Origin of the sequence: Bailinhaonella thermotolerans, from assembly GCF_003594875.1 — a bacterium.
Taxonomy (GTDB): Bacteria; Actinomycetota; Actinomycetes; order Streptosporangiales; family Streptosporangiaceae; genus Bailinhaonella; species Bailinhaonella thermotolerans.
In genome coordinates this window covers 224,172-328,599 of the sequence record NZ_QZEY01000008.1, presented here as the reverse complement: position 1 = coordinate 328,599, position 104,428 = coordinate 224,172, and the positions used below count along the sequence as shown (strand labels likewise).

89 protein-coding genes, 2 tRNA genes and 1 riboswitch (1 of these 92 running past the window's edge) are annotated in these 104,428 nt (G+C 73.3%); of the genes, 45 read left to right on the top strand and 46 right to left on the bottom strand.

Annotated elements, in window-relative coordinates; all coding sequences use genetic code 11:
• Positions 1–236 precede the first annotated feature (236 nt).
• The gene (locus D5H75_RS41805) at positions 237–398 is read left to right on the top strand and encodes a hypothetical protein (protein ID WP_202638384.1); all 162 of its coding nucleotides are present in this window, start codon (positions 237–239) and stop codon (positions 396–398) included.
• Between the two features lie 231 nt (positions 399–629).
• Here the strand turns inward: D5H75_RS41805 and D5H75_RS41800 are convergent, their stop codons facing one another.
• From D5H75_RS41800 to D5H75_RS22285, 3 genes are all read right to left on the bottom strand, one after another.
• A complete protein-coding gene (locus D5H75_RS41800; protein ID WP_202638383.1) occupies positions 630–851 on the bottom strand; it encodes a hypothetical protein in 222 nt (73 codons plus the stop codon).
• 605 nt (positions 852–1,456) lie between these two features.
• Positions 1,457–2,611, bottom strand: a complete 1,155-nt coding sequence (locus tag D5H75_RS22290) for a protein kinase family protein (RefSeq protein ID WP_242454434.1) — start codon at positions 2,609–2,611, stop codon at positions 1,457–1,459.
• A gap of 518 nt (positions 2,612–3,129) precedes the next feature.
• A complete protein-coding gene (locus D5H75_RS22285; RefSeq protein ID WP_202638381.1) occupies positions 3,130–4,560 on the bottom strand; it encodes a DNA sulfur modification protein DndB in 1,431 nt (476 codons plus the stop codon).
• A 430-nt stretch (positions 4,561–4,990) separates the two neighbouring features.
• Here D5H75_RS22285 and D5H75_RS22280 point away from each other — a divergent pair.
• The 4 genes from D5H75_RS22280 (at position 4,991) to D5H75_RS22265 (ending at position 7,166) form a co-directional block, all read left to right on the top strand.
• Positions 4,991–5,061, top strand: a tRNA-Phe gene (locus tag D5H75_RS22280).
• A 196-nt stretch (positions 5,062–5,257) separates the two neighbouring features.
• The gene (locus tag D5H75_RS22275) at positions 5,258–6,070 is read left to right on the top strand and encodes a GntR family transcriptional regulator (RefSeq protein ID WP_119928426.1); all 813 of its coding nucleotides are present in this window, start codon (positions 5,258–5,260) and stop codon (positions 6,068–6,070) included.
• Positions 6,067–6,813: a glycosyltransferase family 2 protein gene (locus tag D5H75_RS22270; RefSeq protein WP_119928462.1), complete on the top strand. Its 747-nt coding sequence runs from the start codon at positions 6,067–6,069 to the stop codon at positions 6,811–6,813. Before D5H75_RS22275 ends, D5H75_RS22270 begins: the two co-directional genes overlap by 4 nt.
• 92 nt (positions 6,814–6,905) lie before the next feature.
• A complete protein-coding gene (locus D5H75_RS22265; protein WP_119928425.1) occupies positions 6,906–7,166 on the top strand; it encodes a hypothetical protein in 261 nt (86 codons plus the stop codon).
• Positions 7,167–7,307: 141 nt separating this feature from the next.
• On the opposite strand, the gene D5H75_RS22260 is transcribed toward D5H75_RS22265, so the two are convergent.
• Positions 7,308–8,210 (bottom strand): LLM class flavin-dependent oxidoreductase, encoded by a 903-nt coding sequence (locus tag D5H75_RS22260; protein WP_119928424.1) that lies wholly within the window; start codon positions 8,208–8,210, stop codon positions 7,308–7,310.
• An 85-nt stretch (positions 8,211–8,295) separates the two neighbouring features.
• On the opposite strand from D5H75_RS22260, the gene D5H75_RS22255 reads away from it, so the two are divergent.
• A complete protein-coding gene (locus D5H75_RS22255; protein WP_119928423.1) occupies positions 8,296–8,775 on the top strand; it encodes a MarR family winged helix-turn-helix transcriptional regulator in 480 nt (159 codons plus the stop codon).
• Positions 8,776–9,135: 360 nt separating this feature from the next.
• A complete protein-coding gene (locus tag D5H75_RS22250; protein WP_119928422.1) occupies positions 9,136–9,489 on the top strand; it encodes a hypothetical protein in 354 nt (117 codons plus the stop codon).
• Positions 9,490–9,725: 236 nt separating this feature from the next.
• Here D5H75_RS22250 and D5H75_RS22245 read toward each other — a convergent pair whose 3' ends face one another.
• The gene (locus D5H75_RS22245) at positions 9,726–12,116 is read right to left on the bottom strand and encodes a chitinase C-terminal domain-containing protein (protein WP_119928421.1); all 2,391 of its coding nucleotides are present in this window, start codon (positions 12,114–12,116) and stop codon (positions 9,726–9,728) included.
• Positions 12,117–12,346: 230 nt separating this feature from the next.
• Here D5H75_RS22245 and D5H75_RS22240 point away from each other — a divergent pair, with 230 nt between their 5' ends.
• Positions 12,347–12,796 (top strand): hypothetical protein, encoded by a 450-nt coding sequence (locus tag D5H75_RS22240; RefSeq protein WP_119928420.1) that lies wholly within the window; start codon positions 12,347–12,349, stop codon positions 12,794–12,796.
• A 235-nt stretch (positions 12,797–13,031) separates the two neighbouring features.
• On the opposite strand, the gene D5H75_RS22235 is transcribed toward D5H75_RS22240, so the two are convergent.
• Together D5H75_RS22235 and D5H75_RS22230 are read right to left on the bottom strand one after the other, a co-directional pair.
• Positions 13,032–13,106: transfer RNA gene (locus D5H75_RS22235), tRNA-Asp, on the bottom strand.
• Positions 13,107–13,216: 110 nt separating this feature from the next.
• A complete protein-coding gene (locus D5H75_RS22230; RefSeq protein WP_119928419.1) occupies positions 13,217–13,570 on the bottom strand; it encodes a MerR family transcriptional regulator in 354 nt (117 codons plus the stop codon).
• Between the two features lie 59 nt (positions 13,571–13,629).
• On the opposite strand from D5H75_RS22230, the gene D5H75_RS22225 reads away from it, so the two are divergent.
• The gene (locus D5H75_RS22225) at positions 13,630–14,055 is read left to right on the top strand and encodes a nitroreductase/quinone reductase family protein (RefSeq protein ID WP_119928418.1); all 426 of its coding nucleotides are present in this window, start codon (positions 13,630–13,632) and stop codon (positions 14,053–14,055) included.
• Between the two features lie 263 nt (positions 14,056–14,318).
• On the opposite strand, the gene D5H75_RS22220 is transcribed toward D5H75_RS22225, so the two are convergent.
• Positions 14,319–15,332: a carboxymuconolactone decarboxylase family protein gene (locus tag D5H75_RS22220; protein WP_119928417.1), complete on the bottom strand. Its 1,014-nt coding sequence runs from the start codon at positions 15,330–15,332 to the stop codon at positions 14,319–14,321.
• 26 nt (positions 15,333–15,358) lie between these two features.
• Positions 15,359–16,705, bottom strand: coding sequence for an FAD-binding oxidoreductase (locus D5H75_RS22215; RefSeq protein ID WP_119928416.1), 1,347 nt, complete (start codon positions 16,703–16,705; stop codon positions 15,359–15,361).
• 188 nt (positions 16,706–16,893) lie between these two features.
• Here D5H75_RS22215 and D5H75_RS22210 point away from each other — a divergent pair, with 188 nt between their 5' ends.
• From D5H75_RS22210 to D5H75_RS22170, 9 genes are all read left to right on the top strand, one after another.
• Positions 16,894–18,234, top strand: coding sequence for a sensor histidine kinase (locus D5H75_RS22210; protein WP_119928415.1), 1,341 nt, complete (start codon positions 16,894–16,896; stop codon positions 18,232–18,234).
• Positions 18,231–18,899 carry a response regulator gene (locus D5H75_RS22205; protein WP_119928414.1) on the top strand — a complete coding sequence of 223 codons (669 nt, stop codon included), beginning with the start codon at positions 18,231–18,233 and terminating at the stop codon, positions 18,897–18,899. The genes D5H75_RS22210 and D5H75_RS22205 overlap by 4 nt, the downstream gene beginning before the upstream one ends.
• A gap of 52 nt (positions 18,900–18,951) precedes the next feature.
• Entirely contained in the window at positions 18,952–19,578 is a 627-nt protein-coding gene (locus tag D5H75_RS22200) for a pyridoxamine 5'-phosphate oxidase family protein (RefSeq protein ID WP_119928413.1), read from the top strand.
• Positions 19,579–19,741: 163 nt separating this feature from the next.
• A complete protein-coding gene (locus D5H75_RS22195) occupies positions 19,742–20,314 on the top strand; it encodes an RNA polymerase sigma factor (RefSeq protein ID WP_119928412.1) in 573 nt (190 codons plus the stop codon).
• Positions 20,307–21,425 (top strand): CU044_5270 family protein, encoded by a 1,119-nt coding sequence (locus D5H75_RS22190; RefSeq protein WP_119928411.1) that lies wholly within the window; start codon positions 20,307–20,309, stop codon positions 21,423–21,425. Before D5H75_RS22195 ends, D5H75_RS22190 begins: the two co-directional genes overlap by 8 nt.
• 238 nt (positions 21,426–21,663) lie before the next feature.
• Positions 21,664–22,155, top strand: a complete 492-nt coding sequence (locus D5H75_RS22185) for a hypothetical protein (protein ID WP_119928410.1) — start codon at positions 21,664–21,666, stop codon at positions 22,153–22,155.
• A complete protein-coding gene (locus D5H75_RS22180; protein ID WP_119928409.1) occupies positions 22,152–23,201 on the top strand; it encodes a peptidoglycan-binding domain-containing protein in 1,050 nt (349 codons plus the stop codon). The genes D5H75_RS22185 and D5H75_RS22180 overlap by 4 nt, the downstream gene beginning before the upstream one ends.
• A complete protein-coding gene (locus D5H75_RS22175) occupies positions 23,198–23,968 on the top strand; it encodes an ABC transporter ATP-binding protein (protein ID WP_119928408.1) in 771 nt (256 codons plus the stop codon). Before D5H75_RS22180 ends, D5H75_RS22175 begins: the two co-directional genes overlap by 4 nt.
• Positions 23,965–25,176 (top strand): ABC transporter permease, encoded by a 1,212-nt coding sequence (locus D5H75_RS22170; RefSeq protein WP_119928407.1) that lies wholly within the window; start codon positions 23,965–23,967, stop codon positions 25,174–25,176. The genes D5H75_RS22175 and D5H75_RS22170 overlap by 4 nt, the downstream gene beginning before the upstream one ends.
• 56 nt (positions 25,177–25,232) lie before the next feature.
• On the opposite strand, the gene D5H75_RS22165 is transcribed toward D5H75_RS22170, so the two are convergent.
• Positions 25,233–25,904 carry an SRPBCC family protein gene (locus D5H75_RS22165; RefSeq protein ID WP_119928406.1) on the bottom strand — a complete coding sequence of 224 codons (672 nt, stop codon included), beginning with the start codon at positions 25,902–25,904 and terminating at the stop codon, positions 25,233–25,235.
• Between the two features lie 235 nt (positions 25,905–26,139).
• Here D5H75_RS22165 and D5H75_RS22160 point away from each other — a divergent pair, with 235 nt between their 5' ends.
• A complete protein-coding gene (locus tag D5H75_RS22160) occupies positions 26,140–27,561 on the top strand; it encodes a hypothetical protein (RefSeq protein ID WP_147425245.1) in 1,422 nt (473 codons plus the stop codon).
• Here D5H75_RS22160 and D5H75_RS22155 read toward each other — a convergent pair.
• The 4 genes from D5H75_RS22155 to D5H75_RS22140 form a co-directional block, all read right to left on the bottom strand.
• Complete coding sequence (locus tag D5H75_RS22155) at positions 27,506–29,116, bottom strand: beta-N-acetylhexosaminidase (RefSeq protein ID WP_119928404.1); 1,611 nt, start codon at positions 29,114–29,116, stop codon at positions 27,506–27,508. The genes D5H75_RS22160 and D5H75_RS22155 overlap by 56 nt on opposite strands.
• Positions 29,117–29,123: 7 nt before the next feature.
• Positions 29,124–29,972, bottom strand: a complete 849-nt coding sequence (locus tag D5H75_RS22150; RefSeq protein WP_242454427.1) for an N-acetylmuramoyl-L-alanine amidase — start codon at positions 29,970–29,972, stop codon at positions 29,124–29,126.
• 219 nt (positions 29,973–30,191) lie between these two features.
• Positions 30,192–30,884, bottom strand: coding sequence for a hypothetical protein (locus D5H75_RS43350; protein ID WP_242454426.1), 693 nt, complete (start codon positions 30,882–30,884; stop codon positions 30,192–30,194).
• 749 nt (positions 30,885–31,633) lie between these two features.
• On the bottom strand, positions 31,634–32,614 hold the full coding sequence (locus D5H75_RS22140; RefSeq protein ID WP_242454425.1) for a LacI family DNA-binding transcriptional regulator: 981 nt from the start codon (positions 32,612–32,614) through the stop codon (positions 31,634–31,636).
• Between the two features lie 271 nt (positions 32,615–32,885).
• On the opposite strand from D5H75_RS22140, the gene D5H75_RS22135 reads away from it, so the two are divergent.
• Positions 32,886–33,578, top strand: coding sequence for a TetR/AcrR family transcriptional regulator (locus D5H75_RS22135; protein WP_242454424.1), 693 nt, complete (start codon positions 32,886–32,888; stop codon positions 33,576–33,578).
• Positions 33,579–33,777: 199 nt separating this feature from the next.
• On the opposite strand, the gene bldC is transcribed toward D5H75_RS22135, so the two are convergent.
• Both bldC and D5H75_RS22125 read right to left on the bottom strand, forming a co-directional pair.
• Positions 33,778–33,981 carry a developmental transcriptional regulator BldC gene (gene bldC, locus D5H75_RS22130; protein WP_013133571.1) on the bottom strand — a complete coding sequence of 68 codons (204 nt, stop codon included), beginning with the start codon at positions 33,979–33,981 and terminating at the stop codon, positions 33,778–33,780.
• 308 nt (positions 33,982–34,289) lie between these two features.
• Entirely contained in the window at positions 34,290–35,189 is a 900-nt protein-coding gene (locus D5H75_RS22125) for a DUF8083 family protein (protein WP_119928401.1), read from the bottom strand.
• Between the two features lie 315 nt (positions 35,190–35,504).
• Between D5H75_RS22125 and D5H75_RS22120 the strand changes: the two genes are divergently transcribed.
• A complete protein-coding gene (locus tag D5H75_RS22120; protein ID WP_242454423.1) occupies positions 35,505–36,626 on the top strand; it encodes a Glu/Leu/Phe/Val family dehydrogenase in 1,122 nt (373 codons plus the stop codon).
• Between the two features lie 152 nt (positions 36,627–36,778).
• Positions 36,779–37,009: a DUF3073 domain-containing protein gene (locus tag D5H75_RS22115; RefSeq protein WP_119928399.1), complete on the top strand. Its 231-nt coding sequence runs from the start codon at positions 36,779–36,781 to the stop codon at positions 37,007–37,009.
• A gap of 224 nt (positions 37,010–37,233) precedes the next feature.
• On the opposite strand, the gene purM is transcribed toward D5H75_RS22115, so the two are convergent.
• The 5 genes from purM to D5H75_RS22090 all read right to left on the bottom strand — a co-directional run bounded on the left by purM (position 37,234) and on the right by D5H75_RS22090 (position 41,696).
• Complete coding sequence (gene purM / locus D5H75_RS22110; protein WP_119928398.1) at positions 37,234–38,277, bottom strand: phosphoribosylformylglycinamidine cyclo-ligase; 1,044 nt, start codon at positions 38,275–38,277, stop codon at positions 37,234–37,236.
• Between the two features lie 17 nt (positions 38,278–38,294).
• Positions 38,295–39,734 (bottom strand): amidophosphoribosyltransferase, encoded by a 1,440-nt coding sequence (gene purF, locus D5H75_RS22105; protein ID WP_119928397.1) that lies wholly within the window; start codon positions 39,732–39,734, stop codon positions 38,295–38,297.
• Between the two features lie 109 nt (positions 39,735–39,843).
• Positions 39,844–40,338: a LamG-like jellyroll fold domain-containing protein gene (locus D5H75_RS22100; protein WP_119928396.1), complete on the bottom strand. Its 495-nt coding sequence runs from the start codon at positions 40,336–40,338 to the stop codon at positions 39,844–39,846.
• Between the two features lie 52 nt (positions 40,339–40,390).
• Positions 40,391–41,173: an SDR family NAD(P)-dependent oxidoreductase gene (locus tag D5H75_RS22095; protein ID WP_119928395.1), complete on the bottom strand. Its 783-nt coding sequence runs from the start codon at positions 41,171–41,173 to the stop codon at positions 40,391–40,393.
• A gap of 76 nt (positions 41,174–41,249) precedes the next feature.
• A complete protein-coding gene (locus tag D5H75_RS22090; RefSeq protein WP_119928394.1) occupies positions 41,250–41,696 on the bottom strand; it encodes a MarR family winged helix-turn-helix transcriptional regulator in 447 nt (148 codons plus the stop codon).
• Positions 41,697–41,856: 160 nt separating this feature from the next.
• Between D5H75_RS22090 and D5H75_RS41795 the strand changes: the two genes are divergently transcribed.
• Positions 41,857–43,362 carry a DUF4190 domain-containing protein gene (locus tag D5H75_RS41795; protein ID WP_202638380.1) on the top strand — a complete coding sequence of 502 codons (1,506 nt, stop codon included), beginning with the start codon at positions 41,857–41,859 and terminating at the stop codon, positions 43,360–43,362.
• 232 nt (positions 43,363–43,594) lie between these two features.
• Here the strand turns inward: D5H75_RS41795 and D5H75_RS22075 are convergent, their stop codons facing one another.
• A complete protein-coding gene (locus D5H75_RS22075) occupies positions 43,595–44,050 on the bottom strand; it encodes a sterol carrier family protein (protein WP_119928392.1) in 456 nt (151 codons plus the stop codon).
• A gap of 113 nt (positions 44,051–44,163) precedes the next feature.
• Here D5H75_RS22075 and D5H75_RS22070 point away from each other — a divergent pair, with 113 nt between their 5' ends.
• Complete coding sequence (locus D5H75_RS22070; protein WP_119928391.1) at positions 44,164–46,230, top strand: PhoX family protein; 2,067 nt, start codon at positions 44,164–44,166, stop codon at positions 46,228–46,230.
• Positions 46,231–46,396: 166 nt separating this feature from the next.
• Here the strand turns inward: D5H75_RS22070 and D5H75_RS22065 are convergent, their stop codons facing one another.
• From D5H75_RS22065 to pdhA, 6 genes are all read right to left on the bottom strand, one after another.
• The gene (locus D5H75_RS22065) at positions 46,397–47,881 is read right to left on the bottom strand and encodes an MFS transporter (RefSeq protein WP_242454422.1); all 1,485 of its coding nucleotides are present in this window, start codon (positions 47,879–47,881) and stop codon (positions 46,397–46,399) included.
• A 59-nt stretch (positions 47,882–47,940) separates the two neighbouring features.
• Positions 47,941–48,645, bottom strand: a complete 705-nt coding sequence (locus D5H75_RS22060; RefSeq protein WP_119928390.1) for a Crp/Fnr family transcriptional regulator — start codon at positions 48,643–48,645, stop codon at positions 47,941–47,943.
• Positions 48,646–48,671: 26 nt separating this feature from the next.
• Positions 48,672–50,750 carry an adenylate/guanylate cyclase domain-containing protein gene (locus D5H75_RS22055; protein WP_242454421.1) on the bottom strand — a complete coding sequence of 693 codons (2,079 nt, stop codon included), beginning with the start codon at positions 50,748–50,750 and terminating at the stop codon, positions 48,672–48,674.
• Positions 50,751–50,928: 178 nt separating this feature from the next.
• The gene (locus D5H75_RS22050) at positions 50,929–52,416 is read right to left on the bottom strand and encodes a dihydrolipoamide acetyltransferase family protein (RefSeq protein WP_119928389.1); all 1,488 of its coding nucleotides are present in this window, start codon (positions 52,414–52,416) and stop codon (positions 50,929–50,931) included.
• A 12-nt stretch (positions 52,417–52,428) separates the two neighbouring features.
• The gene (locus tag D5H75_RS22045; protein WP_119928458.1) at positions 52,429–53,412 is read right to left on the bottom strand and encodes an alpha-ketoacid dehydrogenase subunit beta; all 984 of its coding nucleotides are present in this window, start codon (positions 53,410–53,412) and stop codon (positions 52,429–52,431) included.
• 2 nt (positions 53,413–53,414) lie between these two features.
• Positions 53,415–54,515 (bottom strand): pyruvate dehydrogenase (acetyl-transferring) E1 component subunit alpha, encoded by a 1,101-nt coding sequence (gene pdhA / locus D5H75_RS22040; RefSeq protein ID WP_119928388.1) that lies wholly within the window; start codon positions 54,513–54,515, stop codon positions 53,415–53,417.
• Between the two features lie 305 nt (positions 54,516–54,820).
• Between pdhA and purS the strand changes: the two genes are divergently transcribed.
• From purS to purL, 4 genes are all read left to right on the top strand, one after another.
• A complete protein-coding gene (purS, locus tag D5H75_RS22035) occupies positions 54,821–55,063 on the top strand; it encodes a phosphoribosylformylglycinamidine synthase subunit PurS (RefSeq protein ID WP_119928387.1) in 243 nt (80 codons plus the stop codon).
• Positions 55,064–55,142: 79 nt separating this feature from the next.
• The gene (locus tag D5H75_RS22030; protein ID WP_119928386.1) at positions 55,143–55,598 is read left to right on the top strand and encodes an ATP-binding protein; all 456 of its coding nucleotides are present in this window, start codon (positions 55,143–55,145) and stop codon (positions 55,596–55,598) included.
• 240 nt (positions 55,599–55,838) lie between these two features.
• Entirely contained in the window at positions 55,839–56,519 is a 681-nt protein-coding gene (gene purQ / locus D5H75_RS22025) for a phosphoribosylformylglycinamidine synthase subunit PurQ (RefSeq protein WP_119928385.1), read from the top strand.
• Positions 56,516–58,774 (top strand): phosphoribosylformylglycinamidine synthase subunit PurL, encoded by a 2,259-nt coding sequence (purL, locus tag D5H75_RS22020; protein ID WP_119928384.1) that lies wholly within the window; start codon positions 56,516–56,518, stop codon positions 58,772–58,774. Before purQ ends, purL begins: the two co-directional genes overlap by 4 nt.
• Before the next feature lie 215 nt (positions 58,775–58,989).
• Here the strand turns inward: purL and D5H75_RS22015 are convergent, their stop codons facing one another.
• The gene (locus tag D5H75_RS22015; RefSeq protein WP_242454420.1) at positions 58,990–59,739 is read right to left on the bottom strand and encodes a class I SAM-dependent methyltransferase; all 750 of its coding nucleotides are present in this window, start codon (positions 59,737–59,739) and stop codon (positions 58,990–58,992) included.
• A gap of 78 nt (positions 59,740–59,817) precedes the next feature.
• Between D5H75_RS22015 and D5H75_RS22005 the strand changes: the two genes are divergently transcribed.
• Positions 59,818–60,609, top strand: coding sequence for a Type 1 glutamine amidotransferase-like domain-containing protein (locus D5H75_RS22005; RefSeq protein WP_202638379.1), 792 nt, complete (start codon positions 59,818–59,820; stop codon positions 60,607–60,609).
• Between the two features lie 120 nt (positions 60,610–60,729).
• Positions 60,730–61,023, top strand: a complete 294-nt coding sequence (locus D5H75_RS22000) for a Dabb family protein (protein WP_119928382.1) — start codon at positions 60,730–60,732, stop codon at positions 61,021–61,023.
• Here the strand turns inward: D5H75_RS22000 and D5H75_RS21995 are convergent.
• Positions 61,020–61,235 (bottom strand): DUF6458 family protein, encoded by a 216-nt coding sequence (locus D5H75_RS21995; protein ID WP_119928455.1) that lies wholly within the window; start codon positions 61,233–61,235, stop codon positions 61,020–61,022. The two genes, D5H75_RS22000 and D5H75_RS21995, sit on opposite strands and share 4 nt — an antisense overlap.
• A gap of 150 nt (positions 61,236–61,385) precedes the next feature.
• Positions 61,386–63,209, bottom strand: a complete 1,824-nt coding sequence (locus tag D5H75_RS21990; RefSeq protein ID WP_119928381.1) for an acyl-CoA dehydrogenase — start codon at positions 63,207–63,209, stop codon at positions 61,386–61,388.
• A 168-nt stretch (positions 63,210–63,377) separates the two neighbouring features.
• On the opposite strand from D5H75_RS21990, the gene D5H75_RS21985 reads away from it, so the two are divergent.
• From D5H75_RS21985 to D5H75_RS21960, 6 genes are all read left to right on the top strand, one after another.
• Positions 63,378–64,802 (top strand): Nramp family divalent metal transporter, encoded by a 1,425-nt coding sequence (locus tag D5H75_RS21985; protein WP_119928380.1) that lies wholly within the window; start codon positions 63,378–63,380, stop codon positions 64,800–64,802.
• 64 nt (positions 64,803–64,866) lie between these two features.
• Positions 64,867–65,478: a superoxide dismutase family protein gene (locus D5H75_RS21980; RefSeq protein WP_119928379.1), complete on the top strand. Its 612-nt coding sequence runs from the start codon at positions 64,867–64,869 to the stop codon at positions 65,476–65,478.
• A gap of 266 nt (positions 65,479–65,744) precedes the next feature.
• The gene (locus D5H75_RS44530) at positions 65,745–66,599 is read left to right on the top strand and encodes a class I SAM-dependent methyltransferase (protein ID WP_119928378.1); all 855 of its coding nucleotides are present in this window, start codon (positions 65,745–65,747) and stop codon (positions 66,597–66,599) included.
• A riboswitch (guanidine-III (ykkC-III) riboswitch) is annotated at positions 66,561–66,630 on the top strand. (Overlaps the previous gene by 39 nt.)
• Positions 66,631–66,647: 17 nt before the next feature.
• Positions 66,648–67,007 (top strand): DMT family transporter, encoded by a 360-nt coding sequence (locus D5H75_RS21970; RefSeq protein WP_479688599.1) that lies wholly within the window; start codon positions 66,648–66,650, stop codon positions 67,005–67,007.
• Between the two features lie 76 nt (positions 67,008–67,083).
• Complete coding sequence (locus D5H75_RS21965) at positions 67,084–67,461, top strand: VOC family protein (protein ID WP_119928376.1); 378 nt, start codon at positions 67,084–67,086, stop codon at positions 67,459–67,461.
• A 154-nt stretch (positions 67,462–67,615) separates the two neighbouring features.
• Positions 67,616–68,566, top strand: coding sequence for an NADPH:quinone oxidoreductase family protein (locus tag D5H75_RS21960; RefSeq protein WP_119928375.1), 951 nt, complete (start codon positions 67,616–67,618; stop codon positions 68,564–68,566).
• Between the two features lie 32 nt (positions 68,567–68,598).
• Here the strand turns inward: D5H75_RS21960 and D5H75_RS21955 are convergent, their stop codons facing one another.
• Entirely contained in the window at positions 68,599–69,060 is a 462-nt protein-coding gene (locus D5H75_RS21955; RefSeq protein ID WP_147425243.1) for a hypothetical protein, read from the bottom strand.
• 73 nt (positions 69,061–69,133) lie between these two features.
• Between D5H75_RS21955 and D5H75_RS21950 the strand changes: the two genes are divergently transcribed.
• A complete protein-coding gene (locus D5H75_RS21950; protein ID WP_119928373.1) occupies positions 69,134–69,583 on the top strand; it encodes a GNAT family N-acetyltransferase in 450 nt (149 codons plus the stop codon).
• 105 nt (positions 69,584–69,688) lie between these two features.
• On the opposite strand, the gene D5H75_RS21945 is transcribed toward D5H75_RS21950, so the two are convergent.
• The 3 genes from D5H75_RS21945 to D5H75_RS21935 form a co-directional block, all read right to left on the bottom strand.
• Positions 69,689–71,737 carry a molybdopterin-containing oxidoreductase family protein gene (locus tag D5H75_RS21945; RefSeq protein ID WP_119928372.1) on the bottom strand — a complete coding sequence of 683 codons (2,049 nt, stop codon included), beginning with the start codon at positions 71,735–71,737 and terminating at the stop codon, positions 69,689–69,691.
• An 84-nt stretch (positions 71,738–71,821) separates the two neighbouring features.
• On the bottom strand, positions 71,822–72,718 hold the full coding sequence (locus tag D5H75_RS21940) for an acyl-CoA desaturase (protein WP_242454432.1): 897 nt from the start codon (positions 72,716–72,718) through the stop codon (positions 71,822–71,824).
• Between the two features lie 334 nt (positions 72,719–73,052).
• Positions 73,053–73,811: an isocitrate lyase/PEP mutase family protein gene (locus D5H75_RS21935; RefSeq protein ID WP_119928370.1), complete on the bottom strand. Its 759-nt coding sequence runs from the start codon at positions 73,809–73,811 to the stop codon at positions 73,053–73,055.
• 198 nt (positions 73,812–74,009) lie between these two features.
• Here D5H75_RS21935 and D5H75_RS21930 point away from each other — a divergent pair, with 198 nt between their 5' ends.
• On the top strand, positions 74,010–75,242 hold the full coding sequence (locus tag D5H75_RS21930; RefSeq protein WP_242454418.1) for a PucR family transcriptional regulator: 1,233 nt from the start codon (positions 74,010–74,012) through the stop codon (positions 75,240–75,242).
• Positions 75,243–75,640: 398 nt separating this feature from the next.
• Here the strand turns inward: D5H75_RS21930 and D5H75_RS21925 are convergent, their stop codons facing one another.
• On the bottom strand, positions 75,641–76,900 hold the full coding sequence (locus tag D5H75_RS21925; RefSeq protein WP_202638378.1) for an alpha/beta hydrolase: 1,260 nt from the start codon (positions 76,898–76,900) through the stop codon (positions 75,641–75,643).
• A gap of 413 nt (positions 76,901–77,313) precedes the next feature.
• Between D5H75_RS21925 and D5H75_RS21920 the strand changes: the two genes are divergently transcribed.
• Entirely contained in the window at positions 77,314–83,808 is a 6,495-nt protein-coding gene (locus tag D5H75_RS21920; protein ID WP_242454417.1) for a type I polyketide synthase, read from the top strand.
• Between the two features lie 57 nt (positions 83,809–83,865).
• A complete protein-coding gene (gene ccrA, locus D5H75_RS21915; protein WP_119928368.1) occupies positions 83,866–85,197 on the top strand; it encodes a crotonyl-CoA carboxylase/reductase in 1,332 nt (443 codons plus the stop codon).
• A 149-nt stretch (positions 85,198–85,346) separates the two neighbouring features.
• On the opposite strand, the gene D5H75_RS44215 is transcribed toward ccrA, so the two are convergent.
• The gene (locus D5H75_RS44215; protein ID WP_119928367.1) at positions 85,347–86,372 is read right to left on the bottom strand and encodes a questin oxidase family protein; all 1,026 of its coding nucleotides are present in this window, start codon (positions 86,370–86,372) and stop codon (positions 85,347–85,349) included.
• Positions 86,373–86,432: 60 nt separating this feature from the next.
• Between D5H75_RS44215 and D5H75_RS21905 the strand changes: the two genes are divergently transcribed.
• The gene (locus D5H75_RS21905) at positions 86,433–86,714 is read left to right on the top strand and encodes an ArsR/SmtB family transcription factor (protein WP_242454416.1); all 282 of its coding nucleotides are present in this window, start codon (positions 86,433–86,435) and stop codon (positions 86,712–86,714) included.
• Positions 86,715–86,836: 122 nt separating this feature from the next.
• On the opposite strand, the gene D5H75_RS21900 is transcribed toward D5H75_RS21905, so the two are convergent.
• From D5H75_RS21900 to D5H75_RS21875, 6 genes are all read right to left on the bottom strand, one after another.
• Complete coding sequence (locus D5H75_RS21900) at positions 86,837–88,075, bottom strand: glycosyltransferase (RefSeq protein WP_119928365.1); 1,239 nt, start codon at positions 88,073–88,075, stop codon at positions 86,837–86,839.
• The gene (locus tag D5H75_RS21895) at positions 88,075–89,505 is read right to left on the bottom strand and encodes a DHA2 family efflux MFS transporter permease subunit (RefSeq protein WP_119928364.1); all 1,431 of its coding nucleotides are present in this window, start codon (positions 89,503–89,505) and stop codon (positions 88,075–88,077) included. Before D5H75_RS21895 ends, D5H75_RS21900 begins: the two co-directional genes overlap by 1 nt.
• Before the next feature lies 1 nt (position 89,506).
• Positions 89,507–93,109: an MMPL family transporter gene (locus D5H75_RS43330; RefSeq protein ID WP_242454415.1), complete on the bottom strand. Its 3,603-nt coding sequence runs from the start codon at positions 93,107–93,109 to the stop codon at positions 89,507–89,509.
• 27 nt (positions 93,110–93,136) lie between these two features.
• Positions 93,137–94,879, bottom strand: a complete 1,743-nt coding sequence (locus tag D5H75_RS21885) for a fatty acyl-AMP ligase (protein WP_119928363.1) — start codon at positions 94,877–94,879, stop codon at positions 93,137–93,139.
• Between the two features lie 233 nt (positions 94,880–95,112).
• Positions 95,113–96,267, bottom strand: coding sequence for an AI-2E family transporter (locus D5H75_RS21880; RefSeq protein WP_119928362.1), 1,155 nt, complete (start codon positions 96,265–96,267; stop codon positions 95,113–95,115).
• Between the two features lie 102 nt (positions 96,268–96,369).
• A complete protein-coding gene (locus D5H75_RS21875) occupies positions 96,370–97,836 on the bottom strand; it encodes an MFS transporter (protein WP_119928361.1) in 1,467 nt (488 codons plus the stop codon).
• A gap of 210 nt (positions 97,837–98,046) precedes the next feature.
• On the opposite strand from D5H75_RS21875, the gene D5H75_RS21870 reads away from it, so the two are divergent.
• Entirely contained in the window at positions 98,047–98,766 is a 720-nt protein-coding gene (locus D5H75_RS21870) for a TetR/AcrR family transcriptional regulator (protein WP_119928360.1), read from the top strand.
• Positions 98,767–98,985: 219 nt separating this feature from the next.
• Here D5H75_RS21870 and fahA read toward each other — a convergent pair whose 3' ends face one another.
• The 3 genes from fahA to D5H75_RS21850 form a co-directional block, all read right to left on the bottom strand.
• Entirely contained in the window at positions 98,986–100,143 is a 1,158-nt protein-coding gene (gene fahA / locus D5H75_RS21860) for a fumarylacetoacetase (RefSeq protein WP_119928453.1), read from the bottom strand.
• On the bottom strand, positions 100,140–101,312 hold the full coding sequence (locus tag D5H75_RS21855) for a homogentisate 1,2-dioxygenase (RefSeq protein ID WP_119928359.1): 1,173 nt from the start codon (positions 101,310–101,312) through the stop codon (positions 100,140–100,142). Before D5H75_RS21855 ends, fahA begins: the two co-directional genes overlap by 4 nt.
• Before the next feature lie 199 nt (positions 101,313–101,511).
• Complete coding sequence (locus D5H75_RS21850) at positions 101,512–102,180, bottom strand: IclR family transcriptional regulator (RefSeq protein ID WP_119928358.1); 669 nt, start codon at positions 102,178–102,180, stop codon at positions 101,512–101,514.
• A gap of 151 nt (positions 102,181–102,331) precedes the next feature.
• Here D5H75_RS21850 and D5H75_RS21845 point away from each other — a divergent pair, with 151 nt between their 5' ends.
• From D5H75_RS21845 to D5H75_RS21835, 3 genes are all read left to right on the top strand, one after another.
• A complete protein-coding gene (locus tag D5H75_RS21845; protein WP_119928357.1) occupies positions 102,332–102,763 on the top strand; it encodes an avidin-fold protein in 432 nt (143 codons plus the stop codon).
• Positions 102,764–102,834: 71 nt separating this feature from the next.
• Positions 102,835–103,467: a PepSY domain-containing protein gene (locus D5H75_RS21840; RefSeq protein WP_119928356.1), complete on the top strand. Its 633-nt coding sequence runs from the start codon at positions 102,835–102,837 to the stop codon at positions 103,465–103,467.
• A gap of 170 nt (positions 103,468–103,637) precedes the next feature.
• On the top strand, positions 103,638–104,428 hold the 5' portion of the coding sequence (locus D5H75_RS21835; protein WP_119928355.1) for a sensor histidine kinase. It continues 568 nt past the right edge of the window; only the first 791 of its 1,359 coding nucleotides appear in the window; its start codon is at positions 103,638–103,640; its stop codon lies beyond the right edge, outside the window.

The following is a 104,428-nucleotide window of genomic DNA, read 5'->3' as shown; positions in this document are numbered from 1 at the left end:
AGCGAAAGCTGGGCCCGCCCCACTGACAAACGATCCGCCGAAGCCACTGACAATCTCTCCGCCAGCGACAGTTGACACTCGGCGGTGAGCCGCAGACATTGATCACTGAAGCCACTATGTGCGGGAGGTGACGGATGGCGGTGTCTTTGTACGGCGAGCCCGGTGGCGCGGGAGAGGCGTTAGCGATCTTGAGCGAGACCGGCGTACCGGCTGGCGCACCCTGCTGGACAGCGTCCATGGTCAACGACGACGACACCACGAGCGTGTTCCTCACGACCCAGATCGAAGGCCACGCAGTCTTCCGGGAGTACCACGGGGCGGGCACCTTCGACCTCCCGGCCTTGCAGCCCATCACCCTCGTCACCATCAAGGAACGGACGCTCTACGAGTCTTCCTGAGTGACAAACTGAGCGACAACCTCAGCGGTCTCCGGCGGATCTTCGCGGACGTTCGCGGAGCCTTTCGCCTGTTCACGAGACACGCCGCCACAGGCCGAACGCGCGTTCCACTTGCCTGAAAAGCGGAAGGTCGGCAGTTCGACCCTGCCCCTGACCACCACGCTTCAGCAGCAAGAACGCCTCGAACGGATTATCGTTCGGGGCTCTTGGTGTCCGCTGACAGCAACGTCATCAGGCGTATCGATATTCTTCGGCGAGTTCCTGGCGGAATCTGAAGTGCTCGGTGAGGCTCATGTCCTTACCAGTGAGGTAATCGGCTATGCCGCCCATCGCTTCCTGGATCGTGCGCATGTCGAGCCTGTCTACCTTGTCGAAGGCCGGCAAGCCCTTGGTTATGACCGGGTATCGAGCTTCTTGCGCCGGAGGGTCCAGTGCGTGCAGTTGGAGTCTCAACCCTCTGACATGTTAGGTTGACTTGTCATCTCGAAGGCGCCCATCTCATCAACCAGGCCACAGCTTTCTCCCACAACTTGGCCAGACTGTGAGTACTGGGACGTCGATCTCAACTCCGGTCCCGCGTTGCACCAGGTTGACCAGGGACTTGAGGCGGAGCTCAAGCTAGTGCCTCCAGCAGATGACGAAGAAGGACGAGAGAGTCATGATTCATGCCACAGGTTCTGGCCTCGTCAACGCTTGGATGAGGCTCATGACCGCTCACGATGTGGCCCGCCTGCTGCCAGACATCCCGAAGCTCCGCGATCTGTGCCGGTCCATGGCCATATTGAGGCCATTCTGAGCCCGGAATGGCCAACCGCTACTTCTCCGGTAACGCTGCCTGGGCGCTGGGGAGGAAATGGCTTCGATGCGCAGCAGGTCGGGGGCAATACTCCATCGTCTTCTCCGAGGCGGGCGCCTACATCCGCGGCTTCGATCGCGAGGCGATGAGGAGACCCGTACTGCGACGAGCACGGCATGTCGGTCGTGAGAGCGCACCGCCCGACTTGGTTGACAGCGTCGGGACTGGATTGAGATCGCGGTCATCCTGTCCTCGCTGGTGCTCACCCTCTCGCGGATGTGTCCACCGGCGGCGCGCTGAGTTGCTCGACGTCAGCGATCAGGTCACGGACCGTCTGGTACCGGCTTGCGATGTCATGCGCTGTGCACTTCTGCACGATGCGGCTCACCGCATCCCCGGTGGCCGACAGCGACTCGCGGCCAGTGAAGATGTACGACAGCACCCAACCGATGGCGTAGATCTCATTGAGGACTCCGTACTGCCGGAAGTCGTGGAGAAGCGGGTCGCGGATGGTGCCACGCATCTCCGTCTGGGTCCGGGTGAACGTGGACGACGGGTCCTTGACCAGGCCAAAGTCCGATAGCTTTACCAGGACCGCACCGCTTTTGTAAACCTTCAGTAGGACGTTTTGGAGGCTGATGTCACGGTGCAGCAGAGGCTGGCTGTGCAGATAGCTGATCGCGTACAGGAACTGCAGTGCGATCCGCCTACGTGATGCAAAGGACAAGCTGCTGTTGCGCCGTGCAATGAACGATCTCAGAGTGGCATCACAAAACTCCATTCGGTACTCATTGCGGGCATCGTCATACTGATACACGTCGAGAATATACGGGTAACTCAGCCGTTTCATTGTCTCGAACTCATTCTTAAAGCGTGCTAGATCGCGGCTGCTAATACTTTTCTTTGCACGTTTGACTGCAAACTTAATACCGTAGTCCGGGTCGATGTACGAGTAAACGATCGCGTACGATCCCTCCCCTTCCATCTTCAGGTTCACCCGTCTTCGGTCTTTCTTTAGAACGGTCGTCGTCGCCGCCCGGAGGAACACGGGCTCGTACCGCACTAGCACGACCGGCTCGAAGTTATCCGGGACGGTACTGCCGCCGCTCATCGACAGCCACGGCAGGCACCGGTCGACAGCCTGTTGGTACCGATCGTCGAACTGCACATCGACGCCAACGGCCTTCAATGCCAGGAGGGCCTGGTTTAGCTCGTCAGCCAGTGCGATCAGTTCCCGACTGTTATCTGCCCAGTAGTGTCGAGTGCTGCGGGCCCTGCCGTTAATGCTATCGAAGTGCTCGGTTAACTGTTCGTGGAAGTATGCGAACATGGATCCGAGTTCGGAGTCGTCGTATAGGCGGGCGAAGGCCTTCGACGGGCTCTTAGCGGCGTACTTCTCCTTGAAATCCGCCAGCATCAAATCCAAAGGGGTCATCGCCTGCCTATCGCTGGTTCACACCTTCGCTTTACGTGCCGCTATGTCAGAACGTCCTGCGGTATTGTACAACCCGTAGGCCTGCGAACGCTCCGGCTTAGCGGAGATCACGCTAGCAGTTCCTGGTAGTCTGAGGGTTGCCAACGCTGCCTTGGACACGTTCGATAGTCGGATAATGAATCTTTCCCGCCTGGATATCAGTGTTTAGCTGTGGTTGCCGCGGCCATTTTAACCGTGGAGTCGGTGCTCCTGCACTTCTGCACGTCTGGCTCCGCCTGGAATCGGCGGCGTCCTGGTCGGCGTTGCGCCTGACTGGCACTGCGGATCACGCTGGACGAGTCGAGGGAGGGCTAACACGATGCCGGAACTCGACATCCCTGCCGCCGATCGCACCGGCACCCCGGCATCGACCAACCTCAACAGCTCATCGCGTTCCCGAGCACTTTCCTCCAACCACGTGAACCCGCCAGGGGCACAGGGGATTCCGCTGTAGGTGAGCTTTACTGTGCGGCGGTCGCGATCTTCTTCGGACGGCCACGACCGCGTTTGCGCGCGATCAGGCCGAGCTTAGTGAACGTCTCGTCCGTTCCCAGGGCACTGAGCTCGGGGTGCTTCTGGGTGACATGCGTGAGCACGTTGCTGATGGCCGCCTCGTAGTTCGAGCGGGTAGCGCCGCTCGCGCCCGCCCGCCAGCGCAGACCACGCAGGTCCCACGTGGTCTTCGCGAGGGTGCCCTCGAAGAACTTGTGCGTCATCGCCTTGTCATCGTCGTCGCTCGTCTTAAAAGCGTCGCGCCGCCAAGGAAGCTCGGCGAGCGCGTCTATAGCCTTGTGCGGAGACACGCCGGCCATCCGGGCGGCGGCAATGGTATTGGCGATGACGTGTAGACCGGCCGCTGCCGAGTGCAGATAGTTCTCGCGGAACTCGGTGACGGTCAGGGTGCTGTCGTTGATCTCCCGCCAACCAGGGATGTTCCGGAGGGCATAGTCCAGAAGCTCGACGATCTCCGTGCCAATCTCGACGAGTGCCTCTTCGCCAGAAATGCCCTTCTCGGTCGTGCGCTGCTTGATGACTTCGTTTAGGTGCTCCTCGCGGGCGTCGGGGGTGCGGTCACGGACACCTACGCCAGCGATAGCGGCAGCGGCCGAGCGGACCGCGGACGCGGGATAGAGGCCTTCGAACTTGCTGCCGTTTCTGCCTGCGCGCTTCTTATGCGACGCGTTGGCCAGGTAGGTAATCCGGCCCTGGAACAGCGCCGCATTCTTGATGACGTACTGGCCGAGCCGGTTCTGCATGCTCCCCTTGTCCATGACGGCGATCAGCGAGGGCGAGATCGGCTTGGTGCTCGCCATCTTGATGAATAGCGTCGACAGGATGTCGGGGTCGCCTTCGAGTAGCAGGGTCATCTCCACAGACGATTGTTCGAGATACTCGCGGACCACCAGCTCGTCACCTTCAACGGCGTCTCGCACCAGTGCCCAGACCCGGCTCAGAGAGATCTCGCGGTGCTGTCCGTCGACGGACCACGCGACCGGCGCCCCCTCATACACGGTGATCTTGACCAGGGTCACACCGGTGGCGAGCTCCTGGATCTCCTCGATTTCCACGAACTCCCGGTTCCGGTCCATGCCGATCACCAGCGTTCCCAAGTACGGGCGGTCGGACGTACGAATACCCTCGGCGATCTTCTTGATGTGGGACTCGTAGACATCTCGCTGTCCCGGACGGCTGGTGTCGTCCAGGTCATAGTCGTTGCGCTGGAGCAGAGATTCGAAGTTCCACAGCTCAGCCAGCGCCGGCATGGGTTCGGACCAGGTGAGCTTGTCCAGCTTGCCGGCCCGGGACATGAAGGCGATCCGCTCGAAGCGGATGGGCCTCTTGCCCTTGAGCTTGGCGCGCAACTGCTCGACGTCCGTCGAGGTGGCGGTCACGATAACCTCGTTCCTACGGACCCGCGGGTCTGCCAAGTAGGGGATCGGCCCGGCGATACGGAGCTCTGGACAAGCAATGTCGCCGGGTCGAGCCATGTTCTGTGATCTCCGCGACATTATCAGTGTTTAAAGAAATCGGAAACTGCTTAATAGAAACTCCTTCCCAAAATGGCCTGGCCTATTTGCCGCCCTGGCGCGCCTTGCAAGCTGGTGCGGGCCATGCAGCGGAGGCTGCCCATGGCGGACGGCTGGAGGTGGAGGCAGCGGCGCCCCCAGTTCGGGTCCGGACCAACCTCGATGGCCCGACACCACGCCCCCTGGAGGGAGGCCGACAGAAGCTCCAGGCTTCGCAGCCAGCTGACACAAGTGAAGGTGTCCCCACACGCCGACGCATCCGTCCGACCGTACACACGCGCCTGGTCACGGTCTGAGATCAGTCGAGCAGGGTGGTTGCTCCGCCTGAAAAGCGGAAGGTCGGCAGTTCGACCCTGCCCCTGACCACCTATGAAAACGCCCCGTCCAGCAGATCGTGGACGGGGCGTTTCGTGTTTGTCCGGGTGATTCGCCTGCTTGGGGCTTCGGCGGCGGCAGCATCGGGTTCTCTTCCGGGTAGGGGCGTTCCCGCACCTCAGCCACTTGTGACCCGGGTCCGCCAGGTCTGGCGGGCAGGAGACAGCGAGGCGATACCGTGAGCCGTGTGACCGGTCGGCGCCACTACCGGCCCCGTTACCTACAGGTGGCGGAGGACCTGCGAGACGAGATCCTGCGCGGGGACCTGGCGGCGGGAGATCCCCTCCCGGGCGAGCCGGTTCTCGCGGAGCGCTACCACCTGTCGCGCACGAGCGTGCGCGACGCGATCAAGCTGCTCCGGGACTGGGGCCTGGTGCGTGCTGAGCCGGGGCGCGGGACCCGCGTACGCACTCAGCGGCAGCGCGTGCGGCGCACCCCCGAGCGTTACCAGTGGGAGAAGGACCGGGTGCGTCTTCCCGAGCATGAGCGCCGTACGGCGGGCGCCACCGAGAAGGACACCGGCCTCAAGGTCGACGACCTGGAGTTCCACGCCGAGTACTCCACGGTCGAGGCCGGCGCGGACCTGGCCGAACGCTTCCAGGTGCCCGTGGGGACCCGGCTTCTCCACCGGGTCTACTGGACCAGCTCCGTCAAGGAGGGGGCGGCGCTCACGCTCGCCCGTTCCTGGCTCGTGTACGACGTGGCCGCGGCGAATCCCGACCTGCTGGACGCCGCGAACGAGCCGTGGCCGGGAGGGACGCAGCACCAGCTCCACACGCTGGGGATCGAGGTCGACCACGTCATCGACGAGATCACGGCACGCCCGCCTCAGCCGGACGAGGCTCACATTCTCGACATCGGGCCCGGCGTCTCCGTCCTGGTTCTCCGCAAGACCTCGGTGGACACGGAAGGCCGGGTCGCCGAGGTCGCGGAAACCGTCCTGCCCGGCGACCGCACCGAACTCGTGTACACGACGCGGCTTGAGAGGTGGTCCGGATGAGCGGCCTGATCTCGATCGTCACCGCGGCCTACGAGCCCGTCCCCGGATTCCTCCGGGCCGCGTACGACTCGCTGGCCGCCCAGAAGCTCCCCGCCGGCTGGTCGTGGGAGTGGGTGGTGCAGGAGGACGGAGAGACGGGTGTCCTGTCCTCCCTCCTCCCCGCCGACCCTCGCGTCAGCCCCGGCCAGGGCCGCCGGGGCGGACCCGGCGTCGCCCGGACGCTCGCCCTGTCCCGCGCGAACGGGCGGCTCGTCAAGGTCCTGGACGCCGACGACCAGCTCACTCCGGGCGCCCTCGCCCGCGACATCGACGCCCTGGCCGACCCCCGCATCGGCTGGGCCACCTCTCGCGTCCTGGACCTCCTCCCGGACGGCTCCACCGTGGGCTTCGAGGGAGACCCGCCGGAAGGCCCCATCGCGCGCGGGGCCGTGCTGGAGCGCTGGCTGGCCCATGACCACCGCGCCCCGGTCCACCCGGCGTCCCTGTGCGTCCGGCGGGACCTGCTCCTGGCCCTCGGAGGCTGGATGGCCTTGCCGGCCTCCGAGGACACCGGACTCCTCATCGCGGCCAGCGCCGTCAGCACGGGCTACTTCTCCGCCGAGCCCGGTCTTCTCTACCGGAAGTGGCCGGGCCAGGTGACGAGCCAGGCGGCGCACATGGACGAGACGGAGCGAGCGGCGCGAATGCGGGTGATCGAGCAGCGGGCACGAGCGCTCGCGGAGCTCTTCCCCGACTCGATCTAGCCCGCGCACGGCTCAGCCGTCCCGTGGTTGACACCACCCGTGCGGCCGCGGACATTGATCGATGAGCGACGACACGTGCGGGAGGCTATCCGATGGCGGTGTCCTTGTACGGCGAGCCCGGCGGCACGGGCAAGGTGCTCGCGACCGTGACCGAGACGGGGGTGCCCGCGGGCGCCCCCTGCTGGACGGCGTCCGTGGTCAACGATGACGACTCCAAGAGCGTCTTCCTCACGACCCAGATCGAGGGCCACGCCGTCTTCCGCGAGTACCACGGCGCCGGCACCTTCGACCTCCCGGCCCCGCAGCCGATCACCCTGGTCACCATCAAGGACCGGACGCTCTACGAATCATGAGGGCGCCGCCCACGCGCCCGCCCGGCGGCCCCAGGGAACCGTCCCCGCTGTCCGGCGGCCCCAGGGAACCGTCCCCGCTGTACAGCCAGGCCCCCTGCGCGCCGGGTCGGCGTCGGGGGCCTGGGCCGGGCCGGACCGGCTTCACTTGCGGGCGGCCGTCGCTTCTCGCACCGCGGGGACCACTTCGTTCGCCCAGCGGGACAGGTGCTTGTCGGTGGGGATGTGGCCCGGGGCGAAGTAGGTGAAGCCGGAGGCGCCGTGGTCGAGGACGGCGCCGGTCAGCTCCTCCGTCCACTGCCTGACCGAACCGCCCCGCCAGCGGCCCTGGTCGTCGCGGGGGGAGGGGAGGTCGCGGTCGGTGATCACGCCGGGGAGGTTGTAGACGGTGATCACGTCGGCGGGGTCGCGGCCGGCCGCGGCGGCGGCCTCGTCGATCACCGGCCGGGACTCCCGGTAGCGGGGGCTGAGCCAGTCCGCGGCGTGGCCGGGGATCCAGCCGTCGGCCACGCGCCCGGTGGCGGCCAGGGACTTGGGGCCGACCGAGCCGGTCCAGACGGGCGGAGCCGGGACGGGGGCGGGCGGCAGGTCCTTCACGTGGTAGAACTCGCCGTCGAAGGTGAGCGGCTCGCCGCCGCCGGACAGGGCGCGGATGAGGATGATCGCCTCCTCCATCGCGCGTACGGCCGCCGCGGGCGGGAGCTTGGGCACGCCGAGGCGGGCGATGTCGTCCCAGGAGCCGCCGGCGCCCATGCCCAGGATCACCCGCCCGCCGGACATCGCCGACAGCGAGGTGATGGCCCGCGCGAGCATCGGGGCTGGGCGGCTCGGCAGGTTCGTCACGTTGACCAGGCCCGATATGCGCTCGGTACGGCCCAGGGCCACGCCGACCATGGAGTACGCGTCCAGCCGGTCGCCGAAATAGGGATGGTCGGAGACGGTGAACACGTCCAGTCCCGCGTCGTCCAGCAGGCTCACGTGCCGCAAGGTGTCGGCCGCGCCCGCCAGGGCGGTGCTGACCCCGGCGCCGAAGTACAGTTCTCGCATCGTGGATCCTTCCTTTCCGGGGCACGCCCCGGACACGCTCATTCGTATGGCGAACGAACAATCGTCAGAGTGCTAACCTTGATGAATGGGTAAAGCCGCGGAAGAGCTCGGGGTCGTGAGCGGCCTGGTGCGGGCCGCATTCCTGGTCAACAGCGTCTACGCCGAATCCGCCCGTGAATACGGCCTGACGCCGCAGCAGGGGCAGCTCCTCTGCGTGCTGATGGCGCAGCCGTACGGCATGAGCGAGCTGGGCGGCGTGCTGCGCCTGGCCAAGTCGAGCCTCACCGAGCTGGTGGACCGCACGGCCCAGCGCGGCCTGGTCAAGCGCGAGTCCGACCCGCGCGACCGCCGGGTCGTCCGCGTCGCGCTCACCGAGCGCGGCGCCGAACTCGCCGACGTCTTCTACGCCGAGACCTGCCGCCGGGTCGAGGAGCTGTCCGCGGGCCTGCCCGAGGGGGACCGGGAGACGCTGGGCGCGCTGCTCGGCCGCGTGGTCAGCGACAACCGCGTCCCGGCGGTGTTCCCCGAGCGCGACGAGGCCCCGGTGGCGGCCCGCGACAACTGAGCCGCGCCCGCCGGCCACGCCGCCGCCGTTTCCCATGATTTCCGCTCCTCGCATCGCACCACCGCTTGTTCGCTACCCGAACCATATTGGTTCGGTACACGAACTTCAAGCCCTGAATCGGCCGCCGAAGCCGGCGCGGACGCCGTACGGCCGGCGCGGCGCCGGAGTCCCTGATGCCCGCGCCGGTCCCTCCGGCCGGTCCGCCCGTGAATGGAGCGACCCGGCGCGCCCGGCTCCCCTTTGCCGCTCGCGCTGATGCCCGCCCTCCCGGGGAGCCCGCGACCGCCCGAGGGCCGGGGAAGTCCGGATGTTCCGGGAAGCGGGCGCTTACGCTGGGGGAGGCGACGTGAGGAGGGCCGGATGGATGCCACGGCGTTGGCGGCGATCATCTCCGCGCTGGCCGGAGGGGCGGCGGGCGAGGCCGGGAAGAGCGCCTGGAACTCGCTGACCGCGCTGGTCCGCAGGCGGTTCGGGGACGACTCGGCGGAACTGGAGCGGCGTCCCCCGGACGAGGCCGCGGCCGGGCTGGTGTGGCGGGCCGGGGCGGACCCGGAGTTCGGCGAGGCGCTCGCGGAGTGGATGCGCGACGCCTCCGCCCTCGTCCAGCAGCGCCGCGACGTCACCAACACGATCTCCGGCGACGCGCGCGTCACCGGCCCCGTCATCCAGGCCGGTGACATCCACGGCTCCATCAACCTCGGCGGCCCCCACTGACCCACCCCTGACCCGGAGCCCGGAGCGCGGCCCGCGACCGGGCCCGCGACCGGGGGCCCGGGGTCCGGAGGCCGGGGCGGGGCCCGGAGTTCGCCGCCTGGGGCCGTCCGGCGTGCTTCCGCCCGGAACGCGGTACGGCGGGCCCGGTGAGGGCCCGCCGTACCGGGGGCGCTTCACGGGGTGAGGGAGGCGGGAATCCCGTGCCGTGGGCGCCGGTCTGCGGCCGGATCAGGTGATCAGCAGGGGCCGAGGTCCTTCCAGACGCCCCACTGGCCGGTGGTGCCGGGCTCCTCGCCCTGGGTCCACCACTTGGCCTCCCACGTGCGGCCCTTGTGCGAGACGCGCTGCCCGCCGTTGTAGACCGTGGCCGCGCTCCACGGCGCGGCGGCGCAGGTCCCGCCGGTCGGGGTGGGAGTCGGGGTCGGAGTCGGCGTCGGGGTCGGAGTCGGCGTCGGGGTCGCGGTCCCCGTCGGCGTCACGGTCGGCGTGGGCGTCGGGGTCGGGCCGGCGCCTCCCCGCGCCAGGTCCTGCGGCAGGCCGTACGTCTTCCCGCCGAAGGTCAGCGTGTGGTTGGCCTGTCCCGGCGTCGGCAGGTAGTAGACGTAGTCCACGGTCACCGAGGCCCCCGGCGCGAGCGTCTGCCACGTCGGCAGCTTCATCGAGATCCGGTGGAAGTCGCCCTTGAGCCCGCCGACGTTCGGCCCGGTGTGCTCGCTGCTGATCACCCGGAGCCCGAACCCGGACTGGTCCCTGGCGTTGTTCGGCGCGGAGGTCGCGTAGTCCCACTGGAACTCCGCCCCGCCCGGGATCGTGACCTGCGACCGGTTGGTGATCACCAGCTTCGGGCTGATCGGGTAGTTGCTGTCGCCCACGGGGAAGCCGGTGGACTCGATCGTGACGTCGATCTTCTCGGCGGGCGCCGGCGTCTTCGCCCGCGTCGCGCCGTACGGCGAGGCGGTCCTGAACCGGTCGTGCATGAGCGAGGTCAGGGTGTCGCCCATGAAGTACTCGCCCTTGCCCGCGTCCCACCGGTAGTCCCCGGCGAGCTCCCAGATCATGATGCCGCCCAGGCCGCGCGCCTTCACGTAGTCGGCCTTGGCGGCGATGGACTGCTCGTCCTCGGTGGACAGGAAGACCTTCTTGCCGGCGTTCCAGAGCCAGGGGGCGGTGAGGGTGGTGTCGTAGTGGCGGGTGTACGTCCCGGTGAGCTTGTCCTCGGGGTCCTTGTCCGGGTCGAGCCCGTACGCGGGGCCGTACGACCCGGCGATGCCCTTCTCCAGGTTCTTGGCGTGCCACATCGGGTTGGAGCCCGCGCCGACCTCCTTGCCGTTCTCGGTGTCGTGCCACAGGTTGTCGATGCCGCGCGCCCCGTCGCCGCAGGCGGTCAGGCCCTGCGGGCAGCTTCCGGCGGGCCCGTGCGAGGTGCCCCACAGGCCGTTCGTCCCGCCGTTGACGTTCTTCCAGCCGCGCGTGTAGTACGGCACGCCGATGTTGATCCGGCCGGACTGCATGGCGCCGCGGAAGTAGTGGTAGGCCCAGTCGGTGTTCAGGTAGCCGATCCCGCCGTAGGACGCGTTGCCGTACACGCCCCACTTGGCCAGCTCGGCGTCCTTGCCGTCGTCGAACAGCGCGGCGTTGGGGCCGACGAACTCGTTCCAGGCGCCGTGCAGGTCGTACGACATGATGTTGACGTAGTCGAGGTACCGCGTGACCTGGAAGGCCTCCATCCCGCGCAGGAGGTACCCCGAGGCGGGGGCGGCGACGGTGAGCATGTAGTACCTGCCGTCGGCCGCGGCGGCCCGGTCGAGCTTCTCGCGCAGCGTCTTCATGAGCGCGACGTAGCCCTTCATCAGGTGCGGGCGGCGGGCGTTCGCGATGGTCCAGTCCAGCGGGTTCCCGGCGTCCTTCATCGAGGTCGGGTACTCGTAGTCGATGTCCACGCCGTTGAAGCCGTACGTCCGCAGGAAGGCGACGACCGAGTCGGCGAACGTGTCGATCCCGGCCTGGTTGACCGATCCGTTGGCGTTCGTGGTCATCGAGTAGAAGCCGCCGGAGTCAACCCGGTTGCCGCTGTCGTCGAAGTACCCGCCGGTCTCCGCCCATCCGCCGACCGAGATCAGCGTCTTGGTGTCGGGGAACCGCTTCTTGTACTTGGCGAGCAGGTTGAAGTGGCCCTTGTACGGCAGCGCGGGGTCGAGCTCGGCCCCGGGCACGCCCGGCCACTCCATGCCGATCGCGGGGTTGTCCGCGCGGTTCCCGCCGACGGAGATCTTGTTGGACCCGTCCACGTGCGCGAACGCGTAGTTGATGTGGGTGACCTTCCCCCACGGCACGTTGTTCGCGAGGTAGGCCGGTCGCCCGTCCTTCCCGTGCCGCCAGCCGGTGAAGTATCCGATGATCCGCCGGGGGTGGTCGGCGCCCATCCGCTCTCGCCCGTTCTCGTCATAGGCGAGGCAGTAGGGCACCTCCACCCCCGGGGTGCGGTAGAGCCCGTCGGGCCGGCAAGCCTCCGAATCGCCGGCCCGGGCGGACGCGCCCGCCGTACCGAGTAGCCCGCTGAGGACCCCGGCGACGAGCGCCAGCGAGGCCCCGCCGGCGGCTACCGCCGACCACAAGCGTGAAGACATGAAGGGCACCTCCGACAGTCGGAACCGACTCCGAAGCCCGCCCCCAGGGCCTTGCCGCGAAGCTACGTCGGCGTGAGCGGCCCAGTCAACGCTTTCTTACAAGAAACTTTCCTATTAGTTCGTTCTCGGTATCCCCGGCGGTCGCCGTTCCGCCGTACGGCCGAGCCGGGGCCCGGCGGATCGGCCGAAAGGACGGCGACACCCGCCGGGGGTGTCCGTACGGTGATCCCATGGATCCCACGAGCCGTGACCTTCACGAACTGCGCCTGGGGCTGTACGGCACGGCGGCGGACCGCGAACGCCTGCTGGGGGAGTTCCGCGCCCTCCTGGACGCGGAGGCGCCCGGCCGCTGGAAGCTGCTGACGGCCGAGGCGGACGATCCGGTGGACGACGAGCTGACCGTCGCCGACCTCTACGCCGAGCTTCCCGTCCAGTGGCGCGCCGAGCACCCCGCCGAGTCCCCGGGCGAGCGCGCCGTCTTCGAACTGCGCGCCGGGGTCCTCGCGACCTTCCCCGAGGCCCGCGTCCTCCTGGACGCCCTGACCAGGGCCGTCTGCCCGGACCCGGAACACCCCGGTCCCTGCCCCGTCCCCTGGTCCTCGTCGGGGGTCACACCCCCGCTCGACCCCGCCGACCGGGCCTACCTCGCCCACCACTACGCCTCCCTCCGCACCCCCTGACGGCGGGGTACGGCGAAGCCGGGCGCGACCCCGCGGGGTACGGCGAAGCCGGGCACGGTCCCTGGGCACGGCGAAGCCGGGCGCGGCGAGACCACGGCACGGCCGTACGGACCTGCGGCGCGGCCGTGCGAATCCGGCGCGCGCCGTGCGGATCCGGCGAGCCGGGGCGCGGCCGTACGGAAAGCGGAACGCCCCGGCCGCGAGGGGCGGCCGAGGCGTGATCGGGAAGGGATTGCGGTCCTGACGGGATTTGAACCCGCGGCCTCCACCTTGACAGGGTGGCGAGCACTCCAAACTGCTCCACAGGACCAGGCGTCCGGGAGGAGAACCTCCCGAATCCGTCGCCGAACTCTACCGCGTCCAGCCCCCGGAGCGTTAACGGAACCGGTGACGGCTTCGCGCGGGGGCCGGCGTCCGGGGTCAGGCGGCGGGGAGGTGGGCGGCGGTCATCAGGTTCGCCAGGGCGGAGCGGGTGCGCTGGAGGTCGGCGATCTGGGTGTCGAGGGTGCCCAGGAGGACGCGGAGGTGGTCGCTGACGCAGGCGTCGATGTCGGGGACCTCGCCGTGGACGCAGGGGAGGATGTCGCGGATCAGGCGGGTGGGAACGCCGGCGGCGAGGAGGGTGCGGATGTTCCGCACGGTGACGACGGCGTCGGGACCGTAGCGGCGGTGGCCGCTGGCGGTGCGCTCGGGGACGAGGAGTTCCTGCTCCTCGTAGTAGCGCAGCAGGCGCGGGTTCACGCCGGTCTCACGGGCGAGGTCCCCGATCTTCATGTGATCCACCTCACATCCCCTTGAATCTCACATCGATGGCAGATTCTAGCCTCGTTCACATGACAACGACTCAGACCCTCAATCCCAATCCCTTCAACCGCGCGGTGATCGAGGAGTTCCGGGCCAACGCCGGGCACGTGTCCCGCTTCCCCGGCTCCAAGCTGCTGCTCCTCACGACGACCGGCGCGCGCACCGGCCTGCCGCGCACGACCCCCCTGATGTACCTGCCCGACGGCGACCGCCTGGTGGTCTTCGCCTCGAACGGCGGTTCGCCCACCGCCCCCGCGTGGTTCCGCAACATCCTCGCGAACCCCGAGGTCACGGTCGAGGTGGGAGACGACCGGTACACCGCGCGGGCGACCGTGATCGACGAGCGGGAGTACGACGAGCTGTGGGCCCGCCAGATCGCCGTCGAGCCCGACTTCGCCCAGTTCCGTCCGCGCACCACCCGCGTGATCCCCCTCGTCGCCCTGGAACGCGCCTGAACCGCCCCGCCCCCCGCGCCGGGCTCTCGCCGTACGGCGGGCGACGCGCCACGCGGGCTCAAGGGCGGCAGGCCCGGACGGGAAGCGGCCCCGGCTCTCGCGCCGGTCACGCCGTCTCCGCTCATCGGGAAACGGGCGGAGACCGCGTGATCGGCGCGAGAGCCGGGGCCGGAACGATGACGACGGCGAGGACGACGACGAAGACGACGACGAAGACGCCGGGGATGGCGTCGGGGATGGCGTCGGGGATGGCCGGGCGGGGGTCAGGCGGCTGACGGGGCGCGGGTGAGGCCGGCCTCCACGTGTTCGACGGCCGTGAGCGCGCCGAAGGCCACCAGCCGCACGAGGTCCGCGTCGCGGCCCGGGGACGCCGCCCGCCAGGCGGCCACGTCGGAGTCGGTGAGGCGGTACGGGGCCAGGGCGGTCAGGAGGACGATCCGCGCCGCCGGGACGTCCTCCTCGGCGGCCGCCCACAGCGGGGCGTCGAGCCAGGACGAGCCGAACGACGGGTGGTCCCCGTCCCAGAACGCCACCGAGTCCCTGATGACCGCCCGCGTCCCGGCCGACAGGAGGTCCCCCACGTCGCCGGCCTCGGCGCGCAGCGCGGCGAACGCGATGCCGACCGGGGACCGCCCGGCCCACGCGGGGACCTGGGGCGACCCGGCGAGCAGGGGGAGGCTCGCGCCCGGCTCCACGCGGCGGCGGATCGCGCGGGAGAGCGCCCGGCCGGCGGCGGCGCGGACCACGGCCGAGCGCTGCGCGTTGCCGGGGAGGACGTCCGGCGTGAGCAGGGCCGACACGATCCGGTTGATGAAGTGGAAGGCCAGGGCCGTGCCGAGGTACTCCGGCGCGTGCGCGGCGGGGAACGGGGCTTGCGGGAGCGCGGACGGGGTGCGGGTCGCCTTGCCCCAGGCGACCAGGCGGGCGTGCCCGGGGTCGTCGGGGATCTCGTCGCGGGCGATCGCCTCGGCCAGGCGGCGGTCGCCCAGGCCGTGCACGAGCATGCTGTGCGCGTCCACGCAGAACGGGCAGCGGTTCGCCAGCGACACGCCCCCGGCCACGGCCTCCTTGCCGAGTCTCGGCGCGTCCCCGGCGAAGAGGGATTCGCGCAGCAGGGCCCAGGCCGCCGCGAGCACCCGCGGGGCGGGGGACAGGGTCAGCATCGTGGGCGGCCGGGACGTCGGGAAGTCCCGGTCGATCTGTGCGTACACCCGCGCGACCAGCCCCGTCGCGCGGGCCGGGTCCACCGGGGTCACGTAGCGGTACCGCGAGGCCATCTCGAACCTTTCAGCCGGGAGCGCGGTCAGGCGGGGACGATGTTGTGGTTGAGGCGGAACCGGTTCCCCGGGTCCCAGTCGCGCTTGATCCGCGCCAGCCGGGCGTGGTTCGCCTCCGTGAACGCGCTGCGCGTGCGCGAGGTGTCGGTGAGGAAGTTCAGGAACGACCCGCCCGTGGCGTACGGCGCGATCGCCCCGGCGACCCCGTCCACCGCGGCGAACTCCGGGCCGTCGGGCCCGCCCGAGACGGCACTGACGATCACCGAGTACGGCGTGTCGCGGTGCCCGGCCGGTCCCGCGTCCGGGCCCGGCTTGGCCATCGCGCCGCCCCAGTGGCGCACCTCGATCGCGGAGACGGAGGGGCCGCCGGAGCCGAGGGCGGCGCACAGGGCGTCGGTCAGGCCGCCGGGCAGGTCGTCGAACAGGTCGATGTGCTGGCGCACGGCCATCGGCGGGTGCGGCGGCCCACCCAGGGCCAGGCTCGCCTCGCCGAAGGTCATCTCCGCGAACCCGGGGGCCAGCGGCGGCCCGGCGACCTCCAGCAGCGGGGCCAGCCACCGCTGGGCGGCCTCCTCCGTGCCCACGTGGAAGACGCGGATCCCGAGCACCGGCCGGCCCCGCAGCGGCTCGGGCACCTGCGGCGAGTCCGGCATGCGCATCAGCAGCACCGCCGTGCTCAGCTCGTCGGGCTCGGCCGGGGCCCACTCGCGGTAGCGCGCGAGCACGTCGGCCGCCCGCTCCACCGGGTACATCGCCAGGCCGGCGTACACCCACCGCACCGGGTACAGCCGGAACGCCAGCGACGTCACGACGCCGAAGCTGCCGCTCCCGCCGCGCAGCGCCCAGAACAGGTCCGGGTTCTCGTCGGGGCTCGCCGTGAGCCGCCGCCCGTCCGCCGTCACCACCTCGGCGGAGACCACGCTGTCGGCCGCGTAGCCGTACAGCCGGGACAGCCAGCCCGCGCCGCCCCCGAGCGTGTACCCGGTCACGCCGACGGAGCCGGTGCCGGAGATCGGGGCCAGGCCGTACGGCTCGGCCGCCGCGAGCACGTCGGCCCAGGTCGCGCCGGGCCCGACGCGGGCGATGGCGCGGGCCGGGTCCACCTCGACGGAGGCCAGCCGGCCGGTCCGCAGCAGCAGGCCGCCGTCGCAGGGCACGAGCGTGCCGTGCCCGGTGGACTGGACGGCGAACGGCAGGTCGCGTTCGCGCGCCGCCAGCACGGCCCGCCGCACGTCCTCGGCGTCGGCGGCCTCGGCGACGAGCGCGGGGTGGGCGTCCAGGCGCAGGTTCCACGGTCGGCGCAGGGCCTCGTAGCCCGGCGTGAGCGGGCGGTGGATCTCGCCGGCGAAGTCGCGGATGCGGGTGTCGAGCATCGGATCCCCCTTGCTGTCGGTGTGCTCCGATGCTCGCCGCGCGGCCCCCTCCGGGTCGTCGTACGGCCGGAGGCACCCGCGGCTACTCCCGCCAGGGGCGGAGCGGGGCGCCTACTGCGGGGGGAGTAGCCGCGGGGCACTCCCCCGGCGGGAGGTGGCCGGGGGGTTTTGGGGCTAATGTGCGGAAGATGAACGGGCGACGAGCGTGGCGGGAGAACTGGCCCGACCTGGCCCTGGGCGGCGGGCTCGCCGTGACCCTGGCGGTGAACTCGCTGGTCCTGGCGGAGAAACCGGCGGACCTCCTGGACTACCTGCTCATGGCGGCCGGCGCGGGGGTGCTCGTCGTCGGGCGGCGCGTGCCCGCGGTGGCGCTGGTGGTCTCCACCGCCGCGATGGTGGCGTACTCGCTGCGGTCGGACCCCGGCGTCTCCGCGATGGTCCCCGTGCTGGTCGCGATCTTCCTGGCCGTGCGGGCGGGCACGTTCGTGCTCTCCTCCGTGGCCGGGCTGCTGTTCCTGTCGGCCTCGTTCGCGGTCGAGCTGCTCGGGGTGGCCGACGGCCGGCCCGCGCGGCAGATCACCGAGCGCCTGGGGCTCGCGATGGGCTGGTTCGTCGCGGCGATCGTCGCGGGCGTGGTGTCCCGTCACCGCCAGGCGTACCTGGAGCAGGTCGAGCAGCGCGCGGTCGAGGCCGAGCGCACGCGTGAGGAGGCGGCGCTGCGCCGCGCGGGCGAGGAGCGGCTGCGCATCGCGCGGGAGCTGCACGACTCGCTCACCCACAACATCTCGATTATCAAGCTCCAGGCGGGAGTGGCCGTTCACCTGCACCGCAAGCGCGGCGAGGAGGTGCCCGAGGCGCTGCTGGCGATCCAGGAGGCCAGCACCGAGGCGATGCGCGAGCTGCGCGCGACCCTCGACGTGCTGCGCCGGCCCGAGGACGAGGCCCCGCCGAACGGGCTGCACCGCCTCGGCGAGCTGGCCGAGCGGTTCCGCTCCGCCGGGCTCGCGACCACGCTCTCCGTGCGCGGCCCCCGCCGGCCCCTGCCCGAGCCGGTGGAGCAGGCGGCGTACCGGATCGTGCAGGAATCCCTCACGAACGTCACCCGCCACGCCGGCGGCGCCCCGGCGACCGTCCTGCTCACCTACGAGGCCGACCGCCTCGTCGTGCAGGTGGACGACGCGGGCACGGCCGAGCCCGACCCCTCGGCGGTCCCCGGCGTCGGCCTCATCGGCATGCGCGAGCGCGTCACCGCCCTCGGCGGGCGGCTCACCGCCGGTCCCCGTCCCGGCGGCGGCTTCCGCGTCCGCGCCGAGCTCCCCGCCCCCGCCGCGGACGCCCCCGCCGCGGACGCTCCGCCCGCAGAGGAGGCGCTGCCCGCGGTGGACGCCCCGCCCGCCGGGGATTCCGCCGTCGCCGTACGGCCCGGGGCCGCCGCGACCGGGGAGGAGCGCGCGGGAGCCGTACCCGTGCACGCGGCGCCGGAGGGGACGGCCGCGGGCGACCGGGAGCAGGGGGGCGCGGCGCGGTGATCCGGGTGCTGCTGGTGGACGACCAGGCACTGATGCGCGCCGGGTTCCGCGCGCTGCTGTCGGCCGAGGACGACATCGAGGTCGTGGGGGAGGCCGGGGACGGGGCGCGCGGCGTCGAGATGGCCCGCGCGCTGGTGCCGGACGTGGCGCTGGTGGACGTGCAGATGCCGGTGATGGACGGGATCGAGGCGACGCGCCGGATCGCGGCCGAGCCGGCGCTGGCCGGGGTGCGCGTGGTCATCGTGACCAACTACGGGCTGGACGAGTACGTCTTCAACGCGCTGCGGGCGGGCGCGACGGGGTTCGTGCTCAAGGACACCGAGCCGGAGGACCTGCTCCAGGCCGTACGGCTGGCCGCCCGAGGCGACGCGCTGCTGTCCCCGGCGATCACGCGCAAGCTGATCGGCGAGTTCGTCTCCCGCCCGCCGGGCACGGTGTCGGCGGACGCGCTGGAGGTGCTGACCAACCGCGAGCGCGAGGTGGTGGCCCTGGTGGCGCGGGGCCTGACCAACGAGGAGATCGCGGCGAAGATGGTGATCAGCCCGCTCACCGCCAAGACCCACGTCAGCCGGGCCATGACCAAGCTGAACGCCCGCGACCGGGCCCAGCTCGTCATCCACGCCTACGAGTCCGGCCTGATCGCCCCCCGGACCCCGGCCGGGTAGAGGCCGCTGATCTATCCTCGGACTCCGGGCATATGTGACAGAAGGGGCATACATGGACGGGGTTGTGAAGGTCGGGTCGGCGGCTGAGCTGCGCGAACTGCTCGGGGAGCCGATGCCGCGCGCCATCGCCAAGGAGCGCAAGCGGCTGCACGAGCTGGACCGGATGTGGCTGGCGGCCTCGCCGTTCTGCCTGATCGCCACGGCGGGCGCGGAGGGCGACTGCGACGTCTCGCCGAAGGGGGACCCCGCCGGGTTCGTCCACGTCCTGGACGACACCACGATCGCGATCCCGGACCGGCCGGGCAACCGCCGCGCGGACGGTTTCCGCAACATCCTTGAGAACCCGCACGTGGGGCTGCTCTTCGTGATCCCGGGCCGTCCCGACACCCTGCGGATCAACGGCCGCGCGACGCTCGTGCGCGAGGCCCCGTTCTTCGACGACATGATCGTCAAGGGCCACCGGCCGCGCCTCGCCCTGATCGTCGAGATCGACACGATCTTCCACCACTGCGCGAAGGCGTTCATGCGCTCCTCCCTGTGGAAGAGCGAGACCTGGAACCCCGCGGCCGTTCCCGGCATGCCGGAGATCGTCAAGGCGGTGCAGCACGCCGAGGAGTCCCTGGAGGAGCTGACCGCCTACTACGGGCCGAGCTACGCCGACCGTCTCTACGCCTCCTGACGCCTCCTCCTCCGGACGCCCCCGCGGCAGCTCACCGCGGGGGCGTCGTCGTTCCCGGGATCTTTTCGGGTGGTTCGTGAACCTTTTCCGGCCGCGGCGGTAATCACAGGTGTCCGGCGGAACGCGAGACCGCGCCCCGCTCACCCGAAGGAGCGATCACCGAATGACCGCTGTGTGCGTCCCCGCGCCGCCCGCGGCCGACGACGCCACGCTGATCCGGCGCTCCCTGACCGAGCCCGAGGTCTTCGCCGAGCTGTTCGACCGGTACGCGCCCGCGGTGCACCGCTACGCCGTACGGCGGCTCGGTCCCGACGCGGGCGAGGACGTGGTGTCCGAGACGTTCCTCGCCGCGTTCCAGCACCGGCACCGCTACGACCTGGAGCGGGCGGACGCGCGGCCCTGGCTGTACGGCATCGCCTCGAACGTGATCGGCAAGCGCCGGCGCGACGAGGTCTCGCTGTACCGGGCGTACGTCCGCAGCGGCGTGCACCCGGCGGAGGTGTCCGGCGGACTCGTCGAGCACCAGGCGGACACCCTGGCGGTCAACCGGCCGCTGGCCGCCGCGCTGCTGCGGCTCAGGGCGGGGGACCGGGACGTGCTGCTGCTGACGGCGTGGGCGGAGCTGTCGTACGAGGAGACCGCGGCCGCGCTCGGCATCCCCGTGGGGACCGTGCGCTCCCGGCTCAACCGCGCCCGCAAGAAGATCCGCGAGGAGCTGGAGGACCGTCATGGATGAGCTGGAGCGGGTGCGCCGCCTCTGGTCCGGCGTCCCCGAGCCCGGCGAGGACGCGCTGTCCCGCGCCCGCGCCGGCCTCCTCCGCGCCGCCGAGGCCGAGTCGCGCCCGCGCTCCCGCCTGTCCGCCCTGCTCACGCGGTACGGCCCGGGCCGCGCCCGACTCCTGCCCGGCCGCGCGCCGTACGGCGTGGCGCGGCGGCGCCGGATGGGGGCGCGGCTGGCGGTCGCGGGGGCGCTGGCGGCGGCCCTGACGGCCGGGCCCGTGGTGGTCGGCGGCGCCCCGGGGACGCGGCCGGGGGCCCGCGACCTGCTCGCGCGGGCCGCGGCGGCCGCCGCCGCCGAGCCGGAGCTGACGCCGAAGCCCGGGCAGTACGTCCACACCGTCAGCCTGGAGAAGTACACCGTCTACGCGCACACCGGGAAGAAGACCGTCGCCTGGATCGGCGGCGGCCGGATCCAGGAGTGGCTGCCCGCCGGCGGTTCCGGCGTCCTGCTGCGGCGTGAGGTGGAGAACGCCCCCGAACCCCTTCCCGGCCACCCCCTGCCCCCCGAGGCGTGGAGGACGAAGGACAGGACCTCGGACATCGTGTACGACGCCTGCACCACCGGCACCCCGCCCGAGCTGTGGCGCGAGCGCGCGGGTGAGTGGCCGGCCGATCCGGTACGGCTGCGCGAACGCCTGCTCGCGGTCAGCGCCAAGGGCGGGATGGCCGGGCGGCCCGACGCGGTGCGGCTGTGGAGACAGGTCACCGCCCTGGCCGGCGACAACCTGCGGCCCAGCCTGCGCAGCGCGCTGTTCACGGTCGCGGCGGGGATCGACGGCGTCACCGTCGTGCCCGACACCGCGGACGCGGCGGGCCGGCGCGGGATCGGCGTCGCGATGGAGGAGGAGGACGGCGTCCGCAGCGAAATGATCTTCGACCGGGAGACGTACCGGTACCTCGGCCAGCGCCTGACGAGCACGCGGGAGCACACGATCGAGATCGGCGGCCCCTCCTTCGTCCGGCCGGCGGGCCTGACGCTGGTCTCCGAGGCGCAACTGTCCATCGAGGTCGTCGATCGGGTGCCGAAACCCGCTCCCGGCGCCTCCCGCATGAAGATCCCCTGCTGACCCTGCCGACCCTGCCGACCTGGCCTGGTCCGGTCTGACCTGACCGGGTCCGCCCGCCGCCCCCTTTTCCGATCTCCGCCCCTTTCCGATCTCCGACCCGCTGAACCGCTGATCCGCCGCTCCGGTGGAGTCCCGCCGTGAGCTCTGTCCGGCGTGCCCGCGAACGGCGCGCCCGGCCCACCGGCCCGCCGCCCGGCGGAGCCGTACCGAAGTTCACATCCTGTGGAAGAAGGCCCGCATGAAACTGAGGATCGCCCTCGCCGCCCTGCTGCTCGTGTCCGCCTGCGGCGGCACCGCGCCCGCCTCCGAGGTCGCGAGCGCGGGCGGGACGAAGACGCCGGCGTCCCCGGCCGCGAAGGGCTCCGGGGACGACCCGATGCTCGCCCACGCCAAGTGCATGCGGCGGGAGGGCGTCGCCGACTACCCCGACCCCGGCTCGCCCGACCAGGGCAAGTACTCCACGCCGCCCCCGGACGAGGCCGTGCGCGTCCGGTACGAGAAGGCGATGAAGGCCTGCATGAAGGAGATGGAGGCCGGGCGGGAGGCCGCCCCGCCGCCGGACGCCGCCGAGCTCGACCGGCTCACGAAGTACGCCGAGTGCTACCGCAAGCGGGGCATCGAGGTGAAGGGTCCCGACCCCAGCAACGGCGAGATCCGGTTCGGCGCCGCCTCCGAGGCCGAGCACGACGCGGCCGAGAAGGCGTGCTCGCCCTTCAGGGCGGGGAAGTGAGGAGGATCCTCCTCGCCGTCGCCGCGCTCGTCGTGCTGGGCGCGGGGGTGACCGTGTGGCGGCTCTCGGCGACGACGCCGACCGCCGCGGCCCCCGCGTCCGCCCCGGCGGGGGCGACCGTCCCCATCACGCGCGGGGACCTGGTGGACACGGTCACGGCCGGCGGGACCCTCGGCTACGCCGACCGGCGCGACCTGGCCGCCGGCCGCGCCGGAGTGGTCACCTCCGTCCCCGCCGAGGGCACGCTGATCCGGCGCGGCAAGGCGCTGTACCGGGTGGACCGCGAGCCCGTCGTGCTGATGTACGGCACGCTCCCGCTCTACCGGGACCTGCGGCACGGGGTGAAGGACGGCCCGGACGTCCGCCAGCTCGAACGCAACCTCCGCGCCCTCGGCCACGGCGACGGCCTGACCGTGGACCGGCACTTCTCCCTCGGCACGGCGCGAGCCGTACGCCGCTGGCAGAAGGCGGCCGGCCTGCCCCGCACCGGCGAGGTGACGGCGGCCCAGGTCGTCTTCCTGCCCGGTCCGGTACGGCTGGCACGCGCCCGCCTCGCGGTGGGCGAGAAGGTCTCGGCGGGGGCGGCGGCGCTCACCGTCACCGGCACCCGGCGCACGGTGACCGTCGAGCTGGACGTGAGCCGCCGGGAGGTCGCGAGGAAGGGGGCGCGCGTGAACGTGGAGCTGCCCGGCGGGCGGAGCGTCGCCGGCGAGGTCGCCCGCGTGGGCCGCGTCGCCGTACGGTCCACCGCCAAGGAGAACGCCCTGGTCGTGCGGGTGGAGATCGACGTCCCGGCGCGCCTGGCCGGGGGCTTCGACCAGGCCCCGGTGGTCGTGGGGTTCAGCATCAGGCTGCGGCGCGGCGTGCTGTCCGTGCCGGTGGAGGCGCTGCTCGCGCTGCGCGAGGGCGGCTACGGCGTCGAGTTGCACGGTCCCGGCGGGCGCCGCGTCGTCCCCGTCACCCCCGGCGCGTACGGCGGGGGCCGGGTCGAGGTCAGCGGGCCCGGCGTGACCGAGGGAGCGCAGGCGGGGGTGCCGGCGCGATGAGCCCCGTCATCTCGTTGTCCCGGGTCACCAAGGTCTATCCGGGGAACGTCACGGCCCTGCGCGGCGTGGACCTGACCGTGGAGCGGGGCGAGTCGCTGGCCGTCGTCGGGCCGTCCGGGTCCGGCAAGTCCACGCTGCTCCAGATCGTCGGCACGCTGGACCGGCCCACCTCGGGCACGGTCACCATCGCCGGGCACGACGTCGGGACCCTGTCCGACCGGGGCATGTCGGCGCTGCGGGCGCGGAGCATCGGGTTCGTGTTCCAGCGGTTCCACCTGGCCCCGGGCCTGTCGGCGCTGGAGAACGTCGCCGAGGGGCTGCTGTACGGCGGCGCCCCGCGCGGGGAGCGCCGGAACCGCGCGGCCGAGGCGCTGGAGCGGGTGGGCCTCGCGCACCGCCTGGGGCACCGGCCCGACCAGCTCTCCGGTGGGGAGCGTCAGCGCGTCGCGATCGCCCGCGCGGTGGTCGGGAACCCGCCGATCCTGCTCGCGGACGAGCCCACGGGCAACCTCGACTCGGTCGCGGGGGAGGTGGTCGTGGAGATCCTCACCCGGCTGAACGAGCAGGGGACCACGCTCGTCGTCATCACCCACGACCCCGAGGTCGCCGCCCGCTTCGGCCGCCGCGCCGCCGTACGCGACGGGCGGCTCATCGGCGCGGACCCGGCCCCCGGCGAGCCGCCGCCCGCCGGGCCGCCGCCGGTGACCGCGCCCGTGACCCCGCCGGTTGCCCCGCCCGTGTCCGCGGAGGAGGGCGGAGCGCGATGACGCCCGGAGAGCCGGTGGGGGAACGGCTGACGCCCGCGCGGTTGCGGGCGTCGGACCTGGCCAGGCTGGGGATGACCGGGCTGCGGACGCGGCCGGGGCGGGCGGTGCTGTCGGCGCTGGGGATCGCGATCGGCATCGCCACGATGATCGCGGTCGTGGCGATCTCCGAGTCGTCCCGGGCCGACCTGCTGCGGCGGCTGGACACGCTCGGCACCAACCTGCTGCGGGTCCAGGCCGCCCGGTCGTTCACCGGCGAGGAGTCACGGTTGCCGGTCGGGGCCGAGCGCATGGTCGCCCGGATCGCCCCGGTGACCTCGGTCGCCGCCGTCGGCCGCACCGAGGCCGCGGTGCTGCGGAGCGACCGGATCCCGAAGGCGGAGACCGGCGGGATCGCGGTCCAGGCCGTCACCGGGGACCTGCTGGGCACCCTCGGCGGGAGCGTGCGGGCCGGGACGTGGCTGAACGCCGCGACCGAGCGGTACCCCGTCGTCGTGCTCGGCTCGGTCGCCGCCGAACGGCTGGGAATCTTGGAGCCGGGGCGCGTGGTGTGGCTCGGGGACCGCTGGTTCACGGTCGCGGGACTGCTGGACCCGATGCCGCTGGCCCCGGAGATCGAGCGGTCGGCGCTGGTCGGGGCCCCGGCGGCGAGGGCGTACCTCGGCTTCGACGGCCACCCGACGACGATCTACGAACGCTCCCCTGACGCGGCGGTGGAGGAGGTCCGGGCCGTGCTGCCCCGCACCGTGAACCCGGAGAACCCCGGCCAGGTCGAGGTCAGCCGCCCGTCCGACGCCCTCGCGGCCAAGGCGGCGGCCGGGGCGGCGTTCACCGACCTCCTCCTGGGGCTGGGCGCGGTGGCCCTGTTCGTCGGCGGGGTCGGCGTCGCCAACACCATGGTCGTCTCGGTGCTGGAACGGCGGGGCGAGATCGGGCTCCGGCGCGCCCTCGGCGCCACGCGGGGGCAGATCAGGATCCAGTTCCTCACGGAGGCCCTGCTGCTCACCCTGCTCGGCGGCGTCCTCGGCGTGCTCCTGGGCGCCCTGGTCGGGGCGGGGTACGCGATCGCCACCGGCCTGCCCGCCGTGCTGCCGCTCTGGGCGTTCGGCGCGGCCCTGGCCTCGGCGCTGGCGGCGGGCCTGGTCGCCGGCCTCTACCCGGCGGTCCGCGCCGCGCGTCTCCCCCCGACCACCGCCCTCGCGGGCGCCTAGCGCCCAGCCGTACGGCGGGCGCCCGGGCGTCCGGCGGGGGGACGCCGCCGCGGGGTCTAGCCCGGCGGGACGGTCCGGGGGTCGCTCACGAGCGAGGACCACCAGGACCGGAGGTCCTCGCGGGCCTCGGTGAGCTCGCGCTCGCCGGGGCCGTGAGCCGTCAGCGTGAGCGTCACCGGGGCCGGCGCGGAGGAGTCGAGCGGCGCGTGGGAGGTGAAGACCAGCAGGCCCCGGCCGGGGCGCGCGGTGGCGATGTCGTGCTGGAAGCGGCCGGAGTGCCGGGTCTCGCCCGGGAAGCGGTCGCGGACGGCCGCCAGGGTGGCGTCCGGGGCGGCCAGGCCCTCCAGGCGGAGCGTGGCGCGGTCCTCGCCGGGGTGGTGCTCCAGGTAGTGGCGGAGCTGCTGGAGGAAGCACACCCAGCCCTGCTCGATGTCGTCGTAGGCCCCGTCGTCGGGCAGGGAGCCGGGCCGGGCCACCCGGACCAGCGTGCCGGTCCCCTCGGCGAGGAGGGTGATCTTCTGTCCCTGGGCCCCGTCGTCGAGCAGGATCTCGCCGGGCGGGCTCGGCTTGGCGTGGTCCACGTAGATGAAGCGGATCTCCTCGTCCAGGCCGTCGTACTCCCACCCGTGCCAGCGCCGGATCTCGGCGGGCTCGGTCAGCGCCCGCCACACCGCCTCTCGCGGCGCGCCCACGCTCACCTCGACGCGGAAGGGTTTCTGCTCGGCCATGACGTGCCTCCCTCACGGCGGCGGATGTCCCGCCCCGAGACTAGAGCGGGCCGCCGGACCCGGCCAGGCCCGAAACCCGCGGGAGCGGCGGGGCCGCTGGGTACGTTGGGTACGTTGGGTAAACGTGCAGGCAGGAAAGGCCCAAGAGGCCAGAGGGGCCCGAGAGACCCGAGAGACCCGAGAGACCCGGGGGACCGCGGCGGCCCGTCTTCTCGGCGTGGCCGGGGGAGCCGGGGTGCGCGCGGCGGTAGGCGGGCATGGCGCGATGCTCGCCGCGCTCACGCTGGCGCTGGCGTTGCGGGCCCTGGCCGTGCTCGGATATCCGCCCGCGCTGTGGTTCTGGGCGGACTCGTTCACCTATGTCCGGGCCGCCCTCGATCCCGAGCCGGCCGCCTACCGCACCGTCGGCTACTCGTTCCTGCTCAAGCTGCTCGAACCGCTCCACGACGCGGGCGCGGTCGCCGTACTCCAGCACCTCATGGGCCTGGTCCTCGCGGTCGTCGTCTACGCGCTGCTGCGGCGCTCCCTGCCCGGGTGGGCGGCCACGCTGCTCGTGACGCCGCTGCTGCTGGACGAGTTCCAGATCCTGCTGGAACACATGATCATGGCGGAGACGCTGTTCACGGCCCTCGTGACCGGCGCGGTGGCCGTGCTGCTCCGCGCTCCCCGGCCGGGCGTCGCGGACGCCGTCGCCGCCGGGGCCATGCTGGGCGCGGCCGTGACCGTCCGCACCGTCGCCCTGCCCCTCGTGCTCCTGGCCCTGGCCTGGCTGCTGGTACGGCGGGCCGGGTGGCGGCCGGTGCTCGCCGGGGCGCTGGCGGCGGCGGTCCCGCTGGTGGCGTACCTCACGTGGTTCCGCGTGGAGCGGGGGGTGTTCGCGCTGTCCCAGGCCGAGGGGATCTTCCTGTACGCGCGGACGACCACCTTCGCCGACTGCGACCGGATGCGGCCCCCGCCCGCCGAGGCCCGGCTGTGCCCGGGCACCCCGCCCGGCTCCCGCCCCAAGCCCGCCCGCTGGATCTGGGACGCGTCCTCGCCGCTCAACCACCTGCCGAAGGGCTCCGACCGCAACGGCCTGGCCGGGGACTTCGCCCGCCGCGCCATCCTCGCCCAGCCCGGCGATTTCCTCCGCGCCGGACTGGCCGACCTCGCGCCGGTCTTCCGCTGGCCGCGCCGCGACCCCGTGCCCATCCCGGGCAACCCCTACGAGTTCCCGAGCGCGTCCCGTCCCCTGCGCGGCGCCTCCGCCGAGGCCGCCCGCGCCTACCACGACGGGCCGCCCGAGACCCGGGTGGCCGAGCCGTACGCCGGGTGGCTGCGGGCCTACCAGCGCTGGGGGTACCTGCCCGGGCCGGCGCTGGCGGCGCTGCTGCTCGCCGGCCTGGGCGGGATCGTGATCAGCCGCCGCCGGGCCGAGATCCTCCTGCCGTGGGCCACGGCGGTGGCGCTGCTGGCGCTGCCGCCGTTCATCGTCGGCTTCGACCTGCGCTACGCCATGCCCGCGGTGCCCGCGGCCTGCCTGGCCGCGGGTCTCGCGCTCGACCGGTCGGCGTGGACCCGCCGGACCCGACGGTCCGCCGGATCCGGGGGGTCCGGCGGGGTCAGCTCGGGCGGGTGGAGTCGGCGGCGAGGGTCAGCTCGTCCAGGTGCCGCATGACGTCCTCGGTGACGAAGTCGTTCGCGCGGTGGCGGCGCCGGCCCGTGCCGCCCTTCTGCCACGGGCGCGGCCCGTCGAGCGGGCGGTACTCCACCCCGAGCGCGTCCAGCCGCCGCAGGTGCCGCGGCAGCCGTTCCTCCACGTCCGCCGCCTGGCCCGACCAGGCCACCTGCGCCAGCGCGCAGCCGCGCGGCCAGGCGCGGTAGTCCAGCGTGCGGGCGTCGGGGATGCGCTCCGACCAGAGCTGGAACTGCGTGCCCAGCACCCGCTCCGCCGCCTCGGCGGACCACTCCGCCGGGACGGGCCGGAAGGACGCCACGGCCGACAGCGGCAGCGGACCGGCGATCGCCAGCGGCTCGTCCGGGCCCTCGACCTCCGAGTAGTCGAAGTACGTCGGCAGCACCGGCGTCATCACCACGTCGTACCCGGCCTCGGCGGCGCGCCGCGCGACGCCCTCGCCGCGCCAGGCCATCACGATCGAGTCGGGCCGCAGCGCCCCGCTCACGAACGCCTCGTCCCACACCACCGCCCGGCTCCCGTGCGCGCTGAGCACGTCGGCGAGCTGGAGCAGGAAGTGCGCGTGCAGGTCGCCCGGCCCGGCCAGCCCCAGCTCACGCTGGTAGGCCACGATCTCGGGGTTGGCCGCCCAGTCGTCGAGCACGCACTCGTCGCCGCCGAGGTGGAAGTACGGCGTGGGCCCGAGCGCGTCGATCCACTCCTCGATGACCCCGGCCAGGAAGGCCACGGTCGGCTGGAGCGGCGACAGGATGTCCGGCGAGATGCCCCAGCGGGTCCACACCGCGTGCTCGGCCCCCGGGCGCGCGCTCAGCTCGGGGTAGGCGGCCAACAGCGCGGCGGCGTGGCCGGGCACGTCCAGCTCCGGCACCACGGTCACGCAGCGGGCGCGGGCGTACGCGGCGATCTCCGACAGGTCGGCGAGGGTGTAGAAGCCGCCGTGCGGGGTGCCGTCGAACTCCTGCGGCTCGCCCTTGTGGCTGACCACGGTCTCAAGCCGGTGCGAGGCGATCTCGTGCAGGCGCGGGTGCCGGCGGCTCTCCACGCGCCAGCCCTGGTCGTCCACGAGGTGCAGGTGCAGCCGGTTGAGCTTGTGCACCGCCATCAGGTCGATCATGCGCAGCACCTCCCGCTTGGGGAAGAAATGCCGCGCAACGTCCAGGTGGGTGCCCCGCCACGGGTGGGCGGGGGAGTCCTCCACCCGCCCGCACGGCACCGCCCACCGCACCCCGGGCAGCGCCGCCGCCCGGAACGCGTCGTCGGGGAGCAACTGCCGCAGGGTCTGGGCGGCGTAGAACGCGCCCGCCCGGTCTCCGGCGAGGATCTCGATCCGCTCGGGGGTGATCGTCAGTTCGTACGCTTCGGGTCCGAGCTCGTCCTTCTCGGCGACGGTGATGCCTGGGCCGTCGCCGAGCGGGAGCACGGCGAGCGCCAGCCGTACGGCGTCGGCGAAGGGGCCGGAGACCCCGGCCGAGGAGGAGAAGACGAACTCACCGGGTTCAGGGCGCGCCACACGGGGCGGGGGGAGCAGGTCATGCATGTTCAGATCATGTCAGGTAGTCGCGCAGCCCATCCGCGATGGCCTCGGCGATGCGCTGGCGCCCCTGCGGGGTGCGCATCTTGGCGAGGTCTCCCTGGTTCCGCATGTTCCCGCACTCCAGGAACACCTTGGGGACGGTCGACAGGTTGAGTCCGCCCAGGTCGTCCCGGAAGATCAGGCCCTTCTTGCCGATGTAGGTGGAGTAGGCGTAGCCGGCCTCGTGGAAGGCGTCGCGGATGTCGTAGGCGAGCCGCTGCGACTGCTTGACGACCTTGTCCACCGGGCCGTTCACCGGCTTGGGCCCGATCACGTGGAACCCGTGCTGGCCCGCGCCCGCGCCGTCGGCGTGCACGGAGATCGCGACGTCCGCCTTGGCCTTGTTGCCGATGGCCGCCCGCTCGGTGATGCACGGCCCGACGCCGGAGTTGTTCTTGCGGGTCATGACGACCTTCGCGCCCTCGGCCTTGAGGATCTTCGCCAGGCGCTGCGACACGTCCCAGGTGAAGGACGCCTCGCTCAGGCTGCCCCCGGCCGTGCCGGTCGTGTCACACGGCTTGCGCTGCGTGATCACGTCCACCTGCTTGTTGATGATCTCCGGGTGGGCGGCGTTGCCCCCGTTGTGCCCCGGGTCGATCACCACCGACTTCCCGCGCAGCGAGCCCTCCTCGGCCATCGTCCGCGGGGCCGTGGGCGCGGACGGCGACGGCACGACGGGCAGCCGCCCCGCCGGAGACACCTCCGACGAGCCCGCGGACGCCGCGGGAGACTCCCCGGCCCCGTTCTCACCGCCCCCGCACCCGGCCACCCCGAGCGCGCACGCGCCCGCCAGCAGCGCCCCGATCACACGCCCTCTCAACGTCGCCCCCACCTGTCGCCGCCCATGGTCAATCATCCAACCTACGCTCGCACAGGTAATGACCGAGGCGAAATCACCCCACCCATCCCCACCCGATCCGTACACCCCACCCCAAACCCTCCACCCCGAAGCCACAGGCGACCGCCCGGCCGGAGCGCGTGATCAAAGCGCGTGATCAAAGTGCGCGATCACGGCGAGGGCCGGGCCCGGGGCCGGCGGTCAGTCGGGGACGGGGGTGGCGGGGGCCTGGGCGGGCGGGCCGGCGGCGGGCTGTTCGGGCGTGTGGGTGGAGCGTTTCGCGGAGGACGCGGCGGCGGCTTCGGCCTGTTTCGCCGAGGTCTGGCGGGCCGGGCGGTCGGCGTGCTTGGCGGCGGGCTTCTTGGTCTGACGGTCGGCGGGCCTGGCGTGGGACTGGTCGGCCGGCCTGGCATGGGGCCGGCCGGCGGGTACGGCGGGCGCCTCGTCGGTGGCGCGGGCCTGGGCGGCGGGCGCCGCGTCGGGCCGGTCGGCCGGGCTCGGGCGGGCCTTTCCTGAGGCGGGGACCTGGCGGTCTTCGCCGGGGGCGGCCGGGGCTCCGTCCGCCTCGCCGGAGGTCTCGGCCGCGGATTCGGCGGGCTCGGGCTCGGGCCGGGGCGCGTGCTCCCCGGCGGCCCCCGGACCCGGGGGAGAGTGCTCGGCGGGCGCGGGCGCGCGGAGGGCGGCGAGGACGGCGGCCAGGGCCGTGGCGTCCTCGGCGTCCAGCCCCAGCAGGACGCGCGGGCGTCCCAAGGGGTGGTCGATGGAGTGCGTGACGTATCCGGCCACGCTCTCGCCGCCACCGCCTCCGCCCCGGATCGCGCGCCAATGCGCCCAGGCCCTTTCGAGCTCGGCCGCCGCCCGTTGCGCGCAGGACACCAGTTCTGGATTTCGCACGTGGACCCCCCAGTGCTTCCCCGTCCGGGCGCCGTTCGCGGCGCCACCGGCAGTGATAGCACGCCGGTCCGGCCCCGCGCCGGGTTATCTCCGACTCTCATCCGCGCCCTGCCCGATCCGCCCGCATTCCTCCGCGAATGCACCCAACCCCTCACCCGAGCCCCCGCCGCCCCGAGGCCCCGACCCTCGCCGTGATCATGCAGTTTTAAGCACACCGTGTGCTTAAAACTGCATGATCACGACGAGGGAAAGGGAGAGGCGGAGGCGCGAGCGAGCCCGGCGGGGGGCGAGCGGTGGGCGTGCGAAAGGACGTGGGTGGGACCGGTCCCGAGGTGTGCCGGTCCGCGCCGGGAACGGGGAGCCAGGCACGCCGGGGCCGCTCCATGCCGAGGCCGGCGTGCCCGCCAGGGGTCCACGCGGACACCAGAGATTCGTCGGCCGCACCCGGCGTCAGCCGTACGGAATGAAGGGCGCGATCAGGGCAGACGGGTGAGCAGGCGGACCGGCGGATGGGCGGGCCCGGCGGTCGCGCGGGGCCGGGCGGGCGGGCGGCCCGGCAGGCGGGCGAATGGAAGGAGGCGGGGCGAACCGGCGGATGGGCACGCCGGCGGACGGACGGACAAGCGGACGGGCAGGCGGGCACCCTGGCGGACGGGCGGGTCGTCGGGTGAGGCTCGCCTGGGGACGGGGTCGCTTCGTTGAGCCGGCGGAGGGGGCGGCGGAGGGGGGCGGTGGAGGGGGCGGGTGGGTCAGGCGGGGGCGGGGCCGGTGCTGCGGCGGACCACCAGGCGGGGGGTCACCAGGCGGAGGCGCGAGGACTTGGCGGGGTCGGCGATGCGGTCGCAGAGGAGGGCGGCGGCGGCGCGGCCCATGGAGCGGCGCGGCTGGTCCACGCTCGTCAGGGAGATGTGGTTGACCGAGGCCAGGTGGGTGTTGTCGTAGCCCACGACGGACAGGTCCTCGGGGACGCGCAGCCCCAGTTCGGCGGCCACGGTGAGGGCGCCCACGGCGGCGACGTCGTTGGGGGCGAAGATCGCGGTGGGGCGGGGGTCGTGGGCCAGGAGGGCGCGGGCGGCCCGCCGTCCGCCCTCCTCGGTGAAGTCCCCCGACTCCACCAGGACGTACGGCGTGAGCCCGGCGGCGCGCATCGCGTCCAGGTACCCGTCGCAGCGGGCGCGGGCGGCCGACGAGGCACCGCCCTCGATGTGGGCGATGCGGCGGTGGCCGAGCTGGGTCAGGTGCTCCACGGCGAGGCGGGCGCCGAGTTCGCCGTCGTCCACCACGATGTCCACGCCGGACAGGTCCACCTCGCGCTCGCCCACGACGACGGTGGGGGTGTAGGCCGCGGCGTCGGCCAGCGCCTCGCTCGCGGGGACCACGCCCAGGAGCACGAGCCCGTCCACGCGGAGCTCCAGGAACGCGTCCACGGCCTCGGCCTCGAACATCGGGTCGAAGCGGCCGCTGCCGATCAGCAGCCGCAGCCCCTCCCCGTGCAGGTTCTCCTGCAGCCCGTCGAGGAACTCGGCGAAGAACGGGTTGTGCAGGTCCGCGACGAGCGCGCCGATCAGGTGGGTGCGCCCCTCGACCAGGCTCCGGGCCACGGCGTTCGGCCGGTACCCCAGCTCCCTCGCCGCCCGCAGCACCGCCTCGCGCCGGTGCTCGCTCACATGCGGCGAGCCCCGCAGCACCAGCGATACCAGCGACTTGGACACCCCGGCGCGTTCGGCCACGTTCCGGATCGTGGGCCGGGGCCGCGGCGCGGGGAACACCTCGTTCTCAGGCGGGTTCAGCGGACCGTCCTCGGCGGATGCACGCGCTTTCACCTTTGTGCCCGACATGGCTCTCCCACGGGAATCGGCGTCGTCACTACACCAAACGACCGATTGCTCCAGAGGGTACGGGTGAGTCCGATCTCTGTTTCCGGGACGGGAGTTCCCGTCGTGACGCACGCCCTGTCCCGCGTTTACCGGCAGGCGGATCTCTCTCGGATACCCTGCATGTGTGGCAGCCACATCGCGATCGGCCGATACGCCCAGGCCCGGCCGGAGGGATTCCGAACGCCCGGCCCGGCGGCGGCTCAGCGTCGATCGGCGGCGCGAGGAGCTGATCAGCGCGGCGCTCCAGTTGTTCAGCACCAAGGACGCCGAGAGCGTGTCCATCGACGACGTGGCGGCGCTGGCCGGGGCGTCGAGGGCGCTGGTCTACCACTACTTCGGGGGCAAGCAGGAGCTCTACATGGCCGCGCTGCACAGCGCCGCCGAGGAGCTCCAGGAGCGGCTGCGGCCGAAGGCGCCCGGGCGCCCGCTGGACCAGCTCGCGGCGGGGCTGACGCGCTACTTCGACTTCGTGGAGGCCCACCAGGCCGGGTTCGCGGCGCTGCTGCGCGGCGGCCCGAGCAACCGGGCGGGCGAGGTCGGCGAGACGATCGAGAACGTCCGCCAGAGCCTGTTCACGATGATCCTGGAGAACATGTCCGCGCCGACGTCCAACCCGGTGCTGCGCACGACCCTCCGGTCCTGGATCGCCGCCGTGGAGACCGCCGGCCTGGACTGGCTGGAGCACCGCGACGTCGAGCGCCCCCGGCTGGAGAAGATGCTGGTCGACTACATGATCGCGCTGCTCGGCGTCGCCGCGAACCACGACCCCGAGGTCCACGAGCTCTTCGACCGCCTCATCCACGACCAGTTCGACTAGCCGCCCCGCCGCGTTCTCCCCGCGCTCGCGAGCCCGCCGTACGGCCTGAGCCCGGCACCTCGCGGGGCGGGCGCCGTACGGCGACCGGCGGCGGTGACCACCGGTGATCGGCGGCGGGCGGGGAGCGCGGGCGGAACGTGGCAGGCGCGCCCGCGGGGTGCGAGCGCGCCTGTGTTCCCCCCTACGTCTGGTTCCGCCGTTACTCCGAGCGCTGTTGCGGGATGCCCGCGAGCAGCGCGCGGACCTCCGTCTCGCGGTAACGTCGGTGCCCGCCGAGGGTCCGGATGGACGTCAACTTGCCCGCCTTCGCCCACCGAGTGACGGTCTTGGGGTCGACGCGGAACATCGTTGCGACCTCAGCCGGGGTGAGCAGTGGCTCGGCCTCGGGTGTACGAGCTGACATGTGTGCGGCCTCTCCTCCGTGTGGACCGGCGACAGCGATCCTGCGACTAACTTGGCGCTTGCACGGATGTCCCCCTATGGGCCCGTGTGTGAGGTTTTTCGGGACCATATGCGGCATCACCCGATGTGACCATACAACCACGTAGTGCGATTGGCGAGCCCTTGGGCGTAAACAGTCGCCGACGTGTTGCTGTCACGCTGCGTGATTCTAGCGACACGATTCGTGGTATCGCGTTGAAAACCGCAAAACCGGTCAGGTCGCAGAACGGAGTTTCTATCCGTGCGGGGCGGACCGTGGGCGTTTTGTTGCTAGTTGGCCGATTCCAGCGCCTGCACGGCGCGCCAACGGGCTGTTACCCGCTGATACATCGCGACGGCTACTTCTTCCTGACCCGCGTCCAGACCGCTCAGCGCGGCGGTCACCTCGGCCACGGACTGGTCGCTCCGCAGCGCCTCGTCGTCGAGCAGGTGGACCAGGCCGCCGTAGTCGAGTTCGACGAGCGAGTGGGGGTGGAACTCCTCCAGCCACCGGCCGACCTCTTCGACCTGGGTCACCGTGACGATCTCGCCCAGATTGCGGCGGATCACGCCCAGCGCCCGCGCCACCCGCCGCCGCGCGTCCGCCATCGACGTCACGTAGATCAGGTTCCGCGTCGGGGTCGCGGTCGTGGCCCCCGAGTCCCGGGCCGCCGCCTGCTGTTGCTGCTGTTCCGCCGCGGCCGGCCCGCCGAGCACCAGCCAGCGCTCGGAGGAGTCGAACGGCACGAACCAGGGAGTGGGGACGTTCCAGTTGCTGCTGAGGATGTGGGTGCGCAGCGCCGACGCCCCGCCCCGCTCCTTGTAGCGCTCGAAGTCCGAGGCCACCATCTCCACGACCGGCGCGGGCACGAAGGACTCCAGCAGGTTCGCCGGCACGCTGCCCCGGAAGCGCGTGAACTCCAGCCACGACCGCAGCCGCGTCTGCCACGGGCAGACGTACAGCCGGTCCTCGATGCGGCGCAGGTAGGCGTTGCGGCTCTCCCGGTCCGGCGCGACGATCGGCGGCACCGCCAGCAGCCGCCGTACGGCGTCGCGGTGCTCGACGGACAGGGACTCGGCGCGGCGGGGGCGGGTCTCGGAGACGGCGTAGGCGGCCCACGCCGTGCGCTCGGGGTCGGTGAAGGCGGACAGCGGCTCGTACACGCGGAGGTACGCGCTATAGGGCAGCACCTGTGTCCTCCTCTGGCGCGTCCGGCCCGCCTCGGGAGCGGGCCCGCTGGGTGGCTGGCGGGGTGAGCCTGGGAGTGCTCCGTGCGCAAGAGTAGCGTTCGCGGCCGGTTGGTCCCCTTCCATCCTCGCCGATCTCGGGCCCGCGCGGGAAGGAAGCGGGAGGGAAGCGGGAGGGAACCCGGCGGGATCGCGGCCCCGCATCTCACGAGGTGGGACGGACGGCCCTCGGGCGTGATCATCAACGGAGGCGCGGATACGCTGGCATCAGTTGCCGCCGCGATGGAGTGGCGGACCGAACGACCGGGAGTCACCACCGTGACTGACGTCTTCCCGGGCCTGCCCAAAACCTCCGGGCAGCCCAGAAATCCCGGGGCCAACAGCACCCCGAACGGCCACGAGCAGGTTGTGTTCTGCTCGGACGAGCGCAGCGGACTGTACGCGATCATCGCGATCTACAGCACCGCGCTCGGCCCCGCCCTGGGCGGGACGCGGTTCTACCCCTACGAGAGCGAGTCCGCCGCGCTCGCCGATGTGCTCAATCTCTCACGGGCCATGGCGTACAAGAACGCGATGGCCGGGCTCGACCTCGGCGGCGGCAAGGCCGTGATCATCGGCGACCCGTCGCGGGACAAGTCCGAGGCGCTGCTGCGGGCCTACGGCAGGTTCGTGCAGTCCCTGGGCGGGCGCTACTACACCGCCTGCGACGTGGGCACCTACAGCGAGGACATGGACATCGTCGCCCGCGAGTCCCGCTACGTGACCGGCCGCACGCCGGCCCACGGCGGCGCCGGTGACTCCTCCATCCTCACGGCGTACGGCGTCTACCAGGGGATGCGGGCCGCGGCCGACCACACGTGGGGCGCGACCAGCCTGTCCGGGCGCCGGGTCGGCGTCGAGGGCGTGGGCAAGGTCGGGCACCGGCTCGTCGGGCACCTGATCGAGGACGGCGCCGAGGTCGTGGTCTGCGACGTGGACGAGCGCGCGATCGAGCGGCTCAGGGCGCTGTATCCCCAGGTCGAGGTGGTCGACGACCAGGCCGCGCTGACCGCGTCCGACATCGACGTGTACGCCCCCTGCGCCCTCGGCGGGGCGCTGGACGACGACACGGTGGCGCGCCTGCGGGCCAAGGTGGTCTGCGGCGGCGCGAACAACCAGCTCGCGCACGCCGGGGTGGAGAAGCAACTCGCTGACCGGGGAATTCTCTACGCCCCGGACTATGTTGTGAACTCCGGAGGGGTCATCCAGGTGTCGGACGAGATCGAGGGCTTCGACATGGACCGCGCGCGGTCCAAGGCGAGCCAGATCTTCGACATCACCCGGAGGATCTTCACCATCGCGGCGGAAGAGGACGTACCTCCGGCCGTCGCCGCGGATCGTCTGGCAGAGAGAAGAATGTCGGAAGTCGGGCGTCTTAGGGGCATTTGGCTTAGCAACTGACCGCCGCGCCCCATACGGCGTACCGAGCTGGGCTCAAAACAGGTACGGTTGTAGGCGAACATGGGCTGACGCCAGAGGTCAGGGTGCGTCAGCGTTCGGATAGCGCTAGCGACGAGGGGTCGGGCACGGCCCCGCATGAGGGGGTCGAGCCAATGGGGCGCGGCCGAGCCAAGGCCAAGCAGGTCAAGGTTGCTCGCCGGCTGAAGTACAACAGCGGCGGCACAGATCTTGATCGACTGCGCGAGGAGCTGGGCGTAAACGACGAGGACTCCACCCAGGAGGACGACGTCTACGACCCCTATGACGAGCTGGCCGAGCGATACTCCGACTACGCCGACGACGGCGAGGAGGACGATCGCGAGGACCAGACCTCGCGCCGCTGACGATCCAGTCGGTCAGAACGCGCACGGCACCCGGCCGGCCCGAGAGGGCCCGCCGGGTGTTTGTGTTCGCCCCCGTACCGAGGCTCACCCGCCGGGCGCCGCACGGCTTCCCGCCCATGCCGTACGACCGCGTTCGCCCATGTCCGCCCCATGTCCGCGCATGTCCGCCATGCCGTACGGCGGGGCGGGCGGGCCCGGGCCGTACGGCGGGCGGACGGCGGCGGTCAGGACAGGATGGCGCGGCCCTCGCCGGGGATGACGTCGCCGAGCACCCACGCGGGCAGGCCGCGGTCGGCGAGCAGGGCGATCGCGGCGTCCGCCGACTCGCGGGGGACGATCGCGCACATGCCCACGCCCAGGTTGAACGTGCGGTCCATCTCCTCGTCCGGCACGCCGCCGTGGCCCTGGAGGACCTGGAAGATCGGCGGGACGATCCAGGAGGAGCGGTTCAGCACGGCGTCCACGCCCTTGGGGAGGGAGCGGGCCAGGTTGGCCGCCAGGCCGCCGCCGGTGATGTGGGCGAACGCGTGGACCTCGACGCCCGCGGCCAGCGCCAGGCAGTCCAGGGCGTAGATCCGGGTGGGGGTCAGCAGTTCCTCGCCCAGCGGCCGGTCCAGCTCGGGCAGGTCGGCGTCCAGCGCCAGGCCCGCCCGCTTCAGGACGTAGCGGACCAGGGAGAACCCGTTGGAGTGCACGCCCGAGGAGGCCAGGCCCAGCACCACGTCGCCCGGCCGCACCCGGTCGGGGCCGAGGAGCCGGTCCGCCTCCACGACGCCGGTCGCCGCGCCCGCCAGGTCGTACTCGTCGGCGCCCATGACGCCCGGGTGCTCGGCCGTCTCGCCGCCGCTGAGCGCGCAGCCCGCCTGCCGGCAGCCCTCGGCCACCCCGCCCACGATCGCCGCGATCCGCTCGGGGACGACCTTGCCGGTGGCGATGTAGTCGGTCATGAACAGCGGCTCGGCGCCGCACACCACCAGGTCGTCCACCACCATCGCGACCAGGTCGATCCCGACGGTGTCGTGCCTGTCCATCTCCTGCGCGAGCAGCACCTTCGTGCCCACGCCGTCGGTGGAGGTGACCAGGAGGGGGCGGCGCATGCGGGTCAGCGCCGAGGCGTCGAACAGGCCGGCGAAGCCGCTGGCGTCGTCCACCACCTCCGGCCGGCGGGCGCGCGCCACCTTCGACTTCATCAGCTCGACCGCGCGGTCACCCGCCTCGATGTCGACTCCGGCCGCGGCGTACGAAACTGTCTCGGGCTGATCGCTCACTGGGTCTTTCCGGTCTTTCACTGGCTGGTGGACTCGAGGACGTACTTGCCGACCTTCGTGTCGTCGATCGAGATGGGGTACTTCCCGTCGAAGCAGGCGCGGCAGAGCTTGTCCTCGGGGATCGTGGTGGCCTCCACGAGCTGCGGCAGCGAGATGTAGCCGAGGGAGTCGGCCCCGAGCGACTGGCGGATCTCCTCGACCGACAGGGACCCGGCGATCAGTTCGGCCCTCGTCGCGAAGTCGATGCCGTAGAAGCAGGGCCAGGTCACGGGCGGGCTGGAGATGCGCACGTGCACCTCGGCGGCCCCGGCCTCGCGCAGCATCCGCACGATCGCGCGCTGGGTGTTCCCGCGCACGATCGAGTCGTCCACGACCACCAGGCGCTTGCCCTCGATGATCTCGCGGAGCGGGTTGAGCTTGAGGCGGATGCCGAGCTGCCTGATCGTCTGCGACGGCTGGATGAACGTCCGCCCGACGTAGGAGTTCTTCACCAGGCCCTGGCCGTACGGGATGCCGCTCTCCTCGGCGTAGCCGATGGCGGCGGGGGTGCCGGACTCGGGCGTGGGGATGACCAGGTCGGCCTCGACCGGGTGCTCCCGGGCCAGCCTGCGGCCCACCTCGACCCGGGTGACCTGGACGCCGCGCCCCGCGATGGTGGTGTCGGGCCGGGCCAGGTAGACGTACTCGAACAGGCAGCCCTTGGGCTCGGCCAGCGCGAACCGGCGCGACCGCACGCCGTCCTCGTCGATGGTGAGGAACTCGCCCGGCTCCACCTCGCGCACGAAGTGGGCGCCCACGATGTCCAGGGCGGCGGTCTCGGAGGCGACCACCCAGCCCCGCTCCAGGCGGCCGAGCACGAGCGGCCGGATGCCCTGCGGGTCCCGGGCGGCGTACAGCGTGCGCTCGTTCATGAACACGAGCGAGTAGGCGCCCTTGACCTGCGGCAGGATCTCGGCGGCGGCGTCCTCGACCGAGGACCCGCCCTCGCCGGCGAGCAGCGCGGTCAGCACCTCGGTGTCGCTGGTGGCCGCCAGCTTCCCGGCGGGCAGTCGCGCCGCCAGCTCGGCGGTGTTGATCAGGTTCCCGTTGTGGGCGAGCGCGAGTCCTCCCTCGTCGGTGGACCGCAGCGTCGGCTGCGCGTTCTCCCACACGCTTGAGCCGGTCGTGGAGTACCGGCAGTGCCCGACCGCCAGGTGCCCCTTGAGCGTGGTCAGCACGGACTCGTCGAAGACCTGGGACACGAGCCCCATGTCCTTGTAGACGAGGATGCGGCTGCCCTCGCTGACCGCTATGCCCGCGGATTCCTGCCCGCGGTGCTGCAGCGCGTAAAGCCCGTAGTAGGTGAGTTTCGAGACTTCTTCGCCTGGTGCCCACACCCCGAAGACGCCACAGGCGTCCTTCGGCGCGTGATCATGGGGGTCCAGGTCATGGCTGAGTCGGCCGTCGCCCTTGAGCACCCGCCCAGTCTAGGTGCCCCCTCGGACCTCCGCGGCCCCGCCCCGGTCGATGACACCGGGTCATCGACCGATGACACCGGGTTCCGTTCCGTCGGCCCTGGGCGCGGGGTCAGCGGGCGCTCAGGGCGCGGATGGCGGGCTCGTCGATCGGGTGGTCGTAGACGCGGAGGTCCCGCAGGGCGACGTCGGGGGCGGGCGAGGGGAGCACGTGGAGGGGGCCGAAGGCGGGGAGCAGCGCCCGGGGGAGGCGCACGGCGTCCTCGACCTTCCCGGCCCGGTAGACGCGCAGCCACCGGGCGTCGGCGATGACGGCGATCGGGGTCCAGACGTCGAGCTGCACGGCCTCGCTGTCCACCCATTCCGGGCCCCGCTCGTGGAACGCCTGGGCGCGCAGGCGCGGGGCGTCGGGGAAGACCCACAGGCCCAGGGCGCGGGCGTCGCCCCGGGCCACGGGCCGGTGGAACAGCGTGCGCCACGTGCCGGAGGGGAGGGCGGTCAGCCGCACGTCGAAGGTGATGCTGAGGCCGCGGGCGAGATTCCACGGCGGGGCGAGCTCGACCACCTGGGGCCCGGCCGCCTCGAACCTGCTGAAGTGTTCCGCCATCGGGACCGCCTGATGCCGGGGACTCGCCCCCAGCGTAACCCCGCCCGCGCCGTCACACCGTGTGCCCGGACCGCCCGGCCGACGAGCCCTCGCGGATCAGCTCGCCGGTGAGGTTGCCGTTGGCCGCCGAGGCCAGGAACACGATGAGGCCGGCCACGTCGGCGGCGGTGGACAGCCGCCGCGACGGGGTGCGCGAGGCCATCGTCTCCAGCAGCTCCCGCGGCGGCTCCCAGCCCCGGTCGGTCAGCGTGAACCCGGGCGCGACCACGTTCACCAGCACCCCGTCGGGGCCGGCGTTCCACGCGAGCGCGCGGGCCAGGCCGTGCAGGGCCGACTTGGCGGTGCCGTACGGACCGGGTCCCGGCAGGCCCTCCTCGGCCACGCCGGAGGAGACGAAGACCACGCGGCCGAAGCCGGCGCGGCGCATCCCGGGGAGCACGGCGGCGGCCAGCGCGGCGTTGCCCGCCACGTTGGAGCCGAGCATCGCGAGCCAGGTCTCGTGGGGGACGTCCTCGAAGCGCGCGTTCAGGTCGGGCCCGTCGGCGCCCCAGTTCACGGCGTTGCCCACCAGTGAGGAGACCGGGCCCCAGCGGCGTTCGACGGATTCGACGGCCGCCCGGACGGAGCCGGGGTCGCCCAGGTCGAGGGGGAGGGCCAGGGCCTGGCCGCCGGCCCGCTCGACCTCCCCGGCGACGCGCTCGGCGGCGTCCTTCCGGTCGCGGTAGGTGAGGGCCACGCGGGCGCCCTCGCGGCCGAAGGCGACGGCGGTGGCCGCGCCGATGCCCGATGAGCCGCCGGTCACGAGCACGGTGCGGTCGCGGAGTCCGAGGTCCATGGAGATCTCCTCATTAGCTGGCTAAATTAGTCGGCTAATGAAAGCACGCGCCCGGAGCCGGAGGCAAGGGGTCTCCTCAGCCCCCGCAGGGGCCGTCGATGGGGGCCGCGGCGATCCCGGCCGCCATGCGCGGGAGCATCGCGCGCAGGGCCTCGCGCTCGGGCCCGTCGAGGCCCGCCAGCATCGCGTCGTCCATGCGGTTCCAGGCGCGCTCCACGGGCCCGCGCAGTTCCCGGCCGCGTTCGGTGAGGTAGACCCGGGAGACGCGGCGGTTGCCCGGGTCGGGCTCACGCCGTACGAAACCGGCGCGTTCGAGGCGCTGGAGGGTCTTGGTCACGGTGGGGGGCTCCACGCCCAGGCGGGCGACCAGCTCGGACTGGGACAGCCCGTCCCGCTCCCACAGGCGGGCGAGCAGCATCTCCTGCCCGACGTGCAGCCCGAGCCCGGCCAGGTCCTCGGCGAGGCGCTGCCGGTGCGCCTTGAGCAGGCGGATGAGCTGGTAGCTCACCGATGTCTCGAACACCCTGCCATCTTGCCGGGAGCGGGAGGGGGGCGGGAACCTGGGGGGAAGCCGATAACCGACCTTTAATGACCCCGCGCGTCTAGGAGGGCCGGTTCGGGGGATGCTGAAGTGTCGGCTTGAAACGCCGGATGTGTCGGCTCCAACCCCGTGGGAGATCAGCGTGACGACCCCTGACGATCCCAGCAAGCGACGTCGCGAGGACGGCGAGGACCTGCGCGCGGCCGGGCCCGGCGAGGGCGGGGAGCCCGGCCCGCCGCCCCGGCCCGGCCGGGAGGCGGACGCGCCCGACGCCGAGGACACGGCGGACGCCCAGGGCTCCCCGGACTCCTCGGGCGCGGCGGACGTTTCGGATTCCTCGGATTCCTCGGGCTCCTCGGGTCCTTCCGCCGCTTCGGGCGGGCCCGGGCAGGAGACGATCCGGGTCGAGCCGCCCGGGCACGGCACGCCGGAGGGCACGGGCACGCGGCCGCTGGAGACCGGCGAGCGGCTCTTCGGGGGCCAGGCCGAGGGCGCGGCGAGCACGCCGTACGGCGGGCCGGCGCAGGGGGAGACCCACAGCCCGTACGGCGGGCCGTCGCAGGCACCCGGGGACGGGGACCCGCCGGCGGGCGGGGCCGAGCGGGCGTACGGCGGGCCGACCGCGGTGTACGGCGCGGGCGTGTCCGGGGGGTCCGGGGGGCTGTCGAGTGGTACGGGCGTTTCCGGGGGGCTCGGGGGGCTGTCGGGCGGTACGGGCGCTTCCGGGGGATCCGGGGGATCCGGGGGATCCGGGGGGTCGTCGGGTGGTACGGGCGGGTCCGGGGAATCCGAGCGGCCGTCGGGCGGCACGGGTCCCGGCGGCACCGCGGCCTTCCCGGAGACCGGCCCCGGCGGCTCCGCCGATCCGAGCGCGCCTGCCGGATCGGCCGGCCCGAGCGGCCCCGGCCGATCCGCCGGCCCGAGCGGTCCCGGCGGGCCCACCGGCCTCGGCGCGCCCGAAGGCTCCGGGGGTCCCGAGGGGCCGACGGCGGACTACGGCTCCACCGCGCGGGCGGCGGGGTCCGCGGAGCCGTACGCCACGGCCAGGCCGGACGAGCCGACGGCGGCCTTCGGCACGAGCGGGCCGCAGGACGGGCCCCGATACGGAGACCAGTACGGCGGCCAGCACGCCGGGGACCAGCCCCCGGCGTACGGCCAGGGGTACGGCGGCGGGCAGGAGTACGGCGGCGGCCAGGGGTACGGCGGCGGGCAGGGCTACGGCGGCGGTCAGGAGTACGGCGGGGGGCAGGGCTACGGCGGCGGTCAGGAGTACGGCGGGGGCGGCGCGGCGGGCGGGCCCGGGCAGTGGCCGCCGCAGGCCGAGCCGCCGCGCGGGCGGGGCCTCGGCATCGCGGCGCTCGTGCTCGGGATCGTCTCCCTGATCACGTGCAGCCTGTGCTTCATCGGCTCGGCCGCCGGGATCGTGCTCGGCGTGGTGTCCGCGGCGACCAACCGCGGGCGCGGGTTCGGCATCGCCGGGATCGTCATGTCCGTGCTGGGGCTGATCCTGGGCATCATCGCGTACACCTCCTTCATCAGCCCGGTCACCGAGTGCGCGGACAAGAACCGCTACCCGGACCAGGCGTCGCAGGAGCGCTGCATCCAGGACAAGCTCCCCATGCTCCGCAGCGCGGAGCCCACCCCGTAGCCGCGAAGCCCAGCCCGTAGAAGCCGAGGCCCGTCCCGTGACCGCCGTGCCCCAGCCGGCAGACGCCGTGCCCCGCCCGGGAGGCGCCGTGCCCCGCCCGGGAGGCGCCGTGCCCCATTCGGCAGACGCCGTGATCCGACCGGCAGGCGCCGAGGCCCAGCCGGCGGACGCCGAGGCCCGCCCCGGGGCCGCCGGGACCCGGCAGGCGGACGCCGGGGGCGGGCCGCCCCGGCTACGTCAGCGGCAGGTAGGGGCTGAGGTCGGCACGGGTCCCGCTCACGCCGACCCGGCCGCCCGCCGTCGCGTCGGCCCAGCTCAGCGCGCCCGTCGCCAGCTCCAGCCAGGTGCGGGGGTCGGTCTCGACCACGTTCGGCGGGGTGCCCCGGGTGTGCCGGGGGCCCTCGACGCACTGCACGGCGGCCAGCGGCGGCACCCGGACCTCCACGGCCCGCCCCGGCGCGCGCGCCGCCAGCTCGTCCAGCAGGGACCGCACGGCGAACCGCAGCGCCGGGCGCACGGGCTTCCCGCCCGAGGCGTACGCCCGCAGCGCGGCGGCGACGCAGGCGCGCTGGAGGACGCCGAGGTCGGACGGGCCGTCGTACGGCGGCTCGCCCAGCTCGGCGAGCTGCTCGTCGAGGGCGGCGCGGACGGCTTCGGGATCGGGGCGTTTCGGTGGCACGGGGTCCATTCCACCATCCCCGGCGGGAGAGGTTCATCTGCCCGGCGAGCCGTGTTCACCTCCGGTTACGGCGCGATCCGTAGCCTCCCGGCCGTACCAAAAGCGCCAAACCTGGAGGATCGGTGCCGAATCCCCCCGCCCGCAGACTGCTCCCGCTGCTGACCCAGCATTCCGGGCGCAGCGCGCTGACCTGCCAGTTCCGCTGTGGCAACGCCTGTGACCACGACGTGCCGAACACGAGCGAGAACGCCTACTTCGGCGACATCGCCGCCAAGGCCCTGTCCCGCCGGGGCGCCCTGCGGGCGGGCGCGCTCGGAGCCCTCGTCGTGGGCGCCGGGGCGTCCCTGGCCGGCACGGCGTACGCGAACCCGGACCTGCCCCGGCAGCCCGGGGAGGGGCCGGGCATCGGCGGGCGGCTGACCTTCGAGCCGGTCGCGCCGAACACCGAGGACCGGGTCACGGTGGCCGAGGGGTACGACCACGCGGTCGTGGTGCGCTGGGGCGACCCGGTGCTGCCGGACGCGCCCGCCTTCGACTTCGAGCGGCAGACGGCCGCCGCGCAGGCCGCGCAGTTCGGGTACAACTGCGACTTCGTGTCGTTCCACCCGCTCGGCCGGGACCGGGCGCTGCTGTGGGTGAACCACGAGTACAGCGACGAGCAGCTCATGTTCCGCGGCTACAAGGGCGGGACGAACGCCACGATCGAGCAGATCAAGATCGGCATGGCCGCGCACGGCGGCTCCGTCGTGGAGATCGCGCGCGTGGGCGGCACCGGCCGGTGGAAGCTCGTCACCGAGGGCCGCCGCCGCTACAACCGCCGGATCACCGCCGAGACCCCGATGCGGTTCACCGGCCCCGCGGCGGGCAGCGACCTGCTGAAGACGGCGGCGGACCCGACCGGCACGCGGGTGCTCGGCATGCTCAACAACTGCGCCGGCGGCACCACCCCGTGGGGGACCGTGCTCACCGCCGAGGAGAACTTCAACCAGTACTTCGTGGGCGCCGACAAGGCCCCCGAGGCGCTGAAGCCGTCCCTCAAGCGCTACGGCATCGACGTCTCGAAGCCGTACGACAGCGGCAACCGCCGGTTCGACCGCGTGGACGAGCGCTTCGACCTCGGCAGGCACCCGCACGAGGCGCACCGGTTCGGCTGGATCGTGGAGATCGACCCGTTCGACCCGGACTCCACGCCGATCAAGCGCACGGCGCTGGGCCGGTTCAAGCACGAGGCCGCCAACACCTCGCTCGCCCGCGACGGCCGCGTGGTCGTCTACATGGGCGACGACGAGCGCTTCGACTACATGTACAAGTTCGTGTCCAAGGGCCGCTTCCGTCCCGGCGACGACCGCCACAACCGGACGCTGCTGGACGAGGGCACGCTCTACGTCGCGAAGCTGACCGGCGACAGCCCCGCCGCCGAGATCGACGGCACCGGCAAGCCGCCCTCGGACGGCGCGTTCGACGGCTCCGGCGTCTGGATCCCGCTGGTCACCGGCGACAAGAGCCACGTCGAGGGCATGACCGCGGCCGAGGTCCTCGTCCACACCCGCCTCGCGGCCGACAAGGCGGGCGCGACCAAGATGGACCGCCCCGAGGACATCGAGCGCAACCCCGTCACCGGCGCGGTCTACGTCGCCCTCACCAACAACTCCTCGCGCACGGCTGCGCAGGTGGACGAGGCGAACCCGCGGGCGGCCAACAAGCACGGCCACGTCCTGGAGATCCTGGAGGCGGGCAACGACGCGGGGTCCACCCGCTTCGCCTGGAGCATCCCCCTGGTCTGCGGCGACCCGGCCGACCCCTCGACGTACTTCGCGGGCTTCGACAAGACGAAGGTCTCGCCGATCTCCTGCCCGGACAACCTGGCGTTCGACCCGCGGGGCAACCTGTGGATCTCCACGGACGGCAACGCGCTGAAGAAGAACGACGGCCTGTTCGCGATGCCCGTGCGGGGCCGCGACCGGGGTCACGTCCGCCAGTTCCTCACGGTCCCGGTGGGCGCCGAGACCTGCGGCCCGCTCATCACCGCGGACGGCCGCAGCGCCTTCGTCGCCGTCCAGCACCCGGGCGAGACCGACGGCGCCAGCCCCGACACGCCCTCCAGCCACTGGCCCGACGGCGGCTCCTCCCAGCCCCGGCCCTCGGTCGTGGTCGCCTGGCACAAGCACGGCCGCCACATCGGCGCCTGAGCCCGGGCCCGTCGCGCCGTACGGCCCGGCTCCCGCCTCCGGGCCGGTACGGCCACGCGCCCGCCGACCCCCCGCCGCTCCCGGCACGAAGGAGAGCGGCGGGGGGCCGCGCCGTTCCCGGGAACCGCGCGGGGCGGGGCCGTACGAGGCGGGCACGGCGGAGGGATCAGGAGCGCCTGGAGCGGGCCAGGGCGGCGCTGACGATGGCGGCGAGGGCCACGGCGGCCAGAGCGGCCAGGGCGCGCTGGTAGCCGGTGACGAGGCCCTCGACGGCCTCGGGGGAGAGCCGGGAGAGGGTCCCGGCGTAGACGAGGGCCTTGTCCCGGCCGGTCAGGGCGCTGGTCAGCAGGCTCAGGGTGAGCGCGACGCTCAGCACGATCCCCACGTTCATGACCATGACGCGGAAGCCGTTGACCACGCCCAGGCGGTCGGCCGGGAGCTCGCTCATGACCTGCGTCGTGTTGCCGGTGAGGAACGCGCCGCTGCCGCACCCGGCCAGGAAGAGGCCGGCGGCCAGGACCGCGTACGGCGTGCGCGGCCCGGCGGAGACGAGGAGGACGAGCAGGCCCGCGGCCGACAGGGAGGCGCCGGCGACGGCCAGGGCGTGCGGGCGGACCCGGCGGCCCAGGCGGCCCGCGACGGGGGACGCGATCGCCATGCCGACGGCGGTGGGGAGGACGGCGAGGGCGGCCTCGAAGGCGTTCATGCCGCGCACCGCCTGGAAGTAGAGCGCCAGCAGCAGCACCACGGCCGACCTGGCCAGCGCGTTGCAGAACGAGGCCAGGTTGGCGAACGCCAGCGAGCGCTCCCCGAACAGGCGCAGGTCCAGGACCGGGTTGGCGGCCCGCCGCTCGACGAGGAGCAGCACGGGCAGCAGGACCGCGAACGCCGCCGCGCCCCCGATCACGAGCGGGCCGACGCCGCCGGAGCCCGCCTCGGAGAGCGAGACCAGCGCGCCGCTCAGCGCCACGAAGATCAGCAGGTTGCCGAGGGCGTCCACGGGCTCGCGCTCGCGCCGGGGCACACGCCGGAGCACGATCAGCCCCCAGACCAGCGCGGCCAGGCCGAACGGCACGTTGAACCAGAAGACGCCGCGCCAGCCGAGGGTGTCGGCGATCAGGCCGCCGACGGTCGGGCCGGCGAGCTGGGCCACGGAGAGCGTGCCCATGTAGACGCCCATGCCCTCGCTCAGCCGGTCCGGCGGGAACGCGCCCGTGATGATGACCGTGCCGTTGGCCAGGATCATCGACGCGCCGAGGGCCTGGACCGCCCGCAGCGCGATCAGCACCCACACGTTCGGCGCGAACCCCGAGAGCAGCGCGGCCAGGGTGAAGACCGCGAATCCCAGCAGGTACGTCTCGCGCCGCCCGAACAGGTCCGCGATCCGCGCGAAGAACACCAGCGACGCGGTGTTGACCAGCAGGAACGACAGCAGGATCCAGCTCGCCGCGAACGGCCCGGCGTCGAAGTGGCGCACCACCTCGGGCAGGGCGACGTTGAGCGTGCTGCCGTTGACCCCGATCAGGATCAGCCCGAGGCTCGTCACGGAGCAGACCCGCCACGCGTAGCGCATCCGGGCGGCGTACTCCGGCGTCCCGGGCGCGTCCTGCGGCGAGGTCGCTTGGGGGGCGGCGACCATGTCCTCCATCATGACGTACGGCGTACGCCCGCTTTGTCCCCTACCCCGGGGAGCGCGAACCGCCGTGCCGGTCAGCGGGCGCGGCGGCGCAGGCCCTCCAGGTCGTGGATGACGACGCGGCGGCGGCCGGTCTCGATGAGGCCGCGTTCGCGCAGGCCGCGCAGGGCCTTGCTGACGGCCTCGCGGGACGAGCCGGTCCAGCCCGCGAGCTCGTCCTGCGACAGGGGCAGCGCCACGCGGACGCCGCCCGGCACGGGCTCGCCGTACCGCTCGGCCAGCTCCAGCAGGCGGGTGGCGACCCGGCCCGTCGTGTCGAACGCGCCGAACTCGATGCGCTTGCGGTCCGCGTCCCGCAGCTTCCCGGTCACGATGCGGATGAGCAGCAGCGCCACCCGCCCGTGGTCCCGCAGGAACGCCGAGAACTCCGCGAACGGGACGACCACCCCCTCCACCGGCTCCAGCGCGGTCACCGTCGCCGAGCGGGGCTCGCCGTCGATCGAGGACAGCTCCCCGATGAGCGACCCGGGGCCGCGGACCGCGAGGATGACCTCGCCGCCGGCCTCGGTGTGGGAGGAGCACTTGATCCGGCCCGAGGTCAGGATGAGCACCCATTCGGCCCGGTCGCCCTCGCTCATCAGCGTGGCCCCGCGCTCCCACCGGCGCCTCCTGCCGCAGCGGACCAGCTCGTCCCGTTCGCCGGGGGTCAGCTCGTCGAGGAACTCCACGTCGCCGCCCTCCTCGGGAAGCGTGCCGGGGCCGGGCGGGCGGGCTGTCATACGCGTCTCCTGTCGGTGCCCGGTCGTCAGATGTCGGCCCGCGCGGTCAGGACGTACGCCCTGACCGGCCGGGTCTTGCCCTTGAGATTCAGGTCCCCGAGCGGCGTGACCTCGGCGGCCCGGCCCAGCGCCGCGCGGGTGGCCTCGCCGATGACCACCTGGCCGGGCTCGGCGAGCCCCTGGAGCCGGGCCGCCACGTTCACCGCGTCGCCCATCGCGTTGAAGCCGCGCAGCTCCGGGCTGCCGATGTTGCCGACGAGCGCGGGCCCGGTGTTCACCCCGACCCGAAACCTCGGCCAGTCGGCCCGCCCGCGCGCGATCCGGTCCACCGCGCGCTGCATCTCCAGCGCGGCCCGTACGGCGTGCCGCGCGTGGTGCTCCTGGTCGGCGGGGGCGTTGAACAGCGCCAGCAGCGCGTCGCCCACGAACTGCACGATCGTGCCGCCGTTGCGCAGCACGCACGGCACGGCGGCCGTGTGGTAGGCGTTCAGCATGTCCACGATCTCGCCCGGCTCCACCCGCTCGGAGAACGTCGTGAACCCGCGCAGGTCCGCGAACAGCGCCGTGACCTCCTTGAGCGAGCCGCCCAGCGCCGCCTGGTCGGGGTCGGCGAGCAGCTTGGCGGCCACGTCGGGGGACATGTACTGCCGGAACAGCGTCTCCAGCTCGCGGTAGAGCCGGGCGTTCTCCAGCGCGATCGACAACTGGCTGGCCAGCATCGCCGCCAGCGCCTCGTCCTGCGCCGTCCGCGAGACCGGCACCTCCAGCGCGCCCGCGGGCTCCCCCTTCACGGTCAGCGGGTGCACGACGTAGCCGCCGCGGATCACCGGCCGGGCCAGCTCGCCCGTGGTGTAGGTGTCGGCGCCGATCCGGAGCCGGCCCCCGGACACGAGCCCGATCCGCACGTCGCCGAACGCCTGCCGTACCCGGTCCAGCATGCGGGTCACGAACTCGCCCTCGGACAGCCCCACCCGGGCCTGCCGCCCGATGTCCACCAGCGCCGCCAGCCGCTCGGACACCTCGCGCTCGGTGGCCAGCGCCCGCCCGGCCCGGCCCAGCACCGCCGCCTGCCCCTCGGTGAGCCCGAACGCCCCCGCGAGCCGGGGCAGCACGCCGGTGTCCTCGCCGCGCCGCAGCCGCAGCACCAGCTCCTCCAGCGCCTGGGCGTACTGCGCCCGGACGCGCCGCGCCGTGCCGCCGAGCGCGATCGCGTCGAAGATCCCGGCCGTGGAGCCCTCGCGGCGGAACTTGATGTACGCGCTGTAGGCCACGAACCCGAACGCGAACACGAGCAGGAGGTGCCACAGCCACCACGACAGGTGCCAGTTCCGCCCGAGCACGGCCGCCGCCATCGCCTCGGCCAGCAGCGCGAACGCGGTGACGATGCTGATCAGCATGGCCGCGGGGCGGCGGCGGTGCATCAGGTGGTACCGGAAGGCCGCCGCCGCGTAGAACACCACGCTGACGACGCCCAGCGCGAGCATCGCCCGCCCGCCCTCCCCGATGGGCCGGTCCAGCGGCGGCAGCAGCGCCAGCGACCACGCCGCCCACGCCACGAGCAGCCCGACCAGCCCGCCCCGCAGCCACCTGCGGTACCGCAGCACCCAGGGGCCCAGCGGCAGCGACGACACGAACGCCAGCACCGACCCCAGCGCCAGCCCGGTCGGCTGCGCGATGTCGAACCCGGCGTTGCCCCCCGGCACGAGGACCCCCGGCGTGGCCAGCGCGTGCAGCAGGAAGAACCCGGCGGTGAGCAGGAACACCAGCGAGACCAGGAACAGCCGGGCGTCCTCCCGCTGCGCCGCCGCCTCGCTCATCAGCGCCCCGACGGCGACGTTCACCGCCGCCACGGTCAGCACCAGCCAGAAGTGCGCGCCCGCGTGCGCCCAGGGCACGTCCAGCCGCTCCGGGTTGGCCAGCAGCAGCCACAGCCCCAGCAGCGGCACGGCCAGGTGGATCGCCCACACCACGGCCCGCACCGGCTGCCTGGCCGGCGGGAGGTACCCGTCCGCGCGGCTCTGCGGGTACGGCTCGCGCGAGCTCCGCCCGCGGGCCGCGGCCTCACGCCGCGCCACGTCGGGCCGGATGGGATCGGATCGGGCCAAGCCGCCCTCCGCAGGTAGGCCACTCCCGCGCCGGGCCGTGCGCCCGGCGCGGCACCCCCGCACCGATTATCGATCCCGCGCGGAGATCCGGCCAGGGACCCGCGGCGGAAGGGGACGGGGCTCCCTCTCCCCGTCCCCTCCTCAGACGCCCGTCAGGACCGGGCTCCTCCGGTGTCCGTCAGGACCAGGCGAGCATGCGGAGGGGGTCCTCCAGCATGGCGCCGACGTCGCGGAGGACGTAGGAGCCGAGTTCCCCGTCCACGACGCGGTGGTCGAAGGACAGGGCGAGGGTGGTCACCTTGCGGACCGCGAGCTCGCCGTCCACGACCCAGGGCATGTCGCGGATCTGGCCGATGGCCAAGATGGCGGACTCGCCGGGGTTGAGGATGGGCGTGCCGGTGTCCACGCCGAAGACGCCGACGTTGGTGATCGTGATGGTGCCGCCGCTCATGTCGGCGGGCTGGGTGCGGCCCGCGCGGGCCGTCTCGGTGAGGGCGGTGATCGCCCGGGCCAGGTCGGGCAGGGACAGCGTGTGGGCGTCCTTGATGTTGGGGACGACCAGGCCGCGGTCGGTCGCCGCCGCGATGCCCAGGTTCACGTAGTGCTTGACGACGATGTCCGGCTCTTCCCACGACGAGTTGATCATGGGGTGCTTGCGGGCCGCGACCAGCAGCGCCTTGGCGACCAGCAGCAGCGGCGACACCTTGACGCCCTCGAAGTCGGGCATCGCGCGCAGCCGCCGTACGGCCGCCATCGTCTCCGTCACGTCCACCTGGAGGAACTCGGTGACGTGCGGCGCGGTGAACGCCGAGGAGACCATCGCGGCGGCCGTGTGCTTGCGCACCCCCTTGATCGGGATGCGCTCCTCGCGGGCCTCCGCCGCCACGCGCGGCTGCCCCGCGGGGGCCGTGGCCTGACCTCCGGCGGCGGCGTGCACGTCCTCGCGGGTGATGCTCCCGCCCGGGCCCGTGCCGGTGATCGCCGACAGGTCCACGCCGAGGTCCTTGGCGAGCTTGCGCACCGGCGGCTTGGCCAGCACCGCCACCCGGCCCGCCCCCGCCGCGGGAGCCTGAGCGGGTACGGCCTGAGCGGGCTGCCGCGCGGGCGCCGGGGCGGGCCGCGCGGGCTCCGCCGGCGCGGGGGCCGGTTGCGAGGGAGCGGCCTGCGCGGGGGCCTGCGCCGCCGCGCTCGCGGAGGGCTGCGAACCGGCGGGGGCCTTGCGCGGGCGGCGCTTGGCGCTGGTCATCTTGACGCCGTAGCCGACCAGGACGGGCTGGCGCTCCTCCTTGGCCTTCGGCGCGGGGCTCCCGTGCATGCCGGGCTCGATCGCGCCCTCGGCGGGCGGGGACGGCACCATGTCGTCCTTGAGCGCGGCCGCCTGGGCGGGCGGCTCGGAGGCCGGGGCGGCCACGGCGGCGGAGCCGTCGCCGGAGGTGTCCACCGCGATGATCGGCGTGCCGACGTCCACCGTCGTGCCCTCGCCGACGTGCAGCGCCGACACCACGCCCTCGAACGGGCAGGGCAGCTCGACCATGGCCTTGGCGGTCTCGATCTCCACGATCGTCTGGTTGACCTCGACCCGGTCGCCGGGCTGCACGTGCCACTTGACGATCTCGGCCTCGGTCAGGCCCTCGCCGACGTCGGGGAGCTTGAACTCCTTGATCACTGACTCGCTCCTCTAGTACGCGAAGGTCCGGTCCACGGCGTCCAGCACGCGGTCGAGGTCGGGCAGGTAGTGCTCCTCCAGCCGGGAGGGCGGGTACGGCGTGGAGAAGCCGCCGACGCGCAGCACCGGGGCCTCGAGGTGGTAGAAGCACGCCTCGGTGACCCGGGCCGCGATCTCGCCGCCGAGACCGGAGTACACCGGCGCCTCGTGCGCGACCACGCAGCGCCCGGTCTTGCGCACCGAATCGAAGATCGTGGCCGTGTCGAGCGGGGAGAGCGTGCGCAGGTCGATGACCTCGACGGACCGCCCGTCCTCCTCGGCCGCGACCGCCGCCTCCAGCGCGGTCTTCACCATCGGCCCGTACGCCAGGAGGGTCACGTCGGAGCCCTGCCGTACGACCGAGGCGCGGTCGAACGGCATGGCCGCCGCCAGGTCCATCTCCAGGTCGACCTCGGCCTTCTCCCAGTAGCGCCGCTTGGGCTCGAAGAAGATCACCGGGTCGTCGGAGCGGATGGCCTGCTGGAGCATGGTGTACGCGTCCACGGGGTTCGCGCAGGCGACGACCCGCAGGCCGGCGGTGTGCGTGAAGTACGCCTCGGGGGACTCGCTGTGGTGCTCGACCGCGCCGATGCCGCCGCCGCACGGGATGCGCACGACGATCGGCAGCCTGATCGCGCCGAGCGAGCGCATCGGCATCTTCGCGAGCTGCGTGATGATCTGGTCGGCCGCCGGGAACACGAACCCGTCGAACTGGATCTCGCACACCGGGCGGAACCCGCGCAGGGCCAGGCCGATGGCCGTGCCGACGATCCCCGACTCGGCGAGCGGGGTGTCGATCACCCGGTCCTCGCCGAAGTCCTTCTGGAGCCCGTCGGTGACCCGGAAGACGCCGCCGAGCTTGCCGACGTCCTCGCCCATGACCAGGACCTTCGGGTCCTCCTCCATGGCGCGGCGGAGCCCGGCGTTGATCGCGCGCGCGAGCGTGAGCTGTGTCATCTTCACGCCACCTCCTCCTCGAAACCGGCGAGGTAGTCGGCGAACTGCGCGCGCTCCTCGGCGAGCAGCACGTGCGGGTGCGCGTACACGTGCTCGAACATCTCCATCGGGTCGGGGTCGGGCATCTCCAGGCAGCGCGTGCGCACGCTCTTGCCCAGCTCCGCCGCCTCGGCCTCGATCCGGTCGAAGAACTCCTGGTCGGCCAGCTCGTTCTTGAACAGGTAGGCCTTCACGCGCTCGATCGGGTCCTTGAGCTTCCAGGCCTCCAGCTCGGTCTCCAGCCGGTAGCGCGTGGGGTCGTCGGAGGTGGTGTGCGCGCCCATGCGGTAGGTGAACGCCTCGATGAGCGTGGGGCCCTGCCCCTCGCGGGCCGCCTGGAGCGCCTTCTTCGTGACGGCCAGGCACGCGAAGACATCGTTCCCGTCAACCCGGACGCCGGGAAAACCAAATCCCGAGGCGCGGCGGTAAAGCGGGATGCGCGACTGCTTCTCCAGCGGCTCGGAAATGGCCCACTGATTGTTCTGGCAGAAGAACACCACGGGCGCGTTGAACACCGACGCCCAGATGAACGACTCGTTGACGTCACCTTGCGAAGTCGCGCCGTCACCGAAATAGACGATGGTCGCCGCCTCGGCCCCGTCGCGCTGGATTCCCATCGCGTATCCGGTGGCGTGCAGCGTCTGGCTTCCGATGACGATCGTGTAGAGGTGGAAATTGTGTTCCGCCGGGTCCCAGCCCCCGTGGTTGACGCCGCGGAACAATCCCAGCAGCTTCACCGGATCGACCCCGCGGCACCAGGCGACGCCGTGCTCGCGGTACGTCGGGAAGGCCATGTCCTGCTCGGTGAGCGCGCGCCCGGAGCCGATCTGCGCGGCCTCCTGGCCCAGCAGCGAGGCCCAGATGCCCAGCTCGCCCTGGCGCTGGAGCGCGACGGCCTCCAGGTCCACGCGGCGGACCAGGACCAGGTCGCGGTAGAGGGACTTGACGTCCTCGGCCGTCAGGTCGAATTCGTAGTCGGGATGTTCGACCAGCTCACCCTCAGGGGTGAGGAGCTGGACGAGCTCGGGGGGTGCGTCTGCACCGCGAGAGGCGTCGACGGTCACGTGCCACTCCTGGTGTGCCTCGGGGCCCGCGCGGTCGGGATTGCCGTCGCGCCGGCCAGTGCTCCGGTCCGCCCCCGGTTCGACGTGGGACGGCCGCCTACCGTCATCGTGGCAGAGGTCACACCGGTGCGCGCAAGACCCCGTTCGCGGAGAATGCGAACCTTGTGCTCTCTGTCGGCGATCCGGCTCATACCTGGGACTTGCCCCGGCCGAGGGGGTCGCACACGGGGTCGCGTACGCCCGCGCACCCTTCCCTGGCGTACGCTTGCGGGGCGTAACCACCCCCGCTTACCAGGAGGAACCCTGTGGCGCGCGTCATCGTCGACGTCATGCTCAAGCCTGAGATTCTCGACGCGCAGGGGCAGGCCATCGCCCGCGCGCTGCCCCGGCTGGGCTTCACCGGCGTGGCCTCGGTACGCCAGGGCAAGCGTTTCGAGGTCGAAATCGACGGCCCCGCCGACGACGCGGCGCTCGCCGAAGTCCGCAAGATGGCCGAAACGCTCCTGGCCAACACCGTGATTGAGGACTTCACCCTCCGGGTCGAATAACAAGGCGGTCATTCAGCGATTACCGCCGCCGCAGCGGGGAAACCTTTGGAAGGTGACTCTGCAACAGCGGGAGGGGGTCGTGGACATCCGATTCTCCCTTACCCTGCCGCGTGAGCCGGCGGGGATTCCCGTCGTACGCCGGCTGCTGGGAGACGCGCTGCGTTCCGTCGGGGTGGCCGAGGAATGCGTGGCGGATATTCTCCTGGCCACCTCCGAGGCGTGTTCCAACGCGGTGCGCCACGGCGGGCCGACCGCGCGTTACGACGTGGACTTCCGTCTCGACGGGGGACGGTGCGTGCTGAAGATCAGGGATCGCGGGCGGGGGCTGTCCGTGGTGCCCGACGAGATGGTTCCTCCGCCGCCGGAGGCGGAGAACGGCCGGGGGATCCAGATCATGAAGGCCGTGGTCGACGACGTGGCGTTCGAGGACACCCCCGGCGCCGGCACCACGGTGTGGCTGAGGAAGCACCTCGCCTGGCAGGAGGACGCCCCCCTGCCGCAGCTCGAGCGCGAACTCGCCGCCCTGGCGAGCTGACCCGGGTTCCCCGCCGGACCCGGGCCGGCCGGCGCCGCGCCCCTCGCGCCGCCCCCGGCTCTCCCCTTCCCTCGTCGCTCCCCGCGCCGCCCTCCGTTCTCTCTTCTTCTCGCCGCCCCGGTTCTCGCCGCCCCCGCGCCGGGCCGTTCCCGCGCGGCGGGTCGGCCATCCCCTGCGCGGGCACGATTCCCCACCCGATAACCTGGGCGGACCGCTGCCGGACCTCCTAAGGACAGCACCATGAGCACTGCCCGGGTTGGCGTCATCACGTTCCCCGGCTCTCTTGATGATCGCGATGCGGCGCGTGCCGTACGGCTGGCGGAAGCGCGGGCCGTACCCCTGTGGCACGCGGACCCCGACCTGCACGGCGTGGACGCCGTGATCCTGCCGGGCGGGTTCTCCTACGGCGACTACCTCCGCGCCGGGGCCATCGCCCGATTCGCCCCCGTGATGCAGGAGCTGATCCCCGCGGCCCGCGCCGGGCTGCCGGTGCTCGGCATCTGCAACGGCTTCCAGGTGCTCTGCGAGTCGCACCTGCTGCCCGGGGCCCTCATCCGCAACGAGAACCTCCACTTCGGCTGCCACGACCAGCGCCTCCGCGTGGAGAACACCGAGACCGCCTGGACCTCGGAGTACTCCCCGGGCCAGGAGGTCGTCATCCCGGTCAAGAACGGCGAGGGCCGGTACGTCGCGGACGCGGCCACCCTGTCGGAACTGGAGCGCGAGGGCCGGGTCGTCGCCCGGTACCTCGGCGTCAACCCCAACGGCTCCATGAACGACATCGCGGGCGTCACCAACGAGGCCGGGAACGTCGTCGGCCTGATGCCCCACCCCGAGCACGCGATCGAGGAGCTCACCGGGCCCGGCACCGACGGGCTCCCCTTCTTCACCTCCGTCCTGAAGAGGCTTGTCAACGCATGAGCAGCGCCCCGCACATCGATTCCGTCTCGCGTGCCGCCGAGACGCCCGACGAGCGCCAGCCGTACGCCGAACTCGGCATGAAGACCGACGAGTACGTCCGGGTCAAGCACATCCTGGGACGCCGCCCCACCTCCTGTGAGCTGGCGATCTACTCGGTGATGTGGAGCGAGCACTGCTCCTACAAGTCGTCCAAGGTGCACCTGCGCCAGTTCGGGACGAAGGCCCCCGAGTCGGACGCGCTGCTGGTCGGCATGGGGGAGAACGCCGGCGTCGTGGACGTCGGCGACGGCTGGGCGGTCACCTTCAAGATCGAGTCGCACAACCACCCGTCGTACGTCGAGCCGTACCAGGGCGCGGCCACCGGGGTCGGCGGCATCGTCCGCGACATCATGTCGATGGGCGCGCGGCCCGTCGCGGTCATGGACTCCCTGCGCTTCGGCCCGGCCGACGCCCCCGACACCCGGCGCGTGCTGCCCGGCGTCGTGGCCGGCATCGGCGGGTACGGCAACAGCCTGGGCCTGCCGAACATCGGCGGCGAGGTGGTGTTCGACGAGTCGTACCTCGGGAACCCGCTGGTCAACGCGCTGTGCCTGGGAGTGCTCCGCAAGGACCAGATCAAGCTGGCGACCGCGCCGGGGCCCGGCAACAAGGTCGTGCTCTTCGGCAACCGCACCGGCCCCGACGGCATCGGCGGCGCGTCCGTCCTGGCGTCGGCCACCTTCGACGAGGAGTCCCAGGCCAAGCGCCCGAGCGTGCAGGTCGGCGACCCCTTCACCGAGAAGGTGCTGATCGAGTGCTGCCTTGAGCTGTTCGCGGCCGATGTGGTCGTGGGCATCCAGGACCTCGGCGCGGCCGGCGTCTCCTGCGCGACGACCGAGCTGGCCGCCAAGGGCACCGGCGGCATGGACGTGCGCCTGGACCTGGTGCCGCTGCGCGACGAGACGCTGCGGCCCGAAGAGATCCTGATGTCGGAGTCGCAGGAACGCATGATGGCGGTCGTCACGCCCGAGGACGTGGACCGCTTCATGGAGATCTGCGCCAAGTGGGACATGCCGGCCACCGTCATCGGCGAGGTCACCGACACCGGCCGCCTCCGCATGACCTGGCACGGCGAGCTGATCGTGGACATCCCGCCGGGCACCGCCGCCGACGAGGGCCCCGTCTACGACCGGCCGTACTCTCGCCCGCTCGACCAGGACGAGCTCCAGCGCCGCGACCCGGCCGGGCTCCCGCGGCCCGACGACCTCCGCGCCGAGCTGCTGAGGCTGCTGGGCTCGCCCAACCTGGCGTCCAAGGAGTGGGTGACCGCCCAGTACGACCGGTACGTCCGCGGCAACACCGTCCTGGCGACGCCCGCCGACGCCGGCCTCCTGCGCATCGACGAGGTCATGCCCGGCGCCGAGCCCTCCACCCGGGGCGTGGCCATCTCCACCGACGGCAACGGCCGCTACACCCGCCTCGACCCGTACGCCGGGGCCCAGCTCGCGCTGGCCGAGGCGTACCGCAACGTCGCGGCGGTGGGCGCGCGGCCGCTGGCGGTCACGAACTGCCTCAACTTCGGCTCCCCGGAGGACCCCGAGGTCATGTGGCAGTTCGCGGAGGCCGTGCGCGGCCTGGCGGACGCCTGCCAGACGCTCGGCGTCCCGGTGACCGGCGGCAACGTGAGCTTCTACAACCAGACCGGCTCCACGGCCATCCTCCCCACCCCGGTGGTGGGCGTCCTCGGCGTCATCGACGACGTGACGAACCGGGTGCGCCCCGGCTTCACCGAGGAGGGCGCGACCGTGCTCCTCCTCGGCGAGACCCGGGAGGAGTTCGGCGGCTCGGAGTGGGCGCACGTGGCCCACGGCCACCTCGGCGGCCTGCCCCCGGCGGTGGACCTGGCGGCCGAGCGCCGCCTGGCCGAGCTCATGGCCGCCGCCGCGGCCGAGGGCCTGCTCCTGGCGTCGCACGACCTGTCGGACGGCGGCCTGGCGATCGCCCTCGCCGAGTCCTGCCTGACCGGCCGGTACGGCTGCCGCGTGACCCTCCCCGCCGACCCCTTCGTGACCCTCTTCAGCGAGTCCACGGCCCGGATGCTGGTCGCGGTCAAGCCCGGCGCCGAGTCCCGCTTCGCCGAGCTCGCCGCGGGGATCGCCGTCACCGAACTGGGCCGCACCGGCGGCGACGCCCTCGTGATCGAGGACCTCTTCGAGATCTCGATCACCGAACTCCGGGAGACCCACACGTCCACCCTCCCGGCCATCTTCGACTGACGGCCGTCTCGCCGGCGGCCGGCCCCGGAAGCCCGCGTCCCCCCGGGGGGCGCGGGCTTCCGCGCGTCCGGGCCCGTCACGCGCCGCGCGGGCGTACGGCCGCGCCCGCCGTGCCGTACGGCTCCGCCGGGCCGCGCCGGTCCGCCGGGTCGGGGGAGAGGCGGGTCAGGGGGGTGAGACGGCCAGGGGTGAGGCGGGTCAGGGGGTGAGGCGGGTCAGGGGGTGAGGCGGGCGCCGATGATCTGGGTGAGGCCGTAGGCGCGGCGGCGGATGGCGGTGAAGCCGCGGTCGGCCAGGGCGTAGACCAGTTCGGAGCCGGTGAAGACGCGCATGCCGGCCAGGGCGCCGACGAGCCGCTGCGGGGTGTGCAGCGGCTCGGGGCCGCGGGCGCAGGAGGTCATGATGGCGATGCGGCCGCCGGGGGCGAGCACCCCGGCCATGCGGTCGAGCGCCCGGAAGGGCTCGTCGAACATGTTGAGCGCCAGAAAGCAGCAGACGGCGTCGAAGGTCCTGGGGGAGAAGGGCAGCTCCACGGCGTCACCCCGGACATAGGCCACATTGCGGGCGGAGGTCCCGGCGACCGCGCGCTCCAGCATCGGCGGCGAGGCGTCGAGCCCCACGACCAGCCCGTCCGGCCCGGCGGCGCGCGCCAGCTCCCGGGTGAAGTTGCCGGGCCCGCAGGCGACGTCGAGCACCGTGTCGCCCGGCCGTACGGCCAGCAGCTCGCGCGCCAGGCGGTACTCCTGGGCGGTGGTCGGGCCGGTCACCCCCTTGGCCAGCCCGGCCAGCAGCGGCCGCCAGTAGCGCTCGTAGATCAGCGGCACCACGCGCGTCCGCATCAGCGCCTCGCCCAGCCCGCTCGGCGGGTCCGGCCGCGTCCCCAGCAGGTCCAGGTAGCCCCGCGACACGTCGGCGCGCTCCGGCGCCGGGTCGAGCAGCCCGAGAATGCGGTCCCAGTCGGTCACGACGTCCTCCCATGATCACCGCGAGGCTTCCAGGCGTACCAGACCGGCGGGACCGGCACCCCCGGTTAGGGTTCCCGGATGCGGCTGTATCTGTCCTCCTTCCGCCTCGGAGACCGCCCCGACCGCCTCCTCGCCCTGCTCGCCGGCGCGACCGGTTCCGGGACCGCCGGGACCGCCGAACCCGGGACCGCCGGGACCGCCGGCGCGGGGATCGTCGGGACCACTGAGACCGCCGGGACCGCTGAGACCGCCGGGACCACTGAGACCGCCGGGACCGCCGGAGCGGGGATCGTCGGGACCACTGAGACCGCCGGGATCGCGGTGATCGCGAACGCCATGGACGCCCAGCCTCCCGGGGAGCGCCAGGCCGGGGTGCGGCGGGAGCTGAGGGCGCTCGCCGGTCTGGGCCTGCGCCCCTTCGAGCTGGACCTGCGCGACCACTACGGCGCCTCGCCCGCCGAGATCCGCCGGGCCCTGACCCGCGCCCCGGCCCTCTGGGTCCGTGGCGGCAACGTCTTCGTCCTCCGCCACGCCCTGGCCCGCAGCGGCGCCGACCGGGTCCTGCCCGCCCTCATCCGCGATGACGCCATCGTCTACGCCGGGTACAGCGCCGGCCCCTGCGTGCTGTCCCCGGACCTGCGCGGCCTCGACCGCTGCGACGACCCGGCCGAGGCCCCGGCTCCGCCCATCTGGACCGGCCTGGGCGTCCTCGACCGCCCCTTCATCCCCCACGTGGACTCCCCGGACCACCCGGAGTCGCCGGTCCTGACCGCCCTGGCCGCCGAGCATCGCGCCCGGGGCGTGCCCGTGCACGCGCTGCGCGACGGTCAGGCCCTGGTCGTCGAGGGAGCCACGGCCCGGGTCTGGTGACCCGTCCCGCGGCCGCCGTACGCCAGGGCCCGGAGCCGCACGTCAGGCGCGGGCGGGGGCGGGCCGGGGCGGCGGGGGCGGGAGCCGTACAGTGCTGTCGTTCGCAACCGAGGAGGACTGATGTTCAGGCACGTCGTGGTGTTCCGGTGGAAGGACGAGGCGTCGGAGGAGGCCCGGAGCCGGGTGGCGGCCGAGCTGGGGAGGCTGCCGGGGATCATCGGGGAGATCCGCCGCTACGAGATGGGGGCGGACGCGGGGGTGAACGAGGGGACGTTCGACTTCGCGCTGGTCGCGGACTTCGACGGCGTGGACGACTACCTGGTGTACCGGGACCATCCGGAGCACCGGAGGGTGATCGCGGAGTTCATCGCCCCGATCGTGGCGGAGCGGGCGTCGGTGCAGTACGAGGTCTAGACGCGCGGCGGGCCCTCGTTGTTCATGAGGTCGTCCTCGGCGGTGCGGCCCCGGCGGGTCATGAACAGGACGCTGAGGACCACCCCGATCCCGCCGACGACCATGAGGATGACCCCCATGTTCTGGATGTCGATGCCGGGGACCTCGGCCGTTATGGCGAAGCGGAGGATCGCGCCGAGGGTGATCAGGAAGATGCTTACGCCTATGCCCATGACCGCGACCTCCAAATGGTGAAAGCGCGGACGCCGACGGCATCCGCGCTCACATTACCAACCGGGCGTGATCTTGCAGTACTTTCCGTAAGGCCACGCCCGGCTCCCGTTCGGGGGCGCCCGGAGATCAGATCCGGGGCCGCCCACCGATCAGAAGGCCTCCTCCGGGAGGTCCATCAGGTCCAGGCCGGTGCCGGCGACGATGGCGCGCTCGCTCGCCAGGCGGGGCAGGACCGAGCGGGCGAAGAACGACGCCGCCGCGACCTTGCCGGTGTAGAACGCCTTGTCGTTGTCGGACTCGCCGAGGCGGGCGAGCGCGACCTCGGCCTGGCGGAGGAGGAGCCAGCCGATGACCAGGTCGCCGAGGGCGAGCAGGAAGCGGGTGGAGTTCAGGCCCACCTTGTAGACCTCGCGCGGGTTCTCCAGCGAGCCGATCGCCCAGCCGGCCATCGTGTCGCCCATGGCCTTGACGTCGGCGAGGGCGGCGGCGAGCAGGGCGCGCTCCTCCTTGAGGCGGCCGTTGCCGGCCTCGGAGCCCGCGAACGCCTTGATCTCCTCGGCCAGCCTGCCGAGCGCGCGGCCCTGGTCGCGGAGGATCTTGCGGAAGAACAGGTCCAGGCCCTGGATCGCGGTCGTGCCCTCGTAGAGGGTGTCGATCTTGGCGTCCCGGATGTACTGCTCGATCGGGTACTCCTGGAGGTACCCGGACCCGCCGAGCGTCTGCAGCGAGGTCGCCAGCAGCTCGTACGACCGCTCGGAGCCGACGCCCTTGACCAGCGGCAGGAGCAGGTCGTTCATGGCCTCGGCGTCGTGGTCGGTCTCCCCGCGCGCGGCGGCGAGCAGCACGTCGTCCTGGAAGGTGGCGGTGTAGAGGACCAGCGCCCGCATGCCCTCGGCGTACGCCTTCTGGAGCATCAGCGAGCGGCGCACGTCCGGGTGGTGGGTGATGGCGACGCGCGGCGCGGTCTTGTCCGTCATCTGCGTCATGTCGGCGCCCTGGACGCGCTCCTTGGCGTACTCGAGCGCGTTGAGGTAGCCGGTGGAGAGGGTGGCGATCGCCTTCGTGCCGACCATCATGCGGGCGTGCTCGATGATCATGAACATCTGCTTGATGCCCTCGTGCACGTCGCCCACGAGCGTGCCGACCGCCGGGTGCGTCTCGCCGAAGGTGACCTCGCAGGTCGTGGAGACCTTCAGGCCCATCTTCTTCTCGACGTTGGTGACGTAGACGCCGTTGCGCTCGCCGAGCTCACCGGTCGAAAGGTCCACGTGGTACTTCGGCACGAGGAACATCGACAGGCCCTTGGTGCCCGGGCCGTGGCCCTCGGGGCGGGCCAGCACGAGGTGGAAGATGTTCTCCGACATGTCGTGCTCGGCGCTGGTGATGAAGCGCTTGACGCCCTCGATGTGCCAGGTGCCGTCGGGCTGCTGTACGGCCTTGGCCCGGCCGGCGCCCACGTCGGAGCCGGCGTCCGGCTCGGTGAGGACCATGGTGGCGCCCCAGTTGCGCTCGATCGCCAGCTCGGCGAAGCGCTTCTGCTCCGGGGTGCCCAGCTTCCACAGGGTGTACGCGAAGTTCGGGCCCGCGGCGTACATGTAGAGCGCGGGGTTGGCGCCCAGGACCATCTCGGCGAGCGACCAGGCGAGCGTGCGCGGGATGCCGGGGCCGCCCAGGTCCTGCGGCAGGTCGAGGTGGGCCCAGCCGCCGTTGATCAGCGCCTGGTAGGACTTCTTGAAGCCCTCGGGGACCTTCACCGTCTTCGTCTCGGGGTCGAAGACCGGCGGGTTGCGGTCGCCCTCCTCGAAGGACTCGGCCAGCACGCCGGTGGCCAGGTTGTTCATCTCCTTGAGGAGCTCCCTGGCGACGTCCTCGTCCACTTCGGCGAACGGGCCGGCGCCCAGGATCTCCTGGCGACCGAAGACCTCGAAGAGGTTGAACTCGGTGTCCCGAAGGTTGCTCTTGTAGTGGCCCATGAGGCTCTCTCCTTGACCGGGGGCGCCCGCCGCGGGAGACGGGGATGTTACGTACTGGTCAGTAACCTTACTCATGATGCTACCCACGGGTAACCACTGGCAACCACCGGCAGGTGGGATGACGCACACGCGAGGGTAGAGATCCCGGACGACCCCCGGGAGGCCTGAATGCGCGCCACAGACGTCGTCCCCCGATTCCCCACGGCGAAGGGCCGGCTGCCGGACACCGCGGTCGCCGACCTGCCCGAACCCCAGCCGCTGCGCCGGGCCCTCGGTCCCGGGGTGATCGCGGCCGGGGTCGGCCTGGCATCCGGCGAATTCGTCATATGGCCGTACATATCGGCGAATGTGGGACTCGTCTTCCTCTGGGCGGCGGTGGTCGGGGTCACCGCCCAGTACTTCCTCAACATGGAGATCGAGCGTTACACCCTCGCCACCGGCGAGACCGCCCTCACCGGCTTCAGCCGCCTCTGGCGCCACTGGGGCCTGCTCTTCGCCCTGCTCGCCGTGCTCGCCAACATCTGGCCCGGCTGGGCGACCAGCTCCGCCACCGTCCTGTCGTACGCCACGGGAGGGTGGGACATCACACTCGTCGCGGTCGCCGAGCTGGTCGTGATCGGGCTCGCGCTCACGCTGTCGCCGGTGGTCTACCGCACGGTCGAGGCGACCCAGTTCCTCAAGGTCGGCGCGGTCGTGGTGTTCCTGGTGATCGCGGTCTTCCTGGTCGTCACGGGGGACGCCTGGCGCGGCCTGGGCCAGGCCGTCACCCACGCCGGGCAGATACCCGCGGGGCTCGGGGCCGCGCTGGTGCTGGGCGCGATGGCCTTCGCCGGGGCCGGCGGCGGGCAGAACCTCGTGCAGAGCAACTGGATCCGCGACAAGGGCTTCGGGATGGGCGCCCGGATCCCGCGCCTGGTCTCGCCCGTGACCGGCGAGGACCAGGCGGCCCCCGCGACCGGGTACGTCTTCCGGCCCGACGAGGAGAACCTGCGGCGGTGGCGCGGCTGGTGGAAGGTGGCCAACACCGAGCAGCTCGTCTCGTTCGTGGCGATCACCATCTTCACGATCTTCCTGATGTCGCTGCTGGCCTACTCCACGGTCTTCGGGACCGGGGTGAAGAACGACGTGACGTTCCTGCGGGCCGAAGGGCAGGTGCTCAACGACCGGGTGAGCGGGTTCGGGACGTTCTTCTGGGCGATCGGGGCCGTCTCGCTGTTCGCCGCGAGCATGGGCATCTGCGACTACGTCGGCCGCATGGTCGCCGACATCCTCAAGACCGTCTACCTGTCGGGCAGCCGCGTCTGGACCGAGAGCCGGATCTACTCCCTGGTCGTGTGGTTCATCGTGCTCTTCGGCATCGCCATGATCACGCTCGGGTTCGACCAGCCGCTCACGCTCCTGGTGATCTCCGCGAGCGTCGGCGGGATCATGATGTTCCTGTACTCCGCCCTGCTGGCCTGGCTCAACCGGCGCGCGCTGCCGGGCCCGATCCGGATCCGGGGGTACCGCCTCGTGGTCGTGCTCGTCGTGTTCGCGTTCTTCGGGTACTTCTCGGTCGTCACCCTCATCGACCAGATCGCCAAGCTGACCTAGCGAATGCCGTACCGGCCGGGCGTTTCGCGGGGTGATCACATGATCACTGTGTGACAGTGTGGGCATGCGTATCCTCATCGCGGCGGTCCTGGTGGCGGCGGCCGGATGCGGTGGCGGCAACGCCCCGCTGGAGGCCGGGCGCCCGCAGAAGGCCACCCCGCGCCCCACCGTCTCGCCGCAGCCGGTCAAGCTGTCGGCGGCAGGCACGTTCCGCCCCTGGTCGGAGGGGGTGGACGACATCGCGTACGACGAGAAGCTCGTGCCCCGGGACGCCCGGGCCACGGTCAGCGTCGCCTCCTTCGCCGGGGGCACCGTGTCCTCGTTCAGCGTCCACGGGCTGCTGCCCGGGCGCGACTACGGCGTGCACCTGCACGTCAATCCGTGCGGGCGCGACCCCAAGGCGGCCGGGCCGCACTTCCAGCACAAGGCCGACCCGCACCCCCACCAGGGCATGTCGGTGGACCCGGCCTACGCCAACCCGCGCAACGAGGTCTGGCTCGACGTGCGCACCGACGAGAACGGCGAGGCGGCCACCACCGCCAGCCAGGACTGGCCGCTCAAGGCGGACCGGATCCCGCGCGCCCTCGTCATCCACGCCGAGAAGACCAGGACGCGCAAGGGCGAGGCGGGCATGGCCGGCGCCCGCGTCGCCTGCATGACCCTCACCCCGTCCTGACCCGCGCCCGTCCCGGCCTCGCCCCGCGCCCGCCGTACGGCACGCCGGCCCGTGATCCGGGTCGTACGGCGGGGCGTCCGCCCGCCCGTGCCGCAACGGTGAGCGGTCACCCGTGCCGTACGGCGAGCGGTCACCCGTGCCGTACGGCGAGCGCCCGCCGGGCCGCGCCGAGGCGGCGGCGAAGCACACTGAGACCGCGGCGAAGGCCGTACGCCCACGGCGGACGGGGCGGCGGGGCGGGTGGGGCGGGGGTTAGGGTCGCGGGCATGGAGACCGCCGACCAGTCCGGCCTCGCCGCGCTCGGCCGCCGCTGGCGCGAGGACCTCGGCCGCTGGGGGATCCCCGAGGAGATCCTGGCCCAGGCCGCCGAGTCGCCGTGGCGGCACAGCCCCGGCCGGTTCGCCCGGCGGGCGGAGAAGGCGCTCGCCCGCCGCGGGGGCCCCACCCACGACCGGGCCAGAGAGGCGCTGCCGGAGGGCGGCACGGTGCTCGACGTCGGCGCGGGGGCGGGCGCGGCGAGTCTGCCGCTCGCGCCCGGGCTGCTGATCGCCGTGGACACCTCCGCCGAGATGCTGGCCGAGCTGACCCGCAAGGCCGCCCCGCTCGGGGTCCGGGTGGAGACGGTCGAGGGGCGCTGGCCCGACGTGGCCGGCGAGACGGGCGCGGCGGACGTCGTGGTCTGCGCGCACGTCGTCTACAACGTGCCGGACCTGCCGGAGTTCTTCGCGGCGCTGTCCGCCAGGGCACGCCGCCGCGTCGTGGTGGAGCTGACCCCGCGGCACCCCATGAGCTGGCTGAACCCGCTGTGGAAGCATTTCCACGACCTGGAGCGGCCGGTCTCGCCGACCGCCGAGGACGCGGCTGCGATCGCCCGCGCCCTCGGCCACGCCGTGCGCGTCGAGACCGCCGAGCGGGCGCCCGACCCCGGGGAGACCCTGGACGATCGGGCCGCCCAGGCCGCCCGGCGGCTGTGCCTGCCGCCGGAGCGGGCCCCGGAGGTGGCGCGGGTGGTGGAGGCGCTGGGCATGTGGCCGGAGCCCCCGTCGGGAACAGTGACGCTGTGGTGGGACGTTCAGCCCGATGACGCCTCCGTGCCACGGGGCGTCCCGGACGAGGAGTGAGCGCCGTACCCGGTTCGAAAGACGACGCTCGCGGGGTGTGATCGACCGATCCCCCGCAGGACTCGTCATCGAAGGGGGACGACCACCATGGCGTGGCTCCTGCTCATCCTGGCCGGCCTGTTCGAGGTCGGCATGGCGCTCTGCCTCAAGCTCAGCGACGGCTTCTCCCGCTGGCTCCCGGCCGTCGGCGTGCTCGGCTTCGGCGGCCTCAGCTTCACCCTGCTCGCCCTGGCCCTGCGGCAGCTCGAAGTGGGCACGGCGTACGCCGTGTGGACCGGCATCGGCGCGCTGGGCACCGCGGTGCTCGGCATCCTCCTCATGGGCGACCAGGCGTCGCCGCTGAAGATCGCGTCCCTGGTCCTCATCGTGCTCGGGGTCATCGGCCTCAATCTCGCGGGCGCTCACTGAGGCGGTCTCCGGGACCGGCGCGACACGGACGCAACCCGTTTTGACACGTTTACCGGTGTCGCTGTTGGGTTGCCCCATGGAGATTCACGCGATCACGTTCGACGTCGCCGACCCGTACAAGATCGCCTCGTTCTGGAGCGAGGCGATGGGCTGGCCGATGGAGGAGGGCTCGGAGCCGGGCGCCGACGACGTGTGGCTGATCCCCGAGGGGTCGCCGCCCGTGCTGTTCCAGCGGGTGCCGGAGGGCAAGATCGCCAAGAACCGGGTCCACCTCGACATCATGCCGAGCGCGGGGCGGTCCCGTGACCAGGAGGTCGAGCGGATGTTCTCGCTGGGCGCCACCGCCCTCGGCGACTTCCGCACCGAGGACGGCAAGGGCTGGGTGACCATGCTCGACCCCGAGGGCAACGAGTTCTGCGTCGTGCGCGGCAACCACGAGCGCGTCAACGACTGATCATCAGGCCCTTGCCCGGACCTCGTCCGGCGTGCTTCGCTGACGCCGTGACAGAGGCGAGCGCTTCGGCGCCGGTTGGGATCGCGGATCCGCGGGTGCGCGCCATCGGCGCCGCCCGGCGGTCCAGGGGGCTCGGGCGCGTGGCGGAGGCGGCGTGAGCCGGGCGATCGTCTGCGCCGAGTTCGGGCCGCCCGAGAAGCTGACGCTGACCGAGGTGGACACGCCGGTCCCGGGCCCTGGACAGGTGCTCGTGGCCGTGGAGGCCGCCGGGGTCAACTACGTGGACGGGCTCATGGTCGGCGGCGGCTACCAGCTCAAGCCGCCGTTGCCGTTCACGCCGGGCAGCGAGGTCGCCGGGGTGATCACCGCCGGCGACGGGCCGGTCGGGACGCGGGTCGTGGTCTTCTGCGGCCTCGGCGGGTTCGCGACCCACGTGGTCGTGCCCGCGGCACAGGCCGTGCCCGTGCCGGACGATCTGGACGTCACCCGGGCCGCCACGTTCATCCAGAGCTATTCCACCGCGTTGTACTCCCTGCGCGACCGGGGCGGGCTGCGCGAGGGCGAGCGGGTGCTCGTGCTCGGCGCCGGGGGCGGCGTCGGGCTGGCGGCCGTGCAGGTGGCCAAGGCGATGGGCGCCGACGTGCTGGCCGGGGCCTCCTCGGCGGCCAAGCGGGCGCTCGCGCGCGAGGCCGGGGCCGACGAGGTGCTCGACACCGCGGCCGAGGACGTGAAGGCCGTGGCCCGCGCCTGGGGTGTGGACGTGGTCGTCGATCCCGTCGGCGGGCCGCTGGCCGAGGCCGGGCTGCGGGCGCTGCGCGAGGGCGGCCGGTTCCTCGTGGTCGGCTTCGCCTCAGGGACGATCCCCGCGCTCCCGCTCAACCAGGTGCTCCTGCGCAACCGCTCCGTCGTGGGCGTGGACTGGGGCGCGTGGTCGATGTCCCGCCCCGCCGACCAGGCCGCCCTCCTGTCGGACCTGCTCGGCATGGCGGCCGGGGGCCTGCTGACCCCGGTCGCGCCCGAGGTCCGCCCCCTCGCGGAGGCCGGGCGGGCGATGGCGGACCTGCTGGCCCGCCGTACCACCGGCAAGATCGCCCTGGTGCCCTAGGGCGCCCCGCCGGGGCCCGCGCCGCCGTACGGCTAGCGCGGGCCGCGCTTGCGGGTGGCCGCGACGGCGACGCCGACGACGACGAGGACGAACAGGGCGCGCCAGAGGGAGTCCCAGATCGCGCCGAACGGGCCCTCCGCGCCGGTCACGAGCTGGAGCGGGTAGTTGAGCGCGGCCGTGGCGGCGGCGGGCCACAGGGCGAAGCGCCACGGGTTCTCCCGCGCCCAGGCGCGGGCGCGGTCGGTCACCCTGTCGGGGGCGACGGCGTTGCGCACCGCGCCGATCGAGGAGACGAGGAAGAACAGGCTGAGCCCGAAGCCGGCCGCGCTCCCGAGGCTGGCGTCGCCCGGCAGGACGACCCCGATGGCGTACGAGATCGCGGCCACGCCGCCGCCGGTGATCGCCGCCGCCTTCCACGGGGCGCCGCGCAGCGCCGCGCCGGACAGGGACATCTCTTCGCGGCGGGACGGTTCACGGCGAGACAGTTCGTTCATGCCATCCAGAGTGCGCCCGCGGGGTCCATGACCACATCAGGGAAGCCCCTGAGCCTTCCCCTAGGCTCTCCCCATGTCCGTCATCTTCCGACTCGCCCGTCGTGACGACGTGGCCGCGATCGTGGCCCTGCTCGCCGACGACGTCCTCGGGGCCGGCCGGGAGGCCGCCGCCGACCTGGACGTATACCTTCGCGCCTTCGACGCCGTGGCCGCCGACCCGAACAACGAACTGATCGTCGCCGACGCCGGCGGCGAGGTCGCGGGCACGATGCAGCTCACCTTCATCCCGGGGTTGTCCCGGAGCGGGACGCTGCGGGCGCAGATCGAGGCGGTGCGCGTGGCGGCGGACCGGCGCGGCGAGGGCCTGGGCCGGACCATGATCGAGTGGGGGATCGCGCGGGCCGCCGAGCGCGGCTGCGGGCTGGTGCAGCTCACCACCGACAAGAAGCGGCCGGACGCGCTGCGCTTCTACGAGTCCCTCGGCTTCACCGCCTCCCACGAGGGGCTGAAGCTGGCCCTGTAGGCCCCCGGCGGATCGCCGCCGGGCACCTCCGCCAGCCCCCAGACCCAGCCGGCCCCCCGGACCCCGTCAGATCCCCTCCGGCCCCGTCAGCCTCCTCCGAGGGCGTCAGATCGCGGCGAGGTCCACGCGGTTGTCGTGGTAGAGCGGGCCGCGCGCCAGGTCGGCGTCCCGCTCGTCCACGGTCGCGTTGACGTTCGCGCCCCCGGTGAGCTTCGGCCAGTGCCCCTTCGGGCTGGCCACCACGCCGGGCCGTACCCGGTCGGTGATCTCGACCTCGGCCTCGAAGCCGCCCCGGGCGTTGAACACGCGCACGCGCTGCCCGTCGGCCAGGCCCTTGGCCGCCGCGTCGTCCGGGTGCACCATCACGCGCGGCCCCTTGGCGCGCCGCCGCAGCTCGGGGTTGTTGCCGAAGACCGTGTTCAGGAACGTGTGCGACGCCGGGGTGATCATCGCGAAGGGGTACGGCGACGCGGTGTCCAGCGCCTCCGCCGGCGGGGTGTAGCCGACGACGGGGTCCAGGCCCCGTGCCGCCGCGTCCTCCGAGACGAACTTCAGCCTGCCGGTGTCGGTCGGGAAGCCCTCGGCGTACGGCAGGAACGGCTCGGGCAGCGACAGCCGCACGAAGCCCTCCTTGCGCAGCCGCTCGACCGTGATGCCCTCCAGCGCGCGGTGGCGGGAGGACAGCAGCAGCTCGGCGATCTCCTCGTCGGTCCGGTAGAGGGCGGGCTCGGTCAGGCCCAGGCGCCGCGCGAGACGCCGGAACGTCTCGGTCGTGGACAGGCACTCGCCCGGCGGCGGGACGGCGGGCTCGTTCCAGTTCAGGTACAGGTGCCCGTAGCCGTTGTTCAGGTCGGTGTGCTCGTGCTGCATGGTCGCGGGGAGCACGATGTCGGCGTAGTCCACGGTGTCCGTCGGGAACTGCTCCATGACCACGGTGAACAGGTCCTCGCGGGACAGGCCCGCCCGGATCCGGTTCTGGTCGGAGGTGCTGGCGACCGGGTTCGCGGCGGTCACGATCAGCGCCTTGACCGGCGGGTCGGACAGGTCCAGCAGGCCCTCGGCGAGCCGGGTCATGGCGAGCGTGCGGACGGGCCGTTCGAGCAGGTCGTCGCGCATGACCGCGCCGGTGTTGAGGGGGAAGTGGCCGGAGGTGGAGTACGACAGGCCGCCGCCGCGGTGCCGCCAGTCGCCGGTGACCGCGGGGATGCAGGCCAGCGCCCGCATCGCCGCGCCGCCGCCCGCGTGCCGCTGGACGCCCATCGTGGCCCGGATCGCGGTCGGCCGCGTCTCCGCCAGCCGCTCGCCGAGGGCGACGACGCGCTCCTCGGGCAGGCCGGTGATCGCGGCCGTCCGCGCCGGGGTGAACTCGGCGAGGCGTTCGGCGAAGCGGTCCCAGCCCTCGGTGTGGTTCTCGATGAACTCGCGGTCGTGGGCGCCCTGGCGTACGACGATGTGCATCAGGCCCAGGGCGAGCGCGGCGTCGGTGCCGGGCAGCGGGGCCAGGTGCTCGTGCGCGCGGTCGGCGGTGCGGGTGCGGATCGGGTCGATCGCGACGATGTGCGCGCCCGCCCGGTCGGCGTCCTGGATGAACTTCCACAGGTGGTGGCCGCTGGTCAGGGTGTTCGTGCCCCAGAGCAGGATCAGCCGGGAGTGGGCGAGGTCCTGCGGGTCCAGCCCTCCGGGGTTGCCCATCGCCTGCCGGATGCCGGTGTTGCCGGCGGCGGAGCAGATGTTGAGGTCGTGGTGGGACGCGCCGAGCACGTTCCACAGCGCGCGGCCCGCGTAGGAGCCCTCGCCCTGGATGAAGCCGAGGGTGCCGGTGCCGAAGTACGGCCAGATGGCCTCGCCGCCGTGCTCGTCGATGATCGCGCGGAGCCGTACGGCGATCTCGTCGAGGGCCTCGTCCCAGGTGATGCGCTCGAAGCGGCCCTCGCCCTTGGCCCCGACGCGGCGCATCGGGTACAGGATGCGGTCCTCGGCGGCGGCGTGCTCCAGCCACCGGTTGACCTTCACGCACAGCGCGCCGCGGGTGTACGGGTGGTCGGGGTTGCCGCGCAGCCTCGTCGCGACGCCGTCCTTGACCGTGACCGTCCATGAGCACCCGTCGGGGCAGTCGAGGGGGCACGCGCCGATGACGTTCAACTCCGAGCTCATGTCCCGAAGGTACCGCCACGCCTTCTTTGCCGGGCAACCGGCTATTTCATCCGATCTCGTACGGCTGCCGCCCGCCGGGGACCGTCAGAGGCGCTTGGCGGCGAGGCGGTCCGGGTTGGGCCAGCGGACGTCGTGGGCCCAGCCGAGGCGCTCGAAGACCTTGATCAGCCAGGCGCTGGGGTCCACCTGGCCCTTGAGCGCGCCGTGGCGGGCGCTCGTGGGGTCGGCGTGGTGGAGGTTGTGCCAGGACTCGCCGAGGGAGACCACGGCCAGCCACCAGACGTTGCGCGAGCGGTCGCGGACCTCGAAGTGCTTCTCGCCGAAGGTGTGGCAGATGGAGTTGATCGACCAGGTGACGTGGTGCTGGGCGAAGATCCGGACGAGCCCGGCCCAGAAGTACGCCGTGAGCGCGCCCTTCCAGGACATCGTGATCAGGCCGCCCAGCAGCGTCGGCAGCGCCAGCGAGGCCAGGATGACCGGCGCGTACGCCAGGTCCAGCGACATGCGCCGGATGTCCCGGTCCGCGAGCAGGTCCGGCGCGAACCGGCGGCGCGACGTGCGCTCGCCGCTGAAGAGCCAGCCGACGTGGGCGTGGATCAGCCCCTTGGTCAGGCCCTTCCACCCGGGCCCGAACCGCCAGGGGGAGTGCGGGTCGCCCTCGCGGTCGGAGTACATGTGGTGCCGCCGGTGGTCGGCCACCCAGCGCACGACCGGCCCCTGCAGCGACATGCCGCCCGCGATCGCCAGCGCGATCCGCAGCGGCCGCTTCGCCTTGAACGAGCCGTGCGTGAAGTGCCGGTGGTAGCCGACCGTGATCCCGAACCCGGTGATCAGGTAGAAGACCGCGAAGAGGATGACGTCGGTCCAGCCCAGGCCCCACCCCCAGGCGAACGGCACGGCCCCGAGCACGGCCGCGAACGGCACGAGCACGAACAGCGCGACCATCACCCGTTCGAGGCGCGGCGCGGGCTGGGCCGACAGATCACGGCTCCGGTCCCGGCCCGCCGCTCCCGGTGCCGAGGACCCCGGCGGGGCCGAGCGCGCGGTCGCCTCCGGCGCTGGGAGGTCCGTGGACGCTGTGGGGTCCGTGGACGCTGTGGGGTTCGTGGGCACTGTGGGGTTCGTGGGCACTGTGGGGTCCGTCGGCGCTGTGGGGCCTGTCGGCGCTGCCGTCATCCGCGCGTCTCCCGTCGTCTCCCGTCGCGGCCATGTGGTCAGACGGTACGGCTCGCGCCCGCGGAACCGCTGGTCACGCGGGCACGATTTCGGGGCGGGCGGGTTGTCACGCGGGTTATACGCGCGCGGGTTCTCCCGGCTACGCGTACGGGCTCTCCCCGGCGCGGATGCGGGCGGCCATCTCGCCGACGCCCGCCATGACCGCGTCGTACAGGCCGCCGCCGAAGGTGACGCGGGCGACGCCCAGCTCGCCCAGCCGGGCCAGGGTGGGGCCGCGGTCGTGGAAGAGGACGTTGACCGGGCCGGGGACGCGCTTCACCAGGGTCGCGATCGTGTCCTCGTCCAGGAGGCCGATGGGGTAGACGCAGTCGGCCCCCGCCTCCAGGTACCGGGTCGCGCGCTCGACGGCGAGGTCCATCCGCTCCTCCGGGGTGCCGCCGAGGCGGCGGAGGAACACGTCCACGCGGGCGTTGACCACCAGGGCGTCGCCGGCGGCCCGCCGTACCGCCGCCAGGTGGGCGGCCTGCTCATCGGCGTCGAGGAGGCCGGGGCCGCCGTCCTGGCGGCTGTCCTCCAGGTTGCAGCCCGCCGCGCCGGCGGCGAGCAGCCGCTCGGCGAGTTCGGCGGGCGCGAGGCCGTACCCGCCCTCGGCGTCCACGGTCACGGGCACGTCCACCGCGCGGGCGACGCGGGCGGCGGCGGCGAACATCTCCGCGGCGGGCGCGCCCTGGCGGTCCTCGTAGCCCAGGCTCTCGGCGATGCCGCTGCTGGGTGTCGCTAGCGCGGGGAACCCGGCGGCCGCGAAGACGCGGGCGGAGCGGGCGTCCCAGGCGTTCGGGAGGACCAGGGGGCGTTCGGAGGCGTGAAGGGCGCGAAGGAGACGCGCGTGCTCGGACATGGGAACCGACGCTAATCCGCTGTCTTGTTAGTCACTTAGATCCACTTGTTTCCGTTTCTTGGAGGCCACTTGCGCATGTGTCCCCGGATGCTTTCGCATTCAAGTGACAAATGGGGCTAGCGGATCTTCTGTGAAAGGTGCAGTCTGGCCGTCTAGGCGACTTCCCCGCTGACGATTCGTGCGGTTCGGAGGATGTGGATGGTTGTCAACCCGGGTTCCGAGGATGTCTCCGCTCAGCCCTGGGACGCCGTGCCGTCGGAGCTCGCCGACCAGATCCGCCCGCATTTGGAGCCGATGGCCGCCGAGATGATCCGGGAGATCCAGAACCGGGTCCCCGAATACGCCCGCCCCCTCGACGAGACCTACGTCCGCACGCTGCGGCAGGCCGTGGCCGAGGCGCTGCGGCAGTTCGTGGACCGCATCGGCGACCCCTACGGGCCCTGGGAGAACACCACCGAGATCTACCGCACGATCGGCCGGGGCGAGGCGGCCGAGGGCCGCAGCCTCGACCCGCTCCAGACCGCGCTGCGGCTCGGCGCCCGCGTCGGCTGGCGCCGGCTGGCCTCCGAGGCCGACCGGCTCGGGCTCAACCCGCAGGCGCTGTACGCCCTGGGAGAGGCCATCTTCGTGCTGATGGACGAGATGGCCGACGCCGCCGCCGAGGGATACGCCGAGGCGCAGGCGCACGCGGCGGGGGAGTCCGAGCGCCGCCGCCGCAGGCTGCTGGACCTCGTGCTGATCGACCCGCCGGCGTCCCCCGACGCGATCGCCGACCTGGCGAGGGCGGCGCAGTGGCGGCTGCCCAAGTCGGTCGCGGGGGTGGCGCTGGTGGAGCGCGAGGACGAGTTCCGGGCCCCGTCCCTCCCGCCCGACGTGCTCTTCGACCTGCACCGCCCCGAGCCCTGCATGGTCGTCCCCGATCCCGAAGGGCCCGGCCGCCGCCAGATGCTGGAGGTGGCGCTGCGCGACTGGGACGCGGTGATCGGCCCCACGGTGCCGCTGGCCGACGTCGCCAAGTCCCTGCGCTGGGCCCGCGAGGCGCTGGCCCTGGCCCGGCGCGGCGTGATCCCGCACCGGGGCTCCCACCTGGTGCGCTGCGCCGACCACATGTCCACGCTGGTGGTGTTCAAGGACGAGGACCTGGTGGACGCGCTGGCCGCCGACCGCCTGGCCCCCCTCTCGCACCTGCGCCCCGGCCAGCAGGACCGGCTCGCCGAGACGCTGCTGGCCTGGCTCCAGAACGGCCACAACGCCAACGAGGTCGCCAACCGCCTCCACGTCCACCCGCAGACGGTCCGCTACCGCCTGCGCCAGTTGGAGGAGCTGTACGGCGACCAGCTCACCGACCCCGACCTCCGCTTCGAGCTGGAGATAGTCCTGCGGGCCCGCCATCTCCGCGCCCAGGCCCCCGCCCAGCCCACCTCCTCCTGACGCCTCCTGACCCGCCCCCGGCCTCCTGCCGCCCCTTCCCCCGGGCCCGGAAGCTCGCCGTGATCATGCAGTTTTAAGCACACGGTGTGATTAAAACTGCATGATCACGGCGAGGTCGGGGCCCGGAGAGGGGTCACGCGGGGAGGCCGAGCCCCGAGAGGATGGATATCCGGGGGTGAGCCCCCGGGATCGGCTCTCGGGACGGGCAGCGGGGTGATCCCCGGGGGTTGGCCTCCGGGACGGGCAGCGGGGTGATCCCCGGGGGTTGGCCTCCGGGACGGGTAGCGCGGGGGTGAGCCCCCGGGGTCGGCTCTCGGGACGGGTAGCGCGGGGTTGATTCCGGAGAGGCGGACCCCGGGAGGCGGTTCAGAGGCGGTTCAGAGGCGGGTCAGAGCGGGTCAGAAGATGTCGGGGAGGGGGAGGCGGTCGCGGAGGTCGCCGTCCTCCCGGGGCCCGTCCTTCCGGCCCTCGTCCTTCCGGCCCTCGTCGTTCTGGTTCTCGTCGTTCTGGTCCTCGTCCTTGGGCCGGTCGCCGCCGCCGAGGCGGGGGGCGATGGGGGTGTCGCGGAGGTCGGGGACCTTGGGGAGGAGGTTCCAGCCGGCGCTGTCGTCCGCCGGGGCCTCCTGGGCGGCGGACGCGCGCGAGGCGCCGAGGGTCTTCATGATCGAGGGCCACACGCGGTGGAGCTCACGCTGCCAGTACGGCCAACTGTGGCTGCCGTTGCCGTACAGGTTGACGGTCGCGGGGATGCCGAGCGACTTGAGCTTGGCGGTCAGCGCCCGGATCGTATACGCCGAGGTGGGCTCGCCGAGGCTGGCCGGGTGCCACTTCTGGTTCGGCGGGTCGAGCTCGCCGCGCAGGGAGGTGGTGCCGCTGGAGAAGTACAGCTTGGTGCCGCGGAAGTTGGCCGCCAGGTGCAGCGGGTCGTGCGCGTCCCACACCGACTTGTTGACGCGCGGGTAGCCCCACATGGCGTACGGGTCGGTCTTCTCCTGCTTCTGCGCCTTCATGATGATCGCGGGCACGAACGGGAGCTGCGTGGCGACGATGCCGCTGAAGGACGCCATGTGGCGGAACATGCCGGGGTTGCGCGCGGTGTAGGCGGCGGCGCCGTACCCGCCCATGGAGTTGCCGACGATCGCGCGGGTGGTGCTGCCCCGGTAGGCGCGCTCGATGATCGGCAGCACCTCGCGCAGGTGGAAGGTCTCCCAGGCGGGCGGGCCGCCCTTGCCGTAGTTGTGCCAGTTCGTGTAGTTGCCCGCGCGGCCGGCCTCCGCCATCACGATGATGACGCCGTCCTTCTCGGTGAACTTGGCGATGTCGCTCTTCTTGGTCCACGAGGTGTAGTTGTCGGCGCCGCCGTGCAGCAGCAGCACGACCGGCCACGTGCGCTTGGCGGTGGCCTTCCAGCCCCTGGGCAGCAGGACCCGCACGGGCATGTTCCTGCGCATCGCCTTGGAGGCGACCGTGAGGTCCACCGCGCGGCTCTTGGCGACCTTCTTCTCGGCCACCACGCGTGAGCCGTTGGGGGCGACGGCGTTCTTGGGCGGCGCCGCGGCCGAGGCGGGCTGGGCCGTCATCGCCGCCGCGACCAGGACTCCCGCGGTGACCGCGGTGAGCCTGGTGAGCGCGCGCCGGGGTCGGAGGCCACCGAGCATGCTGAGATCCCTTCGCGTTTACTGCGCGTCCTGCCGTCCGACGCGTGGGGAGGGTGTGACTGGTGCGCCGGCCGCAGGCCGCGACCGTACGGCTTTCTCCGGATCTCTTCTATAGCGCCCGCCAACGTTTCCTGGCGCGGCTTTCGCGGCCCTGGACAAAAGCCCGAGGTGGCCGCCACGTTGTCGATCTCGCCGCGCGCACTTCCGTGATCTGGTTGTAAAGGTCATGACAAAAGCCTTACGGGGGAATGTGGCCGCACTATCTGCTCTGCGCGCGGTGACGCTTGTAGCTTGATCGATCAGCCTGAAAAGGCCACCCCCGCACATCGGATTCGGGAGCCGCCACCGTGCCCTCCGCCGCGTCTGTGAATCCCCCTTCGGAAGAAACGCTCCGCCGTTTTCTCGTCGGCCGGGTGGCGGAGCGTTCCGGGTCGTCGCCCGAGGAGGTCGACCCCGACCGGCCGCTGGAGGAGTTCGGCCTCGCCTCCCGCGACGCGGTGGCCATCGCCGGTGAGCTGGAGGAACTGCTCGACCGCTCCCTGAACGCCACGTTGGTGTGGGAGTACCCCACCATCAACCGCCTGGTCCGCGGCCTGCTCGGCGTCCCGGATGAGGACGCCGCCCCCGCCGGCGGGGAGCGTACGGCGGAGCCGGGCGAGGCCGTCGCGGTGATCGGGCTCGGCTGCCGGTTCCCCGGCGGCGTGACCGGGCCCGAGAGCTACTGGGACCTGCTGGTCAACGGCCGGGAGGCCGTGGGCGAGGTGCCGGAGGGGCGCTGGGACGCCTTCGACGACGGATCGCCCGAGGTCGCCGAGCTGCTGACCACCGTGACGCGGCGCGGCGGGTTCCTGGACGACGTGGCCGGGTTCGACGCGGCGTTCTTCGGGATCACGCCGACCGAGGCCGCCGCGATGGACCCGCAGCAGCGGATGCTGCTGGAGGTGGCCTGGCAGGCGCTGGAGCACGCGGGGATCGCGCCGCCCGCGCTGCGCGGCAGCCGTACCGGGACGTTCGTGGGCATCTCGGCGACGGAGTACGCCTACCTGACCGCGTCCGACCTGACGAGGGTGGAGGCGTGGACGGCGACCGGCGCGGCGATGAGCATCGCGGCGAACCGGCTGTCGTACCTGATGGACCTGCGCGGGCCGAGCCTGGCGGTGGACACGGCGTGTTCGTCGTCCCTGGTGGCCACGCACCTGGCGGTGCGGTCCCTGCTGGCGGGGGAGAGCGACCTCGCGCTGGCCGGCGGGGTGAACGTGCTGCTCTCACCCATGATCACGATGACGTTCGACCGGGCGGGCGGAACCTCCCCTGACGGGCGGACCAAGGCGTTCGACGCGGCGGCCGACGGGATGGTGCGCGCGGAGGGCTGCGGCGTCGTCGTGCTCAAGCGGCTCTCCGACGCCCTCCGCGACGGCGACCGGGTGCTCGCGGTGATCAGGAACACCGCCGTCAACCAGGACGGCCGCTCGAACGGCCTGGTCGCGCCGAACCCCGAGGCGCAGGAGGCGCTGCTGCGCGAGGCGTACCGGGGGATCGACCCGGCGAGCGTGGACTACGTGGAGGCGCACGGCACGGGCACGCTGCTGGGCGACCCGATCGAGGCGCGCGCCCTGGACGCCGTGCTCGGGCGCGGCCGGGACCCGCGCCGGCCGCTGCTGCTCGGCTCGGCGAAGACCAACCTGGGTCACATGGAGCCCGCCGCCGGGGCCGCCGGGCTGATCAAGACGGTGCTCGCGCTGGCCCGCGGCGTGGTGCCGCCCAGCCTCAACTTCGGCGAGCCCAGCCCGCACATCCCCTGGGACCACCTCAAGGTGGTCACCGAGCCCACCCCGTGGCCGTCGGCGCGCCCCCGCGCCGGGGTGTCGTCCTTCGGCTTCGGCGGCACCAACGCCCACGTGGTACTGGAGCGCGCGGAACCGCTCCCGCCCGCGCCGCCGTACGGCGACCGCACGCTGCTCTTCCCGCTGTCGGACGTGACCGCCGACCGGATCGCCGCGCACGCCCGCGACCTGGCGGACTGGATCGAGGAGCGGGAGGACGTGCCGCTCGCGGACGTCGCGCACACCCTCGCCCGGCGGTACGGCCGGGGCCGGGCGCGCGCGGTGATCGCCGCCCGCGACCGGGGCGAGCTGGTGGAGCGGCTCCGGGCGTACCCCGAGGGGGCGGTCACCGGGGCCGCGCGGGCCCTGAGCGGGCCGGTCTGGGTCTTCTCCGGGTACGGCTCGCAGTGGGCGGGCATGGGGCGCGGGCTCTACCGGGACGAGCCGGTGTTCCGCGAGGCGATCGACGAGCTGGAGCCGCTGTTCGCCGCCGAGACCGGCCACTCGCTGCGGGAGATCGTGGAGACCGGGCGCGAGGTGCGCGGGGTGGCGGAGGTCCAGCCCGTGATCTTCGCGATCCAGGTCGCGCTGGCCCGGCTCTGGCGGTCGTACGGCGTCGCGCCCGCCGCCGTGCTCGGCCACTCGATGGGCGAGGTGGCGGCGGCGGTCGTCGCGGGCGGCCTGTCGCTCGCCGACGGCGTGAAGGTGATCGTACGGCGGGCCCGCCTGCTCGGCACGATAGGCGGCGGCGGGGCCATGGCCGTCCTGGAGATCCCGGCCGACGAGGTGCCCGACGGCCTGCACGTCGCGGTGTACGCGGCGCCCCGGCAGACCGTGGTGACCGGCGACCCGGACCGGCTGGCGGAGCTGGCGCGCGAGGTCGAGGCGCGGGGCCTGCTGGCGCGGCTGCTGACGGCCGAGGGCGCCGGGCACTCGCCGCAGGTGGACCCGCTGCTGCCCGCGCTCGCCGCCGAGCTGGCCGAGATCATCGGGCGCGAGCCGGAGACCGCCTTCTACTCCACGGTCACCCCCGGCGAGACGCCCGCCTTCGACGCGGCCTACTGGGCCGCCAACGCGCGGCGGCCGGTGCGCTTCCTGGACGCCGTGCGCCGCGCCGCCGAGGCGGGGCACACGGTGTTCGTCGAGGTCAGCCCGCATCCGCTGGTGGCGTACCCGCTCGGCGAGATCGTCCCGGGGGCGCTCGTCACACACAGCCTGAAGCGCGGGGCCGGCGAGGCGGAGACCTTCCACGGGCAGCGCGCCGTCCTCCACGCGAACGGCCTGCCGCTCGCGATCCCCGGCCGGATCGCGGACGTGCCCTCGCCGCGCTGGCGGCACGAGCGCCACTGGGCCGAGGGCCCGCGCCGCGACCGCCGCCCGGACACGCACCCGCTGCTCGGGGCGCACGTCGAGCTGCCGGGGGAGGAGCGGCACGTCTGGCAGGGGGTGCCCGCCCTGACCGGCTTCGCCGGGGTGCACGGCGTGGAGGTGCTGCCGCTGGCGGCGGTGGCCGAGATGGCGCTCGCCGCCGCGTCGCGGGCCCTGGGGCGCGACGACCTCGCGGTGACCGACGCCGAGCTGACCGGGTTCCTCCCGCTCACCGGGGACACGCTGCTCACGACCTCGCTCGTGCCCGGCCCGCGCGGGTCGGCCGAGGTGGAGATCCAGGGGCGGGACGCCGCCGGGGCCTGGACGCGGTACGGCACGGCGGTCGTCGCGCCCTACCGCCCCGCCGACCGGCCCTCGCCCGCCGCGCTCGCCGAGCTGGAGGCCGCCACCCGCGACGCGGTCTCCGCCCTGGACGCGGGCACCGTCCGCACCCTGCTCGCCGCCGCCCCGGGAGCGGGCGGGCCGGGAGCGGGCGGGCCGGGAGGGGCGGTCGCTCCGCGGATCGGCTCGCCGCCGCCCGTGGCCTCGGCGACGCCCCCCGTCGCGGTGGGGGCGGGGACGCCGCCGGCCGCCTTCGATCCGCCCGCGGCGCCGGGGCCCTTCGGGCCGCCCGTCGCGCCGGGCGCCCTCGCGCCGGCGCGCCAGCAGGCGGGCCCGCCGCCCGTCGCCGAGCGGGTGAGCGAGGCCGAGGTGACGGTGGAGGCGCCCGAGCCCGCGACCCGCAGCCCGTACTTCCGGGCGCACCCGCTCGTGCTCGACGCCTGCCTGCGCGCGCTCCACCCCGCCGCCGTGCCCATGTCGGCGGCCGCCGTACGCGTGCACGGCGACTGCTCACGCGGCGGGCTGTGCCGTACCCGCGTCGGGGAGCGCGACGGGCGGCTGATCGGCGAGCTGACGCTGAGCGGCCCGGACGGGACCCCGCTGCTCACGGTGACCGGCGTGGAGCTGCGCGAGGTCGAGCCCACGCGGGTCCCGGTGCCGCTCGCGGGCAAGCTGTTCGAGCTGGCGTGGCTGGAGAACCCCCTGCCGGAGACCCCGGAGACCCTGGAGACCCTGGAGACCCCGGAGACCTCGCGGGCCTGGCTCGTGGTGACCGGGGACGAGCCGCCGGACCTGGTCAACGGGCTGGACCGGGCCATCCTGACCACCCCGGAGGCGCTGGCGACCGCGCTGGACGCGCGTCCGGGCGTCGCGGGCGTCGTGCTCCCCGTGCCGGCGGGCCGCGACGACCCGGCCGCCGCCGAGGAGCTCGTGCTGACCGCCGCGAAGGTGGCCCGCACGCTCGCCGGCTCCGGGAGCACCGCCCGCCTGTGGTTCGCCGCGCGCGGCGACTCCCTCGCCGCCGCCGCGCTGCGCGGGCTGGTCCGGGTGCTGGCGTTCGAGCACCCCGCCCTGCGCGCCACGCTGGTCCGCGTCGAGGAGCCCGGGCAGCTCGCCGCCGAGCTGCGGGCCGACGCCGTCCAGGACGAGGTGGCCTGGCGGTCGGGCGCGCGCTTCACCGGGCACCTGGCGGCGGCCACGCTGGGCGACCCGGTGGACAGGCACGTCGTACGGCGCGGCGGCGGCTACGTGATCACCGGCGGGTACGGCGGGCTGGGCCTGGTCGTGGCCCGCAGGCTGGCCGAGCGCGGGGCCGGGCGCGTGGTGCTGGGCGGCCGCTCCGGCCCGCCCCCGGAGGCCGAGAAGCTGATCGCCGAGATCCGCGAGCACGGCGCCGAGGTCGAGGTGGTCACCGGCGACATCGCCGCCGACGGCACGGCGGAACGCCTGGTGGCCGCCGCGATCGAGGGCGGCGTGCGGCTGTGCGGCGTCGTCCACGCGGCGGGCCTGCTCGCCGACCGCCTGGTGGCCGACCTGGGCGAGGAGGACCTGCGCCGGGTGTGGCTGCCCAAGGCGTACGGCGCGTGGCGGCTGCACGAGGCCACCCTCGGGCACGACCTGGACTGGTGGGTGGCGTTCTCCTCGGCGGCGGCCCTGCTCGGCTCGCCGGGGCAGGCGTCGTACGCGGCGGCCAACGCCTGGCTCGACGCCCTCGTGGCCCGGCGCCGCGCGCTCGGCCTGCCCGCCACCACGATCAACTGGGGCACCTGGGCGGACGTGGGCGGCGCGGCGGACAACCCGATGCCCGCGCTCCAGCCGATCACCCCCGCCGAGGGGGCCGAGGCGCTGGAGGCCCTGCTCCAGCACGACCGCGCGGCGACCGGCGTCGTACGGCTGGACGCGGCGGCGGCCGTCGCGTTCTTCCCGGAGATCCGGGAGATGCCGTTCTTCTCCGCGCTCATGGGCCCGGCCGCCGGGCCCGGCGAGACCGGGGACGCCTGGCCGGGACCGGCCGGGCTGCGCGAGATGCCCTCGGGGCGGGCTCGCGAGCTGGCGTCCGAGCGGCTGCGGGCGCGGGCGGCGGCGGTGCTCGGGTTCGAGCCGGGCCGCCTGGACGCGGACGTGCCGCTGACCGACCTGGGCCTGGACTCCCTCATCGCCACGCGCATCCGCAACACCGTCGAGCACGACTTCGCGGTCGCCGTGCCGCCGCCGCTGCTGCTCAAGGGCGGCACCCTGCGGGACCTGGAGCGCTTCGTCGCGGACGGGCTCGGCCTCGGCGAGGCGGCGGCCGCCGCCGCGCCCCCGGACGCGTCCCCCACGGAGGACGTGCTGGTCGACGCCAGGGACGCGGCCGAGCGGCAGGCGCTCCGCGTCTTCCGGGACGTCCTGGGCCGCCCGGTGTCGGTGACCGACGCGGTCCTGGACGCCGGGACCGCCGCGACCGTCGCCGAGCGGCTGAGCGCCGAGATCGGCCACCGTCTCGACCCCGGCGACGTGCTGCGCGCCGCCAGCGCCGAGGCCGTGGCCGGGCTCGTGCGCGCCTTCGACGAGGCCGAGGCCGCCCAGGGGCTGGTACGGCGGCTGCGCACGCGCGGCACGGGCCGGCCGTTCTTCTGCGCGCACCCGGCCGGCGGCACGACCGGGCAGTACCGGCAGCTCGCCGAGCTGGTCGGCGACGGCCAGCCCTTCTACGGCCTGGAGCGCATCGAGGACGACGTGCTCGACGTGAAGGCCCGCGCCGCGCGCTACGTGCCCGAGATCCTCGCCGCGCAGCCCGCCGGGCCGTACCGGCTGGGCGGCTGGTCCTTCGGCGGCGTCCTCGCCTACGAGATCGCGGTCCAGCTCACGGCCCTCGGGCACCACGTCGAGCTGGTCGCCATGCTGGACTCCGGGCTGCCGCTGCCGATCTCCGCGGACGAGGCGAGCCGCCACCTGTCCACCCGCATCATGGGCTTCGCGGACTACCTGTCCGAGACGTACGGCAAGCCCGTCCGGCTGACCCTGGACGAGCTGCTCCCCCTCGACGAGGACGCCAAGATCGAGCTGGTCATGGCGCGGGCGGGCGACGCGGGCCTGCTCGACTCGCTGACCCCGGCCATCCTGCGCCACCAGCAGACGTCCCACGAGGACACGCGGGCGCTCGAACGGTACCGGCCCGAGCCGTACGACGGGCGCGTGGTGCTGTACCGCGCCACCGAGCCGACGCCCTGGGCCGTGCAGGACCCCCGGTACGACCACCGGGACGACGCGCGCGGGTGGGACGCCCACTGCTCCCGGCTGGAGATCGTCCACGTGCCGGGACACCACCTGAACCTGCTCGACCCGCCCGCGGTGCAGGTGATCGCGGAGCACCTTTCGGGCCTGCTCGCCTAGCACCACCTGGAGTCCGGCAAGTCATCCATTCCGCCAACCCTCCCCCAGGAGCGACGAATGTCAGACCTCGCCCAGGCCGTCATCGAGGGCGCCCCCGCCGAGGAACTGCTCGCCCAGGAGATCCCCTCCCGGTACCGCGCCGCCCACCTGCTCAAGGACGAGGTGGGGCTGTTCGGCGACGTCGGCCCGCACGACGGCGTGACCGTGGACAAGGACGTGCGCAGGTCACTCCACGTGGGCCCGGTGCCCATGCCCGAACTGGCCCCCGACGAGGTGCTGATCGCGGTCATGGCCAGCGCGATCAACTTCAACACCGTCTGGTCGGCGATGTTCGAGCCGCTGCCGACGTTCGCCTTCCTGGAGCGGTTCGCGCGCCAGGGCGGCTGGGCGGCGCGGCACGCGCTGCCGCAGCACGTGCTCGGGTCCGACGCCTCGGGGGTGGTCGTGCGGACCGGGGCGAACGTGCGGCACTGGAACGTCGGCGACCGCGTGGTCACCTCCCCGGCGTACATCGACGAGCAGGACCCGATCACCCAGCACGACGGCATGCTCGCCTCCGACCTGCGGGCGTGGGGCTTCGAGACCAACTTCGGCGGGCTCGGCGAGTTCGCGGTGGTCAAGGCGACCCAGCTCCTCCCCAAGCCGGCCCACCTGACCTGGGAGGAGGCGGCGTCCTACATGCTGTGCGCGTCCACCTCCTACCGGATGCTCGTCAGCGACAGGGGCGCGCGGATGAAGCAGGGCGACATCGTGCTGATCTGGGGCGCGACGGGAGGGCTCGGCGGCTTCGCCGTACAGCTCGTCAAGAACGGCGGGGGCGTGCCCGTGGGCGTGGTCAGCTCCGGGGAGAAGGCCGACCTGCTGCGGGCGATGGGCTGCGACGCGGTGATCAACCGGGCCGAGCTGGAGCTGGGCGGCCCCGGCAACGTGAAGGCGTGGCGCAAGATCGGCGAGGAGATCCGGCGGCAGGTCGGGGAGGACCCGCACATCGTCTTCGAGCACACGGGCCGCGAGACCTTCGGCGCGTCGGTCTACCTGGCCCGGCGCGGCGGTTCCGTGGTCACCTGCGGCTCGTCCAGCGGCTACGCCCATGAGTACGACAACCGCTACCTGTGGATGAACCTCAAGAGCATCATCGGGTCCCACGGCGCGAACTACCAGGAGTGCTGGGAGATCAACCGGCTGATCAGCCTGGGCATGATCCACCCCACGGTCTCCGCCGTCTACCCGCTCGACGAGGCCCCCGAGGCGACCCGCGCCGTCCAGACCAACCAGCACGTCGGCAAGGTCACCGTCCGCTGCCTGGCCCCCGAGGACGGCCTCGGCGTCACCGACCCGGCCCTGCGCGAGCGCATCGGCGAGGCCACCCTGAACCGCTTCCGCGCCTGAACCGCTTCCACGCCTGACCCCCTGCCGCCCCCCGCCCCGCCGTACGGCCTGAGCCCGGCCGTACGGCGTGAGCCCCGGCCGCGGCGCCGGGCGGGGGCGGCCGTCAGCCGGGGAGCCGGTCAGCGGGGAACAGTCAGCGGGGGCGGCCGTCAGCCGGGGAGCAGTTCGACGGCGCGGGCCGAGGCGTGCAGGAACAGCGGGTCGCCCAGGCGGGCGTACTGGCGCAGGCACGCCTCGGTCATCTTGATCGCGTGCGCGTCGCCGGTCTCGGCCGCGCGGCCGGACAGCTCGGCCGGGTCCAGGGGGTCGCCGTCCGGAACCGGCTCGATCGTCGCGCCGTGCGCGTAACCGCTGTAGAGGGCCGCCGCCACCTGCCACAACGCGTCGTACACCGGCCGGTGCAGGGTCTCGGGCAGCTCCCCGAGCACCGACGCCACCGCCGTCGGCGCGGTCACCGCGTGGATGAAGTCGATCGGGGCGTGCCTCCCGTGGGTCACGAAGACCCGAGCGAAGACCCGCGTGAGCTCGTCCAGGTCGCGCGGCACGTCCCGGGGCGGGCGGACCGACGACACGGTCTCGGCGAACCCCGGCAGGCCGGCCAGCTTGCGCAGGTGGGGCACGATCAGCGTGACCGGCGCCAGCTCCAGGATCGGCAGCACGGCCACCGCCTGCTCCACCGTGCGCACGCCCTCGGTGAGCGGCCGCCCGGGCAGCTCGGCGTACCCCGCCGCCCAGTAGGCCAGCGCGCGGGCCAGCTCCCCGCGCCGGGGCCCGCTCTCCCGCTCCGCCAGCGCCCGCACCGCGTGGGCCGTGCGGATCACCCCGTGCGTGGCCCCGGCCGCCAGCCCCGGGGTCAGCCGCGGCCACCACTCGGCGAGGACGTCGCGCCAGGGGGCCTCGGCCAGCCGCTCCCGGAAGTACCGCTCCCAGTCCGCGACCCGCCGCATGTCGCCCAGCGCCGCGCGCCAGTCGCCGATCCGCTCCCCGCCGCCGGGCGCGTCCTCCAGCAGGGGCAGGTAGCCGTCCACCCATCCCGGCACGGCGTCGGCCGCGTCCAGCCGTACCAGCGCCTCGGCCACCATCGGCCCGTGGTTGGACAGCCCGCCCCGGAACTCCGGCCCCGTCGGCGCGAGCCGTGCCAGGGCCTCGTCCAGCCGTTCGGCGTTGAGATCCATATCGACTCCTCCCTATATAGGGATCACTCTATATAGAGCGCGAACGATATACTCTGGGGCGTGGAGACAGAAGTCCTGCGCGCCCTCGCCCACCCGGTCCGCCTCGGCATCGTGCGGCGCCTGGCCACCGAGCCCGACATCTGCGCCTGCGACTTCACCGACGAGTTCGAGGTGTCCCAGCCCACGATCTCCGCCCATCTCAAGGTCCTCCGCGAGGCCGGCCTGGTCACCACCCGCCGCGAGGGCACCACCATCTGCTACTCCCTCGTCCCCGGCCCCCTGGCGGCCCTGGCCGACTCCATCGCCGCCCTGGCCCGCGCCGCCCCCGTCCCCGCGTCCTGACCCGCCGCTGCCGCCGTACGGCCTGAGCCCGGGCGTGCGCCTGAGCCCGGGCGTCCGCCTGAGCCCGGGCGTACGGCCTGAGCCCGGGCGGGCGTGGCGGAGGCGAACGGCGCGGAGCGGGGTCAGGCGACCTGGGTGTCGATCAGGTCGCAGGCGGCCGCGACGCCGTCCTCGGCGCGGATCCGGGCGGCCAGACGGGCGGCGGCGGCGCCGATGGCGGGGGACGTGACCGCGCGCCGGATCGCGCGGGCCAGGGACTCGGGGGTGACGCGCTCGATCGGCAGCGGCGCGGGGGAGGCGCCCAGGGCGGCCACGCGCCGCGCCCAGAAGGGCTGGTCGGAGAAGAAGGGGCAGATCACGCTGGGCACGCCCGCGCGGAGGGCGGCGGCGGTGGTGCCCGCGCCGCCGTGGTGGACGACGGCGGCGACCCGGGGGAACAGCCACGAGTGCGCGGCGTCCTCGACCGGGAGGAGGTCGTCGGTCGCCGGTCCGGAGCCGCCCAGGAGGATCCCGCGCACGCCCGCCCGGCGCAGCGCCGCGCGGACGATCTCCTCTACCCGGGCCGGGTCGCGCGGGATCATGCTGCCGAACCCCACGTAGACCGGGGGCGGCCCGGCCGCGAGGAAGCCGGCGAGCGGGTCCGGCGGGGTCCACGGCGCGTCCAGGAACCAGTACCCCGTCTGGTGGACGTACGCCGGCCAGTCGCGCGGCCGGGGCACCACGGACGGGCTCACCGAGACGAGGACCGGGCGGCGCTCCCTGCGGGCCCGGCGGAACGGGCCGGACACCGGGATGGCGGTCAGGCCCAGCCGCCGCCGGCGCCAGCGGTTCAGGAACGGCCGCAGGAACTGCCAGGTCACCTGCTCCACGGCGGTGTAGCTGAGGCGGTTGCCGAGCGGCCCCAGCGAGCGCGGGACCAGCGGGTTCGCGAACTCGCGGGTGGGCTCGCCGGGCTGGAACTGCAGCAGCGCGTACGGCACGGCGAACCGCTCCCCGAACAGGTGCCCGGCGAACCCCAGCACGGGGGACAGGATCACGTCGGCGTCCTCGCTCGCGGCCTCCACCTCGACGAGCAGCCGCTCGGCCATCGGCTCGACCACCCGGCGGAACCCCCGGATGAACGCCACCGGGTTGTGCCCGCCGCCCAGCCAGCGCTGGCCCTCCTCGCTCTCCAGGATGTCGAGGGGGTCCACCGTGATCGGCTCGTGCTCCAGCCCCGCCGCCGCGATCAGCGAGGCGTACCTGCGGCTGGCCACCACGCGCACCTTCTCGCCCCGCGCCTGGAGTCCGGCCCCGAGCGCCACGCACGGCTGGGTGTCGCCGCGCGACCCGAACGCGTAGACGATGATCTTCCGTGGCATCAGGCTCCTCGCGTTTCGGGCAGGGCGACCGCCCCGGGCGTGCGCCCCGGCAGCGTGAGCAGGCTGACCACCGCGCCCAGCAGGACGAGCGCCGCCGCCGCGACCAGCCCGACGGAGTACCCCCGCATGAAGGCGTCCGCGTGCGCCGCCCCCTCGGCCCGCGCGGCCTCCTGGAGCGAGGTGACGACGACCCCGATCGCGGCGATCCCGAAGACCCCGGACACCTCCCGCGAGACGCTGAAGATCCCCCCGGCCACCCCGGCGCGTTCGGGCGGGATCGCGCCGAGCACCGCCGACCCGAGCGGCATCGTGAGCCCGGACCCGACCCCGATCGCGGTGACCGCCGGGATCAGGTCCGCGAACCCGTCCCCCGGCCGCAGGAACGCCACCGCGACCATCCCCCCGGCCACCAGCGCGAGCCCGGCGGCCACCGTGCGCGCCGCGCCGTACCGCTCGGACACCTTGGGCGCGAACGGCGTCACCAGCACGACCATCGCCGCCAGCGGGAGGAACGCCAGCCCGGACAGCGTCGGCGAGAACCCCAGCACGCCCTGGAGGAAGAGCGCGGTGAAGAAGAACACGCCGTTCACGCCCAGCCCCCACAGCACCTGCGCGACCACCCCGCCGGAGAACGCCGGGGCCCGGAACAGCGCCATGTCGATCATGGGCGCGCGCACCGACGACTCCACGGCCACGAACCCGGCCGCGCCGAGCACGGTGACCAGCAGCGCCCCGACGATCACCGGCGACCCCCACCCCAGGTCCCGCCCGTGGATCAGCGCGAACGTGCCCGCCACCAGCGCGATCCCCGAGGTCGCCAGTCCCGGCAGGTCGATCCGCGCCGCTCTCGGATCCCGCGACTCGGGTACGGCGAACGCCGCGCCCGCCATCGTCGCGATCCCCAGCGGAACGTTGATCAGGAAGATCCAGCTCCAGTCCCAGTGCTGGGCGATCAGCCCGCCGGTCACCGGGCCCAGCGCCAGCGCCGCCGCGCTCGCCGTCATCCACACCGCGACCCCGGCCGACCGGGCCCGCTCGCCGCCCAGCATCGCGATGATCGCCAGCAGCGTGGGGATGACGAGCGCGGCGCCCGCCCCCTGCACCGCCCGCGCCGCGATCAGCAGCTCCTGGTTCCCGGCCAGCCCGGAGAGCAGCGACGCCCCGGTGAAGATCCCCAGCCCGATCTGCAGCACCCGCCGCCGCCCGAACACGTCGGCCAGCCGCCCGCCCGCCAGCATCAGCCCGGAGAAGACCAGGATGTAGGCGGTCATCACCCACTCCAGGCCCGCCAGCGACGCGCCGAGGTCGCGCTGGATGGTCGGCAGCGCCACGGTGACCACGGTGTTGTCCAGGGTGGTGACGAACCCCGCCACCCCGACCACGGTCAACGCCGGCGCGACCCTGACCGGCGTGGTGCCCTGTGCGCCCATGTCACCCGCCCGCTTCCTCGCGCTCTTCCTCGTTCTCTTCCTCGCGCTCTTCCCAGTGCCACCCGGGACCGTCGGCGTTGGGCACGACGACCCGGACGCGCCGCCGCCCCGGCGTCGTGCCCGGCCTGGCGGGCGGCGCGGCCTCCTCCCGCCCCTCGGGCGAGAACTCCGAGATCAGCTCGGACAGCAGGTCCGGCAGCGGCTCCCGCTCCCCGCCCGGTTCCGCCTCGCGTTCTCCCCGGTGCTCCGCCGCCCGCGCCGGCCCGTCCGGCTCGCGGCCCGGCGCGTTCGCGGGCGCGGGCGGGTCCCCGCGCCCGGGCGGGTCCGCCGCGCCCGCGTCGCCCGCCTGGCCCGCGTCGCCGCCGGCGTCCTCGCCGTACGGCCCGCCGCCCGGGCCCGCGTCGTACGGCCCGCCGCCGGGCTCGTCGTGGCGGGGCGGGGAGGGGGGCGGCGGGACCTCGACGCCGACCTCGACCTCCTCGACGATCTCCGCCCAGTGCCAGCCGGGCCCGTCCTCGTTGGGCACCACGACCCGCTGCACCTTGCGGGCCCAGCGCTCCTCGCCCGCCCCGGCGCGCGCCCCCGCCGCCTTCCCGCCCGGCAGCGGCGGCGTGAGCACGGTGAACTCCTCCGGCCCGAACGGCGGGAACGGCTCCACCCGGGGCGGAGCGGGCGGCCCCGCCTTCCCCGCGCCGGGCCCCGCCTTCCCGGCGCCGGGCCGCGGCCTCCCCGCGCCCGGCTCCGCCGTACCGCCGCGCACGTCCTCGCCGGAGACCGGCCCGCCCTCGCCTGCGGCCGTGCCGGGGGCGCTCGCCGCCGCCGCGTCCTCCCGCGCACCGCGCTCCGCCGTACCGCCGGGCGCTTTCCCCGGGGTGGCGTCCGTCTGGCCGCGCGTCTTCTCCGGCTCGGGAGCCCGGGCGGGCTCCGCCGTACCGGACGCGGCCGGGGCCTGGCGGGACGCCGCTCCGGTGCGGGCGTCCCCGGCCTCCGGGGGCTCGGCCGGGTCAGCGGCGTACGGCACGGCGCCGGGGCGGTGGCCGTTCGGCGGCCGGACCCCCGGGGCCTCCGGAGCCGCCGGGACGGGCGCGGACGGGGGCACGGGCGCGCACGGGGCGGGCGGGGCGTGGTGCGGGGGCGTGGCGACGCCGCCCGGCCGCACCGGCGCGGAGCCGCCCCCGGCCGGCCGCGCTGCGGACGCGCCGTTGACCGCGACGGGCTCGGGCCTGAGCCGGATCGGGGAAGCGGGCAGGGCGGCGTAGGCGGTCCCGGGGAGGGAGGGCAGGAGCGGCGGGCGGACGAAGGAGACGAACTCCGGCTCCGGATGCGGCCAGGCCACCGGCGTGATGGGGGCCTGCCGGAAGGCCTCGTGGCTGACCTCGTAGGGATCGTGCTCGCGCAGGTCGATGCGGTCGTGCAGACGGCGCAGCGGGGCCGGGAGCCACCAGTTGGCCTCGCCCATCAGGCGCATCGTCGCGGGGACGAGCAGCGCGCGGACCAGGGTGGCGTCCACGACGATCGCGACGAAGAGGCCGACGCCGAGCAGCTTGACGACGGTGATCCCGGCCGTGGAGAAGGCGGCGATGACGACGAGGAGCAGCAGGGCGGCGCTGGTGATGATGCCGCCGGTGTGCTGCAAACCCCGGACGACCGCGACGGAGTTGTCCCGGGTGCGGTCCCACTCGGCGCGGACCCGGCTGAGCAGGAACAGCTCGTAGTCCATGGACAGGCCGAACACCACGGCGAGGATCAGCACCGTCACCGTGGCCTCGATGGTGCCCGTCGGGGTGAAGCCGAGCGCGTCCGCGAGGTTCCCGTCCTGGAACGCCCACACGATCACGCCGAAGGACGCGCCCAGGGAGAGCACGTTCATGACGATCGCCTTGAGCGGCAGCACCAGCGACCCGAACGCGGCGAACAGCAGCAGGGCGGTGACGAGGAAGACGAACAGGCCGGTCTTGGGCAGGGTGTCCGTCAGGCTCGCCATCAGGTCGAGCTGCGCCGCCGTGGTCCCGCCCACGAGCACCTGGCGGAAGCCCGGCTCGTCGTAGAGGCCGCGGATCTTGGTGACTAGCTCACGGGTCGCGTCGGACATGGGGTCGGTGTGGTACCGGACCGCCAGGCGCACCGCGCCCAGGGCCTCGGACACCCCGGTGACCTGCACTCCCGTGACGCCGTTGAGCTGCCGGAGCCGGAAGAGGTACTTCCCGACGTCCTCCGTGCCGACCGGCGACGTGCGCATGACCTCGGGCGTGGGCGCGCCCGGGTAGGGGGTCTTGCCCGGCGGGCCGGTGAACTCCCGCTCCAGCATCACCACGACGTCGATCGGCGCCATCGCGTTCCGGGTGAAGTCCTCCTCGATGCTCTGGGCGACCTTCCGGCTCTCGAAGTGCTCCGGCAGCACCCGCGCGTCGATCCCGCCGAACCGCACGTGCAGGAACGGCGCCGCCAGCCCGAGCAGCACCACCGTCACGGCCGCGAGGTACAGCACCGGCTGCCGCATCACGCTGCGGCCGAGCCGTACCCACACGCCCTCCGGCTCCCGCCCGTGCCGGTGCCCCCGCCGCCGCGAACCGGGCCGGCGCGCCCGCCGTACGCGCAGGGCGTCCACCCGGTGCCCGAGCACGGCGAGCAGCGCGGGCAGCACGAGCAGCGCGGTCAGCATCGCCACGACCACGACCGCGGCCCCGCCGACGCCGATCGAGCGCAGGAACATCTGCGGGAAGAACAGCAGCCCGCACAGCGAGGTGGCCACGGTCAGCCCGGAGAAGGCGACCGTACGGCCGGCCGTGCGCATCGTGACGACCACGGCCTTCTCGACGTCCGCGCCCGCGCGCAGCTCCTCCCGGAACCGGCTGACGACGAACAGCGAGTAGTCGATCGCCAGGCCCAGCCCGAGCATGGTGACCACGTTGATCGCGAACACCGACACGTCGGTGACCATCGTGAGGCCGCGCAGCAGCGCCATCGCGCCCGCGATCGACACCACGCCCACGACCAGCGGCGTCGCGGCCGCCACGAGGCTGCCGAACACGACGACCAGCAGGATCAGCAGCAGCGGCAGCGAGATCAGCTCGGCCCGGGTGAGGTCGCGGGCGGTCTGGGCGTTGAGGTCGTCCAGCAGCGGCACGTCGCCGCCCACCGTCACCTGGTACCCGGGGATGTCGAGCCGGTCGCGGATCGCGGCGTACGCCCGCTTCCTGGCGGTCTCGTCCTGCCCGCGGAGCCGGATCGCCGCGTACGTCGCCTTCCTGTCGTTGGAGGCCAGTTCCGCGGCCTTGCCGCCCCAGTACGTCGTATGCCGCCTGACGTGCTCCTTCGGGAGGGCCCGCAGCGACTTCTGCACGTCCTCGCGGTACCGCCGGTCGTCCACGCGGAGCGTCGGGTGGCGGTAGAGCACGACCACGTCCGCGCCGCCGCCGCCGAACCACCGGTCCACGATCTGCCGGACCTGGGTGGACGGGGCCCGGGGGTCCTCGAAGCCGCCGTCGCTCAACTGCCCGAACACCCCGGAGCCCCACACCCCGGACAGGACCGTGACGATCAGCCCGATGACGAGCATGCTCCAGCGCGCCCGGTAGACGAGCCGCCCGAGCGTCTCGAACATGCGTGCCTCCCGACAGCGGCGCTCCGGCTATCCCTGCAGCGTGCCGTCCAGATACCGGTGCCGGCAGGCCTGCCGGGCGATCTTGCCGCTCGACGTGCGCGGCACGGTTCCCGCCGGGACCAGCACGAAGTCGTGCAGCCGCAGGTCGTGCCGGGCGTTCACGGCCCGCCGCACGACCTTGGCCAGCTCGGCCGGGTCCAGGTCCTCGGGCGCGCGCCGGGAGCGCTCCGCGACGATGACCAGCCGCTCGGTCTCCTCCCCGGGCACGGCGAACGCCGCCACGTGGTCGGTGCGGATCGCCTCGTGCGCCTCCTGCGCCGTGACCTCCACGTCCTGCGGGTAGTGGTTGCGGCCGTCCACGATGATGACGTCCTTGATCCGCCCGGTGACGTACAGCTCGCCCTCGTGCACCACGCCCAGGTCGCCGGTGCGCAGCCACGGCCCCTCGGGCAGGCCGGCCACGGGCCCGGCGAGGCGGGCGCGGAAGGTCTCCTCGCTGCGCTCGGGGTTGTTCCAGTAGGCGCGGGCCACGTTCGGGCCGTGCACCCAGATCTCGCCGACCTCGCCGTCGGGGCGGGCGAGGCGCGTCGCGGGGTCCACGATCAGCACGTGCTGCCCGGTCGCGGCGCCCGCGGACGCGAGACGGCTCACGCGCTCGTCGCCGCCGTCCCCGGCCGGTTCGCCCACCGGTACGGCGCGGCCCCGGGTCAGCTCGTCGCGGTCGAACACGGTGATCTTCGCCGGCGCGTCCCAGCGGCCGTTCGACACGAACACGGTGGCCTCGGCCAGGCCGTACGCCGGGGTCTGGCTCTCCGGCCGCAGCCCGCAGCCCGCGAACGCCTCCTGGAACCGCGCGAGGGTGCTCGGCCGGACCGGCTCGGCCCCGTTCAGGAAGACCCGCACGCCGCGAAGGTCCAGCGACGCCTTCTGCTCCTCGGTGATCCGGCCCGCGCAGTACTCGTAGGCGAAGTTGGGGCCGCCGGTGAACGCGTCGCCGTACTCGCTGAGCACCTGGAGCCAGCGCAGCGGGTGCATGATGAACGCCACCGGGTCCATGAACACCGCGTTGTTCCCCGCCACCAGCGGCGCGGCCACCGTGGCGATCAGGCCCATGTCGTGGAACAGCGGCAGCCACAGCACCGCCGTCGAGGTCGCGGGGTCGGCGTCGAAGGCGTCGAAGAGCTGGAGCGCGTTCGACCCGTAGTTGCGGTGCGTGATCTCCACGCCGGCCGGGGCGCGGGTCGAGCCCGAGGTGTACTGCAGGTAGGCCACGTCGTCGAGGGCGATCGCGGGGGGCGTCCACCGCTCCGCGAGCGCGTCGTCGATCGCGTCGAGCGTCAGCACCTCCTTGACCGGGTGCTCCTCCAGGAACCGCTCCACGCCGGGCCGCGCCTCCGCCGTGGTCAGCACCACCTCGGGCGCCGAGTCGTCCACCGCGCGGATCAGCCGCTCCCCGTGCCCGGGCAGGTCCGGCGCGAACAGCGGGACCGCGATCACCTTGGCGTACAGGCATCCGAGCACGGCGACCACGTAGTCCAGCCCCTGCGGCGCCAGGATCGCCGCCCGCTCGCCCTCGGAGGTCACCTCGCGCAGCCGTACGGCCAGCGCCGACGCCTTCCGGTGCGTCTCGGCCCAGGAGAGCGTGCGCCGTGTCCCCTCGCGGCGTTCCGAGTAGTCGACGAACGTGTACGCGGGGTCCCCCGGCCTCTCCTGCGCCCACCGCGCGACGCGCCCGACAAGCGGTTCGGCACCCAGAGACAGCAAGGACATGCGCACTCCCCTCGCGGCGGCACACGGATCTGGCCGAAACTACGGCAGATATCCGCCTCCCGCTGCGAAACCCCGGCGCATTCGGATCGTGCCACTTATAACCCCGATGACAATCCCGTCCCCATCCCCGAACACCCGGCCCCGTCCCGCCGCCGTCACGATGATCAGGCGGTTTCGAGCCCGGGGCGGGCCGGAGAGCGCGTGAACGCGCGACGGCGGGGACGGGGAAGACGTCAGGGACGATCGGGGCTCTGGGGGTTCCCCGGGGGGTTCTGGGAATTCCTGGAGGCGTCCCGCTCGGCGGTCTTTCCGGCCTTTCCGGTCTTTCCGGTTTTGGGATCGTCGTCGGGGGCGTCGGCGGAGATGAGGGGCGCCAGCCATTTGGCGTTCGGGTCGGCGTCCACGAGCAGGGCGCGGACGAGGGTGCTCAGGGGGATGGCCAGGAGGGCGCCGAGGGGGCCCAGGACGTAGGCCCACACGAGGAGGCTGAGCATGGTGAGGGTGGTGGACAGGCCCACCGCGTCGCCGAGGAACTTGGGCATGATCAGCGACTGCACCACGAAGTTGATCAGCATGTAGGCGATGATCACGCCGAGCATCGTGGACACGCCGCCGTCGAGGAGGCCGATGAGGGCGGGCGGGATGAGGGCCAGGAAGAAGCCGATGTTGGGGATGTAGTTGGCGATGAAGGCGAGGATGCCCCACAGGAGGGGGAGCGGCACGCCCAGGATGTAGAGGGCCGTCACGTCCAGGACCGTGTTGATCGCGCCGAAGACCGTGGAGACCCACAGGTAGCGGCGGGTGCAGCGGGCGAACGAGCTCAGCGCGGTGACCAGGTCGGGCCGGCTGCGGGCGATGTGGTCCATGACCCGGGAGGTGCTGAGGGCGTCCAGGCCCATCGTGAACACCACGATCACGATCAGCAGGAACATGGACAGCGTGCTGGTCAGCCCGGACAGGAACCCCTGGAGCAGGCCGAACAGCCGGCTGGGGTCGAGGGTGTTCAGCGCCTTCTGGATCTGGTCCCGGCGGACGCCCAGCGAGTCCGCCCAGCGGGTGGCGTCGTTCATGAGCTGGGAGAACTCGTCGGTGTAGTTCGGCAGCACCCCGGCGAGCTGGACCCCGGCCAGCGCGACGGCGCCGATCAGCGCCAGCAGCACCAGGAACACGACGAGCATGGGCACGCCCACGGTCACCACGACCGGCGCGCCCCGGCGGGCGAGCCAGGAGCGCAGCGGGCTCACCGTCACCGTCATGACCAGGGCCAGGAAGACCGGGCCCGCGATCGAGGAGACCTCGCGCAGCCCGGCGAGCACGATGAAGGCCGAGGCCAGCCCCAGCAGCAGCATCAAGGCCCGGGGCAGCGGCCAGCGGCGCTCGTCCGTCATCTCCCACCTCCCGCATAGCGGTGTGTCCGATCAACCCTGCCGGAAACCGGCCGGGATGATCGGACACTTGGCGAAAGCGATGCGGAGGAGTGCGCGGCGGCCTCAGCCGTGTTCCACGTCCGCGCGGGCCCGCCTGGGCAGCAGGTAGGTCAGCGCGAAGGTGAGGGCCAGCCCGCCGGCCTGCACGAGCAGCACGGTCCCGGTGGCGGAGGCGAAGCCCGCCGGGCTCCAGGCCGCCGGGCCGTCGCCGACCAGCTCGAAGAACACCGTGCCCAGCACGGCGAGGCCGAGCGCGGTCCCGAGCTGCTGGACCGCGGGCAGCAGCCCCGAGGCCGAGCCCACCTCCTCGTCGGAGACCCCGGCGAGCACGATCCCGAAGAACGGCGTCATCAGCATGCCCAGCCCCACGCCGACCACGAGCATGGAGGGCGCGAGCTGCCAGGCGCTCACGTCCGCGCCGGTCTGGCGCAGCGTGAGGTACTGCGCCGCGAGCCCGGCGACCCCGGCCAGCGCGCCCAGGTGCATCAGCCGCCGGCCGACCCGCTCGGTGAGGGCGCCGCCGACGGTCGCGCCGATCGCGATGCCGAGGGCCACCGGGATGAGGGCCACGCTCGTGGCGAGCGGGGAGAAGCCCAGCCCGAGCTGGAAGAACAGCCCGGCGATGAACATGAACCCGGTCATGATGGAGAAGAACGACAGCCCGACGACGAGGCCGCCGGTGAACGGCCGCTTGCGGAAGAGCGACATCTCCACCAGCGGGTCGAGCCCGGCGCGCTGCCGCCGCAGCTCGTGCCGTACGAAGATCGCGAGCATCGGCACGGACGCCGCGAGCAGCGCGAAGATCCAGGCCGGCCAGCCCAGCTCATGGCCCTGGACCAGCGGGTAGATGACGAGCAGGAGCGTGGCGGACAGGAGCGCGACGCCCATCAGGTCGAGGCGGGGACGGCGGGCGGCCCGGGCCTCGCGGACGAACCGCAGCCCCCCGGCGAACGCGAGCAGGCCGACGGGCAGGTTGATCAGGAAGATCATGCGCCAGCCGGTGCCGAAGAGGTCGGCGTCCACCAGGTAGCCGCCGAGCACCGGCCCGCCGACGGCAGCCAGGCCCATGACCGGCCCGAACGCGCCCATCGCGGCGGCGAGCTCCTTGGGCGGGAAGCTGTCCCGGATGATCCCGAGGCCCTGCGGGATCAGCACGGCGCCGGCCGCGCCCTGGAGCGCCCGGAAGACGATCAGGAGCTCAGGCGACGGGGCGAGCCCGCACAGCACCGAGAAGAGGGTGAACCCGGCCGTCCCGATCAGGAACATGCGGCGGCGGCCGTAGATGTCGCCGAGCCGCCCGCCGGTGACGAGCCCGACCGCGAACGCGAGGACGTATCCGGCGCCGATCCACTGCATCAGCGAGTTCCCGCCGCCCAGCTCCGCGCGGATCGCGGGCGCGGCGATGTTGGTGACGGTCGCGTCGAGCAGGTCCATGATCTCGGCGATCAGCACGACCGCGAGGGCCATCCAGCGCCAGCGGTACGGCTGCGCCTCTCCGGCCGGGCGTGACGCCTGGAGCGTCGTTGCCATGATCTCCCCCTTCGGGTGGGCGAACGGTGTTTGCCGAACGAATGGTGTTCGTTGCTGCGAACACTGTTCTACGGAAGAACGACGTTCGTGTCAAGAACGTCGTTCGTTGTATCGAACGAGGTTCGTTGAACGTACGCTGTTCGTCGGAAGTACAGTGTTCGTGAAGCTCGACGGGGGCAGCGCCGTGAGCTGGAGGAAGGTGAGGCGAACATGTCCGACGTCCCGGTGCCGCCGTGGCGCACCACGCCGAAGTCCGGCCAGGCCAGGAAGCCGCTCAGTCAGGACGTCATCCTGCGCGCCGCGCTGCGCATCCTCGCCGAGGAGGGGCTTGAGGGCGTCAGCATGCGCCGCGTCGCCCAGGAGCTGCACACCGGTCCCGCCTCGCTCTACGCGCACTTCGCGAACAAGGACGAGCTCCTGGAGATGATGTTCGACCACGTCCTCGGAGAGGTCAGGGTGCCCGAGGAGGGGGAGGGCGACTGGACGGCCAAGCTCAAGGCCATCGCCTGGGAGGTCCGCCGCGTGCTGATCTCCCACGGAGACATCGCCCAGGTGGGGCTGGCGGTCGTGCCCCTCGGCCCGAACGGCCTGCGGCTCAGCGAGGCGATGCTGGGCGTCCTGCGCGAGGCCGGCATCCCCGACCAGCAGGTGGCGTGGGCCGCGGACCGGCTGTCGCTCTACATCACGGCGGACGCCTTCGAGGTCTCCTACGAGGCCCGCAGGGGCCGCGGGTCACCGGAGGAGATCGCGGCCTACTACGCGGGGGTCATCCAGTACTTCCGCAGCCTGCCGCCCGACCGGTTCCCCCACACGACCGCCCTGGTGGGCCCCCTGGGACAGGGCGACGACGAGACCCGCTTCGAGTTCGGCCTGGACCTGTTCATCCGGGGGCTCTCCACCTACATCCCGGCCGACGGCGGGACCTCCTGACGAAACCCCCGGAACCCCCGGAACGCCCGGAACGCCCGGGAACCGCCCCGCAACCCCGGGGGAACCGCCCCCTGAAAACCCCCGGAGCCGTCCCTCGGAACCGCCCGGAAAACGCCGCGCGCCGACCCCCGGGTCTCCTCCACATCGTGTGGACGAGACCCCGGGATCGGCGCGAGAAGCGGGCCGGGCGGCCCGCGTAGGCCGGGCGGCCCGCGCGGGTCAGGCGGGCGTGATCGTGCCGCTGACCTCGCCCAGGGCGATCGGGACGCCGTCGGCCCCGGGGCCCGTGGCGGTGATCGTCACGGTGTCGCCGTCCTCCAGGAACGCGCGCACCGAGCCGTCCGACAGCTTCACCGGGTCGGCCCCGTTCCAGGTCAGCTCGATGAACGAGCCGCGCTGCGCCGCGTCCTCGCCGGAGACCGTGCCCGAGGCGTACAGGTCCCCGGTCCGGATGGTGGCCCCGTTGACGGTCATGTGCGCGAGCATCTGGTCCGGGGTCCAGTACATCCCGGCGTACGGCGGGCGCGAGACGACCTCGCCGTTCAGCTCGACCTCGAACCCCAGGTCCAGCCCCCACGGCTCGGCCCGCTCCAGGTACGGCAGCGGCGCCGGGTCCTGGCCGCGGCCGGGGACGCGGGCGGCCGAGAGCGCGTCCAGCGGCACGACCCACGGCGAGACCGAGGTCGCGAACGACTTGCCGAGGAACGGCCCCAGCGGGACGTACTCCCAGGCCTGGATGTCGCGCGCGCTCCAGTCGTTGACCAGCGTCACGCCGAACACGTGCGAGGCGAAGTCGGACGTCCGCACCGGCCCCTCCGCCGGTACGCCCACCACGAACCCCAGCTCGACCTCGATGTCCAGCTTGCGCGACGGCCCGAAGTCGCCCGCCCCGCGCTGCCCGGACGGCCGCCGCACCGGCGTGCCCGACGGCACGACGGTCCCGGACCGGCCGTGGTACCCGACGGGCAGGTGCCGCCAGTTCGGCTTCAGCGGCTCCTCGTCCGGCCGGAACATGCGCCCGAGGTTGGACGCGTGCTCCAGGGAGCAGTAGAAGTCCACGTAGTCGGCGACCTCGAACGGCATCCCGAGGGTCACCTCGGACAGCGGCTTGAGGTGCGGCTCGGCCGCGCCCCGGAACCGCTCGTCGGTCAGCAGCCGCTGGATCCGCTCCCGGGCGTCCCGCCACTCGTGCGGCCCGGACGCCATGAACGCGTTGAGGCTCGCCGAGGCGAAGACCCCGCCGCCGAACACCCCGTCGAGGAACAGCACGTGGTCCCCGATCCGGACGACCACCGAGCCGTCCGCCACGCCGTACGGCAGGCAGGAGGCGTTGTACGGCGAGGCGTCCGCGCCCGGGACCCAGGACGACAGGCTCATCGCGCCCACGTCCACGCGTAGTCCGGGTCCTCGGTGCGCAGCGCGGCCGGGCCCAGGTCCAGCGGGCGGAAGGTGTCCACCATGACCGCCATCTCCGTCGTGCGGTCGTGGCCCTGCTTCACGGCCTCGATGACGGCCTCGACGGCGCCCGGCTGCGGCCCGTGGGTGAACCCGGCCGGGTGCAGGGAGATCGAGCCGACGTCGATGCCGGAGCCCTTGCGCGCGGAGTAGTCGCCGCCCACGTAGAACATGAGCTCGTCGGAGTCCACGTTGTGGTGGTTGTAGGGGATCGGGATCGCCTCGGCGTCGAAGTCCAGCGGGCGCGGGCAGAAGGAGCAGATCACGAAGTTCGGCCCCTCGAAGGTCTGGTGGACCGGCGGCGGCGCGTGGGTGCGCTTCACGATCGGCTCGAAGTCGTTGATGTTGAAGGCGTACGGGTAGAGGAAGCCGTCCCAGCCCACGACGTCGAACGGGTGGTGGGCGTACGTCAGCCGGGTCAGGCCGCCGCGGGTGCGGACCAGCACGGGCGTCTCGCCGTCCTCGACCAGGTGCGGCTCGGACGGGGCCCGCAGGTCGCGCTCGGAGTACGGCGCGTGCTCCAGGAACTGGCCGTGCTTGGACAGGTAGCGCTTCGGCGGCCGGACGTGCCCGGAGGCCTCGATGACCAGCGCCTTGACCGGCCCCTCGATCGGCACGAAGCGGTGGATCGTGCCGGTCGGGATCACGACGTAGTCGCCGGCGCCCACGTCCATCGCGCCGTACGTCGACTCGAAGCGCGCGCTGCCGGACTGGACGTAGACGACCTCGTCGCCCATCGAGTTGCGGTACAGCTCGTTCGGCGCGTCCGCGGCGGCGTACGACATCCGGACGTCGCCGTTGCCCGCGAGGAGCTGGCGGCCGGTCACCAGGTCGCCGCCGGTGGGCAGGTCCTGGGTGCGGAAGTGGCGGGGCGACAGCGGCAGGTTGGGGGCCAGCCGCCCGGCGGAGGTGTCCTCGACGGCCTCGGACTTGACGATCGCCGTCGGCAGGTGGCGGTGGTAGAGCAGGGAGGAGTCGGAGGAGAAGCCCTCCTCGCCCATCAGCTCCTCGGCGTAGAGCCCGCCGTCGGGCCGCCGGAACTGCACGTGGCGCTTGCGCGGCACCTCGCCCACGACTCGGTAGTGCGGCATCAGCGCTACCTCCTTCGCGTCCGCATATCGGACGCCATCGTCCGCTATCTGTAAGTCGGCTACCACGATGGTACGGCCACGCCCGGGTGTCAACGTGCTCCCTGCCCCCGGTCCCGCCGCTCACCCCGAACGCGCGGTCTCAAGCGCGGCCCGCCCTCGGAACCCCGCGCCGGCCGATGAGGAAGGGCCTGGAGCCGGGTCAGCGGAGCGCGGAACAGAGCTCGCCGGCGGCCTCCACGACGCGCGGGGCGACGGTCTCCACGTCCAGGGCGGTGAAGGTGACCACGCCGACGCTGGCCTCCAGCCAGGGGAGGCCGCGCACCGGCGCGGCGATCCCGTGGGCCCCCTCCTGGAGCTGCCCGTGGCTGACCTGGTACGGCGCCTGCGCCCGCCCGAACAGGGGGTCGCCGCCGCCGTGCCCGGCCTCGCGCAGGGACAGGATCGCCAGGCCCGCCGCCCCGCGTTCGAGCGGGTGCCGCGCGCCCTCGCGGTAGGCGACGTGCATCGCCGTCCACGACGGCTCGACCACGGCGATCGCCAGCCCGTCGTCGCCCTCGGCCACGGTGAGGTGCGCGGTCGCCCCCACCTCCTCGGCGAGGCGCCGCAGCACGGGCATGGCCGCCGCGCGCAGGAGGGGCTGCACCGACCGGGCGAGCTGGAGCACCCCGAACCCCAGGTGCACGCGGCCCTCGGCGTCACGCCGTACGAACCCCTCGGCCTGGAGGGTCGTGAGCAGCCGGTAGACCACGGGCCTGCTGAGTTCGAGGGCGGCGGCCAGCTCCGTCGGGGTGCGGGCGCCCTTGTCGTCGGCGAGCAGCCGCAGCAGGCGCAGGCCCCTCTCCAGTGTCTGCGCCGATTCCGCGGCCATCTATGGCGTCCCGTGGTCGCTCATGCACCGATTATGCGGGGAGTTGGGGCGTGTGGCCCCGGGCGCGCCGCGACCTTCCGAATCATGTCCGGTTTAGTGAATTGTTACCTAGTTTGGGGCTTTTGATGGTTAGAGGGCATTATGTCCTTTCGTGAACGACAGAGAACTCCTCGACGGCCGCCGTTTCGTGATCGTGAATACGGCGGACGGCGAGAGCGCACCCGAGAACGCCACCGAATTCCTGACCCGGGAGGCCGGGGGTGTGGTGTGGGGCACCTACCGGGGTGGCGAGGTGACCCACGGCCGCTTCGTCGGCACCCGCGTCGAGCGCGAGGTCGAGTTGTCGTACGCCCACCGGCTGGCGGACGGCGAGCTCGCGGCCGGGCACAGCCGTACGCGCATCGAACTGCTCCCCGACGGCCGCCTGCGCCTGGTCGGCGAATCCGGCGAGACGGAGGAGAGCCCCGCGGCGGGCCCGGACGGCGAGCCCGGCGAGGACGCCGCGGAGGGCGCGGGGGAGGCCCCCGAAGGAGGCTCCGAGCCCGAGAAGTCCCTGGTAGGAGTGGTGGAAGAGGTCCGTTAGGTTCCGTCCTGACGTGGGGTAGACGCAACGTCGTTGGGTAGACAGCCCCGGTACAGACACCAGGGGGGATCATGTTGCAACGACGGGGACGCATCCTGCTGGCCGGTCTCGCCATCGGCACCACGGCGGTCGCGGCCGCTGCCTGTGGAGGGGCCGAACCCGCCCAGGAGGTCGCGATCCGGCACCAGCCGACGGAGGGGGTGACCGCGCCCGGCGGTGAGACCGCCGCTCCGACGGGCACGGCCGAGGCCGACAACCTCGCCGTCATCGAGAAGGTCGGCGAGGCGGCCCTCAGCGCCGTGCAGGGGGGCACGCTGACCTGCATGGAGGCCGAGGAGGACGGCAAGCTCTGGGAGGTGACGGTCGTCACCGGCGACGGCACCGCCCACGAGATGGACGTCGACGCGGAGACCGGCCGCGTGACGTCGGGCCCGGAGACCGAGGACTCCGACAAGAAGCGGAACCGGGAGCTCGTCGAGGGCGCGAAGCTCGACTACGTCGGCGCGGCGCGCAAGGCCCTCACCCAGGTGCCCGGCGCCCGGATCACCGAGCTCAACCTCGACCGCGAGAACAAGAAGGTCGTCTGGGAGACCGAACTCGTGGACGAGCAGGACCAGAAGCGCGAGCTCAACATCAACGCCCAGCAGGGCGGCGCGACGGGCACCGCGACGCCGAGCCCGTCGCCCTCGCCGACCGAGTCCTGACCGCACGGTGACCGGCCGCGGACCGGTCCCCGGAGAGCCGCGCCGGCCACGCCCGGCGCGGCTCCGGTCGCAGGGACGTGGCGCGCGAACCGGGACGGCACGGCGCCGGGAGGGGGAGCCCGGGGCCGTGCCGTCCCGTCCGCCGGGGCGACAGTTGAGGTGACGTTGAGGTGACAGGGCGGAACGGCTCGTCCATCCGCACCCGCGCCACGCTGGCCGCGATGGCCGTCACACTGGCCGTCAGCGCGGCGGTCGCCGTGGGCCTCACCCTGGCCCGCCGCGACCACGAGGTGCGCGAGGAGATCGAACGGCAGGCCGCCGCCGCCCGGCGGCTGGCCTTCTACCTGCGTGAAGGGCGCTTCAGCGCCGAGAGCCTGCGGGACGAGGGCGGCCTCGTCCAGATCGTGAACGACCGGGGCGCGGTGGTCGCGGCCAGTTCCGCCCTCGCGGGGTCGCCGGCGCTCACCCGCGAGCGGCCCTCCGACCAGGACAACCGGTTCGACGCCGAGCGCTGCGACCTGACCGGGCGGCGCGGCGTGTGCCACGTCGTGGTCGCGCTGCGCGTGCACGCGCCCTCGGGCTGGGCCACGATCTACACGCTCGGCCCCGCCCCGCCCGCGTACGCCGGGCCGGGCTGGCTCGCCGCCGCCGTCGCCGGGGTGACGGCGCTCACCGCGCTCGCGGGCCTGCTGACCTCCCGCCTGGTGGGCCGCCCGCTGCGCTGGCTGGAGGCCATCCGGCGGGAGCTGGCCGAGGTGAGCCCCGCCGACCCGGGGCGGCGCGTGCCGGTGCCGGTGCACGACGAGGAACTGGCCGGGCTCGCCGAGACCGTCAACGCCACCCTCGACCGACTCCAGACGGGGCTGGAGGAACAACGCCGCTTCACCGGCGACGCCGCCCACGACCTCCAGGGCTCCCTCACCGCGCTGCGCGGGCACATCCGGGCGGCGATGGCGCACGA

Coding starts and splice junctions, on each gene's coding strand:
- D5H75_RS41805 (WP_202638384.1), top strand. CDS start 237: ATGGTCAACGACGACGACACCACGAGCGTGTTCCTCACGACCCAGATC.
- D5H75_RS22290 (WP_242454434.1), bottom strand. CDS start 2,611: ATGCTGGCGGATTTCAAGGAGAAGTACGCCGCTAAGAGCCCGTCGAAG.
- D5H75_RS22270 (WP_119928462.1), top strand. CDS start 6,067: ATGAGCGGCCTGATCTCGATCGTCACCGCGGCCTACGAGCCCGTCCCC.
- D5H75_RS22265 (WP_119928425.1), top strand. CDS start 6,906: ATGGCGGTGTCCTTGTACGGCGAGCCCGGCGGCACGGGCAAGGTGCTC.
- D5H75_RS22260 (WP_119928424.1), bottom strand. CDS start 8,210: ATGCGAGAACTGTACTTCGGCGCCGGGGTCAGCACCGCCCTGGCGGGC.
- D5H75_RS22255 (WP_119928423.1), top strand. CDS start 8,296: ATGGGTAAAGCCGCGGAAGAGCTCGGGGTCGTGAGCGGCCTGGTGCGG.
- D5H75_RS22250 (WP_119928422.1), top strand. CDS start 9,136: ATGGATGCCACGGCGTTGGCGGCGATCATCTCCGCGCTGGCCGGAGGG.
- D5H75_RS22245 (WP_119928421.1), bottom strand. CDS start 12,116: ATGTCTTCACGCTTGTGGTCGGCGGTAGCCGCCGGCGGGGCCTCGCTG.
- D5H75_RS22240 (WP_119928420.1), top strand. CDS start 12,347: ATGGATCCCACGAGCCGTGACCTTCACGAACTGCGCCTGGGGCTGTAC.
- D5H75_RS22230 (WP_119928419.1), bottom strand. CDS start 13,570: ATGAAGATCGGGGACCTCGCCCGTGAGACCGGCGTGAACCCGCGCCTG.
- D5H75_RS22225 (WP_119928418.1), top strand. CDS start 13,630: ATGACAACGACTCAGACCCTCAATCCCAATCCCTTCAACCGCGCGGTG.
- D5H75_RS22220 (WP_119928417.1), bottom strand. CDS start 15,332: ATGGCCTCGCGGTACCGCTACGTGACCCCGGTGGACCCGGCCCGCGCG.
- D5H75_RS22215 (WP_119928416.1), bottom strand. CDS start 16,705: ATGCTCGACACCCGCATCCGCGACTTCGCCGGCGAGATCCACCGCCCG.
- D5H75_RS22210 (WP_119928415.1), top strand. CDS start 16,894: ATGAACGGGCGACGAGCGTGGCGGGAGAACTGGCCCGACCTGGCCCTG.
- D5H75_RS22200 (WP_119928413.1), top strand. CDS start 18,952: ATGGACGGGGTTGTGAAGGTCGGGTCGGCGGCTGAGCTGCGCGAACTG.
- D5H75_RS22195 (WP_119928412.1), top strand. CDS start 19,742: ATGACCGCTGTGTGCGTCCCCGCGCCGCCCGCGGCCGACGACGCCACG.
- D5H75_RS22190 (WP_119928411.1), top strand. CDS start 20,307: ATGGATGAGCTGGAGCGGGTGCGCCGCCTCTGGTCCGGCGTCCCCGAG.
- D5H75_RS22185 (WP_119928410.1), top strand. CDS start 21,664: ATGAAACTGAGGATCGCCCTCGCCGCCCTGCTGCTCGTGTCCGCCTGC.
- D5H75_RS22175 (WP_119928408.1), top strand. CDS start 23,198: ATGAGCCCCGTCATCTCGTTGTCCCGGGTCACCAAGGTCTATCCGGGG.
- D5H75_RS22170 (WP_119928407.1), top strand. CDS start 23,965: ATGACGCCCGGAGAGCCGGTGGGGGAACGGCTGACGCCCGCGCGGTTG.
- D5H75_RS22165 (WP_119928406.1), bottom strand. CDS start 25,904: ATGGCCGAGCAGAAACCCTTCCGCGTCGAGGTGAGCGTGGGCGCGCCG.
- D5H75_RS22155 (WP_119928404.1), bottom strand. CDS start 29,116: ATGCATGACCTGCTCCCCCCGCCCCGTGTGGCGCGCCCTGAACCCGGT.
- bldC (WP_013133571.1), bottom strand. CDS start 33,981: ATGTCAGCTCGTACACCCGAGGCCGAGCCACTGCTCACCCCGGCTGAG.
- D5H75_RS22115 (WP_119928399.1), top strand. CDS start 36,779: ATGGGGCGCGGCCGAGCCAAGGCCAAGCAGGTCAAGGTTGCTCGCCGG.
- D5H75_RS22100 (WP_119928396.1), bottom strand. CDS start 40,338: ATGGCGGAACACTTCAGCAGGTTCGAGGCGGCCGGGCCCCAGGTGGTC.
- D5H75_RS22095 (WP_119928395.1), bottom strand. CDS start 41,173: ATGGACCTCGGACTCCGCGACCGCACCGTGCTCGTGACCGGCGGCTCA.
- D5H75_RS22075 (WP_119928392.1), bottom strand. CDS start 44,050: ATGGACCCCGTGCCACCGAAACGCCCCGATCCCGAAGCCGTCCGCGCC.
- D5H75_RS22065 (WP_242454422.1), bottom strand. CDS start 47,881: ATGATGGAGGACATGGTCGCCGCCCCCCAAGCGACCTCGCCGCAGGAC.
- D5H75_RS22060 (WP_119928390.1), bottom strand. CDS start 48,645: ATGACAGCCCGCCCGCCCGGCCCCGGCACGCTTCCCGAGGAGGGCGGC.
- D5H75_RS22045 (WP_119928458.1), bottom strand. CDS start 53,412: ATGACACAGCTCACGCTCGCGCGCGCGATCAACGCCGGGCTCCGCCGC.
- purQ (WP_119928385.1), top strand. CDS start 55,839: ATGAGCACTGCCCGGGTTGGCGTCATCACGTTCCCCGGCTCTCTTGAT.
- purL (WP_119928384.1), top strand. CDS start 56,516: ATGAGCAGCGCCCCGCACATCGATTCCGTCTCGCGTGCCGCCGAGACG.
- D5H75_RS22005 (WP_202638379.1), top strand. CDS start 59,818: ATGCGGCTGTATCTGTCCTCCTTCCGCCTCGGAGACCGCCCCGACCGC.
- D5H75_RS22000 (WP_119928382.1), top strand. CDS start 60,730: ATGTTCAGGCACGTCGTGGTGTTCCGGTGGAAGGACGAGGCGTCGGAG.
- D5H75_RS21995 (WP_119928455.1), bottom strand. CDS start 61,235: ATGGGCATAGGCGTAAGCATCTTCCTGATCACCCTCGGCGCGATCCTC.
- D5H75_RS21990 (WP_119928381.1), bottom strand. CDS start 63,209: ATGGGCCACTACAAGAGCAACCTTCGGGACACCGAGTTCAACCTCTTC.
- D5H75_RS21985 (WP_119928380.1), top strand. CDS start 63,378: ATGCGCGCCACAGACGTCGTCCCCCGATTCCCCACGGCGAAGGGCCGG.
- D5H75_RS21980 (WP_119928379.1), top strand. CDS start 64,867: ATGCGTATCCTCATCGCGGCGGTCCTGGTGGCGGCGGCCGGATGCGGT.
- D5H75_RS44530 (WP_119928378.1), top strand. CDS start 65,745: ATGGAGACCGCCGACCAGTCCGGCCTCGCCGCGCTCGGCCGCCGCTGG.
- D5H75_RS21965 (WP_119928376.1), top strand. CDS start 67,084: ATGGAGATTCACGCGATCACGTTCGACGTCGCCGACCCGTACAAGATC.
- D5H75_RS21955 (WP_147425243.1), bottom strand. CDS start 69,060: ATGAACGAACTGTCTCGCCGTGAACCGTCCCGCCGCGAAGAGATGTCC.
- D5H75_RS21950 (WP_119928373.1), top strand. CDS start 69,134: ATGTCCGTCATCTTCCGACTCGCCCGTCGTGACGACGTGGCCGCGATC.
- D5H75_RS21945 (WP_119928372.1), bottom strand. CDS start 71,737: ATGAGCTCGGAGTTGAACGTCATCGGCGCGTGCCCCCTCGACTGCCCC.
- D5H75_RS21935 (WP_119928370.1), bottom strand. CDS start 73,811: ATGTCCGAGCACGCGCGTCTCCTTCGCGCCCTTCACGCCTCCGAACGC.
- D5H75_RS21930 (WP_242454418.1), top strand. CDS start 74,010: ATGGTTGTCAACCCGGGTTCCGAGGATGTCTCCGCTCAGCCCTGGGAC.
- D5H75_RS21925 (WP_202638378.1), bottom strand. CDS start 76,900: ATGCTCGGTGGCCTCCGACCCCGGCGCGCGCTCACCAGGCTCACCGCG.
- ccrA (WP_119928368.1), top strand. CDS start 83,866: ATGTCAGACCTCGCCCAGGCCGTCATCGAGGGCGCCCCCGCCGAGGAA.
- D5H75_RS44215 (WP_119928367.1), bottom strand. CDS start 86,372: ATGGATCTCAACGCCGAACGGCTGGACGAGGCCCTGGCACGGCTCGCG.
- D5H75_RS21900 (WP_119928365.1), bottom strand. CDS start 88,075: ATGCCACGGAAGATCATCGTCTACGCGTTCGGGTCGCGCGGCGACACC.
- D5H75_RS21895 (WP_119928364.1), bottom strand. CDS start 89,505: ATGGGCGCACAGGGCACCACGCCGGTCAGGGTCGCGCCGGCGTTGACC.
- D5H75_RS43330 (WP_242454415.1), bottom strand. CDS start 93,109: ATGTTCGAGACGCTCGGGCGGCTCGTCTACCGGGCGCGCTGGAGCATG.
- D5H75_RS21885 (WP_119928363.1), bottom strand. CDS start 94,879: ATGTCCTTGCTGTCTCTGGGTGCCGAACCGCTTGTCGGGCGCGTCGCG.
- D5H75_RS21880 (WP_119928362.1), bottom strand. CDS start 96,267: ATGACGGACGAGCGCCGCTGGCCGCTGCCCCGGGCCTTGATGCTGCTG.
- D5H75_RS21875 (WP_119928361.1), bottom strand. CDS start 97,836: ATGGCAACGACGCTCCAGGCGTCACGCCCGGCCGGAGAGGCGCAGCCG.
- D5H75_RS21870 (WP_119928360.1), top strand. CDS start 98,047: ATGTCCGACGTCCCGGTGCCGCCGTGGCGCACCACGCCGAAGTCCGGC.
- fahA (WP_119928453.1), bottom strand. CDS start 100,143: ATGAGCCTGTCGTCCTGGGTCCCGGGCGCGGACGCCTCGCCGTACAAC.
- D5H75_RS21855 (WP_119928359.1), bottom strand. CDS start 101,312: ATGCCGCACTACCGAGTCGTGGGCGAGGTGCCGCGCAAGCGCCACGTG.
- D5H75_RS21850 (WP_119928358.1), bottom strand. CDS start 102,180: ATGGCCGCGGAATCGGCGCAGACACTGGAGAGGGGCCTGCGCCTGCTG.
- D5H75_RS21840 (WP_119928356.1), top strand. CDS start 102,835: ATGTTGCAACGACGGGGACGCATCCTGCTGGCCGGTCTCGCCATCGGC.